Source organism: Flavobacterium sp. 83 (assembly GCF_000744835.1).
In the GTDB taxonomy this organism is placed as follows: Bacteria; Bacteroidota; Bacteroidia; order Flavobacteriales; family Flavobacteriaceae; genus Flavobacterium.
Genome location: NZ_JQMS01000001.1, coordinates 1,153,431 through 1,268,773, shown reverse-complemented (window position 1 = coordinate 1,268,773; position 115,343 = coordinate 1,153,431). Strand labels below are relative to the sequence as shown.

Annotated in this window: 91 protein-coding genes, 2 tRNA genes and 3 rRNA genes (2 of these 96 cut by a window edge); 43 read left to right on the top strand and 53 right to left on the bottom strand. The window is 34.6% G+C overall.

All coding sequences use genetic code 11. The features are described from left to right. Window positions 1-537, bottom strand: partial view of a glycine--tRNA ligase gene (locus T410_RS05495; protein ID WP_035669279.1) — the start only. 1,005 nt of this gene lie to the left of the window's left edge; the window shows 537 of its 1,542 coding nt (coding positions 1-537); its start codon is at window positions 535-537; the stop codon falls past the left edge of the window. Window positions 538-634: 97 nt separating this feature from the next. Between T410_RS05495 and T410_RS05490 the strand changes: the two genes are divergently transcribed. Then, complete coding sequence (locus T410_RS05490; protein WP_035669278.1) at window positions 635-1,318, top strand: ComF family protein; 684 nt, start codon at window positions 635-637, stop codon at window positions 1,316-1,318. A gap of 323 nt (window positions 1,319-1,641) precedes the next feature. Beyond that, window positions 1,642-2,250 (top strand): superoxide dismutase, encoded by a 609-nt coding sequence (locus T410_RS05485; protein ID WP_035669276.1) that lies wholly within the window; start codon window positions 1,642-1,644, stop codon window positions 2,248-2,250. A 1,100-nt stretch (window positions 2,251-3,350) separates the two neighbouring features. Here T410_RS05485 and rrf read toward each other — a convergent pair. The 5 genes from rrf to T410_RS05460 all read right to left on the bottom strand — a co-directional run bounded on the left by rrf (window position 3,351) and on the right by T410_RS05460 (window position 8,560). After that, window positions 3,351-3,460: ribosomal RNA gene (gene rrf / locus T410_RS05480) — 5S ribosomal RNA — on the bottom strand. A gap of 144 nt (window positions 3,461-3,604) precedes the next feature. Then, window positions 3,605-6,488, bottom strand: a 23S ribosomal RNA gene (locus tag T410_RS05475). A 192-nt stretch (window positions 6,489-6,680) separates the two neighbouring features. After that, window positions 6,681-6,754 (bottom strand) — tRNA-Ala (locus T410_RS05470). 94 nt (window positions 6,755-6,848) lie between these two features. Next, window positions 6,849-6,922 (bottom strand) — tRNA-Ile (locus T410_RS05465). A gap of 124 nt (window positions 6,923-7,046) precedes the next feature. Continuing rightward, window positions 7,047-8,560 (bottom strand): 16S ribosomal RNA (locus tag T410_RS05460). The 16S, 23S and 5S rRNA genes sit together here with 2 tRNA genes alongside, the layout of an rRNA operon. A gap of 1,518 nt (window positions 8,561-10,078) precedes the next feature. Here T410_RS05460 and T410_RS05455 point away from each other — a divergent pair. Next, the gene (locus T410_RS05455; protein WP_193743726.1) at window positions 10,079-10,423 is read left to right on the top strand and encodes a transposase; all 345 of its coding nucleotides are present in this window, start codon (window positions 10,079-10,081) and stop codon (window positions 10,421-10,423) included. 188 nt (window positions 10,424-10,611) lie between these two features. Here T410_RS05455 and T410_RS05450 read toward each other — a convergent pair whose 3' ends face one another. From T410_RS05450 to T410_RS05435, 4 genes are all read right to left on the bottom strand, one after another. Continuing rightward, window positions 10,612-12,510, bottom strand: a complete 1,899-nt coding sequence (locus T410_RS05450) for an amidophosphoribosyltransferase (RefSeq protein ID WP_035669274.1) — start codon at window positions 12,508-12,510, stop codon at window positions 10,612-10,614. A 300-nt stretch (window positions 12,511-12,810) separates the two neighbouring features. Then, window positions 12,811-13,734, bottom strand: a complete 924-nt coding sequence (locus T410_RS05445; protein ID WP_035669272.1) for a PfkB family carbohydrate kinase — start codon at window positions 13,732-13,734, stop codon at window positions 12,811-12,813. A 193-nt stretch (window positions 13,735-13,927) separates the two neighbouring features. After that, entirely contained in the window at window positions 13,928-14,407 is a 480-nt protein-coding gene (rnhA, locus tag T410_RS05440) for a ribonuclease HI (RefSeq protein ID WP_035669271.1), read from the bottom strand. A 172-nt stretch (window positions 14,408-14,579) separates the two neighbouring features. Then, window positions 14,580-15,143: a phosphoribosylglycinamide formyltransferase gene (locus tag T410_RS05435; RefSeq protein ID WP_035669269.1), complete on the bottom strand. Its 564-nt coding sequence runs from the start codon at window positions 15,141-15,143 to the stop codon at window positions 14,580-14,582. Between the two features lie 175 nt (window positions 15,144-15,318). Here T410_RS05435 and T410_RS05430 point away from each other — a divergent pair, with 175 nt between their 5' ends. The 6 genes from T410_RS05430 to T410_RS05405 all read left to right on the top strand — a co-directional run bounded on the left by T410_RS05430 (window position 15,319) and on the right by T410_RS05405 (window position 20,728). Further along, window positions 15,319-15,555, top strand: coding sequence for an acyl carrier protein (locus tag T410_RS05430; RefSeq protein ID WP_007137004.1), 237 nt, complete (start codon window positions 15,319-15,321; stop codon window positions 15,553-15,555). A 180-nt stretch (window positions 15,556-15,735) separates the two neighbouring features. Then, window positions 15,736-16,989, top strand: coding sequence for a beta-ketoacyl-ACP synthase II (gene fabF, locus T410_RS05425; protein ID WP_035669268.1), 1,254 nt, complete (start codon window positions 15,736-15,738; stop codon window positions 16,987-16,989). A gap of 5 nt (window positions 16,990-16,994) precedes the next feature. Next, window positions 16,995-17,735 carry a ribonuclease III family protein gene (locus T410_RS05420; RefSeq protein ID WP_035669266.1) on the top strand — a complete coding sequence of 247 codons (741 nt, stop codon included), beginning with the start codon at window positions 16,995-16,997 and terminating at the stop codon, window positions 17,733-17,735. Window positions 17,736-17,848: 113 nt separating this feature from the next. Then, entirely contained in the window at window positions 17,849-18,337 is a 489-nt protein-coding gene (locus T410_RS05415; RefSeq protein WP_035669264.1) for an IPExxxVDY family protein, read from the top strand. A 5-nt stretch (window positions 18,338-18,342) separates the two neighbouring features. Beyond that, on the top strand, window positions 18,343-19,773 hold the full coding sequence (pyk, locus tag T410_RS05410) for a pyruvate kinase (protein WP_035669262.1): 1,431 nt from the start codon (window positions 18,343-18,345) through the stop codon (window positions 19,771-19,773). Between the two features lie 181 nt (window positions 19,774-19,954). Continuing rightward, window positions 19,955-20,728, top strand: a complete 774-nt coding sequence (locus T410_RS05405) for a Bax inhibitor-1/YccA family protein (RefSeq protein ID WP_035669261.1) — start codon at window positions 19,955-19,957, stop codon at window positions 20,726-20,728. A 60-nt stretch (window positions 20,729-20,788) separates the two neighbouring features. On the opposite strand, the gene T410_RS05400 is transcribed toward T410_RS05405, so the two are convergent. From T410_RS05400 to T410_RS05390, 3 genes are all read right to left on the bottom strand, one after another. After that, a complete protein-coding gene (locus T410_RS05400; RefSeq protein ID WP_035669259.1) occupies window positions 20,789-21,304 on the bottom strand; it encodes a PAS domain-containing protein in 516 nt (171 codons plus the stop codon). A gap of 95 nt (window positions 21,305-21,399) precedes the next feature. Then, window positions 21,400-22,482, bottom strand: a complete 1,083-nt coding sequence (gene dinB, locus T410_RS05395; protein ID WP_035669257.1) for a DNA polymerase IV — start codon at window positions 22,480-22,482, stop codon at window positions 21,400-21,402. A 55-nt stretch (window positions 22,483-22,537) separates the two neighbouring features. Further along, the gene (locus T410_RS05390; protein ID WP_035669255.1) at window positions 22,538-24,619 is read right to left on the bottom strand and encodes a recombinase; all 2,082 of its coding nucleotides are present in this window, start codon (window positions 24,617-24,619) and stop codon (window positions 22,538-22,540) included. Between the two features lie 402 nt (window positions 24,620-25,021). Here T410_RS05390 and T410_RS05385 point away from each other — a divergent pair, with 402 nt between their 5' ends. Continuing rightward, window positions 25,022-25,489, top strand: a complete 468-nt coding sequence (locus tag T410_RS05385; protein ID WP_035669254.1) for a CYTH domain-containing protein — start codon at window positions 25,022-25,024, stop codon at window positions 25,487-25,489. 1 nt (window position 25,490) lies between these two features. On the opposite strand, the gene T410_RS05380 is transcribed toward T410_RS05385, so the two are convergent. The 11 genes from T410_RS05380 to uvrC form a co-directional block, all read right to left on the bottom strand. Next, the gene (locus T410_RS05380; protein WP_035669253.1) at window positions 25,491-25,973 is read right to left on the bottom strand and encodes a septal ring lytic transglycosylase RlpA family protein; all 483 of its coding nucleotides are present in this window, start codon (window positions 25,971-25,973) and stop codon (window positions 25,491-25,493) included. Window positions 25,974-26,054: 81 nt separating this feature from the next. Further along, window positions 26,055-26,477, bottom strand: coding sequence for a hypothetical protein (locus T410_RS05375; RefSeq protein ID WP_035669251.1), 423 nt, complete (start codon window positions 26,475-26,477; stop codon window positions 26,055-26,057). A 94-nt stretch (window positions 26,478-26,571) separates the two neighbouring features. Continuing rightward, window positions 26,572-29,886: a TonB-dependent receptor gene (locus tag T410_RS05370; RefSeq protein WP_035669248.1), complete on the bottom strand. Its 3,315-nt coding sequence runs from the start codon at window positions 29,884-29,886 to the stop codon at window positions 26,572-26,574. A gap of 371 nt (window positions 29,887-30,257) precedes the next feature. Further along, window positions 30,258-31,901: a glucose-6-phosphate isomerase gene (pgi, locus tag T410_RS05365; RefSeq protein WP_035669247.1), complete on the bottom strand. Its 1,644-nt coding sequence runs from the start codon at window positions 31,899-31,901 to the stop codon at window positions 30,258-30,260. Between the two features lie 173 nt (window positions 31,902-32,074). After that, entirely contained in the window at window positions 32,075-33,295 is a 1,221-nt protein-coding gene (locus tag T410_RS05360; protein ID WP_035669246.1) for a peptidoglycan DD-metalloendopeptidase family protein, read from the bottom strand. A gap of 29 nt (window positions 33,296-33,324) precedes the next feature. Beyond that, window positions 33,325-34,251, bottom strand: coding sequence for a tryptophan 2,3-dioxygenase family protein (locus T410_RS05355; RefSeq protein WP_035669244.1), 927 nt, complete (start codon window positions 34,249-34,251; stop codon window positions 33,325-33,327). Beyond that, the gene (locus T410_RS05350; RefSeq protein ID WP_035669242.1) at window positions 34,241-35,023 is read right to left on the bottom strand and encodes a DUF3108 domain-containing protein; all 783 of its coding nucleotides are present in this window, start codon (window positions 35,021-35,023) and stop codon (window positions 34,241-34,243) included. The genes T410_RS05355 and T410_RS05350 overlap by 11 nt, the downstream gene beginning before the upstream one ends. A 292-nt stretch (window positions 35,024-35,315) precedes the next feature. Beyond that, window positions 35,316-36,476 (bottom strand): 4-hydroxyphenylpyruvate dioxygenase, encoded by a 1,161-nt coding sequence (gene hppD, locus T410_RS05345; RefSeq protein WP_035669240.1) that lies wholly within the window; start codon window positions 36,474-36,476, stop codon window positions 35,316-35,318. A 268-nt stretch (window positions 36,477-36,744) separates the two neighbouring features. Then, a complete protein-coding gene (locus tag T410_RS05340) occupies window positions 36,745-37,902 on the bottom strand; it encodes a homogentisate 1,2-dioxygenase (RefSeq protein ID WP_035669238.1) in 1,158 nt (385 codons plus the stop codon). Window positions 37,903-38,087: 185 nt separating this feature from the next. Next, window positions 38,088-40,283 carry a patatin-like phospholipase family protein gene (locus tag T410_RS05335; protein ID WP_035669237.1) on the bottom strand — a complete coding sequence of 732 codons (2,196 nt, stop codon included), beginning with the start codon at window positions 40,281-40,283 and terminating at the stop codon, window positions 38,088-38,090. 75 nt (window positions 40,284-40,358) lie between these two features. Continuing rightward, a complete protein-coding gene (gene uvrC, locus T410_RS05330; RefSeq protein ID WP_035669236.1) occupies window positions 40,359-42,158 on the bottom strand; it encodes an excinuclease ABC subunit UvrC in 1,800 nt (599 codons plus the stop codon). A gap of 127 nt (window positions 42,159-42,285) precedes the next feature. On the opposite strand from uvrC, the gene T410_RS05325 reads away from it, so the two are divergent. From T410_RS05325 to T410_RS05315, 3 genes are read left to right on the top strand one after another with little or no spacing between them, the layout of a single operon-like run. Continuing rightward, the gene (locus tag T410_RS05325) at window positions 42,286-43,269 is read left to right on the top strand and encodes a succinylglutamate desuccinylase/aspartoacylase family protein (RefSeq protein ID WP_081897809.1); all 984 of its coding nucleotides are present in this window, start codon (window positions 42,286-42,288) and stop codon (window positions 43,267-43,269) included. Continuing rightward, window positions 43,259-43,825, top strand: a complete 567-nt coding sequence (locus T410_RS05320) for a 5-formyltetrahydrofolate cyclo-ligase (protein ID WP_035669234.1) — start codon at window positions 43,259-43,261, stop codon at window positions 43,823-43,825. Before T410_RS05325 ends, T410_RS05320 begins: the two co-directional genes overlap by 11 nt. Window positions 43,826-43,866: 41 nt before the next feature. Continuing rightward, on the top strand, window positions 43,867-44,067 hold the full coding sequence (locus tag T410_RS05315) for a hypothetical protein (protein ID WP_035674137.1): 201 nt from the start codon (window positions 43,867-43,869) through the stop codon (window positions 44,065-44,067). 76 nt (window positions 44,068-44,143) lie between these two features. On the opposite strand, the gene T410_RS05310 is transcribed toward T410_RS05315, so the two are convergent. The 6 genes from T410_RS05310 to gdhA form a co-directional block, all read right to left on the bottom strand. Continuing rightward, window positions 44,144-44,749 carry a lipoprotein signal peptidase gene (locus T410_RS05310; RefSeq protein ID WP_035669233.1) on the bottom strand — a complete coding sequence of 202 codons (606 nt, stop codon included), beginning with the start codon at window positions 44,747-44,749 and terminating at the stop codon, window positions 44,144-44,146. Window positions 44,750-44,834: 85 nt separating this feature from the next. Beyond that, on the bottom strand, window positions 44,835-45,215 hold the full coding sequence (locus tag T410_RS05305; protein ID WP_035669231.1) for a TraR/DksA C4-type zinc finger protein: 381 nt from the start codon (window positions 45,213-45,215) through the stop codon (window positions 44,835-44,837). An 8-nt stretch (window positions 45,216-45,223) separates the two neighbouring features. Beyond that, window positions 45,224-48,682, bottom strand: coding sequence for an isoleucine--tRNA ligase (gene ileS / locus T410_RS05300; RefSeq protein WP_035669229.1), 3,459 nt, complete (start codon window positions 48,680-48,682; stop codon window positions 45,224-45,226). A 129-nt stretch (window positions 48,683-48,811) separates the two neighbouring features. Continuing rightward, entirely contained in the window at window positions 48,812-49,525 is a 714-nt protein-coding gene (gene recO / locus T410_RS05295; RefSeq protein ID WP_035669228.1) for a DNA repair protein RecO, read from the bottom strand. 53 nt (window positions 49,526-49,578) lie between these two features. Next, window positions 49,579-51,867 carry a T9SS type A sorting domain-containing protein gene (locus T410_RS05290; RefSeq protein WP_035669226.1) on the bottom strand — a complete coding sequence of 763 codons (2,289 nt, stop codon included), beginning with the start codon at window positions 51,865-51,867 and terminating at the stop codon, window positions 49,579-49,581. A 124-nt stretch (window positions 51,868-51,991) separates the two neighbouring features. After that, window positions 51,992-53,335: an NADP-specific glutamate dehydrogenase gene (gene gdhA, locus T410_RS05285; protein WP_035669224.1), complete on the bottom strand. Its 1,344-nt coding sequence runs from the start codon at window positions 53,333-53,335 to the stop codon at window positions 51,992-51,994. A gap of 316 nt (window positions 53,336-53,651) precedes the next feature. Here gdhA and T410_RS05280 point away from each other — a divergent pair, with 316 nt between their 5' ends. Further along, complete coding sequence (locus T410_RS05280; protein WP_035669222.1) at window positions 53,652-54,455, top strand: hypothetical protein; 804 nt, start codon at window positions 53,652-53,654, stop codon at window positions 54,453-54,455. Between the two features lie 73 nt (window positions 54,456-54,528). Here T410_RS05280 and T410_RS05275 read toward each other — a convergent pair whose 3' ends face one another. Further along, window positions 54,529-55,674: a cystathionine gamma-synthase gene (locus T410_RS05275; RefSeq protein WP_035669220.1), complete on the bottom strand. Its 1,146-nt coding sequence runs from the start codon at window positions 55,672-55,674 to the stop codon at window positions 54,529-54,531. A gap of 100 nt (window positions 55,675-55,774) precedes the next feature. On the opposite strand from T410_RS05275, the gene T410_RS05270 reads away from it, so the two are divergent. Next, on the top strand, window positions 55,775-56,518 hold the full coding sequence (locus tag T410_RS05270) for a DUF3298 and DUF4163 domain-containing protein (RefSeq protein ID WP_035669218.1): 744 nt from the start codon (window positions 55,775-55,777) through the stop codon (window positions 56,516-56,518). A gap of 165 nt (window positions 56,519-56,683) precedes the next feature. Here T410_RS05270 and T410_RS05265 read toward each other — a convergent pair whose 3' ends face one another. Further along, window positions 56,684-57,142 (bottom strand): DinB family protein, encoded by a 459-nt coding sequence (locus T410_RS05265; RefSeq protein ID WP_035669216.1) that lies wholly within the window; start codon window positions 57,140-57,142, stop codon window positions 56,684-56,686. A gap of 75 nt (window positions 57,143-57,217) precedes the next feature. Between T410_RS05265 and T410_RS05260 the strand changes: the two genes are divergently transcribed. From T410_RS05260 to nadD, 4 genes are all read left to right on the top strand, one after another. Beyond that, window positions 57,218-57,568, top strand: coding sequence for an arsenate reductase family protein (locus tag T410_RS05260; protein WP_035669214.1), 351 nt, complete (start codon window positions 57,218-57,220; stop codon window positions 57,566-57,568). 96 nt (window positions 57,569-57,664) lie between these two features. Next, window positions 57,665-58,525, top strand: coding sequence for a YicC/YloC family endoribonuclease (locus T410_RS05255; protein WP_035669213.1), 861 nt, complete (start codon window positions 57,665-57,667; stop codon window positions 58,523-58,525). Between the two features lie 83 nt (window positions 58,526-58,608). Beyond that, entirely contained in the window at window positions 58,609-59,181 is a 573-nt protein-coding gene (gene gmk / locus T410_RS05250; protein WP_035669212.1) for a guanylate kinase, read from the top strand. Between the two features lie 71 nt (window positions 59,182-59,252). Further along, the gene (gene nadD, locus T410_RS05245) at window positions 59,253-59,834 is read left to right on the top strand and encodes a nicotinate (nicotinamide) nucleotide adenylyltransferase (protein ID WP_035669211.1); all 582 of its coding nucleotides are present in this window, start codon (window positions 59,253-59,255) and stop codon (window positions 59,832-59,834) included. A gap of 141 nt (window positions 59,835-59,975) precedes the next feature. Here the strand turns inward: nadD and T410_RS05240 are convergent, their stop codons facing one another. After that, window positions 59,976-60,872, bottom strand: a complete 897-nt coding sequence (locus tag T410_RS05240; RefSeq protein WP_035669209.1) for a LysR family transcriptional regulator — start codon at window positions 60,870-60,872, stop codon at window positions 59,976-59,978. Window positions 60,873-60,958: 86 nt separating this feature from the next. Between T410_RS05240 and T410_RS05235 the strand changes: the two genes are divergently transcribed. The 3 genes from T410_RS05235 (at window position 60,959) to T410_RS05225 (ending at window position 64,206) form a co-directional block, all read left to right on the top strand. Next, window positions 60,959-61,729, top strand: coding sequence for a type 1 glutamine amidotransferase domain-containing protein (locus T410_RS05235; protein WP_035669207.1), 771 nt, complete (start codon window positions 60,959-60,961; stop codon window positions 61,727-61,729). Between the two features lie 2 nt (window positions 61,730-61,731). Next, window positions 61,732-62,895, top strand: coding sequence for an iron-containing alcohol dehydrogenase (locus tag T410_RS05230; protein WP_035669205.1), 1,164 nt, complete (start codon window positions 61,732-61,734; stop codon window positions 62,893-62,895). Between the two features lie 315 nt (window positions 62,896-63,210). Further along, the gene (locus T410_RS05225) at window positions 63,211-64,206 is read left to right on the top strand and encodes an NAD(P)H-dependent glycerol-3-phosphate dehydrogenase (protein WP_035669203.1); all 996 of its coding nucleotides are present in this window, start codon (window positions 63,211-63,213) and stop codon (window positions 64,204-64,206) included. Between the two features lie 112 nt (window positions 64,207-64,318). On the opposite strand, the gene T410_RS05220 is transcribed toward T410_RS05225, so the two are convergent. The 3 genes from T410_RS05220 to T410_RS05210 form a co-directional block, all read right to left on the bottom strand. Beyond that, window positions 64,319-64,726: a hypothetical protein gene (locus T410_RS05220; RefSeq protein ID WP_035669201.1), complete on the bottom strand. Its 408-nt coding sequence runs from the start codon at window positions 64,724-64,726 to the stop codon at window positions 64,319-64,321. Between the two features lie 214 nt (window positions 64,727-64,940). Further along, a complete protein-coding gene (gene pheS / locus T410_RS05215; protein WP_035674135.1) occupies window positions 64,941-65,960 on the bottom strand; it encodes a phenylalanine--tRNA ligase subunit alpha in 1,020 nt (339 codons plus the stop codon). 189 nt (window positions 65,961-66,149) lie between these two features. Continuing rightward, window positions 66,150-66,506 carry a hypothetical protein gene (locus tag T410_RS05210; RefSeq protein ID WP_035669199.1) on the bottom strand — a complete coding sequence of 119 codons (357 nt, stop codon included), beginning with the start codon at window positions 66,504-66,506 and terminating at the stop codon, window positions 66,150-66,152. 145 nt (window positions 66,507-66,651) lie between these two features. Between T410_RS05210 and T410_RS05205 the strand changes: the two genes are divergently transcribed. After that, window positions 66,652-67,152 carry a CvpA family protein gene (locus T410_RS05205; RefSeq protein WP_035669197.1) on the top strand — a complete coding sequence of 167 codons (501 nt, stop codon included), beginning with the start codon at window positions 66,652-66,654 and terminating at the stop codon, window positions 67,150-67,152. A gap of 183 nt (window positions 67,153-67,335) precedes the next feature. On the opposite strand, the gene T410_RS05200 is transcribed toward T410_RS05205, so the two are convergent. From T410_RS05200 to T410_RS05165, 8 genes are all read right to left on the bottom strand, one after another. Then, the gene (locus tag T410_RS05200) at window positions 67,336-68,079 is read right to left on the bottom strand and encodes a tetratricopeptide repeat protein (protein WP_035669195.1); all 744 of its coding nucleotides are present in this window, start codon (window positions 68,077-68,079) and stop codon (window positions 67,336-67,338) included. A 125-nt stretch (window positions 68,080-68,204) separates the two neighbouring features. Continuing rightward, entirely contained in the window at window positions 68,205-69,962 is a 1,758-nt protein-coding gene (locus T410_RS05195; protein WP_035669193.1) for a BatD family protein, read from the bottom strand. A gap of 20 nt (window positions 69,963-69,982) precedes the next feature. Then, window positions 69,983-70,741 (bottom strand): tetratricopeptide repeat protein, encoded by a 759-nt coding sequence (locus T410_RS05190; RefSeq protein WP_035669191.1) that lies wholly within the window; start codon window positions 70,739-70,741, stop codon window positions 69,983-69,985. Between the two features lie 76 nt (window positions 70,742-70,817). After that, window positions 70,818-71,858 carry a VWA domain-containing protein gene (locus tag T410_RS05185; protein WP_035669189.1) on the bottom strand — a complete coding sequence of 347 codons (1,041 nt, stop codon included), beginning with the start codon at window positions 71,856-71,858 and terminating at the stop codon, window positions 70,818-70,820. 40 nt (window positions 71,859-71,898) lie between these two features. After that, window positions 71,899-72,900, bottom strand: a complete 1,002-nt coding sequence (locus tag T410_RS05180; RefSeq protein WP_035669187.1) for a VWA domain-containing protein — start codon at window positions 72,898-72,900, stop codon at window positions 71,899-71,901. Further along, window positions 72,900-74,531, bottom strand: a complete 1,632-nt coding sequence (locus T410_RS05175; protein WP_035669186.1) for a hypothetical protein — start codon at window positions 74,529-74,531, stop codon at window positions 72,900-72,902. Before T410_RS05175 ends, T410_RS05180 begins: the two co-directional genes overlap by 1 nt. A 114-nt stretch (window positions 74,532-74,645) precedes the next feature. Beyond that, window positions 74,646-75,509: a DUF58 domain-containing protein gene (locus T410_RS05170; RefSeq protein WP_035669184.1), complete on the bottom strand. Its 864-nt coding sequence runs from the start codon at window positions 75,507-75,509 to the stop codon at window positions 74,646-74,648. An 80-nt stretch (window positions 75,510-75,589) separates the two neighbouring features. After that, window positions 75,590-76,594, bottom strand: a complete 1,005-nt coding sequence (locus T410_RS05165; protein ID WP_035669182.1) for a MoxR family ATPase — start codon at window positions 76,592-76,594, stop codon at window positions 75,590-75,592. A gap of 212 nt (window positions 76,595-76,806) precedes the next feature. On the opposite strand from T410_RS05165, the gene T410_RS05160 reads away from it, so the two are divergent. From T410_RS05160 to T410_RS05150, 3 genes are all read left to right on the top strand, one after another. Then, a complete protein-coding gene (locus tag T410_RS05160) occupies window positions 76,807-77,679 on the top strand; it encodes an aldo/keto reductase family oxidoreductase (protein WP_035669180.1) in 873 nt (290 codons plus the stop codon). A gap of 58 nt (window positions 77,680-77,737) precedes the next feature. Continuing rightward, window positions 77,738-78,493 carry an SDR family NAD(P)-dependent oxidoreductase gene (locus T410_RS05155; RefSeq protein ID WP_035669178.1) on the top strand — a complete coding sequence of 252 codons (756 nt, stop codon included), beginning with the start codon at window positions 77,738-77,740 and terminating at the stop codon, window positions 78,491-78,493. A gap of 78 nt (window positions 78,494-78,571) precedes the next feature. Then, entirely contained in the window at window positions 78,572-79,711 is a 1,140-nt protein-coding gene (locus T410_RS05150; protein ID WP_035669176.1) for an ATP-binding protein, read from the top strand. A gap of 12 nt (window positions 79,712-79,723) precedes the next feature. Here the strand turns inward: T410_RS05150 and T410_RS05145 are convergent, their stop codons facing one another. Further along, window positions 79,724-80,500: an alpha/beta hydrolase gene (locus T410_RS05145; RefSeq protein ID WP_035669174.1), complete on the bottom strand. Its 777-nt coding sequence runs from the start codon at window positions 80,498-80,500 to the stop codon at window positions 79,724-79,726. A gap of 486 nt (window positions 80,501-80,986) precedes the next feature. Between T410_RS05145 and T410_RS05140 the strand changes: the two genes are divergently transcribed. Further along, window positions 80,987-81,874, top strand: coding sequence for a DUF1080 domain-containing protein (locus tag T410_RS05140; RefSeq protein ID WP_035669172.1), 888 nt, complete (start codon window positions 80,987-80,989; stop codon window positions 81,872-81,874). Between the two features lie 400 nt (window positions 81,875-82,274). Here the strand turns inward: T410_RS05140 and T410_RS05135 are convergent, their stop codons facing one another. Continuing rightward, complete coding sequence (locus T410_RS05135) at window positions 82,275-82,568, bottom strand: Bor family protein (RefSeq protein ID WP_035674133.1); 294 nt, start codon at window positions 82,566-82,568, stop codon at window positions 82,275-82,277. A gap of 347 nt (window positions 82,569-82,915) precedes the next feature. On the opposite strand from T410_RS05135, the gene T410_RS05130 reads away from it, so the two are divergent. Then, a complete protein-coding gene (locus tag T410_RS05130; protein ID WP_035669170.1) occupies window positions 82,916-83,641 on the top strand; it encodes a metallophosphoesterase in 726 nt (241 codons plus the stop codon). A gap of 44 nt (window positions 83,642-83,685) precedes the next feature. Next, on the top strand, window positions 83,686-84,183 hold the full coding sequence (locus tag T410_RS05125; protein ID WP_035669168.1) for a DUF6646 family protein: 498 nt from the start codon (window positions 83,686-83,688) through the stop codon (window positions 84,181-84,183). Between the two features lie 95 nt (window positions 84,184-84,278). Here T410_RS05125 and T410_RS05120 read toward each other — a convergent pair whose 3' ends face one another. Continuing rightward, window positions 84,279-85,832 carry an aldehyde dehydrogenase family protein gene (locus tag T410_RS05120; protein ID WP_035669166.1) on the bottom strand — a complete coding sequence of 518 codons (1,554 nt, stop codon included), beginning with the start codon at window positions 85,830-85,832 and terminating at the stop codon, window positions 84,279-84,281. A 205-nt stretch (window positions 85,833-86,037) separates the two neighbouring features. Here T410_RS05120 and T410_RS05115 point away from each other — a divergent pair, with 205 nt between their 5' ends. Further along, the gene (locus T410_RS05115; RefSeq protein ID WP_035669165.1) at window positions 86,038-86,997 is read left to right on the top strand and encodes an MBL fold metallo-hydrolase; all 960 of its coding nucleotides are present in this window, start codon (window positions 86,038-86,040) and stop codon (window positions 86,995-86,997) included. Between the two features lie 137 nt (window positions 86,998-87,134). On the opposite strand, the gene T410_RS05110 is transcribed toward T410_RS05115, so the two are convergent. Together T410_RS05110 and T410_RS05105 are read right to left on the bottom strand one after the other, a co-directional pair. Continuing rightward, on the bottom strand, window positions 87,135-87,674 hold the full coding sequence (locus T410_RS05110) for a 3-hydroxyanthranilate 3,4-dioxygenase (RefSeq protein ID WP_035669164.1): 540 nt from the start codon (window positions 87,672-87,674) through the stop codon (window positions 87,135-87,137). 42 nt (window positions 87,675-87,716) lie between these two features. Then, complete coding sequence (locus T410_RS05105) at window positions 87,717-88,778, bottom strand: endonuclease/exonuclease/phosphatase family protein (protein WP_193743756.1); 1,062 nt, start codon at window positions 88,776-88,778, stop codon at window positions 87,717-87,719. 279 nt (window positions 88,779-89,057) lie between these two features. Here T410_RS05105 and T410_RS05100 point away from each other — a divergent pair, with 279 nt between their 5' ends. From T410_RS05100 to T410_RS16430, 13 genes are all read left to right on the top strand, one after another. After that, a complete protein-coding gene (locus T410_RS05100) occupies window positions 89,058-89,954 on the top strand; it encodes an LD-carboxypeptidase (RefSeq protein ID WP_035674126.1) in 897 nt (298 codons plus the stop codon). Between the two features lie 73 nt (window positions 89,955-90,027). Continuing rightward, window positions 90,028-90,387, top strand: coding sequence for a YraN family protein (locus T410_RS05095; protein WP_035669163.1), 360 nt, complete (start codon window positions 90,028-90,030; stop codon window positions 90,385-90,387). 107 nt (window positions 90,388-90,494) lie between these two features. After that, window positions 90,495-91,151, top strand: coding sequence for an aspartate kinase (locus T410_RS05090; protein WP_035669162.1), 657 nt, complete (start codon window positions 90,495-90,497; stop codon window positions 91,149-91,151). Window positions 91,152-91,424: 273 nt separating this feature from the next. Next, window positions 91,425-91,988: an RNA polymerase sigma factor gene (locus T410_RS05085; protein ID WP_035669161.1), complete on the top strand. Its 564-nt coding sequence runs from the start codon at window positions 91,425-91,427 to the stop codon at window positions 91,986-91,988. Window positions 91,989-92,228: 240 nt separating this feature from the next. Next, complete coding sequence (locus T410_RS05080; RefSeq protein ID WP_035669160.1) at window positions 92,229-93,398, top strand: FecR family protein; 1,170 nt, start codon at window positions 92,229-92,231, stop codon at window positions 93,396-93,398. A 129-nt stretch (window positions 93,399-93,527) separates the two neighbouring features. Further along, window positions 93,528-96,791 carry a TonB-dependent receptor gene (locus T410_RS05075; protein ID WP_035669158.1) on the top strand — a complete coding sequence of 1,088 codons (3,264 nt, stop codon included), beginning with the start codon at window positions 93,528-93,530 and terminating at the stop codon, window positions 96,789-96,791. Window positions 96,792-96,801: 10 nt separating this feature from the next. Then, window positions 96,802-98,295: a RagB/SusD family nutrient uptake outer membrane protein gene (locus T410_RS05070; RefSeq protein ID WP_035669157.1), complete on the top strand. Its 1,494-nt coding sequence runs from the start codon at window positions 96,802-96,804 to the stop codon at window positions 98,293-98,295. 13 nt (window positions 98,296-98,308) lie between these two features. Beyond that, entirely contained in the window at window positions 98,309-99,385 is a 1,077-nt protein-coding gene (locus T410_RS05065; protein ID WP_035669155.1) for a SusF/SusE family outer membrane protein, read from the top strand. Between the two features lie 130 nt (window positions 99,386-99,515). Next, a complete protein-coding gene (locus T410_RS05060; RefSeq protein ID WP_035669153.1) occupies window positions 99,516-100,898 on the top strand; it encodes an alpha-amylase family glycosyl hydrolase in 1,383 nt (460 codons plus the stop codon). A gap of 340 nt (window positions 100,899-101,238) precedes the next feature. Further along, complete coding sequence (locus T410_RS05055) at window positions 101,239-103,398, top strand: glycoside hydrolase family 97 protein (protein WP_035669152.1); 2,160 nt, start codon at window positions 101,239-101,241, stop codon at window positions 103,396-103,398. Between the two features lie 113 nt (window positions 103,399-103,511). Continuing rightward, complete coding sequence (locus T410_RS05050) at window positions 103,512-106,271, top strand: gliding motility-associated C-terminal domain-containing protein (protein ID WP_081897807.1); 2,760 nt, start codon at window positions 103,512-103,514, stop codon at window positions 106,269-106,271. Between the two features lie 19 nt (window positions 106,272-106,290). Then, on the top strand, window positions 106,291-107,178 hold the full coding sequence (locus T410_RS05045) for a type IX secretion system membrane protein PorP/SprF (protein ID WP_035669148.1): 888 nt from the start codon (window positions 106,291-106,293) through the stop codon (window positions 107,176-107,178). Window positions 107,179-107,433: 255 nt separating this feature from the next. Continuing rightward, entirely contained in the window at window positions 107,434-109,500 is a 2,067-nt protein-coding gene (locus T410_RS16430) for an alpha-amylase family glycosyl hydrolase (RefSeq protein ID WP_081897806.1), read from the top strand. A 108-nt stretch (window positions 109,501-109,608) separates the two neighbouring features. On the opposite strand, the gene T410_RS05035 is transcribed toward T410_RS16430, so the two are convergent. The 4 genes from T410_RS05035 to T410_RS05020 all read right to left on the bottom strand — a co-directional run. Beyond that, window positions 109,609-110,376, bottom strand: coding sequence for an SDR family NAD(P)-dependent oxidoreductase (locus T410_RS05035; RefSeq protein WP_035669146.1), 768 nt, complete (start codon window positions 110,374-110,376; stop codon window positions 109,609-109,611). A 102-nt stretch (window positions 110,377-110,478) separates the two neighbouring features. Then, a complete protein-coding gene (locus T410_RS05030) occupies window positions 110,479-111,411 on the bottom strand; it encodes an AraC family transcriptional regulator (RefSeq protein ID WP_035669145.1) in 933 nt (310 codons plus the stop codon). Window positions 111,412-111,467: 56 nt separating this feature from the next. Further along, window positions 111,468-114,836 carry a transcription-repair coupling factor gene (mfd, locus tag T410_RS05025; RefSeq protein WP_035669143.1) on the bottom strand — a complete coding sequence of 1,123 codons (3,369 nt, stop codon included), beginning with the start codon at window positions 114,834-114,836 and terminating at the stop codon, window positions 111,468-111,470. Next, window positions 114,829-115,343: the 3' portion of a hypothetical protein gene (locus T410_RS05020; protein ID WP_035669141.1), read on the bottom strand. 103 nt of this gene lie beyond the right edge of the window; 515 of the gene's 618 nt are visible here — the last part of the coding sequence; its start codon lies off the right edge, out of view; the stop codon is at window positions 114,829-114,831. The genes mfd and T410_RS05020 overlap by 8 nt, the downstream gene beginning before the upstream one ends.

Sequence of the window (115,343 nt, the reverse complement as noted above, 5' to 3'; positions counted from 1 at the left end):
AATTTCTAATTCTTCAATTAGAGCTTTTACATCTTCAAGATCTTCGTTACCAAGCGAACGAGCCATTCTTTCCAAAATTTCTCTTTCTTTAGCTTTGTATTCAACAACTCTAGCGTTTGTAGTAACAAATTCTTGTTCATTGAAAGCATCTCCAAAACGAATACGCGCTTTTTCAATTTCCTTGATTGCTTTTTGATTTAGCTTTTCGGCATAATCTTCAATCAAAACATCAGCTCTATATCTTCTTTTCGAATCTTTGTTATCAATTAATGGATCATTGAAAGCGTCTACGTGACCTGATGCTTTCCAAGTGGTTGGGTGCATCAATATTGCCGCATCAAGACCAACAATGTTATCGTTCATTTGAACCATCGCTTTCCACCAATATTCACGTATGTTCTTTTTTAATTCTACTCCGTTTTGTGCATAATCATAGACTGCACTTAAACCATCGTAAATTTCGCTAGACGGAAAAATAAATCCGTATTCCTTTGCATGCGAAATTACATTCTTAAATAAATCTTCTTGTTTTGCCATAGTAGTGCAAAAATATAAAAAGTGAACTTAAAAAAAAGAAAATTGTTAAAGATTGAAGCATTGATTTGTCTATTTTTATAAATAAATCCCTGATTACATGTTTAAAAGCATTATTAATTTATTTTTTCCAAAAGTTTGTTCTGGATGCAGCGGCTTTTTACTTCTTAATGAGAATGTGATTTGTACTATTTGCAGGCATGATATTCCACTGACTAATCATCATTTACATCATGAAAATGATGCATTCAAAAAGTTTTATGGCAGGATTCCTGTAATCCATACTTCGGCATTATTATATTTTCATAAAAAAGGAATTGCCCAAGAACTTATCCATAATTTAAAATACAAAGGACACGAAGAAATAGGAACTATTCTTGGCGAATGGTTAGCTGAAGATTTAAAAAAAATTGCTCTATTACAAACAGTCGATGAAATTATTCCAGTTCCCTTGCACCGAAAAAAGTTAAAAGAAAGAGGCTACAATCAAGTCACAGCTTTTGGAGAAGCGCTTTCTTCTAATTTAAATATCGATTATAATGATACACTATTGATTCGGAATGTGTATTCAAAAACGCAATCTAAGAAAAATTTATTGGCAAGAACCGAAGGAATCGAAACCACTTTTGATGTTTTTTTTACAGAAAAAGACCACGACAAACATTTTCTTTTAATTGATGACGTCATCACAACAGGATCTACATTAGAAGCTTGTTCACGTGCTTTATTGAAAATTCCAGGGGCAAAAATAAGTATTGTCTGCATGGCGATGGCGCAATCGTAATGTAGAGATTTAGGTTCTAACAATTGTATTGAAAACTGAACGGCAATTTCAATCGTAGTCATTTTTTAACCCTGATTACTTAACTTTTATTATCCTATAAGTTCAGTGAATTTTGTTTGAAGTGAAATCCTTTTTATACGCCTTTTCGTAGAATAAAAGATGTGAGTGAAAAGCAAGAATAACTTTAAAACAAGTCTGTTACAAATCCAAAGAGCGTACTATCAATTAATTTAATGAAATTATAACGAAATAGAATTTCCGATTCCAAAGTTAAATGTATAAATTTGAATAAAAATATTTATAAATCATTAAACAATCATATTATGGCTTTTGAATTACCACAATTACCTTATGCGTATGACGCATTAGAACCTTATATTGATGCGCGTACGATGGAAATTCATCACACTAAACATCATAACGCTTATATTACTAACGTGAATGCTGCTATTACTGGAACGGATATGGAAGGTAAGACTATCGAAAATATTTTGATTAATCTTGATATGAAAAATATGCCTGTTCGTAACAATGGTGGTGGTTTTTACAATCATAATTTGTATTGGAGTGTCATGACACCAAACGGTGGCGGACTCCCAACTGGTGACCTATTAGTTGCAATTGAAGCTGCTTTTGGAACTTTTGAAGAATTTAAAGCAAAATTTTCTAAAGCTGGTGTTACACAATTTGGCTCAGGATGGGCTTGGCTTTGTGTACATAAAGGTGGAAAAGTAGATGTTTGCGGAACTCCAAACCAAGACAATCCATTAATGCCTGGTGTAGGTTGTGGCGGAACTCCAATTTTAGGAATGGATGTTTGGGAACATGCTTACTATTTACATTATCAAAACAGAAGACCTGATTATATCGAAGCTTTTTTCAATGTAATTAACTGGACTGAAGTTTCAAGAAGATATGCATTGGAGAAATAGTTTTAGAGAGAATTGATTTTCAAACGAAAGCCGGATAGACTTTTTTAAAAGTTTATCCGGCTATTTTTTTATTTATTATCATTTTATCTATCAACAACTTAGAGCGCAATTAAGAGGACTAATAAATACAAAATCCTTCCTTGTATCAATCCTAAAAGTTATGAGAAAATATTAAAATATTGATTTTTGTATTATAAAAATCTATAAAAATGCAAGATTCATTCCTTGAGATTCTCAAGTTATCATTACAAGAAATAATAGTGGAATATTTTGAACTGACTTCTTATGAAAAAGGAAAAGAAATACTAAGTCTTAATTTAATGGAGATTAATTCGATCTTTAAAAAACACAACAAAAAAAATTAAATTCCAAAAGATTCTTTGACGAGATAACCGTTCGGGATTTCCCCATTTGAGGTAACAAAGTATATCTTCACATCACTCACAGAAGATGGCTAAATGAAGTCATTGGAAAAGTAATTTTTAGAGATTGGCAGATAGTTGCCAAAGGAAATCCGGATGACTCAAGAGTTTGCGGCTATTTTAAAAGAAATTAATCGCTAATAGCACTCCCAGCTGACATACTATTGGAGGTTATTTGGAGTCAACGGTAAAATCTCCAAAATCAATATAAAATCACCTGAGCTTTATTAACACTTGGACACCTCGAGAACATGCGCATAGCATATAATCTAACACAGACTTGCGTACCATCTTACAAAAAAAACAACTGGTAAAATAATTGGTTTTGCCAAATTAGCCAATTGGCACAAAAAAGTAAATCAGTGAGGGTTTAAAAACTCCAAGATTATCCTTAATAGGATAACTTTTAATTACCAATCTATCCAAAACAATTTTAACAATAGAAGTACAAATGCATCTGCGGAGTCATTCAATGTCAAAATAAAAGCATTTAGAAGCCCGTTTAAGGGTTGCGAAAGACCAATTTCTTCTTATTTAAATTAAGCAATCTTTTTGTCTAATCCCCAACTTTTAGAATTGAGCCCATTAATTCTTAATAATCAAAATTAATTAACAAAAAAAATCCTCATCAAATTAATGATGAGGATTTAATAGAATCTGAAACAAGTTCAGATTAAAGAAAGGCGACGACATACTCTCCCACATAACTGCAGTACCATCTGCGCAGGCGGGCTTAACTACTCTGTTCGGGATGGGAAGAGGTGAGCCCCGCCGCAATAACCACCTTAAGAGGTTATAATTGCTTTGGGCAATTATTGTAACAATTGACGATTTATAATTGACAATTAACTACATAATATCTTAACATACTGAGATAAAGAAAACAAAAAGTGTTGAGAAAGTTTCTTCCCCGGGTTACCCCGGGGAAAAGCGTACATAAGCTTACGGATTATTAGTACTACTCGACTATGACATTACTGCCTTTACATCTATAGCCTATCAACGTGGTCATCTCCCACGATCCTTAAAAGAAATCTCATCTTGTGGTGGGTTTCGCGCTTATATGCTTTCAGCGCTTATCCCTTCCAAACGTAGCTACTCTGCGATGCCACTGGCGTGACAACAGATACACTAGAGGTTTGTCCAATTCGGTCCTCTCGTACTAGAATCAGATCCACTCAAATTTCTTGCGCCCACAGTAGATAGAGACCGAACTGTCTCACGACGTTCTGAACCCAGCTCGCGTGCCACTTTAATGGGCGAACAGCCCAACCCTTGGGACCTTCTCCAGCCCCAGGATGTGACGAGCCGACATCGAGGTGCCAAACCCCCCCGTCGATATGAGCTCTTGGGGGAGATCAGCCTGTTATCCCCGGCGTACCTTTTATCCTTTGAGCGATGGCCCTTCCATGCGGAACCACCGGATCACTATGCTCTACTTTCGTACCTGATCGACCTGTATGTCTCTCAGTCAAGCTCCCTTATGCCATTGCACTCTACGCACGGTTACCAAGCGTACTGAGGGAACCTTTAGAAGCCTCCGTTACTCTTTTGGAGGCGACCACCCCAGTCAAACTACCCACCAAGCAATGTCCCCCGCAAAACGGGGTTAGGCCTCAGATAAACAAAGGGTTGTATTTCAACAATGACTCCACAACGCCTAGCGACGCCACTTCACAGTCTCCAACCTATCCTACACATCATTTATCCAAGGTCAATACTAAGCTATAGTAAAGGTGCACAGGGTCTTTTCGTCCCACTGCGGGTAAGCGGCATCTTCACCGCTACTACAATTTCACCGAGCTCATGGCTGAGACAGTGTCCAGATCGTTACACCATTCGTGCAGGTCGGAACTTACCCGACAAGGAATTTCGCTACCTTAGGACCGTTATAGTTACGGCCGCCGTTTACTGGGGCTTCAATTCAATGCTTCTCCGAAGATAACATCTCCTCTTAACCTTCCAGCACCGGGCAGGTGTCAGGCCCTATACTTCATCTTACGATTTTGCAGAGCCCTGTGTTTTTGATAAACAGTCGCCTGGACCTCTTCACTGCGGCCAGCATTGCTGCTGGCGACCCTTCTCCCGAAGTTACGGGTCTATTTTGCCTAATTCCTTAGCCATGAATCTCTCGAGCACCTTAGGATTCTCTCCTCGACTACCTGTGTCGGTTTGCGGTACGGGTACTTATTACCTGAAGTTTAGAGGTTTTTCTTGGAAGCCCTTAGGCGCACTATCTCTTTGTCCGAAGACTCCGAGTACTATCGTATTTCCCCAAGCCGCGTGGATTTGCCTGCGCAGCTTATAGGTAGGTACTTCAACGAACTATTCCGTCAGTTCGCGGCGCTTTCATCACTCCGTCACCCCATCACAGTAATAACTAGTACGGGAATATTAACCCGTTGTCCATCGACTGTCCCTTTCGGGTTCGCCTTAGGTCCCGACTAACCCACAGCTGATTAGCATAGCTGTGGAAACCTTAGTCTTTCGGTGTGCGGGTTTCTCGCCCGCATTATCGTTACTTATGCCTACATTTTCTTTTCTAACCAGTCCAGCATGCCTTACGACACACCTTCAACCCTGTTAGAATGCTCCCCTACCACTTACAATTAATTGTAAATCCATAGCTTCGGTAATACGCTTATGCCCGATTATTATCCATGCTCGTCCGCTCGACTAGTGAGCTGTTACGCACTCTTTAAATGAATGGCTGCTTCCAAGCCAACATCCTAGCTGTCTGGGCAGACAAACCTCGTTCTTTCAACTTAGCGTATATTTGGGGACCTTAGCTGATGGTCTGGGTTCTTTCCCTCTCGGACTTGGACCTTAGCACCCAAGCCCTCACTGTTATGAAACATTATATAGCATTCGGAGTTTGTCAGGAATTGGTAGGCGGTGAAGCCCCCGCATCCAATCAGTAGCTCTACCTCTATATAACTTTATGCATAACGCTGCACCTAAATGCATTTCGGGGAGTACGAGCTATTTCCGAGTTTGATTGGCCTTTCACCCCTACCCACAGGTCATCCGAAGACTTTTCAACGTCAACCGGTTCGGACCTCCACTATGTGTTACCACAGCTTCATCCTGCCCATGGGTAGATCACACGGTTTCGCGTCTAACACTACTGACTAAAGCGCCCTATTCAGACTCGCTTTCGCTACGGATCCGTGGCTTAACCACTTATCCTTGCCAGCAACGTTAACTCGTAGGCTCATTATGCAAAAGGCACGCCGTCACCCCACGAAAGGGCTCCGACCGCTTGTAAGCGTATGGTTTCAGGATCTATTTCACTCCGTTATTCACGGTTCTTTTCACCTTTCCCTCACGGTACTGGTTCACTATCGGTCTCTCAGGAGTATTTAGCCTTAGCGGATGGTCCCGCCAAATTCAGACAGGGTTTCACGTGCCCCGCCCTACTCAGGATACCACTATCGTTATCTTCTATTACTTATACAGGGCTATCACCTTCTTTGGCTCTACTTTCCAGTAGATTCTAATTCTATCCGCAACAAATGTCGTGGTCCTACAACCCCAACAATGCCGTAACATCATTGGTTTGGGCTAATCCGCGTTCGCTCGCCACTACTTACGGAATCACTTTTGTTTTCTTCTCCTCCGCCTACTTAGATGTTTCAGTTCAGCGGGTTTGCCCACCTATCGGTGTACTATGTCTTCAACATAGTGGGTTGCCCCATTCAGGTATTTACGGATCATATCGTGTGTGCCAATCCCCGTAACTTTTCGCAGCTTATCACGCCTTTCATCGCCTCTGAGAGCCAAGGCATCCCCCATACGCCCTTATTTTGCTTATTGTACCAACACATTAATTAAAATGTGCCGTTTCTTCTACTTGTCTATAAATAAACAAGCAAAAAATGCTTTCTACTTTTTATTATTTTCTTATCTCAATATGTCAATGAACTTTTTCTTTAGGTATGAATTATTAATTATAAAGTCGTAAGTCATACTTACTACCCAATCCTTAATAATTACTACTCAAGATAGTGGAGAATAACGGAGTCGAACCGTTGACCTCCTGCGTGCAAGGCAGGCGCTCTAGCCAGCTGAGCTAATCCCCCAATCTATTTATGAATTGTGAATTATGAATTATGAATTTTCACTTCATAACTCCTCAACTCTAGAATTTCTTCTTTTCTTTTAAGTCTAAAATAGTTGTCTCGGACAGACTCGAACTGTCGACCCCTACATTATCAGTGTAGTACTCTAACCAGCTGAGCTACGAGACACTCTTATTCTTAAATGGTATTATTTGAACTAACAGCAAGAGTAATAAAATATTGGCATTTGTTTCCAACTTGAACTTTCGTCTTCTTTCCCTAGCGTGTATAAATACTAACACTAAGGCTCTAGAAAGGAGGTGTTCCAGCCGCACCTTCCGGTACGGCTACCTTGTTACGACTTAGCCCTAGTTACCAGTTTTACCCTAGGCAGCTCCTTGCGGTCACCGACTTCAGGCACCCCCAGCTTCCATGGCTTGACGGGCGGTGTGTACAAGGCCCGGGAACGTATTCACCGGATCATGGCTGATATCCGATTACTAGCGATTCCAGCTTCACGGAGTCGAGTTGCAGACTCCGATCCGAACTGTGACCGGTTTTATAGATTCGCTCCTGGTCGCCCAGTGGCTGCTCTCTGTACCGGCCATTGTAGCACGTGTGTAGCCCAAGGCGTAAGGGCCGTGATGATTTGACGTCATCCCCACCTTCCTCACAGTTTGCACTGGCAGTCTTGTTAGAGTTCCCGACATGACTCGCTGGCAACTAACAACAGGGGTTGCGCTCGTTATAGGACTTAACCTGACACCTCACGGCACGAGCTGACGACAACCATGCAGCACCTTGTAAATTGTCTTGCGAAAAGTCTGTTTCCAAACCGGTCAATCTACATTTAAGCCTTGGTAAGGTTCCTCGCGTATCATCGAATTAAACCACATGCTCCACCGCTTGTGCGGGCCCCCGTCAATTCCTTTGAGTTTCATTCTTGCGAACGTACTCCCCAGGTGGGATACTTATCACTTTCGCTTAGCCACTGAACTTGCGCCCAACAGCTAGTATCCATCGTTTACGGCGTGGACTACCAGGGTATCTAATCCTGTTCGCTACCCACGCTTTCGTCCATCAGCGTCAATATATTAGTAGTAACCTGCCTTCGCAATTGGTATTCCATGTAATCTCTAAGCATTTCACCGCTACACTACATATTCTAGTTACTTCCTAATAATTCAAGTTTAGCAGTATCAATGGCCGTTCCACCGTTGAGCGATGGGCTTTCACCACTGACTTACTAAACCGCCTACGGACCCTTTAAACCCAATGATTCCGGATAACGCTTGGATCCTCCGTATTACCGCGGCTGCTGGCACGGAGTTAGCCGATCCTTATTCTTACAGTACCGTCAAGCTACTTCACGAAGTAGTGTTTCTTCCTGTACAAAAGCAGTTTACAATCCATAGGACCGTCATCCTGCACGCGGCATGGCTGGATCAGGCTTGCGCCCATTGTCCAATATTCCTCACTGCTGCCTCCCGTAGGAGTCTGGTCCGTGTCTCAGTACCAGTGTGGGGGATCTCCCTCTCAGGACCCCTACCCATCGTAGCCTTGGTAAGCCGTTACCTTACCAACTAGCTAATGGGACGCATGCTCATCTTTCACCGATAAATCTTTAATAGTGGTTTCATGCGAAACTGCTATACTATGAGGTATTAATCCAAATTTCTCTGGGCTATCCCTCTGTGAAAGGTAGATTGCATACGCGTTACGCACCCGTGCGCCGGTCTCTAGGTCCGAAAACCTATACCCCTCGACTTGCATGTGTTAAGCCTGCCGCTAGCGTTCATCCTGAGCCAGGATCAAACTCTTCATCGTATATTGTGTGAGTTCAGATAAATCTGTTCTCTTTGTTTATTCGACTAAATTCTAGTGGTTTTTTCAAATCTCTCGATTCTATTACTCTTATTCTTTTGTCTTGAAATCTCTTTCAAAACGGCTGTCAATTCAATATGTCTAGGAACGTGTTCTTATCTTTTCTTCTCTTTATCAACACTCCTTAAAGTGTTTCTCAAAGCGGGTGCAAAAGTACAAACTCTTTTCTCAACTGGCAAGAAATTTTTGAAGTTTTTTTAAAGAAATTTAATCCCTCTATCTTCTCTATTTCTTATCAGTTTGTCAAGGAACTTCCACTGTTTTGCGGGGTGCAAATGTAACATCCGTTTTCTAATCTCACAAGCTTTTCTGAATCTTTTTTAGAAAATAAATTCTCTCCTTGGATTCGTATATCTTGCCAGTTTATCAAATAACTTCTGCGTCATTGCGGGTGCAAAAGTAGACCCTTTATTCCCTTTTTCAAGCTTTTTAATCACTTTTTTTTAATGTTGTACTAATGTTTGTTTCAACTCGCTGTAAACGTGATTCTTGTAAATCATTTTTATTTATTGAATTAGTTTCAAATCTTAAAAACCGTCGAAACTCCTATTTCTACCTTACTATAAAGTGAAGCGATAACCTTATTCTCCCTTCTTCACTAATTAAACCTTCCTAATTCTCGATTTATGATTAGCATTTATTTAATGATTATCCACCTAGCAGACAGAGATTGCTTTTTAACAATATAAATGCATATTAGATTTAGCGTGCAAATAAAGCATCCACTCATTGGATAACCAAAAACCAATCTAAAAATAAAGTATCATATAATGTACACAAAAATAACCACAGCTACTTAACAAAAAAAAGCCAATACCACTATGAGAATTGTTCCTTCTTAATAATACGAAAAGAAACTACTTAATTAATCAAAACATATAACTTTAAAAACCATAAAACTGAGCTATGCAAATAGACAACATTTCTAAATATTTTTTTTGAGGTGACAATAGTTTCAAAAAAACTATTAGCAAACAAGATTTAACTTCATACTCAATAGGCAATTATAATTTGACACAATATATATTTTTTAAGATATTATAATTTAGTGGTAAGTAAAATCAGAAAAAATTAAGGAAATTAAAAAAAGATTCCTGCTTTTCTCTATCAAATCAATTATTAAAATATACTTCAATAAAACTATCAATAACAAAAAAAATGGGGAGATTATAAACTAAACCCAATAATTCATTCAAATTTTTGATTAAACATTTTAATCCAAACTTATTTAAAAATTCCCTCGAGAATTTACTTATGTACTTTCAAAAAAAAAAAAAAAACTTCCTAAAAAATTTAACACTCCATAATTAGCATCTAATGGATTTTCAAATAAAATAACCATTCAATATTTTTCTCTCTCAGAGGTACGTTCGTCTATTTACATATCAAACGCGTTGGCTAAATAAATAAAGAAACGCAAAAAGTTATAAAAAATATTGGAAATTGCTAAACAAACACACAGTGACGAATTATTATTTGCATTACGATATCATAAAAACATACCATTTAGCACAAGATTTGAGAAACATCTTTGAGAAAATAAATAATAAAATTATGGGGTTTGCAAAATTAGCCAAAAGTCACGAAAAAGTAAATCAATCTAGGTCCAAGTCATTGAATACAACATCTCAAACCAAATTGAACTATTTTGACAACAGAAGCATTAATGCATCAGCAGAATCTTTCAATGTCAAAATAAAAACATCTAGAACACCATTCAGAGGAGTCACAAATATAAAATTCTTCCTTTATAGACAAATCAATATTTATGCTTGTTTTTTTTCGCTCCACAAATTTTGGTATTGATCCAAAAAAACCTGATTTTATTCCAATAAAAAAGGTGGAATTTCTTCCACCTTTTTTGCCCCAAATCTACCATAAACTTAACCTACTAATGTTATGGTGATTCAAATTTATGATAGTTCTTGGTTGTCACCAAATAAATTAGACAAACAACATATAAAACCGATTAAGAACTACAATCCTTTTATTTACTAATATGCCCTAGCATCTTTTCCTTCATAAAAATTCATGAATGCTCGATTCACTACTCGATTTCCTCCTGGAGTAGGGTAATCACCGGTGAAATACCAATCTCCTAAATTTTTAGGGCAAGCAATGTGCAAATCTTCTACGGTTTGGAATATAATTTTTACTTCTGCTTTTATTTCAGGAGAACTTAACATTTCGGCAATTTTGTTTGAAACTTCTTGTGGTTGAAAAGGCTCATAAATTGCTGTTACATAATTTACAACTTCACTATCTAAATAGTTTTCCTGTGCTTTACATTTTAAATACACTTCATCAACTATATGATATAAATTTCTTTCTTTAAGTAATTCCAAAGCTGCTTTAAATGCTACTAAACCCTCTAGTTTAGCCATATCAATTCCATAACAATCCGGGTATCTAATTTGGGGTGCTGATGAAACGATTACAATACGTTTTGGATTTAAACGATCCATCATTTTGATGATACTCATTTTCAGCGTAGTTCCACGCACAATACTATCATCAATAATCACCAAATTATCTGTTGGTTTAATAACTCCATAAGTAACATCATAAACGTGAGCCACCAAGTCATCACGACTACTGTCTTCAGTAATAAATGTTCTTAGTTTTGCGTCTTTAATCGCAACTTTCTCAGTACGAATTTTTACCGACAGTAATTCTTGTAAAGAATCCTTAGTTAAGGTATTTCTATTTTCAAGAATGTAATTATTCTTTCTTTGATTTAGAAAATCTTGAGCTGCTTCAACTAACCCATAAAAGGAAGTTTCGGCAGTATTTGGAATATAAGAGAAAACCGTATTATCCGTATCTTCATCAATGGCTTCCAAAACGGCAGGCAAAATAAGTTTTCCTAAATTTTTTCTTTCCTGATAAATTTCAGCATCACTTCCTCTGGAGAAATAAATACGTTCAAACGAACATGCTTTTTTAATTGTTGGGGGAAGAATTTCCTGCATAGAAACCGTTCCATTCTTCTTAATTATTAATGCACTTCCCGGTTCTACTTCTTGGACTTTTTCAAAAGGGACGTTGAAAACGGTTTGTATAACTGGTCTTTCAGAGGCAACAACAACAACTTCGTCATCTTGATAAAAATAAGCCGGACGTATTCCTGCTGGATCTCTAAACACAAATGAATCTCCGTGTCCTAAAAGTCCTGCCATCGCATAACCTCCATCTAAATTTTTTGAAGAACGTCTCAAAATTTTAGCAATATCTAATCGTTCTGCAATAACAGGTGATGCTTCTCTTTTAGACAAACCTTCTTCTTTACAATCTTGATACAATTGCATTACTTCTTTGTCCAGAAAATGTCCGATTTTTTCCATAACCGTAACCGTATCCGCCATTTCCTTTGGATGCTGACCCAGTTCTACTAAGTTTTGAAAAAGTTCTTTTACATTGGTCATATTGAAATTTCCAGCCAATATCAGATTTCTGTGCATCCAATTGCTTTGACGTAAAAATGGGTGAACGCTTTCGATACTATTTTTTCCAAAAGTTCCATAACGCACATGCCCTAAAAACAACTCTCCAATATAAGGAATATTAGCTTTTAGTTGTGGTACATCATCTGCATATTCCGGATGAGCCACCATTTCTTCATTTATTCTTTCATTGATCTGTTTAAATACATCCTGAATAGGTTGCGCATGGTTTGATCGCACGCGGCTTATGTAACGCTCGCCAGGTTCAACATCCATTTTGATACTTGCAAAACCAGCTCCATCCTGCCCGCGATTGTGTTGCTTTTCCATAAGGAGATACATTTTTTGTATTCCGTAGAAAGCAGTTCCATATTTTTCTTTGTAAAACTCAAGCGGTTTAAGTAGTCTAACTAAGGCTATTCCACATTCGTGTTGTAAAGCGTCGCTCATTTTGTTGTTGTTTGTTGTTGTGTTTATTATTTGAAAAGAATTTTACAATTTATTACTTGTTATAACCGAGTTAAATCGTTTCGTTTTTAAATTCTAATCTTTTAAATTCTATGGGTTTACTGAATCTATATAATTTTCAGTCTATAAACCCCTCGTTTTTATAATTTACTTTATAATACTACAAAGCTCTGCTTATTTTATTTGTTTTGCATTGAACTAGTTCAAGAGTGTTTTATTTTTTTACAAACTCTATAACCAAATTTACTGAACAAAAAAACCCCGTTTCCGAGGTTTGAAATATTATAATTCTATATCAAATTGTGTCAACGATTTAAATTGTTTCAATCTTGACAGCACTTCTTCTTTATTTAAACCAATCATTCTTTCTGTTCCAAATTTCTCTACACAAAATGAAGCCAAATTAGAACCATAGATGATTGCATTTTTCATATTTTCGAATGAAATATTTTCACTTTGTGTAATAAATCCTGCAAACCCACCTGCAAAAGTATCTCCAGCGCCTGTTGGATCAAAAACTTCTTCTAAAGGTAATGCCGGAGCAAAGAAAACTTCTTTGTTATGAAACAATAAAGCTCCATGCTCTCCTTTTTTAATCACCACGTATTTTGGCCCCATGGTATGAATTTTTGCAGCTGCTTTCACTAAAGAATATTCTCCCGAAAGTTGTCTTGCTTCTTCATCATTTATAGTAATAACATCTACACGTTTAATTACATCCAATAATTCCGGTAAAGCACAGTCCATCCAAAAATTCATAGTATCCAAAACTACCAATTTAGGTTGTGTTTCCATTTGGTCTAAAACACTGCTTTGTACTAATGGATGTAAGTTTCCTAACATTACCACATCCGAATTTTTGAAATTCTGAGGTACTTTTGGTTGAAAATCAGCCAAAACATTTAATTGAGTATCTAAGGTATCTCTTGAATTTAAGTCATTATGGTAACGACCGCTCCAAAAGAATGTTTTTCCGCCTTTTACAACTTCAAGTCCAGAAATATCTATATTTCTTGCTGTTAATAAATCTAAATATTCTTGAGGAAAATCATCACCTACTACGGAAACTATTGCTGATTGCAAATTGAAATAAGATGCTGATAGTCCAATGTATGTTGCTGCGCCACCTAAGATTTTATCTGTTTTTGCAAAAGGAGTTTCAATTGCGTCGAAAGCTACAGTTCCAACAATCAATAATTTATTCATATGTAGTTATTATTTTCTTTTTAAAGGAATGGAATAGGCTTAGTAAGCTTTGATATTTATAAAAAATCAATGTTAAGCTTATTTTTATTTAATGTGTTTCGAATTAAAGCGCAAAGATAGTTCATAAGTTATAAAATAGCAAAGGGTCTCAGTCGTAAAGTTTTGCTAATTTATTTCACTGGAATCCATTGTTTTACAACAACTTCCCTTCTTCCTTTTCATAAAAAGCATCTATAGAAAGTTGCTTTTGCATCGAAGCCATAACTGCCAACTCGTCACATCTTTCATTTTGAACATGATTATTATGTCCTTTTATCCATTTGAAATTGACTTTGTGTTTTCTATACACAACCAAAAACCGTTTCCACAAATCGGAATTTTTTCTATCAACAAACCCTTTTTTTTCCCAACCTAAAACCCACTTTTTTTCAACAGAATCCACCACATATTTAGAATCGGAAACCACTAAAACTCTCGTATTGAGATTTTTTAATTTCTCAAGACCCACAATTACCGCCAGCAATTCCATTCTATTATTAGTGGTATGACGAAAACCTTCATAAAACTCCTTTTTATACGGCTTTCCTACCCATTCCATCACAACTCCGTAACCACCTGGGCCTGGATTCCCTTTGGCTGCGCCATCAGTGTATATATGTACATCGTGTTCCATTTTAGACTTCTTAGATTATTAGATTGCTGGACTTCTTAGACCGTTGGATTTTAAAAAAGATAATGTCAAGAGACAAATTTTTCAGGTTAACTTTTGTTCCTCTTAAATAATAAATTTAGGCTTGATTTTTTTAATTTAAGAATCAATACAAAAATCTAAGAAGTCTAAAAATCTAACTTTCTAACAATCTCTCAATTACTTCAGGAAAATATTTTTGCTCCAATTCATGAATTTTTCCAGCAACTTCTTCCGGAGTTTCATTTCCTATTAAAACTACATTTTTCTGAAAAAGAATATTTCCTTCGTCATAATTTTCATTTACAAAATGAATTGTAATTCCTGTTTCCTTTTCTTTGTTCCCAACAATAGCTCTGTGTATGTGCATCCCATACATCCCCTTCCCACCGTATTTCGGCAACAATGCCGGATGAATATTTATTATTTTATTAGGGTAAGCTTCGATGATATTCTCAGGAAATTTTAACAAAAACCCAGCCAAAACAATCAAATCAGGTTGAATTTTATTTACCATTTGTAATACTTTACTTTCAATTAATTCTTCTTTTGAGAAAATTTCTGTTGGTATCCCATAATTTCTGGCTCGTTCAATCACTTTAGCATTTGGGTTGTTTGTCAACACCAATTCTACTTTTCCAATTTCAGTTGCAGCAAAATACTTGATGATATTTTCAGCATTAGTCCCCGATCCAGAGGCAAAAACCACTATTTTTTTCATAACCTGACAAATTTTAATTACGCAAAAAAAGGCATAAAAAATGAAATTAAATAACATTGCGAAAGCTTTGTCAAATATATTTTATAAATTAGTTGACACATTTATTAACTAAATAGTTGTTTTAAAATAAAGTTTTTTATTTTTGCCAACAAATTAAATTCTAAAATTAAAGATTATGTCAGACATTGCATCAAGAGTAAAAGCGATTATCGTAGACAAATTAGGTGTTGACGAAAACGAAGTTGTAACAGAAGCAAGCTTCACTAATGATTTAGGAGCTGACTCATTAGACACTGTTGAGCTTATTATGGAATTCGAAAAAGAATTTGACATTCAAATTCCAGACGATCAAGCAGAAAACATCGCTACTGTAGGTCAAGCAATCTCTTACATCGAGGAAGCTAAAAAATAATAAATTACACACCCGTTTGCAATCCTGTAAGCGGGTGTTATTATTTTTTTTTTAAAATTAAATTCGAGATTGAATTTCAATCAAAAAGATATTTATTGTATTACCCATCGCTATTTTGTACTAAATAATACAGTATCAGCATGGGTTTTATTTGTTTAAAGATAACAAAATAAAGAATTTATGGAATTAAGACGAGTTGTAGTAACAGGTTTAGGCGCTCTTACTCCTATTGGAAATAACATTGAAGCGTATTGGAACGGACTTATTAACGGTGTTAGTGGTGCTGCGCCAATTACTTATTTTGATGCTTCAAAATTTAAAACTCAATTTGCTTGCGAATTGAAAAATTTTAATGCAGAAGATTTTTTAGATAGAAAAGAAGCGAGAAAAATGGACCGTTACGCTCAATATGCCATGGTTGCATCTGACGAAGCGGTACTTGATGCTGGTTTCAATTTTGAAAAATTAGATAAAGACAGAGTCGGTGTTATATGGGGATCTGGAATTGGAGGATTAGAAACTTTCCAAATAGAAGTTCTTAATTTTGCTGCTGGTGACGGTACCCCAAAATTCAATCCTTTCTTCATCCCTAAAATGATTGCCGATATAGCCGGTGGTCATATTTCAATAAAATATGGTTTTAGAGGACCAAATTTTACAACTGTATCAGCTTGTGCTTCTTCTACAAATGCTATTATTGATGCTTTCAATTATATCAGATTGGGTCATGCAGATGCTATGGTTACAGGGGGTTCTGAAGCTGCGGTAACTATTGCGGGAATGGGTGGATTTAATGCCATGCATGCTTTATCTACAAGAAATGATGACCCAAAAACTGCCTCAAGACCAATGGATAAAGACCGAGATGGCTTTATTTTAGGTGAGGGAGCTGGCGCTCTTGTCCTTGAAGAATACGAACATGCTATAGCTCGTGGCGCAAAAATTTATTGCGAAATTGGCGGTGGCGGAATGTCAGCAGATGCACATCATATTACTGCTCCACATCCTGAAGGATTAGGCGCTAAAAATGTAATGTTAAATTGCTTAAGAGATGCAGGTTTACAGGCAAGTGATGTTGATGGCGTGAATATGCACGGAACATCTACTCCTCTTGGAGACATGGCAGAATCCAAAGCTATATTACATGTTTTCGGGGAACATGCTTACACGATGAATTTAAACTCAACTAAATCAATGACAGGCCATTTACTTGGTGCTGCCGGAGCAATCGAAACTATTTCTTCTATTCTCTCTATGAAATACGGAATAGTACCACCTACGATAAATCATTTTACTAATGACGAAAGTATTGATTCTAAACTAAACTTTACTTTCAATGTTCCTCAAAAAAGAGAAATGAATGTTGTAATGAGTAATACCTTTGGTTTTGGAGGACATAATGCTTGTGTCTTAGTAAAAAAATTAGACATCTAAATTATATGCGTATAATTAGAAAAATATTTTCGAAATCCCGTTCTCTAGAAGACGGGATTTTTTTTGATTCTATTCAGAAAATTTTAGGATTTGCACCTGATAATTTAGATTACTATAAAAAAGCGTTCACACACCGTTCCTCTAATAAATTAGATATCCTGGGGAACCCAATCAATTACGAAAGATTGGAGTTTTTGGGTGACGCCATGTTAAGTTCCGTAATTGCGGCCCATTTATTCAATAAAGCTCCCGCTGGCGACGAAGGATATTTGACAAAAATGCGTTCAAAAATTGTAAGCAGAGAACATTTGAACGAATTAGGAAAGGATTTAAATCTGGTTCGGTATATAGAGAGCAAAGTGCCGTTACAACATTTTGGCGAAAACATACATGGTAATATCTTTGAATCGCTTGTTGGAGCAATCTATTTAGACCGAGGTTATGTTTATTGTGAAAAATTCATCCAAAAAAGAGTAATAGTTCCCTACGTAGACATTGCCAGACTTGAAGGAAAAGTAATCAGCTATAAAAGCTTAATTATAGAATGGTGTCAAAAAGAGAAGAAAATATTTCATTATGATATTTTTGAGGACAATGCAATAGATGGACAACGCTTGTTTGGAGTTAAACTCAGTATTGATGATAAAGTAATTGCAAAAGCACGAGCAACTTCGAAAAAGAAGGCGGAAGAAAAAGCATCCCAACGTGCTTATTTTGCATTTCAAGAAAAAATGGAAAGAAAATAACATCATTTTCTTAAACCTATAACGTTTTCGTTGATAATTTAACAAAATCATCCTATTTAGATAGGTTAGAACTTCAGTAGAAATACTATATTTACAACTTATTTTTTCATGAAATGGCTATTCATAAACTAGATCTTGGAGAATTTGACGAAATAGATTATTATCTAATTGCTATTCATACTTCATTAGAAGACTATAGATTAGCTTTTTTTATTAATCAATTATTGCCTGTAAATTTAAATAAAAGCAAGAACGAAATTCAGATTAATATAAAAGAAGGGGAAACAAATTTTTCAAGATTCTATTATTATGATAATGAAAAAGCAATCACTTGGAATTTGATTCAAAATAAGAATGAGGTAATTCAACAAAAAAAGGGAATTAACCAAAATTTATTTTCAAATGTTACTATGGAAGTGGCAACAAAAGTCTTTTTACTTCCTGAGTTTAAAAAAGTTGATTATTTCTTAAAAATAGAGAATATTGAAGATACAAGGAGCGTATCAACAATACAGACTATATTAAATAAAATCGATAGGATATCTACATTATATACCGTAGATACAAATCAAATCAAATCAAAAAACAATTTAATTTTTTAATACCAATGCTTACAAACAAAAAAACTAAAATTGTAGCCACACTTGGGCCTGCATGTAGTACAAGAGAGATCATTAAAGACATGATTGATGCAGGTGTAAATGTGTTTAGAGTGAATTTCTCACATGCTGACTACGAAGATGTAAAACAAAAAATCAATATCATACGAGGTTTAAATGAAGAGTTCGGCTACACTACTGCGATCCTAGGAGATTTACAAGGACCTAAACTTCGTGTAGGAGTTATGGAAGAAGGTGTTGTGGTTCATGATGGTGACTTAATTACATTCACTACTGCTGAGGATATCCTTGGAACTGCAAAAAAAGTCTTCATGAAATACCAAAACTTTCCAAATGATGTAAATCCTGGAGAAAGAATTTTGCTTGATGATGGAAAACTTATTTTCGAAATTGTTGAAACTGATAAAAAATCAGAAGTTATAGCAAGAGTAATTCAAGGTGGTGAATTGAAATCTAAAAAAGGAGTTAATCTTCCTAACACAAAAATATCTCTTCCAGCAATGACTGAAAAAGATATTGCTGATGCTATTTTCGCTATTGGACAAAATGTAGACTGGATTGCCTTATCATTTGTAAAAACACCAAGAGATTTACAAGACTTACAGGAATTAATTGCAGAACATTCAGAATATAAAATTCCAATTGTTGCCAAAATAGAAATGCCAGAAGCATTAGAGAATATTGACAAAATTGTTGCTTATTGCGATGCTTTGATGGTTGCTCGTGGAGATTTAGGAGTTGAACTTCCTGCTCATGAAGTACCTTTAGTTCAAAAAGAATTAATTCGCAGAGCTAAAACAGCTCGTATTCCAGTTATCGTAGCTACGCAAATGATGGAAACAATGATCACCAGCCTTACGCCAACACGTGCAGAGGTAAATGATGTTGCCAATTCAGTTATGGATGGTGCAGATGCTGTAATGCTTTCTGGAGAAACTGCTACTGGAAATTATCCAGTTCAAGTAATCCAAAAAATGACTCAAATCATTGAAGCAGTTGAGGATTCTCCGCTTATTCAAGTACCACAAAATACACCACAGATAAAAACAAAACGTTTTATTACAAAAACAATTTGTCACCATGCTGCAACTATGGCTAATGTTATCAAAGCAAAAGCTATCTGTACATTGACTAATAGTGGTTATACTGCTTTCCAGATTTCGGCTTGGAGACCAAATGCACATATTTTAGTTTTCACCTCTAATAAAAGAATCCTTACACAACTTAATTTACTTTGGGGAGTAAAATCTTTCATGTACTCTAAGGATGTAAGCACAGATGATACTGTAACTGACATTAACGAAATCGTAAAACAAAAAGGTTTTGTACAAAAAGGTGATTTCCTTATCAATTTAGCAGCAATGCCTATTAAAGATAAAGGAATGGTAAACACCTTAAGAGTTTCTGAAATAGAATAGATTTAAGCTATTTGAATTACTATAAAATCCGTCTTGTTTAATAACGAGACGGATTTTTTTTTGGACTAGCTTTTTTTAACAAAAAAACATTTAAATTTTCATTCTAAAAAAATTAAGAACAATTAAACATTCTTCTATAAAATAAAATTTATATTTGAAGAACAAAAAAATCACACTAACTATGAGTTTCAATTCGAAAAATCCATTTTTAAATAATAAAACTTTTTCGTCAACTGCAGTTTCAAGAAAAGACGAAGTACATCAAGCTACTCTAATTGATTTCAATCAAGAAATGACTTTGTCAGGAACGATCAATAGGAGTTTAATTCTATTTTTACTTCTTACAGCTTCAGCAATGGTAATTTGGTGGCTGTCATTTAATGGAATGAATCCAATAGTTCCGGCAATTGGCGGTGCTATTGTAGGACTTATTCTAGTAGTGATTTCTGCATTCAAACCACAATATTCTCCGTATCTGGCTCCTGGCTATGCTTTGTTCGAAGGATTATTTATCGGTGGGATTTCGGCAATATTTGAAGCAATGTATCCTGGGATTGTGATTCAGGCCGTTGGAGCTACGTTTGTAACTTTTGCAGTTTGTTTAGGATTGTATAAATATAAAATTGTAAAAGTAACGGAGCAATTCAAATCAGTTGTTGTGGCAGCTACATTTGCAATTGCAACTTACTACCTAATATCTTGGTTATTTTCTATGTTTACCAGCTTTGTACCTGTTCATTATGGCAACTCGATGATGAGCATTGGAATCAGTGTTTTTGTAATAGTTATTGCTGCTTTAAACCTATTTTTGGATTTTGACAGAATCGAAAAAGGAGTCGAGCAAAAAATGCCAAAATATATGGAATGGTATGGCGCTATGGGATTAATGATAACACTAGTATGGTTATACATAGAATTTTTACGATTACTTTCTAAGTTAAACAGTAAAAACTAAGTCTATTGTAAGATATTCAATAATAAGAAAACCTTTCTCAGTAAGAAAGGTTTTCTTATTTTATGCCGCTTTCTCAAAAGCAATATAATGACTTAAGTCTCCTTTCAAATTAAAGACCGGAAATCCTTTTATCAAGCATACATAGAGGTCTCCATTTTTTTTATAATTCATAACCGTTTTTTCAAAAGGTTGTTTAAGTTGAATTGCATCACGAATCTCATTTGAAGTTGTTAAATCAGTAGCATAACCTTGGAACATTTTAGGGTTTTTACCCAAAACTTCTGCTTCAACATAACCGTTCATTTTAAACATATTATGAGAAGCAAAAACAATACTTAAGTTAGCATCAGTAACGATTATCACTTCTTCTTTTAACCTTGATTTTAAATCTAAATTATCACTAGTCCATTTGTTTTTTAATGCAATTGATTTAAGTTTATTTAAATCCAGAAACGAATTTTTTAGTTCTACTATAAATTCATGATTAAAATCCCAAGAAAAAACAGGCAGTCTCTTTACACTTAGACCCATGTGATATTCCGAAATGGCTACATCATATTGTTTAAAACTAGTCATACTATTTTGATTTAGAAATCAAATGTAATTTTATTTCTAAAAACAAAATAGCAAATAGCTGATTTTAACCATTGTTGAACGAGGTCAATTCTCAATCAAAAATCAAATTTTAACTGTACAACAACAAATTTCTTCTCTTCGGTATTTAAATTACTCAATGAAATACCAAGTAGTCGTACGGAATCTTTCATCCGTTCTTGATACAACAGTTCTTTTACAACTTCGACTATCAATGCTTTATCAGAAATAAAATAAGGCAACGTTTTGCTTCGGGTTTGCTGTGTAAAATCGCTGTATTTAATTTTTAAAGTAATTGTTTTTCCTGCAACATTGTATTTTTTCAATCTTCTTTCTAATGCACCAGCAATAGTTTCAAGCTGTTCAAGCATATAAATTTCAGAAGAGAGATTCACATCAAAAGTATGTTCAGCCGCAACTGATTTTGTAATTCGATTTGATTTCACTTCGCTATTATGAATCCCTCTCACAACATGATAATAGAAACTTCCAGATTTACCGAAATGCTTCTCTAAAAATTCCAATGTTTTACTTTTTAATTCTACTCCGGTAAAAATTCCGAGTTGATACATTTTTTCGGTGGTAACTTTTCCAACACCATAAAATTTCCGAATGGGTAATTCTTCCAGAAATGAAATGACTTCGTTTGGATTAACCGTTTTTTGTCCATTTGGTTTATTATAATCACTGGCTATTTTAGCCACAAACTTATTGACCGATATACCTGCCGAGGCCGTTAAACCTACTTCATTAAAAATACGTTGTCTTATTTCCTGTGCCAATAAAGTAGCACTTGGATTTCCTTTTTTATTATTAGTTACATCTAGATAGGCTTCATCGAGCGACAAAGGCTCCACCAAATCCGTGTACTCATGAAAAATTTTATGAATCTTAGTAGAAATCTCCTTGTATCTATCAAATCGTGGTCTTACAAAAATGAGTTCTGGACAGTTTTTCTTAGCCATAACACCACTAATGGCACTACGAACACCAAATTTTCTAGCCTCGTAACTCGCCGCAGCAACTACACCACGATTTTCAGAACCTCCTACTGCAATAGGCTTCCCTCGCAATGCTGGATTATCCATTTGCTCAACCGAAGCATAAAATGCATCCATGTCAACGTGTATTATTTTTCTATTTGGAATTAATTCCTGCATATCAAACTAATTGTATACCTTAAATAATTTTCAAATGGTCTTTTTTAAATATAGGTTATTTTTGCTCATCAGTACTTAAATAATTTTCTACCACTTCTGACTTGTTTTTCTTTTCTGTTGGAAAGAAAAAACTAAATGGGCGGGATTTAAAATGATTCCAAATGGAAACCGTGACAAATCGCAACTCAAATAATGAAATGGCTCTTGAGCGAAAGGCCAATCCCAATGACAGACTAAAACTTACCATAAAGTTAACCAAACCTATAATACCTATTCCAAAAACACCCCAAAATAACATTGAATCACTGACTTCATAATTTGCTCCGTATAACGCTAAAGCCAAATTTCCACTAGCAAAAGTGATATGCCGAATATCCAAATTAAGTCCTAGAAACAAACCAATAGATGCCGTACTCCCCATGAATATACCAAACCAGAAATTAGAAACAATTCCGGCCCATCTTTTTTCGTATAATTTTGCTAATTTAAGCGTTCGATTTTTACCCAAACTCTTTTTTAACAAGGGATGCTCCGTTATTCTGAAAAAAACCTGATTGTGTTTATCCCTATTGGCAATACTTCCTGAAATAATACCAGAAAGAAATAAAAATACGCCGGCAATGACTGCATGGAAAATAGCCAATGAATGTATTGGACTTAAATCAATAAGTAAAGACTCCCATTTTGTTGCGGCAATATTATAATCTAAAGTATAATCAATAAGCCAAATTCCAAGCAATGAAACCGGAAAAGCCATAATCACATTTCCAACAAATGCGATAAACTGAGAGCGAAAAACCCGAGCAAAAAGAATAGCAAAAGCTTTATATTTTTCAGCATCTCTACCTTGCTTCAATACTCCTTCCTCTAATGCTTTTATCAAAGCCGAAGCAGTCATCGCGGGTTGTTTTGTAGCCAATGTGAACCCCAAAAGATAGATTGTAATAAAACCAAAAGCATAGTTCATACTATAAAGAAACGCGTGACCAAAAAAACTCGTATCTGCTTTAGAAAGTAAAACTTTAATGACACACAAAATTCCCACTATAAATCCACCGCCTAGAGCAGTCCGAAACATTTTAAAATATTCTTTACGACTTTCGGTAATATAATGTTCTCCTGTTTTAGCAGTATGCTGTGTTATTTCATAAGAGATTAATTGGGTGCTTTCTCCAATAAATTTTCGGACATTATTTTTGTAGCAATTGTATTTAATTAAGTGTAACGCCAATGCTATTCCGTTGCTCTTTATATCGTTTTTTTCATCAACAATCAATAATGGAATTAAAAATTTTAACCGCTCTAATTGTTGTCTTATTTTTAGTAAATTTTGGTTTACCCGAAGCGAAATTCCATATTTTGAACTATTATGAAATGCTTTATCAACATATTCTTCACATTGTTTATGCAAAACCATTAACTGTGCATAAGACAGATCATCAGATGTAGTAAAATAATTTTCAGAGTTTCTAATTTTATCCTCCATTAGAAATAATTCTTTTTCGAAAGCAGAAAAAGGGCTTTCATAATCTTCATATTCGGGTACCATTTTTATAACGTCGGTTTCCATAGCACGACCACTGATGCGTTGTGTGATTAAGTACATTCCATAGAATACTTCCGACAAAACTGACTTTAGCTCTATAGTATCATAAATAGATTTAAATTCTAACAGAGTATATAGTTCTTCTAATTGTTGTGATGGTATTTTATTTATCCAAATTGTATCATCATCCCGATAAAAAACCTGATTAAGAATATATTCTAAAGTATCTTTTTGTGGTTGATACGGTAAAAATTTAGCGAAAATTCTTTTTTTGACTTCAAAAATAAAATCGACATCTTGTAAAATTGCTGCATCCGAAAGGATTTTATTGAATTTTTTATCGGTTAGAATTTCTTTAATGTAAATCGAAAATTGTTCTCGCAAGAAATAATTATTCTTTAGAAAAGAAATAATTTCATGTAAATCGACAATTTCTAAATTTTTAAGTTTTACAGGACGAATCAACCTAATTAATTCAACTAATGGTTCCAAATCATCTTCTCTAAAACGCCAAGACTCGCTTTCGCCAAAAAATTTAGTTATTAATTCTGTTGGAGTTGTCTTTGATTTTGCTTTAAAAATGGATTTCATTATTTAAGTTCGATTTTTGTAAAAATACAAATTGACCTGTCAACTTTCACTAACTAAATCATAAAATAACCGCTTGTAAAAATGTTTACAAAACTTAATTTGAATTTTCAATACACTATTTCTAGTAAGTTCGTATAGTAAAAAATAATTGGAAGGAAACGTTATAAAAATCTTCTTGAAGGATATAAATTAATTATAGTGGAAAAATTCAATATATTTGATAAATCAAATTAGTCCGGGTAGTAGTGGAAATCTTCGAGTGAAAAAAACTATTTTTTCTTTTAAAAAAAGAGCGACCCCAAGAAGCTCCTTTTTTTTTAAAATAGAAAAAAAGTTTTATGAAGGAGAAATTGAAACGAATAACCGGAAATAACTCCAAAAATTAATACCGCCAAAGGCATTATGATTGAAATAGAAAGAAAATTTTTAGTTAAAGATGATTCGTTTAAAAAAGATGCTTTTACTAAGAATCCTATTGCACAGGGTTATTTGAGCTCGGTTCCGGAACGCACGGTTCGTGTACGAATAAAAGGAAACAAAGGATTTATAACCATCAAAGGAATTTCTAACGAATCCGGTTTGTCGCGTTTTGAATGGGAAAAGGAAATTCCAGTTGAAGAAGCTAAAAGCTTATTGCTTTTATGTGAACAAGGTGTGATTGACAAAACCCGTTTTGAAGTAAAAGTAGGCAATCATGTTTATGAGATTGATGAATTTCATGGCCAAAACGAAGGATTGATTATTGCTGAGATTGAACTTGGCTCTGAAAATGAAACTTTTGAAAAACCAAGTTGGCTTAGTGATGAAGTGACATACGACAAACGTTATTACAATTCCTATTTAAGCAACAATCCATACAAAAACTGGTAATTTAATTACCCAATACTGCTATTGTTACAATCATTCCCCCATCATCATTACGCGAGGCGATATCCTTAAAAGCTCTTTTTGACAAATCTATTTCTCTCGATCTTACAAATGGCCCTCTATCCGTAATTTCTACAATTACTGATTTACCATTAGCTTCATTTGTTATTTTTACTTTTGTACCAAAAGGGAGTTTTTTGTGTGCTGCAGTATATTTATTATTATCAAATTTTTTACCGCTGGTAGTTCTTTTTCCATTAAATTTATCAGCATAATATGATGCATGTACCGCTTTTTTATAGATTTTGAACTTCCCTAAGGAAATAACCAAAGAGTCTAATTTATCATCTTGCTGTTCAACCGCTACTTTACTCTTTTTGAGAGTGTCTTTTTGAATTATAGATTTTTGTTTCTCTGAGATTGTGCTTTGGCTGCTAACTAATCCTATAATTGCAAGCAAAAAAAATAATGTTATTGATTTTTTCATTTATACTTTTTTAAGTTAATCTATTTTACAAAAACCATACCCAGATAAAAAAAGCTCTATTTCTAGAGCTTTAAATGATTTTTAAAACCACATTGACCATGGAATTCTACTTAAAATAAGCACTAAACCTAAACCATAAAAAATAGAAAAAGTTTTAAATTTTGACTCACTAGTTGTTAATTTTTTATGTTTTGACCATCCTATAGTAATTAAAGTAATGGCAATAATATTGATTAATGGGTGTTCTAGAGAAGTTAATCGTAATGCTTTATCTGACATTTGTCCTAATGATGCAAAACCTAATGGAGAAACGAAGTATATAATTAAACCAATTAATAACTGTGTATGAGTACCTATAAGTCCAAATATTGCTATTTTTCTATCCTTTGCAGTAAATTCTTTTTTAGAAGTCATCCCAATAATGGAATTAACAACTGCAACAACTAATAATAAAAGCGCTAAATAAGCCCAACCAGAATGAAATTTTTGAATGAATTCGTACATAAATATTGTTTTTGTTTTTAACAAATATAATAAAAAAAGGCATAAAAAAACCACGTCCTAAAACGTGGTTTGATTTTAAATATTTCTTTTGAAATTATTTACCAAAAATGTATCTAAGTGTAAATTGTGCTTGCCAAACATCAAAAGTAGAAGCATTTTTCTGGAAAGTATCTTTAATTAAAGTTTTTGTTCCAGCAGCATCTGTTTGAGTTGCCAATGTATAAAAAGGTACATTAGCAGTTGTCGTTTTATAACTTAAAACATTCCCGTTTGTTGCAGTAATTCTTTGAGTAACTCCCCAATCTCTATTCAATAAGTTGGTAAAATTTAAGACATCAGCTCTTACTTGGAAGCTATTCTTTTTACCCGCAATTTTAATGAAAAAATCTTGAGTTACAGATAAATCTAATCTATGTAACATTGGTAAAATAGCTCCATTTCTTTCAGTATACTGACCTCTTCTTGAAGAAAGGTATGAATCTTGTTTGATATAAGCTTCAAACGCTTGTTGTTGCTGTGCTTCAGTATAAACTGTTACAACATTTGCTCCATTTACAACATTTGTAACAGATAAAGATTGAAAACGAATTTCATTTGCATTATTTGGAACATACATTAAATCATTTCCATTAACCTGATCTCCATTCATATCTCCACTATAAGCATATGAATAAGCTCCTGATTGTTCGCCAATATATCCAAGATTTACTGAAGTTGCGGCACCTAAATTATTTCCATATTCAATTTTATATCCTAATATACCAACAATTCTGTGTGGTGTATTATTAGAAGATAATGACAAAGGTAAATCGTTATTACCATTTACAGATCTTGCACCAGTCCATGAACCAGAAGCAATAGAACCTGCGGATAATAAATCATTAGCACTTGAATGTGTATAAGCTACTGAACCCCAAAGTCCTTTTTTATATGGATACTCTAATTTGAATGTTGTTGAGTAAAAATATCCTTTATCTGTATTTGTTAATACAACCGCACTTGAAACATTGTCGTTTACACGAACACCATTATCAGTTCTAGCATATCTAGGTCTTGTATCTGGTCCGCTAAAGTTTCCAACTGCAGCTTCAAAATTAGCATTGTAATAATGAATAGCATTAATATTTTGTTGAAAGATACCTTCAATAGTTCCAATGAAACCAAAAGGCAGTTTTTGATCAACAGCTATATTAGTTTTCCAAACTTGTGGGAATTTAAATTTTTTAGCTGTAAAAGCCAATTCAAATGTAGAAGGAAGCGTAGGTGTTGCAGGAATAAAATAATCATTAGGATTAGGCGTAAAACCATATCCACCAGTTCCCACAGCTGCACCACTAACATCAACAAAACCAGTAAGAACACCGTTATTACCAATTGCATTAGACAAGAATACTGATGGAGCTCTTCCAGTAAATACACCACTACCTCCACGAACTTGTGTAGTAGCATCTCCAGCTACATCCAAATTGAAACCTATTCTTGGTTCAAATAGATATTGCGTATTTGGCATTTCACCAGTATTAAACTTTTCACCATTTGCGAAAGTCATTGCTGTAACTTTTGTATTTTCAAGTGCCGTATCAGCAAACCAAACTGCAGATGCACGAAGACCTACTGTTACTCTCAAATTATCACTCACTTTAATTTCATCTTGAGTGTACACATCTATTTTATTAGATTTCAAAATCTGTAACGGTTCTTCAGCTCCTGGTAAAGCAGAGTATCTGAATTGAAAACGTGCTGGTAAAGCAGTAGTTGATGGAGCACCACCTGTATTTGCAGATTGATTAGCAGCAGCGTAAAAATCAGTTAAAGAGTTAAACACATATACTCCATTAGATCCTGAGAAAAACAAGTTACTTGATTTAAAATGCTCAAAATTAGCACCAAACAATAAAGAATGGTTTCCTATTGTTTTTGTCAAATTATCCGTAAAGTGTAGCGTAGAATAAGACAATTTATTTCCTTGGGTAAATGGATCTAAACCTAATGAAATAAACGTATTTGATCCGTTTTTTATATCAATTGTAGGAAACAAACCGCCACCTTGTAAACCTCTATCTTCAATTTGTTTATCATATCCCCCGATGAAGTTGTTGTACCATGAATTACTTAATTTACTGTTCAATTCTACAACAATAGATCTCGTATTATCTTGAATAACATAACCACTGTTTTGGAATGACATTGCAAGGTTACTGGTTCTTCTGTTACCAAATCCTAATGAATTTGAATTAGAAGTCAGCTCGTCAGAATTTGAGTTATGAAAAACATAACGAGCGGTAAGTTTATGATTGTCATTAATATTCCAGTCAATTCTAGCAAGGAATTTTTTTGAAACTTTTGAAGCATCATAATTTTCCCAAGGACCAGTTGTATAATTAAATTTATCTTTAACAAAATTTGATAATGTTTGCATTTCAGCAAATGTTGGTAAAGAAACCTGAGCACTAGGCTGAGTAGAACCAGTAGAAGTCCAAGTTGTAGCTGGACTTGTGTTTTCTATAGTCTCAAAATTCCCAAAGAAGAATAATTTGTCTTTAATAATAGGTGCTCCTATTCTAGCTCCCCAAACTGTTTCATCAAATTTTCCTGGAATGATTACTGTATTCCCTGCCTTAGTCCCGATAAAATCTTTCCTGTTATTACGGAAAGAATTATAAACCGAACCTTCAATTTCATTAGTACCACTTTTAGTTACTGCATTAATTCCAGAACCTAAAAATCCCGATTGACGTACATCATATGGTGCAATATTAACTTGTAATTGTTCGATTGCATCTAAAGAAATTGCAGTTGAACCTGTTCTACCTCCAGCTTGTGAATCACTACCAAGTCCAAAACCATTGTTAAAAGCTGATCCATCAATAGTAAAGTTATTCAATCTTGAATCTTGACCTCCAAAACTACCATTACTTCCTGCGTTAGCATTGTATTTAGTAACAGCGTTTATTGAACGTGCACCTGTAACTGGAACAGCAGTCAATTCTCTGTTAGAAAATTGTTGAGAAGCTCCAGTTCTTCCTTTATTGAAAGTTCCTTTTGATTTTGTAGATACAATCACAACTTCTTTTAGAGCATTAGATTCTTCATCTACAACAACATTAACTATAATATTATTACCTAATGGTGCATTTATTTCAGTAATTTCAGTTGTTTTGTAACCTATAAAAGTTACTTTAACTGTGTAAGGACCACCCGGTCTTATTCCTTGTACAGCATATGCGCCTTTAGAATTTGTAGTTGAAAAATATTTTGTTCCAGTTGGCTTATGTATAACCTCAACTGATGCCCCTGGAAGCAGTTCGCCAGCGCTCGTTTTAACAGAACCAGACATCGCAGAACTAGTAACCTGCGCATGACCAACAGCTGATAAAAAAATAATCAAAATAAAAATAATTTTTTTCATTTTTGTTTTTTGTTTAATTTATTAATATTTAGCAAAATTATAACATTTAAACCGCAAACTGTTACGAAAACGTTAAGAAAATCCACCTAAATCACATTTTTTCGCTTTAAAATGATTAATACAACATAATCGTTAAAAAATAATTTATTTAATCTTTTTTAACAATAATAACTATTCATCTGATAAAAAATATTACAAAAACAATTTACCAAAAAACAGAAATTGTTGCAAAAAAACTCACTATCGTTAAATTATTTGAATAAAAAAGCCTCAATTTTACAAAAAAATTGAGGCTTTTGGAATGTATAAAGTTTAAAATCAACAAAGTGATTTTTTGTAAGCTTGTTAAAAATATAACTTAAAACAAATTTTTATTTATTCGAAAGAAAATGATTCAATAAAAATGAAGTTGAAGAATCGTGATTTTTTACATCTTTAGTATTTATCTCTTCTAAAATTGAATTGGCTAACTGTTTACCTAGTTCAACTCCCCATTGATCATAACTAAAAATATTCCAAATAATTCCTTGAACAAAAATCTTATGCTCATACATTGCAATCAACGAACCCAAGGTTCTCGGAGTCAATTTTTGTATCAAAATAGTATTTGTAGGCTTGTTTCCTGCAAAAACTTTAAACGGCAAAAGAAATGCAGCTTTATCAGATGCAAGTCCTTGTTTATCAAATTCAGCTTGAACTTGGTCTTTTGTTTTTCCGTGTAACAAAGCTTCCGTTTGTGCAAAAAAGTTTGACATCAATTTATCATGATGATCTTCATCACCGTATAATGGTTTTATAAATCCAATAAAATCAGTAGGAATCAATTTAGTACCTTGGTGAATCAATTGAAAAAAAGCATGTTGCGAATTGGTTCCCGGTTCACCCCAAATAATTGTTCCAGTTTCATAATTCACCGGTTTTCCATCACGTCCAACACTTTTTCCGTTACTTTCCATTGTTCCTTGCTGTAAGTAAGGCGCCAATTTTTGTAAATATTGCGTGTACGGAATCAAGGCTTCACTCTCTGCTCCAAAGAAATTATTATACCAAACACTCAACAAAGCTAAAATAACAGGAATGTTTTTATCAAAATCAGTCGTTTTGAAATGATCATCCATTTCATTGGCACCGCCTAATAACCCGTCAAAATTTTCGAATCCTACCGCTAAACTTATTGAAAGTCCCACAGCACTCCATAGAGAAAAACGACCTCCAACCCAATCCCACATAGGGAATACATTATCCGGATTTATACCAAATTCCGTTACTTTGGCGATATTTGTCGAGACAGCCACAAAATGTTTGGCTACATCTTCTTGTTTTGCTGATTGCAAAAACCATTTTCTGATTGTTTCAGAATTGGTCAATGTTTCCTGTGTGGTAAATGTTTTAGAAACAATAACAAAAAGGGTAGTTTCCGGATTTAATTTTTTAATGATTTCGTTTACATGATCTCCATCAACATTCGATACAAAATGAACGTTCAAATGATTCTTATAAAATTGCAATGCTTCTACAGCCATTGCAGGACCTAAGTCTGAACCACCAATTCCTATATTTACAATATCCGTAAAGGGTTTTCCTGTAAAACCGGTTCTTTGACCAGATGTTACTTCATTAGTAAATGCTTTTATTTTATTTTTGACTTCATAAACTTCAGGAACCACATTTTGTCCTTCTACATTTATAACTGCTGTTTCTTTAGCTCTTAAAGCAGTATGCAATACCGCTCTATTTTCAGTTTGATTGATAATACCTCCTTCAAAATAGTCAGAGATAGCATTTTTAAGTCCTGTTTCTTCTACCAACTCAAGTAATAAATCAAGAGTTTCCTGATTAATAATGTTTTTTGAATAATCAAGTAAAAAATCATTCCACCTCAGGTTAAACTTTTCTGTTCTTGAATCATCTGAATGAAACATTTCTTTCATGGAAGCTTTTTGCATTTCACTATAATGCTGTTGCAGTTTCTTCCAAGCTACTGTTTCGGTTGGGTTTATTGTATTTAAAGCCATTTATTTTTGGATTGTAGTTTTATTTAATTTTTGACAAAAATACTGAAATTAGTTTTAACCGTAAATGTGTTTACAATTATATAACAATTTATGGATAAATTGCCAAAATAGTGAAATTCAAAATTGGTATAAAAACAATTCTGAATTTGAATGAAATAGTTTTAATAGTCAAATTATAAATTTGCAACACTGTCTAATTCCCATTTCAAAGGAGTTATTACTTTAATGAATCGATCTTTATTTCTGCCACTCATAGGTTCTCCAGTAGGTAATTTGAGTTTTAAGGCATCTACCTGAACTCCATTTTTCCAAAATCGATAACAAACGTGAGGACCTGTTGCAAGACCTGTACTTCCCACTAAACCGATAACTTGTCCTTGATTTACATGTTGTCCACGACGAACTAAAATCCTTGACATGTGCAAATATTGAGTAGAATAGGTTCCATTATGTTTTACTTTTACAAAGTTTCCGTTTCCAGCTGTAAAACCAGTTTGCTCAATAATTCCAGCTGCAGTAGTTGTAATAGGGGTTCCGTATGGTGCTGCATAATCAGTCCCTTTATGGGCTTTCCAGATTTGTTGCACAGGATGAAAGCGATTCGTTGAAAATCGCGAGGAAATTCTACTAAATTTAATGGGTGTTTTAAGAAAGAAATTTTTCAGTGTCTTTCCTTCTTCGTCATAGTATTCAATTTTGTTCGAGGATGGATTTTGAGCATAAGGAAATGCATATATAATTTTGCCTTTATATTCAAAAAAGGCAGCTTTAAGACTGTCAACTCCATCATAAACAGAGTCATTTATATATCTTTCAGTAAAAGTAATGGCGAATCGATCTCCTTTTTTAAGTTTAAAAAAGTCAATGGACCAAGCATAAATTTTAGAAATTTTACTTGCCAAAGCGCCTTCTACTTTTGCACTTTCAAGAGTTTCTGACAATGACCCCTTCAACAGTCCACCTATTGTTCTGGTCTTAATCGTTACGGGTCTTGTCTTTTTATAAACAACAACGGTTGTATCTCGCAAATCAACAACATAATAGGTTAATGCATCCGGCTGATAAATAAAAACTTGTAAATTGTTTGTTTTGTTTTTGGATCTAAGCAGCGTATACGGTTTGTTGATTCTAATTATCCTAACATCAAATGTATCTCTTACTTTTTCAATGATATCATAAACTTTCTTTGTACCAATGTTTTGATTTTCGATAATCGTACCAAAAGTATCGCCTTTTTTGACGGTATCATGAATCACATTAAAATCAGAGTATTTAAACCCAAACTCTACTTTTTTAACTACTGGTTTTACAATTTCTTCGTCTATTGTATCATTCGATTTATTGCAAGAAACCAAAGAAAACAATACTATAATTGCTATTAATACTTGTTTCAAACTATATTATTTTTGTATTCTAATTATTTTTATTCCCCCCAGTGCGCTAGCTCATCCTTTGTCCATAATTCAGGAAAAAATATTCTGCGTTGGTATTTTGGATGCATGTATTTTCTCCAGTCACTTCCACCGGTAGCCTCGCCATCGCCTTTTCCGCTATGATCAATATATTTTATCGCTACATTTAAATGCTGCATTACCCAAGTAATATTTACAGTATGATCATAATGGCGCATCGCTTTAATTAACTCTGGATTTTTTTGATCTGCATCAGGAAGTTGCTTGAATTTTTGCCATATGTTTATAGTCTTGTATTCCTCCATGTGGTTTAAGAACATTCCTTTGTATTTTCTTTCAAATTCCTCTAAAAGAAATGATTTTTTCCCTGTTTGGTAATCTTTTCCTGCAGCTTGCCAATACAAATGTTCGAATGTAAATTCAAAAGAAGCATTCTTATCAATTGAACTTCTATAACGGTAATCAATAAGATTTATTAAATCAGTAGAACAAAACTCTATTAATCTATATTGGGCACTTTGAAAACCACTTGCCGGGGTAAGTGTGTTTCTAAATTTCATGTATTGATCTACTTCCATTCCGTCTTCCATAATTCCGAAAGAAGTTGTCAGCATATCAAAATAGCGACTGATCCTCATTAACCTTTCAGTGAAGAAATCTGCTTTAATATCTTCACAATAAGAAATTTGGTTCATTTCCCATAAAATCATCTTGAAAATCAATTCATTGACTTGATGATACATGATAAAAACCATTTCATCGGGAAGTATTGTTCTTTGAATTTGAAGATTTAATAATGCATCGGTTTGAATATAATCCCAATAAGTAATTGGCTTAGACCAAAGTAATCCTTCTAAATGCGTTTCGGTTTTCTGGTCTATTGCTTGGTATTTTAGCTCAATTTCTTTTAAAATTGCTTCAGAATTATTATTCTCCATTATTATTTTTTATTTTAAACTGATTCTTCAATCCCCTAAATTCATCTAAATCTGCTTTGATTGATCCTACAGCCAAACTTGCTTTAATTCGCAAGGGTATTTTATTATCATCATCTGAAATCCAAACAGTTAAACTTTCCTGTTCTTTAAAAACACGACCAGATTGTACTAAAGGTCTAAACACCATAGCAGAAACAACGCCAAATTTAGTTGTAATATCTTCACGCCCTATAAATTTCATCTTAAACTTTGTAGATTCATCATCAAAGAACATGTCTATCGCTATTGATTCTCCTACTTTAATTTTATCAATACTCGGGTAATTTCTTAAATAATAAAAAGTAGACAAAATGTCTTGTGTGTTCTTAGGAATTACAATTGTTTTCTCGTTTTTGTGTTTGTAATCTTTTACAAGAATTTTATTAGTAGTTTGATTGAAAAACCCTTCTTGATTTTTAGTGTAGCCGCCTTCGTTGATCTTTCTTACAAATTGATATGGGTTTCTGGTTTCCTTATCGATATAACTTTCGTATAAATCATCAACTTTAAAGAAGAAACGTGACATTCCTGTTGTGTATCCTTTCCCAATTACACGAAAAATTTTCTTATTGTTTACAACTGCGTCTTTGACTTCAAGCGTAGCGTATCCGGCATTCACTATGCCATAATGAATTCGAAATTTAAAATACTCGCCCACATCATAAGCATCTTCTTTTTGAGAATCAAAACTTACTGTGGTTATAAATAGGATGAATAGTATTATTTTTTTCATTGCTTTTTGTCAATTTATTGACCGTAACTGCAAATTTTGTTCCAAATATATTAAAACAAAAAAACTCAGTCAAATAATGACTGAGTTTTTATGCTATTAACTAACCAAAAAACTATAAATTATGAAATTTATATCAATAATAGGAAGGAAACCACCCCTTCCTGTTTTGCGAGTGCAAAGCTAATTAATAAAACTAGTTTATAAAGTCAAAAAATGAAATTTAACACAACATTTACAAAAAAACAGCTCGTTTACTAACTATTTTTTAACATAACCTAAAAATAACAAGCTTTTACAGCGTTCCTCGCAATGCTTGTTCTCTTTCTATTGATTCGAAAAGTGCTTTAAAGTTACCCGCGCCAAAACCTTTAGCTCCCATTCTTTGTATTATTTCAAAAAACAACGTTGGTCGGTCTTGTACCGGTTTTGTAAATATTTGTAATAAATACCCTTCCTCATCCGCATCGACCATAATGGCTAGCTTTTCGATCTCATTTAAATCCTCTTTCATCATTTTCATGTGTTCTCCCAATCGCTCTGGAATTGCCTCATAATAAGTATTCGGAGGAGCTGATAAAAACTCGACTCCTCTTGCTTTCAACTGAGAGACCGTTTTAATAATATCATCTGTTGCAATGGCGATATGCTGAATTCCAGGTCCGCCATAAAAATCTAAATATTCCTCAATTTGTGATTTTTTCTTTCCCTCGGCAGGTTCGTTGATTGGGAATTTAATTCTTCCGTTTCCATTAGACATTACCTTACTCATCAAGGCCGAATATTCAGTATTAATTTGTTTGTCATCAAAAGAAAGGAAATTCACAAATCCCATTACTTCTTCATAGAACTTAACCCAGGTATTCATTTCATTCCAACCTACATTACCCACCATATGGTCTATATATTTTAATCCTGTTGGTTCCGGATTGTAATCGGATTTCCATTCCTTATATCCTGGAAGGAAAACACCATTATAATTTTTGCGTTCTACAAAAATATGAACGGTTTCTCCGTACGTATAAATTCCGGAGCGTATTACTTCACCAAATTCGTCTTTCTCAACTGTTGGCTCCATAAAAGAGCGTGCTCCACGTTTCATAGTTTCTTCGTAAGCGCTTGTTGCATCTTCTACCCAAAGCGCAGCAACTTTTACCCCGTCTCCATGTTTTCTTAAATGGTCGTGTATGGGAGAATCTTGCGTTAATGGCGTGGTCAATACGATGCAAATCTTATCTTGTTTTAACACATAAGATGTTCTGTCTCGCACCCCAGTTTCCAATCCTGCATACGCCAGTGATTGGTAACCAAAAGCTGTTTTATAATAATGTGCAGATTGTTTTGCATTTCCTACGTAGAACTCTACATAATCGGTTCCTAACAAAGGAAGGAAATCTTGCGCTCCTTCAAATATTTTTTCTAGTCCGTATTCTACTGATTTTACTTCTTTGCTCATTGTAATTTATTTTTTGATTCGGTACTTCTAGTTTTGGAACGCGGATGACGCGGATAAAACAGATGTACACGGATTTATTAATTTTAAAAAAAAGTTGTTATTTACTCTAAAGCCCTAGCCCTGATATAAGCGAAAATCCTTTTTTGAGGTTTTTTTACCGAAAAAAAGATTACTTCACTTTGTTTATATTTTTATTGGAGTTCAGTAACTTTCGTTTGCAACGAATAGCAGGAAATAGCTCCTCCCTTCGACTGCGCCCAGGATGACGTTATTCTACCCAAGATTTATAATACTGTCCATCGTCAAGTCCCATCGCTTCTTCGGTTACCATTAACGGGCGAAACGTATCGACCATAACCGCTAATTCGTGCGTTATGGTTTGACCAATGCTGCGCTCCATGGCTCCTGGCGCTGGTCCGTGAGGAATCCCTTTTGGGTGTAATGTGATATGACCTTGCTCAATATTATTTCGGCTCATGAAATCGCCGTCTACATAATACAAAACCTCATCGCTGTCGATGTTGCTATGATTATAAGGCGCAGGAATGGCTTTTGGATGGTAATCATACAATCGTGGAACGAAAGAACAAACCACAAAAGTCGAAGTTTCAAAAGTTTGATGCACTGGCGGCGGCTGATGCACACGACCTGTTATAGGTTCGAAATTGTGAATACTGAATCCGTAAGGAAAATTATAGCCGTCCCAACCCACAACATCAAAAGGGTGTGTTGCGTAAACGACTTCATGAATCATGCCTTCTTTTTTGATTTTGATAAGAAAGTCACCTTTGTCATCATGCGTCTCTAACTCGTTTGGTAAAATAAAATCACGCTCACAAAACGGCGAATGTTCTAAGTGCTGACCCGATTCGTTTTTATAGCGTTTTGGAGTATAAAATGGTGCAAATGATTCGACATAAAACAATCTGTTTTCTAAAGTATCAAAATCTATTTGATAAATCATTCCGCGTGGAATAATAAGATAATCACCATATTTAAAAGGAATATTACCCATCATGGTTCGTAACTTTCCTTTCCCTTTGTGAATGAAAATCATTTCATCGGCATCGGCATTTTTATAGAAATACGTTCGCAAGGATTGTTTTGGCGCAGCTAATCCTATAGTACAATCTTTATTGACCAGCATGGCTTTGCGACTGTCCAAAAAATCATCTTCAGGTTTTAACTCAAACCCTTTTAACAATAAGGATTTTATGTTTTTTCCAATGGCGATTTTAGGTTCGACAGAGTAAGAATTAAGAATTTCCTTTATCTGTGTTGGCCTGTGAACATGATATAATAATGACGAATGGCCATGAAAACCCTCGGTTCCAAAAAGTTGTTCGTAGTACAAACCACCGTTTGGTTTTTCGAATTGTGTGTGTCTCTTTTGGGGAAAACTTCCCAATTTATGATATAAAGGCATGGTTTTTTTGTTTAAAAGTGTAACAATTTAAAGTTGAGATTACTTTATAATATGCTATGTTAAATCAAAAAAAAGGGCGCTTACTCAGGATTTCTCTTGATAAGGAATTGAAGATACTCTAATAAACCTAGCCATTTTGTCTCCATAACAACAAATATCGGAATTATTATTGAAATAAATTACAATTAAAATAAAAATCCGACACTAAACCAAGTATATCCTTTTGGATTTTCAGGAGACCAGGAATATTTTATTTCTATGGGACCAATTACCGTTTCCAGACCATAGCCTACTGCATATCCTGAATACTTAGGAACCGAAATCCAATTGACTGATTCAAAAATTTTATCTCCAATATTGGCAAAATTTGCCGAAAAGTTAATATGGTTATTTTTGTAAAACTCATAATCAATAGTTCCGGTTGATTTTATATAACTATTGGCAGCTACACTTAAAAAATCATACCCATAGAAATACTTAAAATTATTTATGGGGGCATAACCATAACCTCCTACAACAAAATTAAAAAAGGAAACACTTTCATTGCCAAAGGAGAAACCAGCATCCGTTTGAATCTTAATTGTTGCGTTTTTAAAAATTGTTGTGGCTATTCCAAAATCCGCTTTAGCTATAGAGAATGGTTTAAAGTCTCCAGTATAATTTGACGAAAGTAAATACGATTGAATATCTCCTGAAAAATACCATCCTTTTTTAGGGAAATATTTATTGTCAAAGGAATCATATTTTGCATATCCAAAAACACTTAAATAATTACTATTATCAATTATTGGATCTACATTAGCCAACGTTTCTGATTTTATTTTTAAAAATTTAAACTCAACACCAGCTCCAACCAAAAATTTTTGAACAAATAACGATTGGAAATAAGCTTGATTGGTCAAATCTGTAAAATCAACATTGATTGAATTCACATTACTTAAATTCAAATTACTAATTTCTTTAGCGACATTTCTATTAAACTGATTGAATTGGGATTTAAAACCAAAACTTAAATTAAATCCATTTTCAATATAATAATCTAAATTATATCGGGTATTATCTCCCAAAACAATATCAAGTGAAGCTATATCATTTTTAAAAAGTGTTTTTTTACGGGTTAGATTAACCAAAACACCACTTTTAAACAAACTGTCATAATGCAATCCAAATTTCAAATAGGTCTTTGTAGGATTTTCCTTTAAAGTCATATTTAAGTCGTCTCGTTCATTATTTGCATCTAACGAATAGGATATTGTACTAAAGTTTTGAGTTGCATTGATATTATTAATTCCTTTCAATAAATCATTGTAAGTAGTTTTAACACCTGGCTTAAATCTTAATTTCCCAACAACATAATCTTTTGTGTAATTATCCAGTTCATTGCAGTTTATATTTTTAATTTGCAAACTGTCTGTAACAATTTTTAATGCGGGTTTGTTGTATGGGTTTGTTTCATCAACCAATAGTTTAAGTTTTTCAAAAACAGAGAAAGTTGCTTCTTCTCCTTTTCTAACAATTTCTTTTCCTTTATCGAATGAAATAACACCGTAGTTTTTGATGTCTGGTTTTATATAGATGTCCGTTTCTTTTACATTTTTCTTCATTCTTTCTATAGATTGAAGATTGGTGATTTGAACCAGAATCCTTGTTGCGTTTTTCAGTTGCGTTCTATCTAATAAATCATCCTGAACATCAACACCTATTATTATATCTGCACCAAGTTTTCGCACCTCTTCGATGGGATAATTATTAGCAACACCACCATCAACCAGTAATTTTCCATCAATTTCTACCGGTGAAAATAACGATGGAAACGCGGAACTGGCAATCATAGCCTGAGCTAAATTCCCTTTATTTAATAAAACCTGTTCCCCTGTTTCTATATTGGTTCCAATACATAAAAAAGGAGTGGGAAGTTTATTAAAATCCTTTATATGCCTAACGTTTCTAGTAATTCTACTCAATAAATTATAATTGTACATTCCTTTTGACAGTGCTTCAGGAATTCCAATTTTTAAATTATTAAATGGCAAAACCAACGCATATAATTCGTCATTTCTTTTTTCATAAAAATTTTTGGAAGATCTGGGAATAAAATCGTTTAATAACTCATCAAAATTTGTTGATTGAAAAATCGAATCAATCTGGCTCGCATTGTATCCCGAGGCATAAAGTCCGCCTATAACCGCTCCCATACTAGTCCCACCAATGTAATCAATTTTGACACCAGCTTCTTCAAGAACTTTCAAAACACCAATATGAGCAAATCCTTTTGCTCCCCCACCACTTAAGACCAACCCCACTTTTGGCTTGTGCTGCTCCTGCGAAAACATAATTAAACCAGTACAAAAAACAATGAATAAAAGCGCAATTTTCTTCATAAGCAGCAATTTGGGTGCAATAGAATTTAGTAGTATTCAATTATCATTCGCCTAAAATTCAATAATTGAAATTAATCATCCATTTGAATTCTTGTAAAATTCGACAATTTTTTTGGCTTTTGATATGCCTATAACATCAGAAATTTCTTTTTCTGTCGCTAATTTCAATCTTTTAACACTTTTAAAGTGCTGAATCAAAGTTAACATCGTTTTTTCCCCAATGCCAGGTATGCTTTCAATAGAAGAATTTAGCGCCGCTTTACTCCTCTTATCTCTGTGATGCGTAATCCCAAATCGATGCGCTTCGTTGCGCAATTGCTGGATTACTTTCAAGGTTTCTGATTTTTTGTCTAAATAAAGCGGAATAGAATCTCCAGGATAAAAAAGCTCTTCCAGTCTTTTGGCAATTCCAATAATGGCAATTTTTCCCCGTAAACCTAATTCATCAATACTTTTCAATGCCGATGATAGTTGTCCTTTCCCACCATCAATAATGATTAAATTTGGTAGCGGCTCATTTTCATCCAGCAATCGTTTGTATCTTCTATAAACTACTTCGGTCATCGAAGCAAAATCATCTGGTCCTTCGACCGTTTTTATATTAAAATGGCGGTAATCCTTTTTGCTGGGTTTCCCGTCCTTGAAAACCACACAAGCAGCCACAGGATTTGTCCCTTGAATATTCGAATTATCAAAACATTCAATGTGTCTTGGCTCCACCGGTAATCTCAAATCTTTTTGCATTTGTGCCATAATCCTTTTTGTATGACGATCCGGATCTACAATTTGCAGTTGTTTCAATTGTTCTATTCGGTAAAACTTAGCATTTCGAATCGATAAATCCAAAATTTGCTTTTTGTCTCCCAATTGAGGAACCGTGATTTTGATGTTTTCACCCAAGTCAACGTGAAACGGAACGATAACTTCTCTGGACAACAATTGAAAACGTTCTCTCAATTCGATAATCGCTAATTCTAATAATTCTTCGTCAGTTTCGTCGAGTTTCTTTTTGATTTCCATCGTATGCGAACGAATAATCGAACCGTGAGAAATTTGAAGAAAGTTTACATAGGCCGCACTTTCATCCGAAACAATCGAAAAGACATCGATGTTGGTGATTTTTGGGTTTACAATAGTTGAACGCGATTGGTAATTTTCCAACACTTCTATTTTCTCTTTGATTTTTTGCGCTTCTTCGAAATGCATTTCTGCAGCCAGATTAGTCATAACCCGTTTGAAATCCTTCATACTTTCCTTGAAATTTCCTTTCAAAATTTCTCGAATGGCATCAACTTGCTTTTGATAATTCTCTAAAGTTTCATACCCTTCACAAGGTCCCATGCAATTCCCAATATGATATTCAAGGCAAACCTTGAATTTACCGCTATCAATATTACTTTTACTCAAATCATAATTACAAGTTCTAAGCGGATATAATTCTTTAATCAGTTCTAAAATAGTGCTCACAGTTTTAAAACTCGTATAGGGTCCAAAATATTCCGAACCATCTTTTACCATTCTTCTAGTGGCAAATATCCGCGAAAAAGGTTCTTTCTTGATACACAACCAAGGGTAACTTTTGTCGTCTCGAAGTAACACATTATAGCGTGGCTGCAAAGTTTTTATAAGATTATTTTCCAATAAAAGCGCATCGGTTTCCGTAGGGACTACAATGTGTTTTATGGTCACAATTTTCTTAACCAATACATTCGTTTTGGCCGTATCATGAATTTTATTAAAATAGGAAGAAACCCTTTTTTTCAAATTTTTGGCTTTGCCTACATACAAAATTTTCCCTTCCTTATCATAATATTGATATACACCGGGATTATCAGGCAAAGTCTGTATTTGTAGGGCTAAAGATGTTGGATTCATGTAACAAAGTTAATCTCAAAAATCCCGAAATACAAATCAATACTCTTGAAATCTTTCTGATAAAAATTTTATCAGAATTTTACTTTCGAATTGGTTATTATCCTTATTTTTATCTTTTCAAGAACTTATGATAAAAAATAATTCCGCCCCAATAGTAATTTTTGGCGAAAGCATTATCCCTGGCGAAAGCAAAACCATCAATGTGGAAATTGCCCGACTACACACTACAACAAAATTAAACATTCCTGTTATTGTTCGTCGTTCTAAAATAGATGGTCCAGTTGTACTTTTTTCAGCAGGAATTCACGGCGATGAAATTAATGGTGTCGAAATCGTTCGGCAACTTATCAGCAAGAAAATAAACCGACCAAAAAAAGGTACAATCATTTGTATTCCTATCATAAATGTATATGGATTTGTCAATAAATCCAGAGAATTTCCGGATGGCAGAGATTTAAACCGAGTATTTCCAGGAAGCAAAACCGGTTCTCTGGCTAGTCGATTTGCTTTTCATATTTTGACTGAAATCATGCCCGTTGTAAATTACGCAGTAGATTTTCATGCCGGCGGAGCCAGTCGTTTCAATGCACCACAAATTAGACTTACCCAAAACAATGAAGCATTAAAAATACTGGCCGATGTATTCAATGCACCATTTACTTTATATTCTAAAAATATTTCGGGATCTTTCAGGAGTTCCAGCGAAAAAATGAATGTAAAAATGCTGCTTTTTGAGGGCGGAAAATCCCTAGATATCAATAATAACGTTGCTGAGGAAGGCGTAAATGGAGCAAAACGCCTATTGTCACATCTTGGTATGTTACATCCAAAACATACCCTAATCAAGCCAAAAGCTCCTTCGATTTATATCGAAAAATCCGGTTGGATTAGAGCCAAATGTTCTGGATTATTGCACGATTACGATACAATTGGGAAATTTATAAAAAAAGGAACTATTCTTGCCACCATTACAGATCCGTACGGAAAGTTTGAGCGAAAAGTTAAAGCACCAAATGACGGTTACGTAATCAATGCCAATCATTCGCCTATTGTATATGAGGGCGATGCTATTTACCACATGTCAAACACTAATGAAGAAGATGAAGAATAAAAAAGAAATAAGAATAAAATACAAAGCCTTACGAAATTCACTTTCTGAAAATGAATTGGAAGAAATGAGTTTGGCTATTGCCAATAAAGTATTGACACTTCCTATTTGGGAGAAAGCCTATTTTCATATTTTCCTTCCCATTACGGAACAACATGAAGTAAATACTGAATTTATTCTGCATTTATTATCCGGAAAAGACAAGGAAATTATTCTATCGAAAAGTGATTTTTCGACCCGAAACATGACTCATTTCCTGCTGACCGACAATACTAAAATCAAGAAAAACGAATACAATATTCCCGAGCCTATTGATGGGATTGAAGTTCCAGCACATAAAATTGATGTCGTTTTTGTACCGCTTTTGGCTTTCGATAAAAAAGGAAATCGTGTGGGTTACGGTAAAGGATTTTACGATAAATTCTTGTCTGAATGTAAACCAGATGTAATCAAAATTGGGCTTTCTTTCTTTGATCCCGAAGAATTGATTACCGATGTTTTTGAAGGTGACGTGAAACTTGATTATTGCGTGACACCAAATTTAATTCACTCTTTTTAATTTTGAAAGCGTACTTTCGTAAACAAAGCCCAATTGAAGCTATGAAAAAAATTCAGTTCTTAAGATTTGCAACAATTATTTTAATTGCTGTATTTGCCCTTTCACTGTCTAACTGTGCGGTTAGAGTAGGAACAAACTCGAACAGAACCTCTTATAAAACTAAAAAAATTCCACCAGGTCAAGCTAAAAAAATATATGGTGGAAAAAGCGCTAAACGCTACGCCCCAGGACAAAACAAATAAATCCAATAAAAGAAAAAGACCTATTCAAAATTATGAAATAGGTCTTTTTTATTTTATAAAATAGTGATTTAAAAATTTAGTTCGTTTGATGATGAAATGCTTTTTTATTGAAAAAAATCAAAATCCCAACTCCCGTAGAAATCGCCATATCGGCAACATTAAAAATAGCGTTGAAAAAGGTAAATTCTTTTCCGCCCCAAATTGGCACCCAGTTAGGCAAAAATCCATGCCAAAAAGGAAAATAAAACATATCGACAACTTGACCATGAAACCAAGTTCCATAAGGTTTATCTGTAAACAAAGTAGCTAATTGCTGGTGACTGTCGTCAAAAATAACTCCGTAGAAAACAGAATCTATGATGTTCCCAAATGCACCTGCAAGAATTAATGCAATGGCAACAATTAAGTAATTTGAGCTGTGTTTTCTCTCAACAGAATCCCACAACCAATAGCCAATTCCACCAACGGCAACCAATCTAAAAAGTGTCAAAAATAATTTCCCATAAGCTCCCGGGATTTTAGTTCCCCAAGCCATTCCTTCATTTTCGATAAAAAGAATTTTGAACCATTTGAATACTTCAACTTCTTCGCCTAAAATAAAATTAGTTTTGATGTATATTTTTGAAACTTGATCAACAAGTAATAGGATAAAAATAAGGAGATACGCTTTTCGTAATGACATTTTATAAATTTTAATGGCGCAAAAGTAACAATTTAATCAAAAAAAACGCTCCCAATGGAGCGTTAAATATTGTTCAACAAGAGGTTTATCGTTGCAAGTTTTTTGCTTCGATACTCATTGTTGCGTGAGGAACGATTTTCAATCTTTCCTTCCCAATTAATTTGCCTGTTACTTTGCAAATTCCGTAGGTTTTATTTTCTACACGGAAAAGTGCATTTTTCAAATCACGAATGAACTTTTCCTGTCGAATCGCCAGTTGTGAGTTTGCTTCCTTAGACATCGTTTCGCTTCCTTCTTCAAAGGCTTTAAATGTAGGCGAAGTGTCATCAGTCCCATTATTCAAATCATTCATGTAAGCACTTTTAATCAAATCTAAATCTAATTGTGCTTTTTGAATTTTGTTTAAGATTATCTCTTTGAACTCTGCTAAATCAGCATCAGAGTATCTTGCAATTTCATCTACCATTTTTTATATTATTTTGAAATTAATATCATTGTTTTTATTTCGTCAAATTCAATTTCCGTACCGTTTTCTATTTCATCTACAAAAACCAAATCGCTGGTTAATGTTTCTGATTTTATATACGCTTCATTTTTAAGAATTGCCTCTTCCAAAAGTCCATTTCTTTTCAGTTGAACTTTAATTTTATCAGTAACTTCAAATCCTGAATCTTTACGGATATTCTGGATTCTGTTTACTAATTCTCTAGAAATTCCTTCTTGTTTTAATGCTTCAGAAATTGTAATGTCAAGCGCAACCGTTATTCCGTTAGAATTGGCTACTAACCAGCCTTCAATATCTTGTGATGTAATTTCTACATCTTCTAATGTTAAAGTTACGTTATTTCCTGCAATAACAACATCCAGGCTTCCTTCCTTATCTAATTGACTGATTTGCTCTTTTGAAAACCCTTGTATTTCCTTAGAAATCAAGCCCATATCCTTTCCAAAACGTGGTCCGAGCGCCTTAAAATTAGGCTTAATCTGTTTCACCAAAACACCGGAAGCATCATCCAAAAGTACGATTTCTTTCACGTTTACCTCTGCTTTTATAAGGTCAGAAATGGCTTCAATTTCAGCTCTCTGATTATCGTCAAGCACTGGAATCATTACCTTTTGCAAGGGTTGACGCACCTTTATCATTTCCTTTTTTCGGAGTGATAAAACCAATGATGAAATGGTCTGTGCTTTCTGCATTTTGCTCTCTAACATTTTATTAACATAGTTGTCAACCGAAATTGGAAACTCCGCCAAATGTACACTGTCGTACTTTTCCGTCTGTGTTGCTACAGTTAAGTCTCTGTAAAGTTTATCCATAAAGAACGGAGCGATTGGCGCACCCAACTTACTTATGGTTAACAAACAGGTATATAAAGTTTGATAAGCCGCTATTTTATCCTGCGCATATTCCCCTTTCCAGAAGCGTCTTCTACACAAACGAACATACCAGTTGCTCAAATTTTCTTGTACAAATTCAGAGATTGCACGAGCCGCTTTTGTTGGCTCATAATCCGCATAATAGCTATCAACATCCTTTATCAAGGTATTCAATTCCGAGATAATCCATTGATCAATTTCCGGTCTTTCTTTCAATGGAATTTCAGCTTCCGCAAAAGTAAAACCATCAATATTGGCATACAAACTAAAGAACGAATACGTGTTGTACAATGTTCCAAAGAATTTTCTGCGTACCTCAGCGATACCTTCTAAATCAAATTTCAAATTGTCCCAAGGATTCGCATTGGAAATCATATACCAGCGCGTCGCATCTGGGCCGTATTCTTTTAATGTTTCGAATGGATCTGCGGCATTTCCTAAACGTTTAGACATTTTTTGTCCGTTTTTGTCCAAAACTAGTCCGTTAGAAACTACATTTTTATAGGCAACTTTATCAAAAACTAATGTTCCAATGGCGTGCAAAGTATAGAACCAACCACGGGTTTGATCCACTCCTTCTGCGATAAAGTCAGCAGGGAAATCTTTGTTTTCGTCTATTTTATCTTTGTTTTCAAAAGGATAATGCCATTGTGCATAAGGCATGGAACCCGAATCAAACCAAACGTCAATCAAATCAGCTTCACGCTTCATTGGTTTTCCTGAAGCAGAAACCAAAGTAATTTCATCAACAACATTTTTATGTAAATCAACTAAATCATAATTTGTTTCCGCCATATTTCCAATTTCAAAACCTTTGAAAGGATTTTCTTTTTGGAAACCTGCAGCGATTGATTTTTCTATTTCGTTGTATAATTCTTCTACAGAACCAATCAGAATCTCTTCCGATCCTTCTTCGGTTCTCCAAATTGGCAATGGAATCCCCCAATATCTTGATCGCGACAAATTCCAGTCGTTGGCGTTTTTCAACCAATTCCCAAAACGACCTTCTCCGGTAGCTTTTGGCTTCCAGTTGATGGTTTCATTCAAGTCAAACATTCTGTCTCTAACCTCCGTGATTTTTATAAACCAGGAATCTAAAGGATAATATAAAATAGGCTTGTCTGTTCTCCAGCAATGTGGATAACTGTGCACGTATTTCTCAACTTTGAAGGCTTTATTTTCTTCTTTTAATCGAATGGCAAGTTCCACATCTATAGAACGTTCCGGTGCTTCACCATCGTTATAATATTCATTCTTTACATATTTGCCAGCATATTCTCCTACATGGGAAGTGAATTTCCCTTGCAAATCTACTAACGGAACCGGAGTTCCATTTTCGTCCAAAACTAACATTGGCGGAACTTCTGGCGTAGCTTCTTTGGCCACTTTTGCATCATCAGCACCAAATGTCGGCGCCGTATGTACAATTCCCGTTCCATCTTCGGTAGTTACAAAATCACCTGAAATTACTCTAAAAGCATTTTCTGGATTTTGATATGGCAATGCAAATTGCAACAATTGTTCGTATTTTATTCCAACTAAATCAGCTCCTTTGCATTCCGCAAGAATTTGGTAAGGAATTTTTTTGTCGCCTTCTTTGAAATTTTCAAAATCAGCTGGTTCGCTACTTTCGAAGAAACCTTTTCCAAATTGTTTTCCAACTAAATTCTTAGCCAAAATCAATGTTGCCGGACGAAACGTATATTGATTGAATGTTTTTACTAAAGCATATTCAATTCTAGGACCCACAGTCAAAGCCGTATTACTTGGCAAAGTCCAAGGTGTGGTAGTCCAAGCCAAGAAATAGATTTCGTCTAAATCTAAAGCTTCTAATTTGTAATGCTGTAAGTTTTTTGAAGTGATATAATCGTAAAACTTAGAAAATAATAATTCTTTATCTTCCTCAATCACTTTAAATTGCGCTACAACAGTCGTGTCTGTTACATCACGGTAACTTCCCGGCTGGTTCACTTCATGAGAAGATAATCCTGTTCCTGCTTTTGGAGAATACGGTTGGATTGTGTAGCCTTTGTACATCAAATCCTTGTTGTAGATTTGTTTCAAAATCCACCAAACCGTTTCCATATATTTGGATTTATAGGTCACATACGGATCTTCCATATCAACCCAATAGCCCATTTTTTCGGTCAAATCATTCCATACGTCAGTATAACGCATCACGGTTTTTTTACATGCTTCGTTGTACTCTTCGATGGAAATGGTCTTTCCAATATCTTCTTTGGTAATCCCTAATTCTTTTTCAGTACCCAATTCCACTGGCAAACCATGCGTATCCCAGCCCGCTTTGCGCTTCACTTGGAACCCTTTTTGAGTTTTATATCTGCAAAAAATATCTTTAATTGCACGCGCCATTACGTGGTGAATTCCAGGCAATCCATTTGCCGAAGGCGGACCTTCAAAAAACACAAATGGTAGGTTTCCTTCACGAGTAGTTACACTTTTCTCAAATATATTTTCTTTCTTCCAAAAATCAAGTACTTCAGACGCTACAGTTGGTAAGTCAAGTCCTTTGTATTCAGTAAATTTTGTGCTCATTTTATCCTTTTCTAAATCGAGGTGCGAAAGTAAGGAATTTTGAATAAAAGAAAGAAAAGAAGAGGAAAAATAGACGAAATTGGAGCGATAATTCGATAAAATGGAATCAAAATATCCTTTTATTGCTTCCTAAGAGAAAACTTCTTTTAAAACGTCTAATGATTTTGGTTTTTTAAAACCATCCAAATGAAAACTATAGTAATCAATGAGAATTCTTAAAACGATTTGTCTTTCAATGACATGGAATATTTTTTGGTCATTATCGAATTTTAAATCAATCAGTTTTTTGAATAAATTACTTTCATGTTCCGTGAGTGAACTGATGGCATGAAAGGGCGTAAAAACTCCTTCGTTCATTTCGAAAAAAGGCATATCCATATCAGAAATATCGGGGTAAAAGCCCAAATATTTTGTAGTTTCCAATAATAAAATCAGGTGGAAATTAGCGATTTCATCGTGATTGTCTAACCAATGCAAGGCTGTTTCTAAAAAAGTAAATAAATGCTCGTTTTTTTCTTCTTCGTGAATGGAATGGTGCAGCATTTCCGAAATGAACATCACGATCGTACTTTTATAAATATCCGAATGAATAGAATGAAAAGGAGAATCGATTTTTATTTCCTTAAAATTTTCTAAAGTACCCTTGTTCTTATGAACCGCTTCAATTTCGAGAATGGTCAATGGTTGAAAATAAGCAATTTTCTGATTGGACTTTCGACTCGAAAAAGCATCGCGAACAAAATAGGATTTCAAACCATGCGACAGCGTAAAGCATTTTACAATCAAGCTTTTTTCTTGAAATTTTAAAGACGAAAGGACGATGGCTTTGGTTTTAACTAGCACAATTTTAATTTAAAGATTGAAAATTTAAAGATTGAAAAAATCATTCTTCTAAATTACCTGATTATCATTACTTTTTTGACTTTGGTTTCTACTCCGTCTTGTGCCGAAATAAAAATCATATACACACCCGAAGCCACTTTGTATTTCCCAAAAGCGGTGGTATCCCATTCTATTGTTCCGCCTTCGGAAGTGGTTTCATAAACTAGATTTCCTTCAATATCGGTAATTTTAATATTGGCTTTATCGAGTAATCCAGCAATTTTTACGGTTCCTTGATATTCAGGCCGGACTGGATTTGGGTACACATACGCATTGCTTAAATCTTCATTGGCTGCAGTCGAAACTCCTTTGAAGGAAACTAAACCTTTGGCAGTGGCGATAAAAACTTCACCCGTTACACTATTGATATCAATATCGTTTATAACATTACTGGGCAAAGGGGAATTGCTGGTCGTAAAATGATATTTGGTTTCCTGGCCGTTGTACGACACTAAAAAAACACCGGAATCTGCTGTAGCAATCCATTTATTATTAGCTCCATCGACAACAATATCAGTAATAAATTGTTCGTATAATAATTCTTGCGCCAAGTTATCTTCTAAAATAATTATGGGATTGGTAGTCATTTGGTCTTCCGTTTGAAAACTTCCAACATTAGACAAAATTCGCAACCCTTTTGTAGTTCCTATCCAAAGTTGGTTTCTTGTATCTACTGCAACTACTCTTACATCAGCAATAGGCAAATTTCCTGTATCAGGCCCTGTGGTTATTTTTTTAAATTTATTATTACTTTCGTTAAAACCAACAACACCATCTCTATTTGTGGAAAGCCATTTGGTTCCGTTTTTATCAATTGCAATTGTTCCAAAATTATTATCAATTGGAGAATTCAGAATAGCGTCCATAGCGTAACTTTGCCATTGACCGGAAGATTTCAACACTTTCAATCCATTTTTTATTCTGCTGTTGGTCACCCAAAAATTTCCCGATTTATCAAATGCAGCTCCGTTTATTCGAATATCAATATAATTTGGCCCCGCAAAGGTTAATGACTCCAGACTGCTATTGGTTTGATTGTATAAAATTTTTGGCTCATCATTTTCAATTTTAAGCAATCCTGAAAAAAAAGAACTTGCATACACTTCATTTTCATTATTGGGATTAACCGTTATTCTGGTCATGGATTTAGCTCCTAAAACTTTCTCATACGGAATATTCAACCATCCTGTCGCGCTAAATTTACTCACACCGTAATTATCTAACTCATATGGATTATAATCTACGGTATAATCCCCATAAACGGTCCAAAGCGAATTTGATGTAGCTTGAAGCGCAAATATATTATTTCGTAAAGGCCCAATTGGAGTTGTATTTTCAAAAACCGAGGCTAAAGAAAGGGAAGTAGCAATCAATCCATTTTCTTGTGTCCCTATAAAAATGGTATCGCCTATTAGTGTCGCACAATTAAAGCTAGGAGTGCTTTCAGTAATTTGGTTTGTGTTAATTTGGCGTACCAAAGCCATTTGACTGTTGTATATATAAATGCTGTTTACTGTTGTAATTATCAAATAACCCGCGGTTGTTCTCACATCCAAAGCTGGTGATGAAAGCGTTAAATATCCTGTAAATATATTTGTATTCGCATTGTATTTATGAATGTATCCTGCAGCGTTAACGGCAAATAAATTGGCATCTAGCGTTGCAATACCAAACCAGTTTCCGGTGGCAATTGTTTCCCACTGACTAAAATCGACTAAGTTCTTATTACTAATATCAGCTCTTTTTATACCATTATTTGTAGCTGCATAAATAAATCCATTGAATAATATTGTTTGGTTCACTATTATTTCGGTGCCATTTGAACCGATAAAATAAGTGTCCCCAAATTGCATGGTAGCCAAATTGAATTGAACAATTCCAAAATCACAGGAAACATAAGCAATACCTTCAAATTCCATGAAGTGATTGATTTTTTTAATGTTTGAAGGAAGTTGTTTATTGATAATATCGACCACATTGAGCATCGTCCCATCAGCTTCATTGATGACTATTATCAATCCGTTTTCGTATCCTACAATTGTTTTATTGAATGTAGCGCTATAGTATAATGCTGAAATGGTTTCTCCGGAAAGCCCGTCAATAGTATTGGTAGTTTTAATCTGGCTTGTTGCTATATTTTTAGAAAATAAGGCGTTTTCTGAAGCGGCAAAAACTGAAGTTGCAGATTCTGAAATGTCTTTAATTTCATTGTAAGAGAAATATCCTTGCCACAACAGATTACTTTGGGCAAAACCCATTTGGATAAAAAGTAAAAGCAAAAAACATAAAACACTCTTTTTCATTATTTGCAGGAATATTGGTTTACAAATATAGAACAAACGAAAGTATTTGAATTTTGTTACGCAAAAAAAATGCCTTCTATCTTTAATATTGATAGGAGGCATTTAAATTATAATTAAACCTGATCTATACCACTCCTTGAGCTAACATAGCATCGGCTACTTTAACAAATCCAGCAATGTTTGCTCCTTTTACATAGTTCACATAGCCTTCTGAGTCTGTACCATATTTCTTGCATTGATTGTGTATTCCCACCATGATTTCTTTCAATCTGGAATCCACTTCCTCACTGGTCCAATTTAGACGAATCGAGTTTTGTGTCATCTCTAATCCTGAAGCTGCTACACCTCCAGCATTTGCTGCTTTACCTGGGGCAAAAAGCACCTTAGCTTTCAAGAAAAGTTTGATGGCTTCCAATGTACAAGGCATATTTGCCGCTTCGGTAACACATATAACACCATTTGCAATTAAATTTTTCGCATCTTCCTCATTCAACTCATTTTGAGTTGCACAAGGTATTGCAATATCAACTTTTACTTCCCATACGCTTTTCCCTTTGTGGAATTTAGCATTTGGATATTTTTCTAAATAAGCTTCAGCTCTGTTATCTCCTCTTGCTCTCAATTCAAGCATGAAGTCAATTTTCTCACCGGAGATTCCTTCCTCGTCATAAATATATCCATCGGGACCAGAAATAGTAACTACTTTTCCTCCAAGATCGTTTACCTTCAAGGCCACACCCCAAGCAACGTTTCCAAATCCAGAAATAGATACTCTTTTTCCTTTGATGTTTTGACCAATAGTATTCAGCATTTGTTCTGCAAAATAAACGACTCCATAACCTGTTGCTTCCGGTCTGATTAAAGAACCTCCATAAGCCAATCCTTTCCCCGTTAAAACTCCAGTAAATTCGTTTCTTATTCTCTTGTATTGACCAAATAAATATCCAATTTCTCTGGCTCCAACTCCGATATCCCCAGCAGGAACGTCTAATTGTGGCCCAATGTGTCTGCACAATTCAGTCATGAAAGACTGGCAAAAACGCATTACTTCTCCATCAGATTTTCCTTGTGGATCAAAATCAGACCCTCCTTTTCCCCCACCCATTGGCAAAGTGGTCAAACTATTTTTGAATACTTGCTCGAATGCTAAAAATTTAAGTACCGATAAATTTACAGTATGATGGAAACGTATCCCTCCTTTATAAGGTCCAATCGCTGAGTTCATTTGGATTCGGAAACCTCTGTTTACCTGAATTTCTCCTTTGTCATCTACCCAAGGAACGCGAAATATAATAGAACGCTCTGGTTCAGCTATTCTGAGCAGCAAATTTTTCCCATCATATTTTTTTTGCTCCGCAATAAATGGGATAACAGTTTCAGCAAATTCCCTAACAGCTTGAATAAATTCAGGCTCATTTGGATTTTTTGACTCAACAAGAGCCATAAATTGATTTATTTTATTTTCCATCTTGAAATACATTATTCAAACAAAATTAATATTAATAGTTTCCCCAAACACAATAATCACGTTTAAGAAAACGTTTTCGTTGGTATATACAAAGATACATTTTATAAAAATATTGAAGTCTATTTTTTCACTTTCTCGATAGAATTATCTTTTTATTAAGTAATTACAAAGAAATCTACTTTTCAATCATTGTTTTCAACGAAAACGTTGTAGTTTTCGTAACTATATTAAGATTTTATCTACTAAATCTTTTAATTTATAATTTAAATGATTGATGTTTTTATATATTTGTCTGGATTTGAAAATTTAACATCTAATGATCAAACAAACAATTCTTACTCTATTCCTGTTATTTGTTTTTTCAAATAATATCAATGCGCAATTTGGTTTCTCGCATGAAATAGGAATTATAGCCGGACCTATAGCATTTCAATCTGATTATGGGGAACGCCACGATTTAAGCACTAATTCTGGAAATACTGGTTTCGGAATTGGGATTATTCATTATCTAAATTTTTCTTACAAAGCAGAATGTAACTGTTATACTCCTGAAACATATTTTAACGATCATTTCAAATTAAGAACTGAACTATCCTATAACAAAACCGAATTGAAACATTTTGGAGAATGGGTAGCTCCAAGTAAAACTTCTCTTGGTGCTGATCAATTACGAGCAATGCAAGGAAGCACCGCAGTTACTAATATAGGAATGCAGTTGGAATATTTTCCATTAAGTATTAGGGATTTTACCTCACGAATTGGTAGTTTAGGTCCGTTTATAAGTCTTGGAGGACAATTTAGTTATTACGATGCCAAAGCCTCTTCAACAATGGGACCTTTAGGCACACCACTGACTACTTTTCCTAAATACTTAACTCCTACTGATGGCCGTCCTTATGGTTTTTCTACTGAAGGAGGATCTGTCTGGTCTATCGTATCAAGCGTAGGTACCCGTTATAAGCTAGCTCCTTTATCAGATTTGATGGTTGATTTAAGATTTCAATATTATTTTTCTAACTGGGTAGATGGTTTAAATCCTAACCCTGCAATTTACAAAGAGAACAAAGCAAACGACTGGTTAGTCTGGTTTAATGTGGGTTACATTTATTATTTACAATAGCCAATAAATTTTGTATAAAAGAAAGCTCCAATTCTAAAATTAGAATTGGAGCTTTCTTTTTTATGCCATACAGTTAAGCTAATGCTTGTTTCAAATCTTCAATTAAATCTTCGGCATCTTCTATACCTACGCTCAATCGTACCAGATCATCAGTAATACCAACCTCTTTTCGTTTGTCTTCAGGAATCGATGCGTGTGTCATTAATGCGGGATGATTCGCTAATGATTCTACTCCTCCAAGAGATTCTGCCAAAGTGAATACTTTTAGATTCTCTAAAAATTTAATAGCATCCTCTTTTTTACCTGAAACAAAAGTAAAAGAAACCATTCCGCCAAAACCACTCATTTGTTTTTTGGCAATTTCATGATAGGGATGGCTTGGTAACCCTGGATAATATACTGTTTTCACTTTTGGATGACTGTTCAAAAACTCCACCACTTTCCCTCCATTTTCACAATGTCTTTGTACTCGTAAATGCAAGGTTTTAATTCCTCTTAATACCAAAAAACTATCCATTGGTCCTAGTGTTGCGCCAGTTGCAAATTGTTGAAAATGCAATTGTTCACCAAGGGCTTCATCTTTTACAATCAAAGCTCCAGCAATAACATCAGAATGTCCACCAAGATATTTAGTAGCAGAATGCATCACGATATCAGCACCTAAATCTAAAGGTTTTTGTAAATAAGGTGTTGCAAAAGTATTGTCAACTGCAAAAATAATTTTATTCTCTTTGGTTATTTTAGCAATTTCTTGAATATCGGCTAATTTCATCAAAGGATTGGTTGGTGTTTCTACCCAAACCAATTTTGTATTTTCATTGATCAATGACTTGAATTTCTCCATGTCATTCATATCCACAAAATGGAATTTAATCCCTGAATCTTTATAAATACGGGTAAACATTCGATACGTTCCTCCATATAAATCGTCCATCGCAATGATTTCGTCACCTGCTTTGAAAGAACGCAAAATACAATCCGTGGCTGCTAATCCTGATGAAAAAGCCAATCCTCGGGTTCCATTTTCAATACTTGCAAAGGCATTTTCAAGCGCACTTCTGGTAGGATTTGCGGCTCTGCTGTATTCATAATCCGGATTTATCGGGTGTCCGGGACTTGTCTGCACAAATGTTGACGTTTGGTAAACTGGAGGCATCACTGCTCCTGTACTTGGATCATGGTGTTGACCACCGTGAATAACTTTAGTATTGAATTTCATAAGTTGAATTTTAATGCACGATTGTTTTACAAATTTACCTTTTAATTTATTCTAACCAAGCTGCAAGTTGATACCTTTGTATATAATTAACACTTTTGAAATGAAACACTTCATCCTTTTTTCCTTGTTACTTTTTTCTGTGGCGCGTTGTTCTAACGAATTGGTTTTTGAAGAGCAATCTTTTCAGAAAAAAACGACTTTGCCCTGCAAGGAAAATTGCCCTCAGATAACTGTAAAAATTCCATTTGCAAAGGATGTTCCCGTTGTTGCAGACAGCATCAATAAAAAAGTATTTTCAACACTGAAAGAAATTATTTATTTTGGTGAAAAACCATATACTTCTACTAATTATAATGGATTGTTAACTTCGTTTATTGATTCCTACGAAAAACTTCAGAAAGAATTCCCTAAAGATACTTTTGGTTGGGAAGGTAAAATTGAAGGAACTATAAAATACCAATCAGAAAGTGTTTTAAACATTGAAATCAAGCATTACACTTTTACAGGTGGTGCTCATGGCTATGAAGGATTGCGTTCGCTAATTTTTAATCCGGAGACGGGAAAATACATTCCAAACAATCAATTATTTATAAACAAGAATACTTTTATGGCTTTCGCCGAAAAAAAATTCAGAGCCAAATATAAAATCCCTGAAAACAAATCAATAAACGCAACGGGATTAATGTTTGAGGACGAGAAATTTTATCTTCCACAAAATATTTTTTATACGGATAAAGGATTGCTTCTCTATTACAATTCCTACGAAGCCGCATCTTATGCTGAAGGACCTAAAGAATTGTTATTGCCTTATACTGAAGTGAATGAATATTTGGCGGTTAAATAACAAAATGGTCTTCAAAAAATCAAAAATTATTTTAAAGACCAAATAGTTTTTTTTACGAATTACCTAGCCCCGATAGAAGCGGATATCCTTTTCCTTTTTTCTTTAAAAAGGAAAAGATAGGAGCGAATAGCGGGATTAAGCTCCCAATATTTATAGGAATAAATCCTAAATAAATTTTCTGATATTCATCATAATCCCAATGTGAAGCCCTTCATGAAAATTACTGAAAGCCATGGCATCTTCGGCATTTCTTAAAACGTGATCCCCTGTTGAAGTGGTATATTCCATGTAACTTTCGAAAATCTTGTTTTCGTAATCAACTTTCGTTTGATTTATAGTTTCATACAATAACGATTTAATTTCATCCACTTCGGCTTGTTTAGCAATGTGTTCCGGCTTGGTTCCCTTTTTATATTTCTCGACTAATTCATCAGAAACCATCATAGATAAACCAGAAAGTTTGTAAACTAATAGTTGTTGTGACACAATAATATGACCAATATTCCAAATCAGATTATTGCTGAATCCTTCCGGTATTGTATTGAGTTGGTCAAGAGTGTATCCCGATAGGAATTTTGAAACCATATTTCTGCTTGTAGTGCTGACGTCGAATAATTGATTCATTTTTTATTTTTTTGATAAAAATAATCATTTTCCGTATCAAATGATTTTTCTTTGCACAAAGAAATTGCTATTTACATGGACAAAATATATTATCTCGCTTCTTGCGACACCTGCAGGAAAATTATAAAATCATTACCTAAAGAGCATGATTTTAAATTTCACGACATCAAACAAGATCCAATTACCGTTGCCGAATTAGAACAAATGCGTGAACTTTCCGGAAGTTACGAAGCACTTTTCAGCAAAAAAGCGCAACTGTACAAATCAATGGATTTAAAAAACAAATCGTTGACCGAAGACGATTACAAGAAATACATTCTGGAGCATTATACGTTCTTGAGTCGCCCTGTTTTTATTATCAAAGACACCATTTACATTGGCAATACCCAGCAAAACATGTTGCAAGTAATGAAAGCTTTAGGATAGCCAAAAACCATTAAAACCAGAACAAAACCATCAGCAAATCACCTCTTTGGGTGTTCGATGGCTTTTCCTTATCTTTGACCTCTTTTAGAAAATTATATGATACAATCAATGACAGGTTTTGGTAAAGCAACTTTGCAATTACCAACCAAAAAAATCACGGTAGAAGTAAAATCCTTAAACAGTAAAGGTTTAGATTTGAATGTGAGAATGCCTTCGCTGTACCGCGAAATGGAATTGGGTTTACGCAACCAAATTGCACTGAAACTGGAAAGAGGAAAAGTAGATTTTTCTATTTTTATCGAAAGTACCGCTGAACAAACTTCGACGAAAGTAAATGTACCGATTGTAAAAGGGTACATTAATCAGTTGAGAGAAGTCTATGCCAATGCTGATGAAACAGAACTAATGAAAATGGCTATTCGCATGCCAGATACCATGAAAATAGAACGCGATGAAATCGATGAAAACGACTGGGTTCAAATCCAAACCGTTGTCGAAGAAGCGCTGCAAAACATCTTGAACTTTAGAAGAGATGAAGGGATGTCTCTTGAAAAAGAATTTCAATTGCGAATTGGCAATATTCGTCAATACATGACCGAAGCTTTGGCACTTGATCCAGAACGCGTTCAGGCGATAAAAGACCGTTTGCAAACTGCAATTTCAGAACTTAAAGTGAATGTAGACGAAAATCGTTTCGAGCAGGAATTGATTTATTATTTAGAAAAATTAGACATTACTGAAGAAAAAGTGCGTTTGACTAATCATCTTGATTATTTCCTTGAAACCATCAACGGAACTGAAGCCAATGGTAGAAAATTAGGTTTCATTACCCAAGAAATGGGGCGTGAAATCAACACGATGGGTTCTAAATCCAATCACGCACAAATGCAAAAATTAGTCGTTCAGATGAAAGACGAATTGGAAAAAATCAAGGAGCAGGTATTGAACGTATTGTAAGAACATATTAGCTAAAGACACGATTCATAGCGACTTTATGCATAAAAATAGGACATTCATTGCGACTATAATTAAACAACAACATGAGCACAGGAGGAAAATTAATCGTTTTTTCGGCACCATCAGGATCTGGAAAAACTACCATAGTTAGGCATTTATTGAGCAAAGAAGATTTGAATCTTGAATTTTCTATTTCGGCAGCGACACGCGAAGCACGTGGCGAGGAAGTAAGCGGAAAAGATTATTACTTTATGTCATTGGAAGAATTTAAAACGCATATCAAAAACGAAGATTTTGTAGAATGGGAAGAAGTCTACCGCGATAATTTCTACGGAACCCTGAAAAGTGAAGTAGAACGCATTTGGGCCAAAGGAAAAAACGTGATTTTTGATATTGATGTATCTGGAGGATTGCGTATCAAGCATAAATTTCCGGAAGAAACTTTAGCCGTTTTCGTGAAACCACCAAGCGTGGATGAACTAAAAAGGAGACTAAAAGAACGTTCTACCGAAAGTGAAGACAAAATCAATATGCGTATTGCTAAAGCTTCTGTAGAACTGGCAACAGCACCACAGTTTGATGTTATTATAAAAAACTACGATTTAGATATTGCTCTTGAAGAAGCGTATCAATTAGTAAAGAATTTTGTAAAATAGACAAAGGTGAATAGTGAGAAAAAGGCATTCTCTATTCACCTTTTACTTCTCACCTTTCACTATCCACTAATATGAAAATAGGATTGTATTTCGGAACGTTTAACCCCATTCATGTTGGGCATCTCATCATTGCCAATCACATGGCCGAGCATGCCGATTTAGACCAAGTATGGATGGTGGTTACGCCACACAATCCTTTGAAGAAAAAAAGTACTTTACTCGATGATTACCATCGTTTGCAGATGGTACATCTTGCTACCGAGGATTTCCCAAAAATCAAACCTTCGGATATTGAGTTTAAATTATCGCAGCCCAATTATACCGTAAACACTTTAGTTCACTTACAGGAAAAATTTCCAACTTACGAGTTCTCCTTAATAATGGGCGAAGACAATTTAAAATCTTTGCACAAATGGAAAAACCACGAAGCAATACTGGCACATCATGAAATTTATGTCTATCCTCGACTTTCAAGTGAAGCAGAGAACCTAATGTTTAAGGACCACCCAAAAATTCATATGATTGATGCACCGGTTGTCGAAATATCATCCACATTTATTCGAGATAATATCAAGAAAGGCAAAAATGTGCAGCCTTTGCTACCTGGGAAAGTTTGGGAATACATTGACCATAATAACTTTTACAAGAAGTAATAATATCATTTTAATCAATTTTTCTCAGGACACTTTTCTGGTCTGGTTGAGCGCAGTCGAAACCTTTTTTTAATTCAGCTGTCAGCAAGAATCTCGACTGCGCTCGATTTGACATAAAAACTATAGTGTTTTATGAGAAAACTACTTCAACACCTTTTTCAATTCTGCTCCAATATTCTCAAAAACAGTACTCAAATTATCGTTTTTACCCGATAATAAAAACACTTCCGTACTTGGCATTTGCTTGCTGTTCCATAATAATTGTACTCTTTTTTCTGCAATAAAATGCTTTGCATTTATATCCCAAACTACCCCTATTCCAGTATTTCTAGAAAGTATTTCCAGCATTTCATATTCGGATGGAATGATATAATTAGGAACCATAGAAGGTCTTTTTTTATTGAAAACATGCAACCAAAATAACTTAATATGCGGAATTTGTGCATTATGACTGAACCATTTTTGATCATTGAGCCAATGTTCGAGTGCCGTGAAATCTTTAATTTTGATATTAGATTTTAATTCGGAGTCATCTATATTATTTGAACCTACTATAACCTGTTTAATTTCACCTACCTTTTTCTGAATGGTGTCAAACGTATCGAATTTTTTAGTTACAATAGCAAAATCAAGTTTTTTAGAATCAACCAATTCAAAAAGAGCATCATTTTCATGAAAGCTAAAATCAATAAAATCAAATTTAGCAATCAAACAACTTCCCAAGCTGCTCATTAAATGTTTCGAAATACCAATTGAAATTAATCGATTGGCATTAAACGCTTTGGCACGAAAACCATTCTCCACGTTTTCTAGTCGATCTAAGGCTTCAATGATTAAATTATTGAGTAACTTAGCGTATTCCGTTGGTTCTACACCTTTCGACTTTCGATTGAAAAGTTTATATCCCACATGTGCTTCTAACATTGATATTTGCTGACTTACAGCAGGTTGACTAATAAATAATTCTTTGGCAGCCAAAGAAAAATTCCCGTTTTTGTAAACCGATTTAAAGGTTCTGTACCATTCGAGATTGACCATGATATAAATATATTTATCACAAACATAATTTAAATTATTTTTACTAATAGCATATTCGCCCTAAATTTGTACAAACAAAATCAGTCATGAAGAAAATTGTATTATTTGCCATTGTAGCATTAACCGTAAGTTGCATAACCGCAACTGCACAAAAAATAAATAAAAAAGGCATGAAAAAAGTATTATTTGTGGTTACCAGTCACGATAAATTGGGTAACACAGGAGAAAAAACAGGATTTTGGACTGAAGAATTAGCGGCACCTTATTACGCTTTGGCTGATAAAGGAATCCAAATTGATATTGCAACACCACTGGGAGGGCAACCGCCTATTGATCCAAAAAGTGAAGACCCATCAGCTGCGACAGAAGACACCAAAAGATTTGACAGCGACACTGTGCTTCTTGCTAAACTAAAAAACACAAAAAAATTATCGGATGTAAATCAAGCAGATTATGACGCCGTTTTTTACCCAGGAGGTCACGGTCCACTTTGGGATTTAGCCGAAGATAAAACTTCAATCGCATTGATTGAATCTTTTTACACACACAATAAACCTGTTGGCTTTGTTTGTCATGCTCCTGGAGCTTTGAAAAATGTAAAAGTAAATGGGGAATTTTTAGTGAAAGGTAAAAAAGTAACCGGATTCTCTAATACAGAAGAGGAAGCAGTGGGTTTGACTAAAGTGGTTCCATTTTTATTAGAAGATGTTTTACAAAATAACGGCGCTACGTATAGCAAAGTTGCTGACTGGCATCCATATGCCGTTGAAGATGGATTATTAATTACAGGACAAAATCCAGCTTCCTCTAAACTTGTGGCTGAGAAAATATTAAATCAATTAAACGCAAAAAAATAAACATGTTAAATTTCGAATTATACAATCCTACGAACTTAATTTTTGGTAAAGGACAAATAGAAAAACTAGCAACACTAGTTCCAAAAAATACTAAAATATTATTGGCTTATGGAGGTGGAAGTATCTTTAAAAATGGGATTCACGAGCAAGTTCGTAAAAGCTTGGAAGGGTTTGATGTAATTGAATTTGGAGGTATCGAAGCCAACCCTCATTTTGAAACTTTGATGAAAGCAGTAGAAATCATCCGTGCCGAAAAAATTAATTTCATTCTTGCCGTTGGTGGAGGAAGTGTAATTGATGGTGTAAAATTTCTTTCGGCAGCAGCAAATTTTGAAGGAAATCCAATCGATATTCTTAAAAAAAGAATCCTTTTTAGAGATGTAACTAAAGTCGTTCCTTTTGGGACAGTTTTGACTTTACCGGCAACGGGAAGCGAAATGAATTCTGGCTCTGTGATTACGATTGAAACTACGCAGGAAAAACTAGACTTTGGCGGATCTGCTTTGTTTCCAAAATTCTCTATTTGTGACCCAACTGTAATAGCCTCTTTGCCAAAAAGACAATTACAAAACGGCGTTGTTGATGCTTACACACACGTTTTAGAACAATATTTAACCTATCCGCACGAAGGATATCTCCAAGACCGAATAGCAGAGAGTATTCTGCAAACTTTGATTCAAGTTGGTCCAGACGTAGTTGAAAATCCTACGGATTATGCGTTAGCCTCTAACTTTATGTGGAGTTGTACGATGGCTCTAAACGGATTAATCCAAAAAGGTGTTCCTTCGGATTGGGCGACGCACATGATTGGACATGAATTGACCGCTTTGTACGGAATCGATCATGCCAGAACGTTGGCAGTTGTAGGTCCAAATTTGTACCGAGTAATGTTTGAAACCAAAAAAGGAAAATTAGCACAATACGGAAAACGTATTTTTAATTTGACAGGAAGTGATGATGAAATTGCTAATGAAGCTATCAACAAAACAGTGGAATTCTTTCACATAATGGGAATGCAAACGAAATTATCTGATTATACAAAAGACTTTGAAAAAACGGCTGATTTTATTGTAACCCGTTTTGAAGAGCGAGGTTGGAAAGCCTTGGGTGAAAAACAGAACATTACTTTAGAGAAAGTACAGTCTATTGTAGAAATGAGTTATTAATTCAAATAATACTGATGCTGATTGACATTGGCACAAATAAAAAGGCGTTCTCATTTTATAATGGGGACGCCTTTTAAAATACTAAAACAAAACCAACTAATTCAATTTGCATTATATTTGTTAAATGATTAATTTATAATCATATAGAACGCAAATTGAATATATATATTGTGTTAAAAATAAAAAAAGTAAAATTATTTTTTATCGCTTAGAATTATCTCCTTTTGAAAACTCTTAGAATGCCCATTTCTTGTTTCAATTTTATTTGTATAATCACTACTTTTTTAAGTACTTTTGATTAAATTTAATAAAAAAATGACCGAAAACATAAAATTTGCAGTAATTGGCGGAGGAAGTTGGGCAACAGCGATTGCAAAGATGCTATGTGTAAATCTTTCGGAGATTTCGTGGTATATGCGTAATGAAGCTGCTATAGAACACATTAAAACCTACAAACACAATCCAAATTATCTAAGTTCTGTTGAATTTGATGTCAAAAAACTGAAACTCACCAGTGATATCAATGAGGCTGTGGGGTATGCTGATTATATCATTTTTGCAATTCCATCTGCTTTTTTGGATGCTGAATTAGAAAAATTGACGGTTTCACTGAAAGACAAAATCATTTTTTCGGCAATAAAAGGTATTGTTCCCGAAACGAGTTTGATTGTAGGCGAACATTTCCATGTTAAATATGACATTCCTTATTATAATATAGGTGTGATTACCGGACCTTGTCACGCAGAAGAAGTAGCTATGGAGCGATTGTCGTATCTGACTATTGCCTGTGGCGATGATGAAAAAGCTAAAATTGTTGCTAAAAATCTATCTGGAAATTATATTAAAACGAAGATTACAGATGACATTATAGGAACTGAATATGCTGCCATGCTAAAAAATATTTATGCAATTGCAGCCGGAATGGCTCACGGATTAGGTTATGGCGACAATTTCCAGTCCGTATTGATGAGCAATGGGATTCGGGAGATGAAAAAATTCATTAAAAAGGTCCATAAAATGAAACGTAACATTAATGATTCGGCTTATTTAGGCGATTTATTGGTTACGGGATATTCTGTATTCTCCAGAAACAGAATGTTCGGGAATATGATTGGTAAAGGCTACACTGTAAAATCAGCTATGATGGAAATGAGTATGGTTGCCGAAGGTTATTATGCTGCAAAAAGCGCTTATAAACTAAATCAAGGATACGGAGCCAAAACTCCAATTATAGATGCCGTTTATGAAATTTTGTACGGAGGAAAAGATGCTAAAACTGTTTTTAAGGCTCTAACTGATAAATTAGATTAGTAAAGTAGAAGTATTCCTTCAAGTCTAACAAAAAACAAAGGCACTAATCTACATAAAGATAGTGCCTTTGTTTTTTATAATTATTTTAATTCGGCTTGAAACCAAAATAGATTTACCTCACAATAACGCCGTCAACGAATAAAATAGGTACTTCTTCCACAAAATCCTCATGGATGGAATGCGCCTTGAAAATGAATTTTTTGTCATGCAATTTATCTCCTATGAAATAAGTCAACATAAATTCATTATTAAGTGCCAAAACACTTTTTTCTATCATTTCTATTTTCATTACTGAAACTGGCGGTACTTCTACAAAAGCATGACGCAAAAGAGATGTTTTTTTCATTTCACCGTCTATGGTTCCAAAAGCTTTGGAAACGACCATAACACTTTCTATAAGGTAATCACTATCGTTTATTAAGTAGGCATACCATACTTTTTCCATGAAATCGTCACTCCATTCCTGAACTGCAGCAAGGAATACGTTTTCTACTTCGGGGATGATGATGTCGGATTTCATGTCAATGGAAAGAACGAAGTAACCTCTTCATTCATTATTAATTATTGTTTCATATTCAACTAACTGTATTGTAAACCTCAAGCCCTATCCCAGATGGAAACGGCATCCTTTTTCTGGCTTTTTTAGACAGAAAAAGATATAGTGTACAGCTGGAAATAGCTCCTAAAAACGCAAAATTTAAAAATCGTCAGAGCTTTTTTGTTCCTAACAATGCCTAAATACTTGATTTAAATTGCTCCAAGAAACGAACGTCATTTTCGTAGAACATACGTATATCGCCAATTTGATACAACAACATGGCAATTCTTTCGATTCCCATACCGAATGCAAAACCGTTGTATTCGTCAGGATTGATGCCACAGTTTTTCAAAACGTTAGGATCAACCATTCCGCAACCCATGATTTCTAACCAACCGGTCCCCTTAGTGATTCTATAATCGGTTTCCGTTTTTAGACCCCAATAGATATCAACCTCAGCGCTTGGTTCCGTAAATGGAAAATAAGACGGACGTAAACGGATTTTTGATTTTCCGAACATCTCTTTGGTGAAATATAAAAGCGTTTGTTTTAAGTCGGCAAAAGAAACGTCTTTATCAATGTATAATCCTTCCACTTGGTGAAAAATACAGTGAGAACGAGATGAAACAGCTTCATTACGGAAAACTCTTCCCGGAGAAATCGTACGAATAGGTGGTTTATTTTCTTCCATGTAACGCACCTGAACGGATGATGTATGCGTACGCAATAAAATATCCGGATTAGTTTGTATGAAAAAGGTGTCTTGCATGTCACGAGCCGGATGGTATTCCGGTAAGTTTAATGCGGTGAAATTATGCCAGTCGTCTTCGATTTCCGGACCTTCAGAAACATTGAAACCAATATTTGAAAAGATATCAATAATTTGATTTTTTACCAATGAAATAGGGTGACGAGAGCCAATAGTTATTGGTTCAGCCGAACGTGTCAAATCCCCATAAAAGCCTTTGATTTCTTCTTTACTTTCTAAAGCTTCCTGTATGGTTTTTACTTTTTCTTCGGCAGACGTTTTAAGCAAATTGATTACTTGTCCAAATTCTTTCTTTTGTTCATTAGGAACATTTTTGAATTCAGCGAAAAGATCTTTTAAAAGCCCTTTGCTTCCAAGAAATTTAATTCGGAATGCTTCTAAATCTGCTATGTTTTGCGTTGAAAAAGCTTGTGCTTCGCCAATATATTCTTTTATCTTGTCTATCATTTTCATTCAATAATTGAGAGTGCAAAATTACAAAATTTGTTTTAGGTTTCCCGTTTAAAGTTTAAAGTTTCCTTGCTAAATTGTTAGATTGCTTTTAACTCCTGTTTTACATCTTTCTAACCCACATAAGAGATATAAGTTGATTTACGTGGGCATTTTAACTAATTACTAAAAACGGCGCAATAAACATTAATCTATCAGTTCTCGTTCCAGAAAATAATTCACAATTGCTTCTTTCATCAAAACCGATTGTTCTCCTGCTTTAAGTGGCGGTAGTTCTTCTTTTACTTTATAATGTGGCCATCCTTCTTCATCAAAAAACTCAAATTCATAGAATCCGTAAGGTTCTAATAACCTGCAAATCGCGATGTGCATCAGGTTTAATTTTTCATCTTTCTTGTATTCGCTATGTACTTTTCCGAGTTCTTGTACGCCAATAAGATAAATAATAGCGTCGAGATCTAAATCCTCTCCTTGAGAAAATTGATTTGAAAGTATATTTACAAGCTCTTCCCAGCGTTCTTTAAGTTGTGTGTCTCTTGACATTTTGTTGAATTATGAATTACGAATTATGAATTATTACCTCATAAACCATAAAATTATTTTGACAAAGATAAGAACTTGAAAATTGGCAATTGATACCAAACAATTCTTTTATATTTGCACTTTTATTTTTACTAAATTTATTATTATGGGATTTTTGGATATCGTTTTGGGTGGATTACTAGCCTATACATTTTACAAAGGAATTAGAAATGGGCTTTTTGTAGAATTAGCTTCTTTAGTATCACTAATAGTTGGGATTTATTTTGCCATAAAATTTTCTTCACTTATAAAAGGAATGTTGGCAGGATTTGTTCATTGGAATCCTTATACCATTCAGGTGATTGCTTTTGTGCTCACTTTTATCCTTGTAGTAATTGGAATATCATTATTGGGCAAATTCCTTACCGGAATAGCAGATTTTGCTTTTTTAGGTTGGCTGAATAAACTTGGTGGCGGTTTCTTCAGAGTGTTGAAAACAGTTTTGATATTAGGAATTGTATTCGCTGTTTTTGAAAAAATAAATTATCACAATTTTATAGCCAAAAAAGAAACTTTGGATAAATCGCTATTTTATAATCCAGTCCAAAAAACAGCTGGTTTTATGTTTCCTTCAATAAAAAAATGGTACGTAAAGGCAAGCAAATAGTGGTCATTTTTTGAGTAATCAGTTCTAAATCCGTTATGTTTATTTTCGAATTAATTAGACACATGCAACTTTAAAAAATAATAGTCCAGTTTAAACCATGGGCTGTTATTTTTTAACTTTTGAAAAAATGTACTAACCAGACGATTTTATTTAGCATCACAAAACACTAAAAACTAAGCATACCTACTTCACTTCCTTTATAGCATTACTCTCAATCCAACCTTCAGTTCCATCAGTTAATTGTATTTTTTTCCAATTTTCTAATGTTTCCTGCACAAAGACTTTGGTTCCTTCATGCAATACAAAAATAGCAGCACCTGCTTTTTGGGGCTCACTTTTTACTTCCGTAATTTCAGCAAAAACAATAGCCGGTTTCTCATTATCAAAATGACTTTTTTCGAAAATTGCCGATAATACGCTTATTAAAATCAGGAAAATAAACACAAACATTCCAAAAAAGAAAATTCGCTTTGTAACCGTAATTTGCGAAAAATAATACCCAATAAAAAACAACAAGAATACAGTTGCCAAACCTACTGCAATCCATGCCCAAGTATTATAATGATAAGCTCCTGTAAAATCACGCAACAGTTTTCCAAAACCAACTTTAGGGACTACTTTAATTTCATCAATCGTTCTTTTTTGAGCGAATTTCAAATTGTTAATTGCATCGTTATTATTTGGATTTAAAACTAATGCTTTTTCATAATTGTAAATGGAAGGTGCAACTTTATTCAATTTATAATAGGCATTCCCCAAATTAAAATACAATTCAGAAGAATATTTATTGTCTTTCAAAACACTTTCGTAAGCAGCAACAGCCTCATTGTATTTTCCTTTTTCATAAAAGGCATTCCCTTTTTCAAAGCCGTTTTGGGCAAAGAAAACTTGAGTTGAAAGTAAGAGTATGTATAGTATATTTTTCATTTCTATTTTATTTACCCGAAGGCACTACTTTATTTTTTTGCCATAAAAACACAAATCCGAAAAGTTAATTAACTCAATAATTTCTCAATCCGCATTGTGTATTAATCTCTATTTTAAACAGCTATTTAAGCAATTTGTTTTTCTAAATCTGAAATAATTAAAACAGCTTTATCAAAATCCTGCTGTATCGAAACACTTGACGATGGTGCATATCTGGCTACTTCACAGTTTTCTGTAAGTGCGATAAAATCATTCACCGCTTCTGGATTAGCATTTTTTGACAACAAGAATTCCTGAATATTATCTTTACTCATTTCTGAAGTCTCGATGTGTAATTTAGCTTTCAAGAAATTATGCATCGCTTTTTCCAATGCAATGTAAAACAGTTCTTTATTATTGATTTGTTTTTTGGCTTCCGATAAATATTTCTTGGCTAGTTTATTGTTCATTCGAATTCTGTTACCGGCAATATCACCGTCAATAGCTTCTTTCTTCTTTTTGAATAAAACAATCAAAGGCAGTAATAGAAACGGGAAAAATAACAATCCGTAAAACAAATTAGAGCCAAAGAAATCTTTTTTATTCATGTCCAAAAGTTTACTTTTTAACTTAATGAATTTGAATTGTTCTACGTTCCCTATTTTATTTTTATTCTCACCTGAATTTGAAGCAATAGTTGCATCAGATGCAGTAGGTCCATCCAACACATTAATCATTATTTCTTTTGAACTTAATGTTTTATACGTTCCTGAACCCAAATCAAAATAAGAAAACTGTAATGGTTTTATTGGGTAATTTCCTTTGTACTGTGGGATAATGGTGTAACTATCTGAAATTTTCCCTGACATTCCTGAAAGCGGTGTATTTACCTGTTCGTTATGAACCGCATCATACATTTCCAAAGCATTTGGCACAACTGGTTTTGGCAAACTGAACAATTTCATATTCCCTTTACCGGTTACACTTACAACTAAATCAAGGCTTTCACCGTTTTTCAGATTCGTTTTAGTAGGTGTTACTTTAAAATCAAAGTGACCTACTGCTCCAGAAAAATCTTCCGGTTTTCCAGCTTCAGGAAGTGCTTTGACAGCAATCGTTTTTGTTCCTGCAGAAACCCTTTTGCTGCCATCAGTAACAATTACACGTCCAAACATATCACGACGGTTTGTAGGCAATTGCACATCAATATCTAATGACAAAGGCTCTATTGCCAATTTTCCTGATTTTTGCGGATATAAAACTGTTTTTCTCAATACCACATAACGGTATTTTTGTCCTTTAAACATCCCTTCTTCGGCAACAAGCTGTTTGATATCGATGTTCTGACTCCAAAAGTCATTATACTTTGGCTTGTTGAGTTCACGCCAATTGGTGATTCCAATATTATAACTGAAATACAATTTATAAACCACCGTAATTGGTTCGTTTATATACGGATTTGTTTTAGAAATATCAGCAACAAGATAAATATTGTCATCTGCCGAAACGCTTATATCATTTGGATCTCTCGGCTGTTCCGTTGCTGCAGTAACATTAATTCTTATGGGCGATGTTTTATAAATTTGCCCGTTGTATTCTATTGCAGCTTGCTTGATGACCAAGACACCTTTTTGATTTGGCAAAAGAAAATAAGAATATATTTTCTCAAAAGAGCTCTTTCCATTGACCCATGATTGACTCACTTGCTGACTTGGTCCTGCAATAACTCTAAATCCTTCAAAAGAGGGCTGGTTAAAGTTATCCCCATCAACATTCATTATAAAATCGATACGAAGTCTTTCGTTTAAGCCTAGCGTAGTTTTACTTACTCTCGCCTCAAATTGTACTTGAGCGCTAAGAGAACCACACACCATTAAAACTAATACTGCTATAAATTTTTTCATTTTCAAATTATCTAATTGAATTACCAATCTTTCTCAGTCTTGACTGGTTTTCCTTTTACTTTTTGGGCATTTACTTTATCCTGAACTTTCTTTTCTTCCTTATTTACCGCATCCAAAAGATTTTCTAAACGTTGTTTAGAGATTCCGCCAGGTGCTGGTTTTGGCTCTCCTTTATCATCTGGTTTAGGGCCTTTATTGTCTTTATCTTTATCTCCTTTGTCGTCTTTCTTTTCTTTATCCTTATCGTCCTTTTTATCTTTATCGCCGTCTTGTTTCTTGTCGTCCTTTTTCTTGTCTTTGTCTTTATCCTTATCGCTTTTCTTGTCGTTTTTCTTATTGTCATCCTTTGGTGGATTTTCTTTTAGCATTTTCTTTGCCAATGCATAATTATAACGGGTTTCTTCATCTGCGGGATCATTTCGTAGTGCATTTTTATAGGCTTCTACTGCTTGTGTGTAATCTTTTTCTTTCATGAAAACATTACCTAAATTATGGTATGCTTGGTGTTTATCAGGTCTTGTTTTGGCATTTTTTAATGCTTTTGCATAAGCGAATTTTGCCTCAGCAACTTGATTTTGCTTATAAATGGCATTTCCTAAATTGTACGGAGCAATCGTTTTATTCGGGAATTTTGAATCCGAAATTCTATAATTAGCTTCGGCATCAACAAAATTATTTTCAGCATATTCCTCATTTGCTTTAGGCAATATTCTGTCTTTCTGTTGTGCATTTACAACAAACGAAAGGAGTAATAAAAGAGGTGAAATTAAGTTTTTCATTTTATTTTTTAAATAAGCGTCAAAGTATATTTTGTTTTAGCTCTAACAAAGGAGCGTCTTAATAATACTTTGTTCTTTATATTTTTTTATTCTCGTTAAATAAATTCAATTTGTTTACCCAACTTGTTTTTCTTTCCAAAAGGAAAATATCCAGAAACAAGAAAATAAATGCAAAACCCAAAAACCATTGAAATTGGGATTGAAAATCAGCCATTTCAGTTGCTTCAAATTCTGTTTTTTGGATTTTATCCAAAGCATTTTTGATATATTCCAGTACTTCTTTGGTATTATTCCCGTTTACATAACCGCCTTTTGTAGCTTTTGCAATAGCTTCTAATCCTGCTCGATTCAATTTAGTAATAACCACTTGATTATTATTATCACGTTGGAAACTTTCTACAATTCCGTTTCTTTTCAATGGAATCGTCCCTCCTTTTTCAGTTCCAACCCCAATCGTGATAATTTTCATTCCTAATTTATTGGCTTCTTCAGCGGCACTTTCGGCACCTTCAGAATGATCTTCACCATCTGAAATCAGAATCAATAATTTGCTTGTTTTACTCTTATCATCAAAATAAGTGGATGATAATTTTATGGCTTCATCCAGCGATGTTCCCTGTGAAGAGACCATTCCGGGATTCATACTTTGCAGAAACATTTTGGCCACAGCATAATCAGTCGTGATAGGCAATACGGGGAAAGCGCTTCCAGCGTAAGCCACAATTCCTATTCTGTCACTTCCTAATTGGTTGATAATTTGCGAAACAATTTGCTTGCTTTTTTCTAAACGGCTGGGCGCCACATCCTCGGCCAGCATACTTTTGGAGACATCCATTGCAAAAACAATGTCAATTCCCTCTCGCTTAACGGTTTCCATTTTGGTACCAATCTTTGGATTTACCAATCCAATAATTAATCCAAGTAATGCCAGTAATAACAATACCAACTTCAAAACTGGTTTAAAAACAGAGCTTTCCGGGCTTAGTTTTTTTACCATTTCTAAGTCTCCAAATTCACGTTGTTTTTTTCTTTTCCAATATAAATTAAATAGAAAAACCAACACCACAATTGGGAGTATAAGCAGCAGGTATAAATATTTTTTTTCGTCTAATTCCATTTTTTATCTTTTAGTCACAATTTTCAGTTTGCGACTCTCATTATATAAAGCTTTTAAAAACCGTATTTCTCAATCCTACTTCCAACAATAATAAAAAACCTGCAAACCAAATGAATGGCCTGAATTTTTCATCATAATCATAGAATTTTAGTTCTTCAATTTCAGTGGTTTCCAGTTTATTAATGGACGCATAAATCTCGGCCAACTTGCTATTGCTTGTTGCTCTAAAATATTTTCCATCCGTTTTTCTGGCAATACTTTTCATCAATTGCTCGTCAATTTCCACCTTCATCATTTGGAACAAAAACTGTCCATTTGGTGCCACCGCATAAGGAAACATTGCCATTCCGTTGGTTCCTATTCCTATTGTATACACCTTAATACCGTATTGCTTGGCAATATCAGCAGCGGTTTCAGGTTCAATAAATCCGGCATTGTTTACCCCGTCTGTCAAAAGAATAATCACTTTACTCTTCGCTTTACTGTCTTTCAGTCTGTTCACGGCTGTTGCCAATCCCATTCCTATTCCAGTTCCGTCTTGCAAAACATTATCGTATTTTATACTGTTGATAGCATCCAAAACAACGGCTTTATCGCTGGTAACCGGGGATTTTGTGTACGCTTCAGAAGCATAAACCACCAATCCAATTCTATCATTTGGTCGTTCTCCAACAAAATCAGCAGCCACTCTTTTCAGCGCTTCCATTCGGTTTGGTTTCAAATCTTTGGCCAGCATACTTCCGGAAACGTCCACTGCCATGACAATATCAACTCCCTTTGTCGTTTTTGTTTTATTGCTTACATCAACCGTTCTTGGCCTTGCCATTGCCACAATCAAAGAAGACAAAGCCAATACGCGAAACACATTCAATATGGGTTTCAACTTTGTTAAATAAGAAGTTGTGCCTTTAAATCCTTGTAATGAACTTATTTTTAACGTAGCTGATTGTTGGTTCTTTTTCCAAAATAGCCAGACAATCGCAACTGGAATCAGAAGAAACAACCAAAAAAATTCTGGGTTTAAAAAAGTTATTTTAGCCATTATTTACTTGCTTGTTTTAATTCAACAGAACTCAAAACGCGTTCTGATATACTATTTGCATAATTGTCTCCTTCTTCATGGAAGAGTAAAATTTGTTGTAAGCCGCCTTCTTGACTGAACAATAATGCTTCATAATACATTTTCACGCTGTTTTGCTTATCACCATCAATTTTCTGGAATGTACCGTAGGCTTTAAGTCCTTTAATTCCTTCCTTAGTTTCAAAATCTTCTTGCTTCACAATCATGTTTTGTGCCCCTTGCGCTTCTAGTGATTGCAAGGCTCCATCCATAGATTTTTTCAAATCTATTTCGGTTTCTTTTTTATATTTTAAAGTAGAAACCATCAGATAAAAATGATCCGTAACACTACCATAAGCAAAAGATTGCATTTCTTTAATCAACGCCATTCCGTCTTTTGGCAGTGTTTTAGTCAAATCTACTCTCTTCAGTACTTTTGGTGTTTCTATTATAACGCCAGGATTTCCGTATTCGCTTTTCACCCATTCGCCCTCCAATAGTTCTTTAGTAGGGTTCCCAATAACATTGTCTTTTACATAATCAAATCCCTTGATTACAATGAAAAAAGTAGTAGTAGCAACCAGTATAAATACTACGGATGCAACTGCAGTTACAATGCGTTTCTTTCTCTTTTTTTGTAATTGAATTTGTATCTGCTTTTGCCTTTGGGCCTCATTCAAAAGAACATCTTCCTCTGCAGGAACCTCAATAGGAATAGAATTATCCAAAGTTAAAATTGCTTTTTGAATCTTATTTCGGTCTTCGGTAATTTCAAAATCCAACGGTTTTGATTTCGCAAATTTTACTAAATCGGCTTGTTTCAAAACACGCTCTAGATTTTCGATTATTTCTTGCGAAAGCGTCATCTTCTTTTTGACAGAAGCGGCTCTAAGCCCCTGAATAAGCTCTGATGTAGTACTTTCCATTGCTGGTATTTCGATTGCTTCTTCAATATAATTTCTGGCAATATCAGTCAACTCACTGTAATAGGCTTTTACTTCTCCTTTTTGCCAAAGTTCTTTTTTCTCTAAAGTATCCAGCAAACTGGTTGCTTTCTCAATTGGCGTTTTGAATATTTCTGCTTCTAGTTTTTTCTTTTGTTGTTTTTTGATATACCAGTAAATCAAAACTCCAATTCCAACAATTAATGCGATCACCAAAAGATATTTCCACCAATCTCCAATAGAATCATCCGCTTTAGCAATGCCCTTGATATCGAACATTTTTTGTTTTAAAGTATCTACTTTAACATTCGCCACTTCTACTAAAAGCGAGTCTGTTAGAAACGGTTTGCTGTTAATGAAGATTTTTATACTCGGGATAACATATCTACCGGAATCAAATTGGGTTAAACCATATTTTTTAACCAATTCATACTGGCCGTCCGTTTTGATGGTGTCAATAGGATAGGACTGAATTACCTCTAAAGCGCCAACGTTTTTCAATTTTGGAAAAATCACTTTAGACGATGTGTCAACAGTAGTTTTTATCGACAGTTTAAATTCGGCACCAATTTTATTTTTAATCGTGTCAATACTTGTCACTACTTGCTTTTGTTGTGCAAAAACAGCCGTAGAAAGCAGCAATAATAATAGGTAAAGTCTAATTTTCATTTTTATATTAAATATTTTTTCCTCTCCCCAGCCCTCTCCAAAGGAGAGGGAGCCGAGTCGTGAAAATTTTAATCCTCTATCATCTCCTCCCCTTCGGGGAGGCTGGGAGGGGATTTATCTCGATTTAAAATAGCCTAATAATTTAGTGACATAACTTTCGTCAACCCTTGTGTTTACAACACCTGAACCGGACTTGCTGAATGTTTCTTTAAAATAGTTTACCTTATCGTGATACTGTTTCTCATAATTCATTCGCACTAATTTTGAACTGGTATCAATCAATTCTATTGCTCCGGTTTCAGCATCGAGCATAGATACCATACCTAAATTTGGCATTTTTTCTTCTCGAATATCATACACTCGAATACCCGTTATATCATGTTTCTTAGAAGCTATTTTCAAAGTCTGTTCGTAATCCTCTGACATGAAATCAGAAATCACAAACACAATAGCTTTCTTCTTTTGGGTTCCGGATAAAAACTTCAAAGCTTGCGCAATATCTGTTTTTTTACTTTTAGGTTGAAATTCTATCAATTCCCTAATAATTCGCAACACATGAGATCTTCCTTTTTTTGGTGGAATATACAATTCGATTTCATCTGAAAACAAAATCAAACCTATTTTGTCATTGTTTTGAGTAGCAGAGAAAGCCATAGTTGCGGCAATCTCCGTAACAATATCCTTTTTGAATTGGTTTTTCGAACCAAAACTTTCTGAACCTGAAATATCAACCATTAACATCATGGTCAACTCCCGCTCTTCCTCAAAAACTTTTACGTGTGCTTCATTGTAACGTGCGGTTACATTCCAATCAATCGCACGGATATCATCTCCGTATTGGTATTGGCGCACTTCGCTGAACGTCATTCCACGTCCTTTGAAAGAAGTATGATATTCTCCCGAAAAGATGTGATCGCTCAATCTTCGGGTTTTAATTTCTATTTTTCGTACTTTTTTTAAAAGCTCTTTTGTATCCATTTCTTTAGTAATTAGTAATTAGTGAACAGTGAATAGTAACCAACCAAGGCTAATTACTATTCACTTATTACTATTCACTTTTAGGGTACTTCTACTTCGTTTACGATTTTGTTAATGATATCAACTGAAGTGATATTTTCGGCTTCGGCTTCATAGGTAACTCCAATTCTGTGACGCAATACATCATGAACTACAGCACGAACATCTTCTGGAATTACATATCCGCGACGTTTGATAAAAGCGTAACATTTTGCGGCATTCGCCAAATTGATACTTCCACGAGGAGAAGCTCCAAAACTGATTAATGGCTTCAAATCAGCCAATTTATATTTCTCTGGGTAACGTGTGGCAAAAATAATATCAAGAATGTATTTTTCTATTTTTTCATCCATATAAACTTCACGAACCGCTTCTTGAGCACGTAAAATTTGTTCTACCGAAACCACCGCATTTACTTTCTCGTAACTTCCTTTTAGGTTTTGACGAATTACTAAACGTTCGTCTTCCATTTTTGGATAATCAATAACCGTTTTCAACATGAAACGATCGACTTGAGCTTCAGGCAATTGGTATGTTCCTTCTTGCTCAATTGGATTTTGCGTAGCTAAAACTAAAAAAGGTCTGTCTAATTTGAAAGTAGTATCACCAATAGTCACTTGCTTTTCTTGCATGGCTTCTAACAATGCTGATTGCACTTTGGCAGGCGCACGGTTAATCTCATCGGCAAGGACGAAATTAGCGAAAATTGGACCTTTTTTTATCGAAAATTCATTTTGTTTGATATTGTAAATCATTGTACCAACAACGTCCGCAGGCAATAAATCAGGAGTAAATTGTATCCTGCTGAAAGATCCTTGAACAGCTTGTGAAAGAGTATTTATCGCTAATGTTTTTGCTAATCCGGGAACTCCTTCTAACAAAATATGTCCCTGACCCAAAAGTCCAATTAATAAACGCTCCACCATGTGCTTCTGACCCACAATAACCTTGTTCATTTCCATTGTGAGAAGGTCTATAAAAGCACTCTCTCTTTCAATTTTTTCATTGATTGCTCTAATGTCTAAAGTCCCCGTATTTTCTTCCATTTTATTATTTTTAAAACCTTGAATTTAATGCCTTCGTTTTGATGGTGCAAATTGAATTTTTTTTTAGACGTAAGATGTTAAAAAATGGTTAAAACTTCGACCAAACCCCTAATTTTAAGGACGAATTATGATACAATTTTTATATTTTTAAGAACTTTGAAAAATATCCTTCGAATTCGAAGAATAACGCATTTCAATATAAAATAAAAACCATGAGTAAAACAAAATTATCACCTATCGTTGCTGGTGTCATGAATTGGGGAATTTGGGATAAAAATCTCAACACCAAAGAAATGGAAAATATGATCAATGTATGTCTGGAAAACAAAATCAGCACTTTTGATCACGCTGATATATACGGAGATTACACTACCGAATCTGATTTTGGAAAAGCATTTGCTTCTAGCAAAATAGCCCGAGAAAAAATACAACTGATATCCAAATGTGGTATCCAAATGGTGACAGAAAACCGTAAAAACACCATAAAACATTATGATTATTCAAAAAAACATATTGTTTGGTCTGTTGAAAATTCCTTAAAAAATTTACATACGGATTACCTGGATGTTTTTTTATTGCACAGACCTAGCCCTTTGATGCAGGCAGATGAAATTGCCGAAGCGATTTTGAAACTAAAATCGGATGGAAAAATCATCGATTTTGGTCTTTCTAATTTTACTTCTTCACAAACAGAATTGATTCGTCAGAAAACAGAAATCAGTTACAATCAAGTACAATTTTCGGCTACTAATTTTGAGCCTATGCTTGACGGAAGCTTTGACTATATGCAAATGAACAATATCCGTCCCATGTCATGGAATCCGTTAGGATGCGTTTTTAGAGAAGACATTCCGCAAACTCACCGACTTAAAAAACTATTGGCAACATTAGTTTCAAAATATCATTTTGGCTCTGATACCCTATTGCTTTCTTGGATTTTAAAACATCCTGCCAAAGTAATTCCTATTGCCGGAACGGTTAATGTGGCCCGAATCCAATTGTTGATGAAAGCTGTTGAATTAGAATTAGAACAAGAAGATTGGTTTGCCATTTGGGCTGAAAGTATGGGAAATAATGTGCCCTAATTAGGTTTCAAATGTACCTTGAACAGAAAATAAATGATTGAAAAACAGAACAAATCCCATGAAAAAAATAGCCTTAGTAACTGGCGCAACAAGCGGAATTGGAGAAGCAACAGCAAGAATATTAGCCAAAAATAATTATAAAATTATTCTTTGCGGAAGACGTGAAGATCGATTAATTGCTTTAGAAAAAGAGTTATCTGAATTTACTGAAATCCATACGCTATCATTCGATGTTCGCGATAAAAAAGCCGTTTTTGAAAGCATCAATTCCTTACCTGAAACGTTTTCTAAAATTGATGTTTTGATTAATAATGCGGGAAATGCACACGGTTTAGATGCTATCCAAAATGGAAATTTAGATGATTGGGATGCCATGATTGACATCAACGTAAAAGGGCTATTGTATGTTTCGAAAGCCATAATTCCGAAAATGATTGAACAAAAATCAGGTCATATTATCAACATAGGTTCCATCGCCGGTAAAGAAGTCTATCCGAACGGAAACGTATATTGCGCTTCAAAACATGCCGTTGATGCCCTGAACCAAGCCATGCGCATGGACTTGAATCCTTATGGAATAAGAGTTGGCGCTATTCATCCCGGAATGGTAGAAACCGAGTTCAGTGAAGTGCGTTTTAAAGGCGATACAGATAGAGCTGCCAATGTTTATAAAGGTATTGAAGCCTTACAACCAGAGGATATTGCTGACATCATTCATTTTGTAGTTTCCAGACCGTATCACGTAAATATTGCTGATTTGATAGTATTTCCTACCGCACAGGCATCAGCAACTATTTTAAAAAGAGCTAATTAAAATTGGATTGTTGGATTTTTAGATGATTTAGAAAATCTAAAAATCCAACCTTTTAAGAGTTCTAAAAATCTAATACCCATGATCAACAAACGCATTCTCATTAAAAACCTTCTCGCACACAATGATGAGAGCAGTTTTTATGATAAAAAGCGTCAGTTGAATTTACATACCCGAGAAGGAAAAGCTAAGTTTTTAAAACACATTTGTGCCTTGTCGAATTCAAATCCCACTAACAATTCCTATATCGTTGTGGGCGTTGAAGACCAAGACAATACTATTGTTGGTGACGATTTTTTTGATGATAGCCGAATTCAGAATTTAGTGAATGCCTATCTGGAAAACCCACCGAAAATTCAGTACGAAAATGTTCCTTTCCCTAATTTGCCAAAGGATAAAGTGATTGGACTGGTTACTATCAAACCCAAAAGCAAAACATCCCATTTCAAAAAAGGAATTCATACCATTCCGGCCAACAGTATTTTTATAAGGCGAGGCAGCAATACGGTTCCTGTAGAAGGGGAAATTGAAAAGAATTATCAAAACACAGAAACTGTTATTGGCATAGAAAATAATTCTAGAAACAGCATCGAATATACATTGGACGGCGTGATAGATTTTATGAATTTTCGGCACAAAGACATGGCGCCAAAATATAAAGTTTTCAAAGAATTATTTGTGATTTGCTGGGCAGGAATTGCCAAAAAATCCCGTGATAAAACCTATTTATCTCGTGTGGATATTGAACTCATAAACGAACAAATCAAGCTATTTTATTCTGCTCAGGATGTCGTGGAAATCACTTTTGACGAAGATACTTTTACCATTATTGAATATGTCCCTTTGGGGTTGAATGATAAAACGACTTACTATCCTTTAGAAAAACAAACCATTCATTTTCATGATAATGGTTATTATAAAATTGAAAGAGAAATGCTTTTTCAACCTCCGGAATTCAATAAAAAATTATTATTTCATATTTATAATTCCAATATTTCTTTACTCAAAAAACTCCAAAAAGGGCATTCCTTATCCGAAAGAGAACATAAAGATCTAGAAAATTTACCTTCTACTTTCATGATTTGCTACCTTAACGGTTTTGAAGAAGCCAAACAAAAACTGATTGATGCTAAACTACTTTTAAAACCTTTTACACAAGTGTATTTATCGTTTAAAGAAGCATTACGGATTTTGAGAAAAATGAAATATGATGTACAGTGATATTTGGCTATTTTATTCTAATAAAAAACGCATAAGATATCTATTAATTTCTTTTTTCTGTCTTTTATTTCCTCTATCACTCATGACATTATGAATTGTATTAGGGAGTTTAATGATTGTTATCCCGAATTTTTTTTGCTCTGCAACAGTTGGCAAAACGCCTTCATCAGCAGGTTGGTCACTGGATCGTAATGAATAAACTTTAGGCTGAGAAGTTCTGGGTAATTCCATTCTGCGATTGTCTAACGAAATTATTTTATCAACTAAATTAGGGTATTTATGAGCAAATAAAACAGACATATCACCTCCATTCGAATGTCCAATTAGGATTAAATGTTTATAGTCTAAATCGGGATTTGTCTTTTTCAATTCATTAAGAACAAATAAAATATTCTCCGCTCCTCTTTCCCAATTTGGTCGTCTCACAACTTGAGGAATTCCTATTTTCGGCAATAAATCATCAGTTGGTAATTCATGCTGAATGCTAACTACAAAGTATCCTTTTGAGGCTAAATTTTTTGTCAAATACGAATAGCCTTTATTCGCTCCAGGGATATTTTCTGCATAACCATGACTGACAAGTACCACTTTTTGATTTATAATTTTTTCGTTTGTCTTTGGCAAATAAAATGCAACCGGAATTAATCGTTTTCTTGAAGAGTCAACCCAATTTACACTGTCTAATTTAACTTCAAAATTTTGATTGGGAATATTTACGTTAGCCGTTTTTTTATTTGAAGTACAACTAATTAAAAGAAAGCAAAATAGTGTTTGCAGGTATATTTTCATATTTATTTTGAAATTTTATCTTTACAAAAAAAGCCATACTAGATAGCTCGGAAATTCTGAGGAAGATGAAATAGAATATGTAGTTAAAATAAAGTAACTAATGATTTTTGTAGTTGTATTACGACCACAAAGCCGCAAACCAACCTATAATATCATTTATCACTTGACATACAAAACTAGTCAATAGAAACAACAAAGCGAGAACTGCATTCATCTTATATGTGTTTTAAGTTTTTGTAAAAATAACCTAAAATATTTTATCAAACTATCACCAAAAATAGTGATATTTTAATAGCACTGAAATAATAATTTTAATTCTCAAATTTACATTAATTACTTTAATTTCAAATAATTAAAATGATTATTTACTCCATTAAAGTCCTAATTACTTAAAAAAAATGTGTCGGAGGGAAAATTCTATAACATTTTTATGTTGCTAATAAACAATATATTTGAATTCAAAGAATTATAAAAATTAACCGTAAAATGAAAACCATCATTAAATTATTGCTTTGTTTGATGTTCCTTTTTCCCAAAACCATTGAACTGTCTGCGCAGACATCCAAAAACAAGGATTGGACTAATCTTCTAGATTCAAATCTCAGCCAGTGGAATACGTATTTGAGTTATAAGCATAAAAATAATTACAATGGTCAAGTCCCTGTCGATAGTGAAGGAAAAGCTATTGAACCTATTGGCTATAACAAAAATGAAGCTGTTGTTTTTACTGTAATCCAAGAAAATAATGTTCCGGTTTTAAGGGTTTCCGGAGAATATTACGGTTGTGTTTTTACCAAAAAAAGTTATAAAAATTACCGACTCAAACTTAAAGTAAAATGGGGAACTAAAAAATGGGAACCCAGAACAGATAAATTGTTGGACGCCGGAATATTGTATCACTCACAAGGTCCCGCTGGAGTGGATTATTGGAGAGCATGGATGCTGTCACAAGAATTTCAATTCATGGAAGGACATTTTGGCGATTATTGGAATATTGCTAATGCTGCCATAGATATAAAAGCGTTCGCTTCAGAAGGTGTGATGAGTTCCATTGCCGATGAAAATCAATCCTTTTTACCATTTGGAACCCATACTGAAAGAACCGGTTATTGCACACGAAAAGATAATTATGAAAGTCCAATGGGTAGTTGGACCGAAGTAGAATTAATTTGCTTCGAGGGAAAAAGTCTTCATATTGTAAATGGTCATGTGGTAATGGTACTGGAAAATTCTCGTTATTGGGACGGCACCAAATTCAATCCGCTAATTGAAGGAAAAATTCAATTGCAGAGTGAAGCCGGAGAAGTGTACTACAAAGAGGTAATGATAAAACCAATTAACGAAATGCCTAAGGAATTCAAAAAATATTTTTAGGAAATCACTGCGTTTTTCTATTTCGACTGCTCGTCTTTAAACTTAAAAAACTGACTTTACCTACGATGAGAAGTTGGAGACATTTGCAAACCATAAAACTTATAATACCACTTCCTATAACTTAAACTATATTTTTCAAAATAGTATTTATGACTGAAATTGCTGATTTTTCTTTTTTCCTGGCCTTATCTTATAAGTTAAAAAACTGAATGTTATTAACATCACTAATTTCCCAATTAAAAAACCTATTCCAAAATTATTTAATTTATCAAAATGATAAATAAAAATATTTGAAATAATGTAAACTATATATATAGTAATCAACAATGATATATAAAAAAAAGTCTTCTTCATCTTTAAAAAATTTGGCGATGATACAGTATCACCGCCATTTATTATACTATTTTGTTACAGTTGTTGTTGTTGGCGTATAAATACTGAATGTAATAGCAGCAATTAAACCATTTACAAATGATTGTCTAGTGAACACGGTATAATTTTCAGCTCCGTCAGCCATTTGTTTAGAATCTGAAACTCCAACTGGTGCTAATCCCCCAATCACGTAGTGATTCCATTTTGTAACTTGTGCATTTCCTTGAGCCCCTTTACCTACAACACTTGTGTAAGAAAAACAAGACGTTAACATAATTGACATTGCAAAAGCAACTGTCATAATTTTGAATGCTTTTTTCATTCTTTTCATTTTAATTGTTTATTTAAATACCCACTTTGAGTTATTTTCAGGCATCTAATTTATTTTAAGCGGCTTAGATGTATTTCCGCATAATTCTAAATCAGATATTTATTAAGAATTGATTTTTTTGTAAAACTACTCTTAATATTATTAGTAGGGCATCACTAAAAGTGGGTATATTTCAAATGATTAAAAATGAAGTTTACTTCATTAATTTTAAGTTCTTTTGTTGAAATCAAAAAAATTGTCTAAAAATGCTTTCTTCCTAACTCTTTTACCTATTTTTATAAGTTCAAAAAAATGCTTTTCTGCTATTTTTGTATATAAATTAATTGAGACAACTAGAAATGAGAACACTCGTCATAGGCGATATACATGGTGGTTTGCATGCGCTGCACCAAATTATGGAAAGAGCCAAAGTAACCACTAAGGACACTTTAATCTTTCTGGGAGATTATGTGGATGGCTGGAGCCAATCCCCTCAGGTAATTGATTATTTGATTGAATTGAACACTAAAAATAATTGTGTTTTTATTTGCGGCAATCACGACGAATTACTCCTGCACTGGCTTAAGGACAGCAAAGACAATCTTATGTGGTACAAACACGGAGGTGAAGCAACCGTAAATGCCTATGAAACTGTTAGTCCGGAAACCAAACAAAGACATGTTGAATTCCTGCAATCCTTGGAAAATTTTTATCTTGATGAAAAAAACAGGTTATTTATTCATGCCGGTTTTACCAATATGAATGGCGTCGATTTTGAATATTTTCCAAAACTTTTTTATTGGGATAGGACCTTATGGGAAACTGCTTTGGCATTAGACAAAAACATGAAACCCGATAATTTATTCTATCCTAAACGTTTTACATTGTATAATGAAATTTACATTGGCCACACGCCTGTTTCCCGAATTGGTAAAACTACTCCCGTACAAATGGCGTGCATTTGGAATGTAGATACCGGAGCCGCTTTCAAAGGACCGTTGACAATTATGGATGTTGACAGTAAAGAATTCTGGCAAAGTGAGCCGTTAGACACGTTATATCCAAATGAAAAAGGTAGGAATTAGTTTAAATAAACTACTTTTGCGCAAAATTTTAATACCCAAAAATCATGAAAAAAATTATTACACTATCATTTTTATTGTTAGTTGGTTTTGTTAATGCACAAGCATACAAAGGAAAAGGAGACACTAAATTTGATGTTGGAGCAAACATTCAAAACGGAGGTTCCGGAATTCGTCTTTCTACTGATTACGGTCTTGGTGAAAACATGTCTTACGGTTTTGTAACTTCATATTTGTTATCAGTTTCTAATGATAATTCAGAAAACAAACCAAAATTTGGAGATCGATTTGATGCCAAAGTGAGATTCAATGCTAATTTAGGAAATGTCCTTAAATTAGATCCAAAAATGGATGTTTATCCAGGTCTTGATTTAGGGCTAAGAAATTTTGGTGCACATTTAGGTTTCCGTTATTTCTTTACCGATGGATTTGGTATTTTCTCAGAAGCTGGAGTTCCTATTGCAAAATACGATAAAACTATTACCGGTTTTGATCATTTAAACAACCAGTTTGTTTTTAATATTGGTGCTTCTTTCAATTTGTAATACTTTTTAAAAGCAAAGAATAACCAAATTTTTATCATAAAAAAAAGGCAATTTGAAAATTTCAAATTGCCTTTTTGTTTAAAATGGATTGCGTATTACAAATCAAATTTTATTCCTTGTGCCAATGGCAAACTTGTGGCATAATTAATCGTATTTGTTTGTCTTCTCATGTATACTTTCCAAGCATCAGATCCAGACTCACGTCCACCACCTGTTTCTTTTTCTCCACCAAAAGCACCTCCAATTTCCGCTCCTGAAGTTCCGATGTTCACGTTTGCAATTCCACAATCAGAACCTGTAACGGATAAGAAAAGTTCAGCTTCACGCAAATTATTAGTCATAATGGCTGATGATAATCCTTGTGCTACTCCGTTTTGAATCGCAATCGCATTCTCCACCGTTCCGGAATATTTTAATAAGTATAACACTGGAGCAAAAGTTTCGTGTTGAACGATTTCAAAAGCATTGTCAGCTTCAGCAATTGCTGGTTTTACATAACAGCCACTTTCGTATCCTTCACCAGAAAGTACGCCACCTTCCACAAGGATTTTCCCACCTTCAGCAACTACTTTTTCTAATGCTTTGTTGTACATTTCCACAGCATGCTTGTCAATTACCGGACCAACATGGTTGTTTTCGTCTAATGGATTTCCGATGCGTAATTGTTTGTAAGCTGAAACAATGGCATCTTTCACTTTATCATAAATGCTTTCGTGAATGATTAAACGACGCGTTGAAGTACAACGTTGTCCTGCTGTTCCCACTGCTCCAAAAACAGAACCTATAACGGTCATTTTAATATCCGCATCCGGTGTTACGATAATTGCGTTGTTTCCACCTAATTCCAATAATGATTTTCCAAGACGGCCTGCAACTGCTTGTGCTACGATTTTTCCCATACGAGTAGAACCCGTTGCAGAAATTAGCGGTACACGTCTATCATTAGTCATCATTTCCCCTACTTTGTAATCTCCGTTTATCAGACAAGAGATTCCTTCAGGAAGGTTATTTTCTTTGATTACTTCGGCAATTATATTTTGACAGGCAATTCCACAAAGTGGTGTTTTTTCTGAAGGTTTCCAAACGCAAACATCTCCACAAATCCAAGCCAGTGCAGTGTTCCAAGCCCAAACTGCCACTGGAAAATTGAATGCCGAAATGATTCCAACAACGCCCATTGGGTGGTATTGCTCGTACATTCTATGTCCTGGACGCTCAGAGTGCATCGTCAATCCGTGCAATTGACGAGAAAGACCCACTGCAAAATCGCAGATATCTATCATTTCCTGAACTTCACCGTATCCTTCCTGCAATGATTTCCCCATTTCATAGGAAACTAATTTACCTAAAGCTTCTTTGTTTTTTCGCAATTTATCTCCAAACTGACGCACAATTTCACCACGTTGTGGCGCTGGCATCAATTTAAATACTTTAAAAGCTTCGGTAGCGGTTTGCATTACTTTTTCGTAATCAGCAGCAGTTGACGTTTTTACTGATGCTATTAATTGACCATCCACTGGTGAATAACTCTCCAGAATTGCTCCATTTGAAAAATGGTTTATTCCTGTTGATGTTCCTTCATTTATGGCTTTTACACCCAATTGCGCCAATGCCTCTTTCATTCCGAATTGATCTGCTATTGTTATCATTGTAACTTTTTTATTAAAAATTGTTATATTTTTTTGTAAAGATATTATTTAGAGTTGAATTTTAATCGAATTAATTTGTTAAAATCGAAGTAAAATTAAATCAATTTGATGAGTTGCAATTGATTTTGCAAAAAAAAGTGTCCAATACAAAAGAAGCAACTAATTTTACAAACAGAATTTAATTTATCTACACACATTTTGAAACATGGTAATTTTAAAAAAAATCTGGATTTGTTTGGTTTTAATATCAGTAAGTACATTTGCACAAAAGGAACAAAAAACAGCTTTCCAAGTTGTACCTTTAGGAGTATATGGCGGTATTGACGAAAAAAACCTTTCGGCCTATTTACTGGCACCTTCAAACACTACTGATTTTATTTGTCTTGATGCGGGAACCATTCATGCAGGAATTGAAAAAGCCATAGCGAATAAAGTTTTCAAAATACCATCGGAAGTTGTTTTGAAAAAATATATAAAAGGGTATTTAATATCCCATGCACATTTAGATCATGTTTCTGGGTTAATTATTAATTCACCTGCCGATTCTTCAAAAACCGTTTACGCAACCAATAGTTGCATGGAAATGATGAAGCAACATTATTTCAACGGGCAAACTTGGGCTAATTTTGGAGACGAAGGAAATGGTTATCTCATCAAAAAATACCATTTTCAAACATTAAATCCAAAAGAAGAAACGCGGATTACGAGTACAACAATGACCGTAAAAGCATTTCCGCTAAGTCATGTAAATCCTTTTGAAAGTACCGCTTTTTTAATTAAAAACGGAGATGCTTATGCTTTGTATTTAGGTGACACGGGGTCTGATGCTGTTGAAAAAAGTGATAAATTAAGTTTGCTATGGACCGAAATTGCTCCACTAATTAAAAACAAGCAATTAAAAGGTATTTTTATTGAGGTTTCGTTCCCAAACGAGCAACCTGACTCTCTTTTATTTGGGCATTTAACTCCTAATTCTATCCTGAAAGAGCTTCGTGCTTTAAGTGAACTTACAGGAAAAAACGCTTTGAAAGGTTTTAAAATTATCATTACCCATATGAAACCTCCTGTTGAAAATTACGAAAAAATTAAAGCGCAGTTAAAAAAACAAAATGATTTAGAGGTACAATTTATTTTTCCCGAACAAGGGAAGCGATTTGAACTGTAAGCTAAAATTTGTTCCAAAATTGATTTATTATTAATTGATATTAATCAGCCCTAGCCCCGGTAGTAGCGGCATCCTTTTGTGGCTTTCTTTAAGCCACAAAAGATAGAGCGGATGACGGGAATAGCTTCAAATAAAAACTATTTTTGGGCTACAAACCTTGGATCGGTTTCCATAACGGTACCACATTTTTCGCAAGTTCTCAGTGCTTCTGAATTATAGAAATGCTCGAAATGAGGCAGAAAATCTTTTTCGATATTATGCAGTTCAAAATAGACTTCATGTAATTTATGATTGCAATTATCACAAAACCACAATAGACCATCCGTGTAGCCTTGCCCGGCACGTTTTCTTTCAATTACCAATCCTATCGAACCCTCAGAACGAACCGGAGAATGGGGAACTTTTGCAGGATGAAGGTACATATCACCGGCATGAAGTTCCATTTCCTTACGCTCACCATCTTCCTGAATAATCACTTTTATGGAGCCTTCCAGTTGGTAAAATAACTCTTCGGTTTCGTTATAATGATAGTCTTTACGGGCGTTTGGGCCTGCAACAATCATTACGATGTAATCACCGGATTCTCTGTATAAATTTCTGTTGCCAACGGGCGGTTTCAGCAGATGACGGTTTTCGTCAATCCATTTATTAAGGTTGAAAGGTTTTGCTATTGCCATGTTTTTTTGAATTTTGAATGTAAAGTTATGAAATTAAAAACACTACTGTTTTTCTTTGATTAAATAAATATAGACAGGAAAATGATCACTGAATCCCACCTCAGTAGCAGAATGTCGAAGTGGATATCCTTTATATTGTCCGCTGGTTTGTATCAGAAATGATTTGTTATAAATACCTGCTTTCCAAAACCGATAAGAGGAATAATCTGGCTTTACTAAGGATTGCGAAACCATGATTTGATCAAAAATATCCCATGCATCCCGATTTGCGATAGTTCCCATTCCGTTTTTGGCCATTTCTTCGAATGGATTGTAAATTCCGAGTGGTGCAACTTCAGTCTTTTTTGCTTTTGCGCCAAGCGCTACTTTTACACTTTTATTATACGGACCGTCATTCAAATCGCCTAGTGTAATGACTTTCGCATTTGGATTTATTCTTTGTAGGGAATCAATAATTTTTCTGTTTAAAGCGCCTGCAGCTTCCCTGAATGGGCTTGATTTTTTCTCTCCTCCGGAACGTGACGGCCAATGATTGACAATTATATTTATTTCTTCGCCATCCAGAAATCCAGTAACTAAGAGCTGGTCTCTTGTATATATCCGATTATTTTGAGTGCTTACCTGTAAAACATCATCGGTTTTTTCTTCAGATTCAGTTTTTAAAACGAGTGGTGTTTTTAAATTATTTTTATACACATACAGCGGGATATTGAGATAACTTGTGGGTTGAAACTGTTTTTTTTGATACAATAAAGCTACATCAATTCCTCTTTTATCTGGAGAATCAAAATGAATAATGCCGTAATCCTTATTGATTAATTTGGGTTGTTTAACTAAATCTTCTAGTACGCCTCTATTTTCAATTTCGGAACCGGCTATAAAAGTTGGTGCGTCAGGATTCTGGGCAGAACCAATTTCGGATAGAACTCTTGCCAGGTTTTCGAGTTTATGGTGATACTTTTTTGAAGTCCATCGTTGCGCACCTGTTGGCGTCCATTCATCATCATTGGTTTTGGGATCATTTATTGTATCAAAACAGTTTTCGAAATTGTAAAACGCAACAGTATGAATCATATAGTTCTTTTGCTGAGCATTCGATTTCATCAAAGGAAAAAACAAAATCAATACTAAAATGAGGTGGATAATTCTGATGTGTGTCAATAATTTATTAGCCATAAATAAAAATCAAATGGTTTCGTATATTGTAAAAATAGTCATTTGGAAATGGAACTTAAAACTATTTTGTAATTGTCTATATTTGTTTTAGAAAAAAACGCGAATATGCATGCCTCTCGATTTAGTATTAGTAGAAATTTTGTTTCATATAAATTCCTATTTCTTATTTTTGTTTTACAATCTTTTACCATTCAAGCCCATACCGAAATGATTACACCACCTATTTTACAAAAAGGAGATACGATAGCCATATTGGCAACTGCCCGAAAAAATATCGATGACAACCTTAAACCCGCTATTGATTTATTACATAGTTGGGGACTGGAAGTTGTTATTGGGAAAAGTATTGGCTTAGATGACAATCAGCTCGCTGGTACCGATGAACAACGCGCCGCTGATTTTCAGGAACAAATGGACAATCCAAATATCAAAGCAATTTGGTGTGTTCGCGGCGGTTATGGTACGGTTCGAATGGTTGATTTACTGGATTTTACTAAGTTTAAAGAAAACCCAAAATGGATTATTGGTTTTAGTGATGTTACCGTTTTACACAATCATTTGAATACAATGGGTTTCAAATCCATTCATGGTATAATGCCTATCAGTATTCCAAAAGCAACTCCTGAAGCTATTGAAAGTTTAAGACTTGCAATGTTTGGCGAGCCATTAAAATATACTATTGAACCTTTTGAAATGAATCGATTAGGTGATGCTTCTGGTGAATTAGTAGGTGGGAATTTGTCTATTTTATACAGTTTATTTGGCTCCCAATCAGCGATAGACTGCACTGATAAAATATTATTTATAGAAGACTTGGATGAGTATTTATATCATATTGATCGCATGATGATGAATTTGAAACGCAATGGTTGTTTAGAAAGTATTAAGGGAATTATTGTTGGGTCGATGTCAAAAATGAAAGACAATGATATTCCTTGGGGTAAAAATGCTCTTGAAATCATAGAGGATGTCACTAAAAAGTACACTATTCCTGTTATCTATAATTTCCCGGCGGGACATATCCATGATAACCGAGCATTGATTTTAGGAAGTAAAGTGACGCTGCATTTAGACAAAAATGCTAGCAATATAGTCTTTGAGTAAAAAATTTATTTTTGATTATTAATAACGATTTTTGATTTCAGAAGTTAAAAACTGTGGCTGAATTCTATTTTACATGGCTGAACACAACGAACTGGGAAAACTTGGAGAAGAAATAGCTGTGGAATATCTACAAAAAGACGGCTATATTATACTGGAAACCAATTGGACTTTTCAAAAAGCAGAAATTGATATTCTTGCCCAAAAAGAAAACATACTTGCTGTTATTGAAGTAAAAACCCGTTCATCCATAGAATTTGGTTTACCCCAAGATTTTGTAAAACCAAAAAAAATACAACTTCTGGTAAAAGCGGTAGACGCTTATGTAAGTAAGAAAGATATAGATGTAAACGTTCGTTTTGACATTATTGCCATCCATAAAGAAGGCAAATCTTTTGTAATTGAACACCTTATCGAAGCTTTTTATCATTTTTAATAAAAAAAATCAATGTTATATTTGTAACAAATTGTTTTTTATCTATCTTTGTCGTGATTTTTAACACTCTAACTAAGTAAAAACTACGTACAAACACCTAACCAACTATGAAAACTGTTTCATCCATTGTAGAAAATTACATCAAAACAAAGCCTTTTTTATTAAATGCTCTATCACTTGGAATCATTAATTTGACATCATTATCTCGGAACATAATGACGGAATTAGAATCTGAATTTGGTAAAGAAGTAAAACAAGGTGCGGTAGTTATGTCTTTAAAAAGACTTACAGAAGAGTTAGATTTTAGATTAAATCATAAAATCAATAAAGTAATAAAAAACATAGGAGAAATCACAGTTCGTTCTGAACTAACCGATTACACTTTTGCAGCTTCAGATACGGTGTTAAACAAACAAGCTGAATTAATTACAGATTTGAATGCTTTCCCAGATATCTTTTATACTTCATCAAGAGGTGTAAATGAAACCAATATCGTGGTAAGTAACACCATAAATCATCTTGTAGACAAACATTTTGCCAATGAGAAATTGATTCAAAAACTGGATAATCTGGCTTCGATAACCGTGAAATTACCTAAAGAAAATATAGTAGTCCCAGGAATTTACTATTTCATTTTCCAACGTTTGGCCTGGGAAGGAATTATCATCAATGAAGTAATTTCGACTTCAAATGAGTTTACCATTTTAGTAAGCGAAAATGAAGTAGATGTTGCTTTTAAAGTAATTAAAGATTTAAAGAATTAATATTTGTTATTCTAAATTTTAAAGCTTCCAGTCTTCAAAAAAGAGTGGAAGCTTTTTTATTACAAATTTTATTTTTGAATAAAACGGAATATAATTTTCGCAACAGTAATGCTAATTGGCTGAAAATTTCTTAAATAAATTAAAAATCGATTTTTACTTAAAGAAATCGATGCGAATAATATTTTTATATATTTGCCAATTAATTAAACAATTAAGAGGCTCGAATTGAGAGTGTCCTATTATAATCCAAAAAAATAAAGGGTATCCAAATTAATGCCAGAAACAAAAAACCATAGCGAACAATTATTGGTCAGTGAACTCAAAAATAACAACGAAAAAGCATTTCGTTCTCTTTTTGATTTCTACTACCAAGATATTTATGGTTATAGCATTAGTATTTTGAAGTCAAAAGAATTAGCCGAAGAAAATGTACAAGAAGTATTTTTGAAAATTTGGTTGCATCGAGAAAACTTGAATTTAGAGCAATCCTTTAAATCCTACTTGTTCACCATTGCCAGAAACCAAGCCTTTAATTTTTTGAATAAAGCTGCCAATGATGAACTTTTAAAAGAAGAGATTTTCTACAAAAGTCAAAAATCTCATGAACAGGGTGATTATTCCATTCGAGAAGCCGATTGTAAAAGACTAAAAAAACAAGCCATCAAACAACTGCCCCCAAAACGCAAACAAATTTTTAAAATGTCGCGCAAACAGGGTAAAACCTATGAAGAAATCAGTAATGAATTAGGCATTTCAGTAAATACCGTAAAAAGCCAAATGAGCAAAGCACTGGAATCAATACGTCTTTTTTTTAAAGGTCATGATGGCATTTTATAAAGCAATAAAAAAATATTAATACCTCAATCACTCTTTATGGGTGATTTTTTTTGGCTTTTTTTTAAAAAAAAATATTACGTAAAAATGAAACAATGTCAGTAATAGCAAGGAATTACAGATCACACATCTATTTGTATAAAATTATTTTATGTTAAAATTGAAAAAATTACAACGTTTGAGTAGTAGTCAACTCCACTTCAACTGTATAATATAGAACAGCATCAATAAACCCAATTCGAAATGAATGAAAATTCAGAAATACAAAAATTACTTCATAAATTTATTTTAAACCAATGCAATGTGGAAGAAAGTAATGAAGTTGTTGATTATTACAGAAAAAATAAACTCACTACTGATTTCCCAACAGTTGAAGACATAAAAATACTGATAGATGAAATTCCAGAAATGGATGGAGCGACTGCTGATAAAATATTTTCTAAAATTTTAATTAGCGCAAAAGAAACGGAATCAACAGCAATTGAAATCAAAAAGTTTCCAATGTTCAAATTCATTTCTGTTGCCGCATCGATTATCGTTTTGTTATCCATCGGTTGGTTTTTTCAACACAGTTTTTTTAAACAGAAAAACAATCCAATTATTAACAGCAATGAAATCACTTTGCAATTAGCAAACGGTGATGTTCAAATTATTTCAGCCGGTAAAAAATCTCAAGTAACCGATTCCGAAGGAAATGTTGTAGCAAACCATAATGGAAATAAAATTGCCTACGATACCGAAACCCCTTTAGAAAAACTAGTTTACAATACCATTAAGATTCCATACGGAAAACGATTTGAATTGGAATTATCTGACGGAACAATTGTACATCTCAACTCAGGAACTACCCTTAAATATCCCGTACGATTTATTGCCAGTGAAAACAGAACGGTTTTTCTGGATGGTGAAGCTTTTTTTGATGTGACAAAAGATAAAAAACACCCTTTTATTGTCAATGCAGATAAATTAAACATTCGTGTTTTAGGAACTCATTTTAATGTTTCCAGCTATCCTGAAGACAATTTAACCGATGTAGTTTTAGTAGAAGGTTCAGTAGGTTTATATACTGCAAATGAGAAATTTGACGCCAATAAAAACACCATTCTTAAACCCGGATACAAAGGTAGTTTTAATAGAAAAGACAATCATATTGAAACAAAACCTGTTATTACTGATGTTTATACTTCATGGATGGAAGGGCGATTGACATTTAAAAACATGAGCTTTACCGATATAACCAAAAAACTGGAAAGACACTACAATGTTAGTATTGTTAACCAAAACAAGAAATTGGCTAATGAGAAATTTTATGCCAGTTTTGGTGATGAACCAATAGAGAAAGTACTGAGTTACTTTAATGATGTTCACGGCATTAATTACACCATAAAAAACAATGAGATACTAATTAAATAACCCTTAAAAACCAATGAAAAATGACGAGTTAACTATTGAAGCATAAAAAAATCGGAAAGAGCTGCGAACAATTTCCGATTGAATAAGTGATTGAACCTAACTGATTAAATACAATCTATTTACAAAATTATGAAAAAAAAACCAAAGAATAGTGGGATACAATTCCCATTGTTCCAAAATAACCTAAAATTGAAACTAACTACTCTCCTTCTTTTGGTGGCTATGTTTAATATTCGAGCTAATACTTATGCACAAAAAACAAAAGTAAGTTTAGAATTAAACAACACAACCGTGGAAACGGTTATCGAAACCATTGAGCAAAAAACAGATTTTCGATTTATTTATAAAATGAATGATATTGATTTAAATCGTATCATTTCTATCCGTGTAAAGGACCAAACAATTGATATTGTTTTAGATAAACTATTCAAAGGAACTGGTACGGATTTTAAAGTTCGGGATACTCAAATTATTTTGAAAAAACCTCTTATTGAGAAAACAGATGATAAGTTTTATTTGAAAAAGACTATCAAAGGTAAAGTATCTGATGAAAATGGAATGCCACTTCCTGGTGCGTCCATTATAGAAGAAAAAACAAAAAAAGGAGTTATTACTGACGCCAACGGAAATTTTGAAATAACCGTTGAAGACAGCGATGCCATGCTTCTCATATCATATATAGGATATAAACAAAGAAGAGTTTCTGCAAATCAAGACAATAGCATTATTCAACTTTTCCCAGAAACAACTACTTTACAAGAAGTTGTATTGGTAGGTTATGGATCTTCTACCAGAAAAGATGTTACAGGTGCAGTTTCTTCAATCGCTGCAAAAGACATGAATCAAGGTGCAGTTGTCAATCCACTACAATTAATTTCCGGTAAAATGGCTGGGGTAAATATTACCCAAACGGGTAGTGAGCCAGGTACGGCACCAAGTGTAAGAATTCGTGGAATATCTTCTTTGATTGGCGGGAATGATCCTTTAGTAGTTGTAGACGGAGTTCAAGGAAATATGGATTTATTAAACCAAATTCCACCAAGTGAAATCGCGTCCATGGACATATTAAAAGATGCTTCTGCTACAGCCGTTTATGGTTCCAGAGGTGCTGCGGGTGTAATTATTGTTAGTACCAAGAAAAACAAAGCAGGAAAAACATCAATAGAATATTCTAGCTCAATGGCTGTCGATTATATCCCTAGAAAACTAGACATGCTGAATGCTGATCAATGGTGGCAACAAGCGCAATTAGTTGGCGTTCCTGCTTCGGCTAATCATGGTTCAGATACGGATTGGTATGGTATTCTTACTAAAAGTGGCGCTACACAAACGCATACATTATCTTTTGGTGGAGGAACAGATAAATTTAGCTACAGAGCTTCAATAAGTGCTATTTTGCAAGATGGAGTTGTTATTAACACCAATAATAAAAAATATATCGGTAGAATTCAAGCCACTCAATCGGCGATGGACGACAAATTAAAATTGACTTTTAATCTAAACAGTGGTATTACTAATGCAACTAATAGTATTGGAAGCATAGGAAGAGCAGCATTTACATCTAATTTAATTACAAATGCTTATGTAATGCGTCCTACGGATCCTGTTTACAATACGGATGGAAGTTATTTTACAGATCCAAATGTTTTTCAATACCTAAATCCTTATGCAGCAGCACAAACTGTTACTAATGAAGGGCAGTATGACAATTTATTTGGAAGCCTAAAAGCTGATTTAGATTTATACAAAGGTTTAACAGCAGGTTGGTTTGGAAGCTGGAGAAAAACGAATAGTACAAATGGATATTATCTTCCTGCCGAATCGACTAATGCCTATGCAATGGACCAAAAAGGATACGCTAACATTAGTAACAACAAGCAAAATGAAAGATTAATGAATATTAGTCTTTCGTATAAAAAAGTATTCGGAAATCACAGCATCAACGCTTTGGCATTATACGAATGGCAAAACCAAACCTATCAAGGTAATTTTGCGCAAGCCAAAGGTTTTATCAATGATATTGCCACTTATAACGCTTTGCAATTAGGTGATTTATCCAAAGTACAACCTGGAGATATTAGTTCTTATAAAAACGACAGAACCTTAGTTTCGTTTTTAGGACGTATAAATTACTCGTTTCTAAACCGATATTTATTTACGGCCAGTATCAGAAGAGATGGTTCTTCAGTATTTGGAGTAAATAATAAATGGGGAGATTTTCCATCAGCTTCGGTAGCTTGGCAAATAGACAAAGAGCCTTTTATGGCTAACCAAACTATTTTCAGTGAATTGAAATTACGCGGAGGATATGGTGTTACAGGGAACCAACAAGGGTTATATCCGCAAAACTCTATTTCATTAGTGGGTGGGTCTGGAGTAACTTATTTTGGAGGTCAACAAATTACCAATTTCAATGTAACTCAAAATGCTAATGCAGATTTACGTTGGGAAACAAAAAAACAAACTAACATTGGAGTAGATTTTGCTCTTTTAAACAACAGAATCAGAGGAACAGTCGATGTTTTTACAGCAACTACTGATAATCTATTATTTGATTATACTGTTCCACAACCTCCATTTCCTTACAATACAATAAAAGCTAACGTAGGAAGTCTATTGAATAAAGGACTGGAAGTTGCCTTAGGGTATGATTTGATAAAAACAGAAAACACAACACTTACACTTGCTGGGAATGTATCCTTATTGAGAAACAAAGTATTAAACTTAAGTGGCAGTATCAATGGAGTTCCGTTAAATACTGATAATGTGTCTTGGGGACCAAGTTCGTTTTTGATAGCGGGACAACCTATTGGGACTTTCAACATCTTACATCATACCGGAAAAGACAATGCAAATTCTGAAACTGTACTTGATGTTGACAAAAATGGAATCATCGATCAAGGAAATACAAGCCCGGATCGTATGATAAAAGGTTCAGCTTTACCAACTTATACGTATGCATTTAACCCCACTTTCCAATATAAAAACCTAGATGTCTCTATGTTATGGAGAGGATCAGGAGGAAACAAAATATACAATGGCCTGCGATCAAGCTTAAGTTATTTAGAAAATATTGGTAAAGCAAATATTTTAGACAGTGCCATTCCATTAGGATTATTCACTTCTAAATATGGTTCTGATTTATGGCTTGAAGATGGTTCTTTTCTACGATTAGAAAATGTAACTGTTGGCTACAATTTTCATTTTGAAAAGATCAAATATATTGAATCTGTTCGCCTTTCTCTTACCGGAAATAATTTACTGTTGATTACACCCTATTCTGGAATTGATCCCGAATTAAATATGAGTGGTAGTAATGGCTTTGGAGGCGATAATGGTATTTATCCCCGTACCCGAAGTTTTGCCTTTGGTTTGAATGTAAAATTTAAATAGTAAAAGAAAAATGAAAATCAAAAATATATTGCTAATAGGAAGCTTAAGTTTCTTATTACTTGTTGGTTGTACCAATGTTGATGAAAAAGTATATGATAAATATACAGCAGACGACTTTTATGGGTCTGCACAAGGAGCTGATGTTGCATTGGCAAGTGTTTACGCCCAAGTTGGCGGGAATTGGGATGGTGTAGGATATGCTGGAGCAGACAGAGGCTGGTATGACTTAAACTGCTTTAGTTCGGATGAACAAGTTATTCCTCATAGAACAACCGGTGACTGGGAATTGGATTTTGCTCGTTTATACAAACACGATTGGTTGCCAACGGATTCTTTTATAAACAACACTTGGAGATGGTTGTATAAATCTATTTTCAATGCCAATTTAGCCGTTAACCAATTAGAAAAATCAAATGCTGAACCTTCAAAAATTGCCGAAGCTAAAGTATTGAGAGCCTTTTTCTACTATTTATTGATAGATGATTTTGGAGATGTTCCTTTCTACACGGATAACAATATAACTGTAGATCAAATTCCACAATCAAGCCGTAAAGAGGTTTATAATTTCATCGTAAAAGAGTTAACCGAAAATGTGGAAACTCTTTCGGCTACCAAAGGAGGAAACTATTACGGAAGATTCAACAAATGGGCAGGGTACACTTTATTGGCTAAAGTCTATTTGAATGCCGGAGTATATACTGGTACTCCTGAATGGGAAAAATGTTTAGCCGCTTGTGATAAAGTGAGTGGCGGAGGATTCTCCCTTCATTCTGGTGCAGCTAATGCTTCTAGCCCAATGGGGAACAAATACTACGAATTATTTGGTGATGTACTCCCGGATGACGAAACCATATTAGCCATGTTTGCTACTGCAAATGTAGTGTCTCGCAATATTTTTACAGTTCGAAGTCTAAACGGTCCTGATGCAAAAACCTTATTAGGTTACAGTGGATGGAATGGTACTATTGTTCCTAAAGATTTCTTTTTGAAATACGATGACAAAGACATTCGTAAAAAACAATTCCGTTATGGAGACCAAGGCGGAGGAGTAAATTATTCTATTGATGTAGCTTCACTGGACAATCCTGGAGCAGCACCACAAGCAGGTGTTCGTAATACTAAATTTTACCCTGTTACACCTATGGACGGCGGTGGAGCATCAAATGATTTTCCTATCTATCGTTATGCGGATGTGTTATTAATGAAAGCAGAATGTAATGTTAGACTTGGTAATGCCGCTGCTGCAAAACCATTCATAGATTCTGTCAGACAACGTGCCGGACTTGGAATATTAGCTGCAAATCCAACATTAGACGATGTTTATAATGAGAGAGGATTTGAGTTAAACTGGGAAGGACACAGAAGACAAGATATGATTCGTTTTGATAAATTCTTATTAGCGAATGATTTCAGAGGTGTTTCTGCTAATTACAGAAAATTGTTCCCAATACCAACAGCGGCATTGGATGCAAACAAAGGAATAAAACAAAATCCAGGTTACTAAACATAGAACTATTATGAAAAAATATATAAACAAGTTATTCGTAATTTGCGCGTTACTTTTCCTTGGTGTCTCCTGTGAAAATGATGCCATACTTACCTCTCTAAAAGAAGTGAATTTTTCGGGTCCAATAGAGGCTTCGTCAAATGCTATAGTAATTTCTACAGAAAACGAAAATTTATCTGTGCTAACCCTATCATGGCCTGCAGTAACATTTCCTGTGAATGCACCTGTAACGTATGCTTTGGAATTTGATATCCCAGCAGATGCAGTAGGAGCTACAGCTTGGTCAAAAGCAGTTCGTGTAGAAGTTGGAGTAGATGTATTAAGCAAAGCTTTTTCAGGAAGTGACCTTAATAAAATGGCTATTAAATTAGGTCTTCCAGTTGATGTTGCAGGAAAAATAGTAGTTCGTGTAGAATCAACTTTGGACAGAAAAATATATTCAAATCCTATAGAATTAAGTGTAACCCCTTTTGCTAAAAAAGTGGTATTTGGAGCAATCTATATGCCGGGAAGTTACCAAGGTTGGGATGTAAATACTGCTGCTGAACTAAAAGCAATTGATAGCGGTATTTTTCAAGGATATGTGACTTTTCCAGAAACACAAGGTTTAGGATTTAAATTCACCAATGAAAGAAGCTGGAGTCAATTTTACGGAGCTGACGCCAATGGAAATATAGTTAATGGTAGTGATACTGATTTTCAAATTGAAAAAGCGGGTTCGTATCAAATGACTGTAAACCTAAACACTGCAAAATGGACAGCTACGCCTTTTTCTTGGGGAATAATTGGTACCGCAACTGCAGGTGGCTGGGACAACTCTACTAATATGACGTATGATCATCAACTAAAAGTGTGGAAATTTAAAGGGACTTTAAGCGCAGGTGCTTTAAAATTCAGGCTTAATAATGCTTGGACAATAAATTATGGCCCAAAAAACAATACTGATGGCATAATGTACATAGACAATCAAGGAGCTTATGATGTTAGTGAACCCGGTACTTATGAAGTAACGTTTTCTATACAAGAAAAAGATGCAACAACCGGTCTTTATCCTGTTACTGCTACTTACACAGTCACAAAAATCTAATAAACAAAATACTCGTTTAGCTTAAAAAATGGTTAGTTAGTGTTTTAAAAAGCATCCCTTTTTATTGAAAAAGAGGAAGGGATGCAACCATTTCTAAGTTCTTAACGGTTATTATTAAAAATCAAAAAAAATGAAATTATATATCAACATCGTTTTTGTACTTATCTTTTCTTCGGTACTAGCTTCATGCAGTTCTTCGGATAATGAGTCAACTCCAGCTCCGGCTTATCCACAATATGGAACACGGTTTGAAAAAATGCCTAAAAAAGAAGATGCCGTCATTTATCAAGTAAACATTCGTGCTTTTAGTCAGGCAGGAACTATAAAGGGGGTTCAGGAAAAACTAACTGCTATTCAAGAACTTGGGGTTAATGTTATTTATTTAATGCCTATTTATCCTGTTGGAGTCGTTCGATCTGCAGGTGGATTAGGATCTCCATATTCTGTTAAAGATTATAAAGCTGTAAATACGGATTTTGGAACTTTGGAAGATTTACGTGTTTTGGTAGAGGAAGCCCACAAAAAAAACATGGCAGTTATATTGGACTGGGTTGCTAACCATACCTCATGGGATAACGCTTGGATTACCGCTCACCCGGATTGGTATCAAAAAGATGCTAACGGAAATATTATTATTCCTCCCGGAACTAATTATAATGATGTCGCACAGTTAGATTTTACTAATACTGAAATGCGAACTGGGATGATTGATGCAATGTCCTATTGGGTTTACAGTGCAAACATAGATGGTTTTAGATGTGATTATGCTGATTTTGTTCCTCAGAATTTTTGGTCAGAAGCTATTACCGCTTTAAGAAAAATTAAGAAAAATCAGAATATATTAATGCTTGCAGAAGGATCAAAAGTGAGTCAATTTGCTGCTGGTTTTGATTATACTTTTGGTTTTAACTTCTTCAGTACTTTGGAAAAAGTTTTTAAAGAGAGTAAATCGGCTACTACTTTACAAGATTCGAATGCTACCGAATATGCTAATAATTATAATCCTGAAAATAGGATTGTTAGGTATACAACCAATCATGATGTCAACCTTTCTGATGGTACACCGTTAGAGTTATTTGGTGGAAAAAAAGGTTCTATTGCAGCATTTGTCGTTGCTTCGTACATGAATTCAGTACCTATGATTTATAACGGACAAGAAGTAGGTTACAATAAAAGACTCGATTATTTTAACCGTACCCCTATTGACTGGAGTACTGCCGATCTAGATATGCTAGCCGAATATAAGAAAATCATTGCTTTCAGAAATTCTAGCAATGCACTAAAAAAGGGGACTTACAAAGGATATAGTAGTGATGCTGTAAGTGCATTCACTATGGAAACCGCTACTGAAAAAGTCTTTGTGTTATCTAACTTAACCTCTGCAACTGTCAATTATACTATTCCCGTTTCATTATCTAAAATGACTTGGAAAGATGGATTTACCGGTGCTGCAATATCAGCTACTACTCAAATAAGTTTATTGCCGTTTCAATATAAAGTATTGAAAAATTAATGCTGAAAATTAATTTTAGGTAACATCCGTTAGCCAAAACACTATTCCATTTATTGCCGCAAAACACAAAGGCACAAAAGATTTAATTCATATCACTTTCTTGTTTTTAAGCAATTTGATAGTTTATTTAAATTTTTTAAATGCTTCGAACCTATATGCCTTTGTGCCTTTGCGTCAATTTATTAAGGATGGATTAACATCCATTCCTACAACGCTGTGAAAGTTCCACAAGAACGATTCATACCTATTTAGCGCATTCAAAAAACGGTCCTAATCTAAATTAAAGCACCATATTAAACCAGAATAGCATCCTTTATTAATTAATTAAAAAATAAAAAACATGAACTTTAGACTTAAAAAAATACGTCTTCATGCGTTATTTCTATTCGTTTGTGCAAGCCCATTATGGATGCTCGCACAAGAAATCAATTCGCCTAACAAAAACCTTGTTCTAAAATTTGAATTGAGAGAAAATGGAGTGCCTTCTTACCAATTGACTTATAAGGGAAAACCGGTTATCAAACCCAGTACTTTAGGAGTAGAAACAAAAGATGTAGCATCATTCATTGATGGATTTTCTATTACAAACACAACCCAAACGGCTGTCGATGTTAATTGGGATCCTGTTATGGGCGAACAAAAAACGATTCGTAATAATTACAACGAACTGCTAGTTACTTTGGCGCAAGCCAAAAACAATAATCGCTACATCCGAATTAGGTTTCGTTTATTCAACGATGGATTGGGTTTTAGATATGAATTTCCAAAACAAAATGATTTGAATTATTTTGTAATCAAAGAAGAACGTACCGAATTTCAATTGGCAGGAGATCATAAAATTTTCTGGATTCCGGGAGATTATGACACAAATGAATATGCTTATACCACATCAAAGATTTCGGAGATTCCTTCCTTGATGAAAAAAGCTACCGTTGAAATCAATTCCCAATGGCCAATAAAAAATTTGGCGGTACAAACACCTTCTATGATGAAATCTTCAGATGGTTTATACATCAATATTCATGAAGCGGCATTGATTAATTATCCCGCCATGTCTTTAAACGTGGATGCAACAACTTTCAAAATGAGCAGTCATCTTACTCCGGACGCTGTTGGGAATAAAGGATACATGCAAACGGATGCTCAAACGCCTTGGAGAACTATTGTGGTAAGTGATAAGGCCACTGATATTTTGGCTTCAAAACTAATCTTAAACCTCAACGAACCTACAAGTTACAAAGATGTTTCTTGGATAAAACCAGTAAAATACATTGGAATTTGGTGGGAATATTTCGTAGCTGGAAAAAGCACTTGGGCGTACGGAAAAGAGACTAATGTGAAACTAAATCAAGATTTTACTAAGCTTACGCCAAATGGAAAACACGGAGCGACTACGGAACATGCCAAAGAGTACATTGATTTTGCAGCAAAAAATGGTTTTGACGCCATCCTTATCGAAGGTTGGAATGTAGGTTGGGAAGATTGGATTAACAATTGGAAAGAAGAAGTTTTTGATTTCACAACTGCTTATCCTGATTTTGATGTAAAAGCAGTACATGAATACGCTGCCGCAAAAGGCGTAAAGATTATCATGCACCACGAAACTTCTGGAGCCGCAACAAACTACGAACGTCGTTTGGACCGTGCTTTTGAGTTTATGAATGCCAATGGATATGATGCTGTAAAAACAGGTTATGTAGGGAAGATTATTCCTCGTGGTGAACACCATGACGGACAATGGATGGTCAATCATTACATACACGTAGCGGAGCGCGCTGCCGATTATAAAATCATGATTGACAGCCACGAAGCGGTTCGTCCTACGGGGTTAAACCGTACCTATCCGAACTGGGTTGCACAAGAATCAGCTAGGGGAACAGAGTTTGAAGCCATGGGAGGATTAGCTCCGGAACACACCACTATTTTACCATTTACCCGCTTGATGGGTGGACCAATGGATTATACACCCGGTATTTTTCAAACCGATCTTACCTACTACAAAACTGGTGGAAACCAACGTGTCAATACTACTTTGGTAAAACAACTAGCTTATTATGTGACCATGTACAGCCCGTTGCAAATGGCAGCTGACATTCCGGACAATTACAATCGTTTTCCAGATGCTTTTCAGTTTATCAAAGATGTTGCAGTAGACTGGGACAATAGCTATATCCTAGAAGCTGAGCCAGGAGATTACATCACTATTGCCCGTAAAGCAAAAGGTAAAAACGAATGGTTCGTGGGTGGTATAACTGATGAAAATGCAAGAACGGCAACTATTGCTTTTGATTATCTTCCAAAAGGTAAAAAATACATCGCAACAGTTTATTCGGATGCTAAAGACGCCAGTTGGAACGAAAAACCACAAAATTATACGATTCAAAAAATCATAGTGACTTCAAAAAGTGTTTTGAAACAATACATCGCTCCCGGTGGAGGTACTGCCATCAGTATCAAAGAAGGGACTGTTTTAGAAATGAAGGGTTTAAAAAAAATCTAATTTGAAGAATAAAACACAAACCATATTGCAAACACACCTGTTTTGTAATATGGTTTATTAAACAGAATTACCAAAAAAATAAATACTAATACTAACTTAAAAACCAAAAAACTATGAAAAAGAAATTACTCTTTTTTATTATTTGTCTTTTGACAATTTCTTTTGCAAATGCAAAAAAGCCACCGCTTATTTCGGAAGAAAAACAGAATTCAGCTTTTCTAACGATCAGTATATTCGGCGATGCGACTCCAGGAAGCTGGACAACGGATACTGATATGACCACTACTGATGGAACAACTTATACTCTTAAAGGAGTTGCTTTGATTCCAGGAGCATTAAAATTTAGAGGAAATCACGAATGGACATTACCCTACAATTGGGGAGGCACCGCTTTTCCTTCAGGTACAGCAGTAGTTGATGCCAATGGTATTACAATACCAACCGCTGGTAATTATGATATTACTTTCAATATCACAACTGGAGTTTATTCATTTGTCGTTTCGCAAGTAAGTTTTCAAGTAATAAGCATATTTGGTGATGCAACTCCGGGAGCTTGGGTAACTGATACTGACATGACCACTACAGATGGGACTATTTATACTCTTAATGGAGTTTCTTTGATTCCTGGCGCATTAAAATTTAGAGGAGATCATGCTTGGACATTACCTTACAATTGGGGAGGAACAAGTTTTCCTTCAGGAACTGCAACAGTCGATGGTAGTGGTATAACCGTACCAACAGCGGGTAATTATAATATTACTTTTAATAAAACTACGGGTGTTTATAGTTTTACATTTCAAACCATAAGCATATTTGGTGATGCCACTCCAGGAGCTTGGGTAACTGATACTGATATGACAACTACAGACGGGACTATTTATACCCTTAATGGAGTTTCTTTGATTCCTGGTGCTCTAAAATTTAGAGGGAATCATGCTTGGACATTACCTTACAATTGGGGAGGAACAGATTTTCCTACAGGAACAGCGGTAGTTGATGCCAATCCTATACCTGTACCTACAGCAGGTATTTATAATATTACTTTTAATAAAACTACTGGAGTTTATTCAATTACAATTCCACCAGTAAACTATCAAGTGATCAGTATATTTGGAGATGCGACTCCGGGAGCTTGGGTAACCGATACTGACATGACAACTACTGACGGTACCATTTACACTCTTAATGGAGTTTCCTTAGTACAAGGAGCATTAAAATTTAGAGGGGATCACGCTTGGACATTACCTTACAATTGGGGAGGGACAGCCTTTCCTTCAGGAACAGCAGTTGTTGATGCTAACCCTATAACTATACCAACTACAGGCATTTATAATATCACTTTTAATAAAACAACTGGAGCTTATTCATTTGCCACCCCACAAATAGTATATGCTATAGTAGGTTTAATTGGTGATGCGACTCCTGGCGGATGGAATACGGATACTGACATGGCAACTATAGATGGCATTCACTACACAATTAACGGAGTTTCTCTGGTACAAGGTGCATTAAAATTCAGAGGGGATCATGCTTGGACGTTACCTTACAATTGGGGAGGAACCGACTTTCCTTCAGGAACAGCAGTTGTTGATGCAAATGGTATCACAATACCAACAGCAGGTATTTACAACATCACTTTTAATAAAACAACTGGAGTTTACAGTTTCACATTTCAAACCATAAGTATATTTGGAGATGCTACCCCAGGAGCCTGGGTAACCGATACGGATATGACGACTTCAAATGGAATTGTTTATACACTTGACGGAGTTTCTTTAATACCAGGTGCATTAAAATTTAGAGGGGATCACGCTTGGACCTTACCTTACAATTGGGGAGGAACAGACTTTCCATCAGGAACCGCAGTTGTTGATGCTAATCCTATAACTGTACCAACAGCCGGTGTTTATAACATTATTTTTAATAAAACGACCGCAGAATATAGCATTTTAATCCCTTCTGCACCAAGTAAATTAAACTATAGTACCCCTACTATTTTTGTTACAAATACAGCTATTACAAGCTTAGTTCCTTCAGTAGATGAAGGTTTAGGCAATCTTGTATATACTGTAAATCCAGCATTACCTGGAGGACTTCAATTGGACGCCACTACTGGTATTATCAGTGGAACGCCAACAAGCATTCAATCTGCAACAGTATACACAGTATCTGCAACCAATAGCTATGGTTTTTCTTCAAAAACAATTAGTATTGAAATACAGGGAATACCAACAGCTTTAACATATGCAGGAAACCTTAGGTTACCAATAAACATAGTAATGGAAGCGGTAGTACCTACTGTAACTTCAAATCCGGTATCGACTTTTAGCATCAATCCTTCTTTATCCACCGGCATGAGTTTTAATACCAGTACAGGAGCCATAAGCGGAAGACCAACTGTAGAGACAGCTGCAATCAGCTATACTGTTACTGCTACGAATTCAATTGGCGCTACAACTAAAAATTTCACAATCGAAGTCTATAACGAAGACCATGATTTTGATGGTGTTTTGGATGTAAATGATAACTGTCCTACAACATATAATCAAGATCAGGCAGATATTGACCATGATGGTATTGGTGATGCATGTGATTTAGTTGAAATAAATGTTGCCGAAGGATTTTCTCCAAATGGAGATGGTAAAAATGACACTTGGTTTATAAATAATTTAATAAATCATCCTAATTCCTCCGTTCGCGTATTAAACAGCACAGGAGCCGAAGTCTATTTTTCTAAAGATTACCAAAATGATTGGAATGGAGAATACAAAAACACCGGTTCAATTGTAGCTGTAGGTTCTTATTTCTATCAAATTGATTTAGGTAATGATGGTTCTATTGACAAACAAGGCTGGATTTACATTGCTAAATAATTTATAAATAAAAAGTAACATGAAAAAAATACATTATATATTGGCGGCCACACTACTCTTAATTGGTAGTTCGGTTTTTGCCCAACAAGAAGGCTCTTTCGCTTTTTACAAATACCACATGAATGTTATCAATCCTGCTTATGCAGGTGTTGATGGGCAAACCGTAATTACAAGTTCCCTTAGAAATCAATGGAGCGGAATTGCAAATGCACCAAAAACTCAGGCAGTTTCTTTTGGAATGCCAATAGCAAATAATCTTGGTTTTGGAATCGCTGTTGTCAATTCTTCTACTTTTATAGAAAAACAAACGGCTGTAGACATTAATTTATCTTATAAAGTAAAAATGACTCAAAGCACCGATTTGTATTTGGGTATCAATGCTGGCGGTACTAATTTTAATCTAAATACAGCTGGATTAGAACTGTATTCAGTTGAAGCAGATCCTGCTTTTGGTTCCATTCACACTTTTAATCCCAACTTTGGTGCAGGTGCCTTATTAAAAAGCGAAAAATTCTATGTATCGCTTTCGGTTCCAAAATTATTAAATATCCAAAATGCAAAAAATGATAATGGATATGCAACAGTAGAAACCAACAAACCTAGAGTTTATCTAAGCGGTGGTTATGATTTTAATCTTAATCCAGCGGGTACATTAGTATTAAAACCATCTGTGTTGGCTAGATATGTTACTGCTGCACCATTTTCTGTTGATTTCAGTACCATGTTGCAAATACAGAATAATTTTGAAGTTGGTGCATTGTATCGAACAGATAAAGCCTATGCAGCAATGGCTAATTTTATTCTTAACAAGAAATTCATCATTGGATATGCTTATGAAATGAGTACTATTTCAACGATGGCCAGTGCTAAAAATACAAATGAGATTTTACTACAATATAAGTTTTAAATATAATTTGGATTTTGTTTTAAACACCTCTCACGAGGTGTTTTTTTATCTTTTTAAAACTAATTTTTCATCAAACCGGAACTTATAATAATTACATCTTCAAAAAAGGAGCGAAACAATTATTAATACTAGTAACTCTATAGTTTTAATTACAATTCTATTTTAAAAATAGAAAAAAAACTCATTACAACGGCCCTCTATTAAAGTTTATGCAAAAAAATTAACCAATCTAATTAACCAAAAACCAAAAAACCAATGAAGAAAAAAATAACTTCTAAACTATTAAATAACCGTTCCAACCAATCGAAAGTGCTCCTAATTTGTTTGAATCTTTTGATGATTTTATTTGCGAGTTCTATTTTTGCACAAGATCCTGCTCAGTACGGAACCCCATATACAGGAGTGTCAGATCCCAGAGATGCAAACATTTACCAAGTGCATATTCGTCCGCATAGTGCAGCTGGTAATTTGGCGGCTGTAACAGCCGATTTAGACCGAATCAAAGCCCTCGGTATTAATGTGTTATATCTAATGCCTATTTACCCTTACGGAACTGATTCCAGAAGTTCTAATTCTCCTTATTGCATCAAAGATTTCAAAGCAGTTAGTTCAGAATATGGTTCTCTGACTGATTTACGAAACCTTTCTGATGCCGCTCATAGCCGAGGAATGGCAGTTATTTTAGACTGGGTTGCCAATCAAACTTCCTGGGATCATCCCTGGATTACCCAACATCCCGATTACTATGTTCAAAGTAATGGCGTGATACAGCAATTAAGTACGTATCCTGATGTAGCCGCTTTAAATTTCAATAGCACAGCAATGAAAACGGCAATGATTGATGCCATGCGTTATTGGGTTTTTGCTTCCAATATTGACGGGTATCGTTGTGACTTTGCTGATAGCGCTCCTGCTACTTTCTGGACGCAAGCCATCAGTAATTTAAGAGGTATTACTTCGCATAAATTAATACTATTCGCAGAAGGTACTTTTGCTCAAAATTTCACTTCCGGTTTTGATATGAATTTTGGGTTTAAATGGTATGGTGATACACTTAAATCGGTTCACTCGGGGACTTCTGTAGCCCAACTTCAAACAGTTACCAATACTGAATATACTTCGGCAAATGCCTCACAACAAATTGCCCGATATACCGCTAACCATGACTCAGAAACTACTGAAACAGCCATGAATGTTTTTGGAGGTCACGATGGCGTAATCGCAAATTTTCTAGTATCCGCTTACATGCGAGGGGTTCCGTTCTTAACCAGCGGACAAGAAGCCGATTTTAATCAAATAATTCCATGGCCATATACTTCTGTAAAAATTAATTGGAGTAATACTACCGCAAAAACAGATTTTACTAAAATACTAAATTTTAGAAACTCAAGCGTAGCCATAAGACGTGGCACAATGACCAATTATTCAAACACAAACGTTTGTGCTTTTACCAAAACATCTGGAAGTGAAAAAGTTACCGTTATCACAAACCTCAGAGGATCATCCTCAACTTTTGTTGTTCCAGCAGCCATGGCAGGTTCTTTCAAAGAGGTATATACCGGAGCAACAATTAACTTAACTTCTGGTGCAACAATGACCTTAAATCCTTATCAATATCTTGTTGTTACGAACCTCTATTATTATACCATCAAAAACAGATGGAAAGGAACGTATCTCTACGATGCCGGGGCTAATGTAGGTTATGGTGCGACCGTAGCAAACAATAATTATCGCTGGGAAAAAGTAATGGTGGATGGCCGCTACACACAATTCAAAAACCTAGGTACTGGAGAATTTATGCACATCGAAAATCAAACGGGTTCTGTTCAATGTGGAGCGATTACGGCAGGCTGGTCAAGTGCGCAATGGACTCCCGAATATATTGATGGCACTTGGATTAGAATTAGAAATAAATGGCAACCAGCAAGTATTGTAAATGTAGAAGGACAAACAGGAGCTGCCCAATATTCAGGGGCTCAAGATAGTTTTTATAGTGCACAATGGCAGTTGAACGCAGTCGCAGCTGGAACTGCAACTTCTCGCTTATCAAATTCAAAAAGTATTTCAAATGAAGAAAGCGAAACTACTTTGATTATAATCTATCCTAATCCAGCAACCAACAATCAGTTTAATATAATTTTACCAGAATTGGACGCTAATGATTTTGCAACAGTGACAGTTACTGATTTGAATGGGAAAATTGTTTTAGTAAAACAATTTGATGTCTCCACAAAAATTGACCACAATTTAGCAACAGGATTGTATTTCGTTAATGTTAACACGAATCATCTTGATGTTACTAAAAAAGTGATTATAAAATAAGGATATAAAAACAATTACTTTAAAAACACAAAAGGGAGTATGAATTAATTTTCATACCCCCTTTTTTATTTTCAAAATAATATAAGTTTTTTGATCTTATATTTATTCTTACAAATTCATTCCTCCCGAAACTTCAAGGCGTTGTCCATTCACCCATTTAGCATCTTCTGTACATAGAAAAGCAACTACGGTACCAATATCATCGGGTAATCCTACTCGTCCTAATGCAGTCAACGAAGCAATCATTTGATTTAATTGCTCATTATCACGAACTGCACCACCACCAAAATCAGTTGCTATCGCGCCAGGCGCTACAATATTTACTCTAATTTTTCTTTCACCTAATTCTTTTGCTTGGTATTTTGTCAATGTTTCTATTGCACCTTTCATACTCGCATAAGCAGCGTAACCAGGCATAGAAAAACGAGTTAATCCTGAAGAAATATTTATAATCCCGCCACCATCATTCATTACTGCTACCGCTTTTTGAGTTAGAAAAAACGCTCCTTTGAAATGAATATTAACCATGTTATCTACTTGTGCTTCGGTAGTTGTTAAAAAACTTTCATGAACTCCAACACCCGCATTATTGACTAAAAAATCAAATTTATCAGTATCAAAAGTGCTTTTTAAAGCCGTTGTTACATTTTGAAAAAAAGAATCAAAACTACTTGATTCAGCTACATTCAATTGAATAGCTGCTGCTTTCTGTCCCAAATTTTCAATTTCTTTCACAACAGCTTCCGCCTCTTCCTTTTTACTATGGTACGTTAACACTACATCAAGTCCTTTTTTAGCCAGACTCAAAGCCATATCTTTCCCTAATCCGCGGCTTCCACCGGTTACTAATGCTATTTTCTTTTTCTTTGATTCCATCTTAAATAGTTGTTTTAAATTAATACAGCAAAATTAGTGTAGAAGTAACGCTAGCCAATTGTAAATATCAATCCAGAGTTTGCAAAATTCAAATCAATCTATTCAAACTCTGAAAGCTATAGGAGTCAATGTTGTTTGTTTTTTGAAAAAATTAGAGAAATGTGCTAGTTCCTCAAAACCGAGTGAATACGCAATTTCTGAAATGTTCCAATCAGTTTCTTTTAATAGAACCTTAGCTTCATGAATCAATCGGTCACTGATTAATTCAGTAGTCGTTTTACCCGTATTCTCTTTTAAAACTTTATTCAAATGATTGACATGAATGGACAATTGAGCGGCAAAATCTTTAGCTGATTTTAATTCTAATCGTTGTCGAGGTGATTCAATTGGGAATTGTCTTTCTAATAATTCCACAAATAATGAAGAAACTCTGGCTGCCGAATTGTGTTTTGAATATAAAGCTGTTACAGGTTGTAGCTTTTGCCCAAAGTGTATTAACTCTGCCACATAATTTCGAATCAAATCGTATTTATACACATAATCAGAGTTGATTTCTTTATGTATCTTTTTGAATATCAAATCAATTTCGACAGCATCCTCCTCGGAAACTTCAAAAATAGGATAGCCATCTGGTTGAAAAATTGGAAGACTATCTAAATCTAATCCGCTTTTATCTTTGGTTAAAAACTCGCTCGTAAAAACACAAAAATGACCGGACTGTTGCTGCAAATCTTGTGGAACATAATGATACGGGATCTTTGGCGTAGCAAATAGCAATGCATTTTTTTCTATATCTATTACTTTGTCAGCATATTCGGCTCTATTCTTCCCTTTTATCAAACTTATTTTAAAATAGGCTCTACGATCATAAGGCATTACGGGCTTTTCTTTGAATGTTTCAAAAAGCTCTTTGATATTGAAAACATTGAAATGCCCTATTTCTTTTTGAATACCATGTGGCAATAATGTGTTCGTTTCCGCATTGGAGTCTCCAGAGATTTCCTTGTAAAACTCGTCTATTGATTTTAATTTCATTGGAAATGAATTTGTAAAAATCAAATATAGTGATTAAAACAAAAAATTTAATATTTTTATTCCCCACCCAACATTTCCATGAATTCCAAAGCCGTCCTGGTATTCTTCACATTGTCAAAAGTCAACAGCAAGCGCAAACCAGCCGGCGTTTGTTTTTCTTTCATTTTACAAATAGAATTGTGGGTTTGCACAAATTTTATCACTTGTTGAAAACGATTCGATTGGTAATAATCGGATTGTTGATCCGATACAAAATACCCGATCATCTTGCCTTGTTTCATTACCAATTTTTCTATCCCAATTCGAGTCGCAATCCATTTAATTCGAATACTGTTCATTAATGCTTTAGCACGCGGTGGCATTGGACCAAAACGGTCAATCAATTTATTCTGAAAAATAATGAGTTCTTCTTCGTTTTTGACTGCGCCTAATTCATTGTACAAACTCAATCGTTCCGAAACATTATTGATATACTCATCAGAAAACAACAACTCAAAATCAGTATCGATTTGCAGGTCTTTGACGTATTCTTTGGTTTCCAAATTATTTTCCTCCGGATATAAATCCTTGAATTCATTTTCTTTCAGTTCATCGATGGCTTCATTCATGATTTTTTGATAGGTATCAAAGCCAATTTCATTGATAAAACCACTTTGTTCACCTCCCAATAAATCCCCTGCACCACGAATCTCTAAATCTTTCATAGCAATATTGAATCCGCTTCCTAATTCACTGAATTGCTCCAAAGCCTGAATTCTTTTTCTGGCGTCATCCGTCATCGCAGAATATGGCGGACAAATAAAATAGCAAAAGGCTTTCTTATTGCTACGTCCTACACGACCGCGCATTTGATGCAAATCAGACAATCCAAAATTATTCGCATTATTGATAAAAATCGTATTCGCATTAGGAACGTCCAAACCACTTTCGATGATGGTGGTTGCCACCAAAACATCAAATTCTCCGTTCATAAAAGCCAACATCAATTCCTCAAGTTTTTTTCCATCCATTTGGCCGTGACCAATTCCAACTCTGGCATTTGGGACCAAACGCTGAATCATTCCAGCCACTTCCTTGATGTTTTCTATTCGATTATTAATGAAAAAAACCTGTCCGTTACGTTGAATTTCATAGGAAATCGCATCCCGAATCATCTCTTCACTGAACCCAACTACATTCGTTTCAATAGGATAACGATTGGGCGGAGGCGTTGTAATCACTGATAAATCGCGCGCTGCCATCAATGAAAACTGCAGCGTTCTCGGGATTGGCGTAGCCGTCAATGTCAGTGTATCAACATTTGCAGCTATGGTTTTGAGTTTGTCTTTTACGTTGACACCAAATTTTTGTTCCTCATCTACAATCAACAATCCTAAATTTTTGAAAACTACATTCTTGTTGACTAATTGATGTGTTCCAATCACTATATCCAGTTTTCCTTCGGCTAATAATTTTAAGGTTTCTGCTTTTTGTTTGGCCGTTCTAAAACGATTTAAATACCCCACAGAAACTGGCATGTCTTTCAATCGTTCCGTAAAAGTTCGGTAGTGTTGGTATGCCAAAATGGTTGTGGGGACTAATATCGCTACTTGTTTGCTGTTATCTACCGCCTTGAAAGCGGCACGAATGGCGACTTCAGTTTTACCAAAACCCACATCTCCACAAACCAAGCGATCCATTGGGCGGTCACTTTCCATATCGGCTTTTACTTCTGCCGTTGATTTAGTTTGGTCCGGCGTATCTTCATAAATGAACGAGCTTTCTAATTCGTTTTGTAAATAACTGTCGGGCGCAAACTGGAATCCTTTTTCCAATCGGCGCTTGGCATACAATTGAATCAAATTGAATGCAATATGTTTGACGCGTGCTTTGGTTTTTTGTTTTAAAATCTTCCATGCATTCGAACCCAATTTGTAAATTTTGGGTGGCGTTCCGTCTTTTCCGTTGTATTTCGAAATTTTATGAAGCGAATGAATACTCACATACACAATATCATTATCAGCATAAACGAGCTTGATGGCTTCTTGTGTTTTGCCTTCAACCTGTATTTTTTGCAAACCTCCAAACCGTCCAATTCCGTGATCAATGTGTGTCACGTAATCACCAACGGATAATGTTGTGAGTTCTTTTAAAGTGATATTCTGTTTTTTCGAATAGCCATTTTTGATACTAAATTTATGGTAGCGTTCAAAAATCTGATGATCGGTATAACAGGTGATTTGGTTTTCCTCATCAATAAATCCTTGATACAAAGGCAAAACAACGGTATGGTATTGTTTTCTGATGTTCTCAGAATTGGCCTCATCTAAACTCTCAAAAATATCATGAAATCGTTTGGCTTGGGCATCATTCGAACAAAACAAATAATTTTTGTAACCGTTGAAATGATTTTCATTCAGATTATTCAACAACAAATCAAACTGTTTATTGAAAGACGGTTGCGGCTGAATGTGGTATTCGAATTTTTTGGTGGTTCTAAAAATAGCTTTTGAACTCAATTCCACAATTGAGAAATCCAATGCTCTTTTTATAAATTCCGCTTGATTCAAGAACAATTGTTCCGGTGTCGAACGTTTTATTTCCTGCGATAACTTTTCAAAAGCTTCTTCTGCCTTCGCAAATTGTTTGTCTAATTGTGATAAAAAATCTTCAGTATTTTGTATAAAAATTACCGTTTTCTCTGAGATATAATCCAAGAAACTTTCTCGGTTTTCCTGAAAAACTTTGTTTTCCACATTTGGGATTATAGTAATCTTTTTTTGCGTTTCAATAGACAATTGCGTCGCAACATCAAACGTACGAATACTCTCTACTTCATCTCCAAAAAACTCGATTCGGTACGGATTATCATTCGAAAAAGAAAATACATCGACAATTCCCCCACGAACCGAAAATTCTCCGGGTTCTGTAATGAAATCAACTCTTTTGAATTCATATTCGAACAAAACTTCATTGATAAAATCAATAGAAATCTTGTCACCAACGGCAACTTTCAACGTGTTTTTATCCAATTCTTTTCGGGTCACTACTTTCTCAAATAAGGCTTCTGGATAGGTGACAATAACGGCCGGTTTCTTGCGCGAATTGATTCTGTTGAGGACTTCGGCGCGTAGCAAAACATTCGCATTATCCGTTTCTTCTATTTGGTACGGACGACGAAATGAACCGGGATAAAAAAGCACATCTTGATCACCAACCATCTGTTCGAGGTCGTTCAAATAATACGCCGCTTCTTCTTTATTGTTTAAAATAACCAAAAAAGGAAGCTCTGATTTCTTAAAAATTGCACGAATTACAAAGGAAAGTGCCGATCCGAGTAATCCGGAAAGGTGCATTTTTACTTGATTATTCTCTAATAAACGAGCAACTATTTGCTGCGTTTTTGGCGAATTATCGTAGGTGTTATATAAGGCTTTTTTACTCAACGCGTGGCATATTTGGATTGACTGGTGAATTAGGCACTGGCGTATTAGGAATTGCTCTTGCAGTATCCATCATTTTCAATAAGTCAGCCTCACCTTCTTCGACCGGAATTTTACTTTTTTCTACAATTTTATCCATTTGTCTTTGCAAGGAAACCAATTCCAAGTTGATTTCAGCAACTAACTTTGTCACTTTTTTATCAGGAATATTATCCAAATGGATGAATAAATCCAACAATCGAACTTTAGTGATTAAAGTCGAAATTCTGCTTTTTAATTGCGGTTGATTAAAATTAAATGGTACATTATCGTTTAAAGCCATTGCTTTTTTTGAAAGTGCTGTCGCTTTTTGTTGAAAAGCACCAATGGATTTTTTAGGCTTTTGAGCTAATTCAGCCAAAAACATGCGCAATTCATTCCAAGTAGCGATACTTTTTTCAGAAGCCTCCGTTATAGGAGTGTCATAAAAAACCCAACCTTTTTCTATGTTTTTAAATATGACTTCTTTTC

Excerpts from the sequence above, each read along its gene's own strand:
- gdhA (WP_035669224.1), bottom strand. The coding sequence starts at position 53,335 with ATGGAAAATAAAATAAATCAATTTATGGCTCTTGTTGAGTCAAAAAAT.
- T410_RS05380 (WP_035669253.1), bottom strand. The coding sequence starts at position 25,973 with ATGAAAAAATCAATAACATTATTTTTTTTGCTTGCAATTATAGGATTA.
- T410_RS05265 (WP_035669216.1), bottom strand. The coding sequence starts at position 57,142 with ATGAATCAATTATTCGACGTCAGCACTACAAGCAGAAATATGGTTTCA.
- T410_RS05175 (WP_035669186.1), bottom strand. The coding sequence starts at position 74,531 with ATGAAAATTAGACTTTACCTATTATTATTGCTGCTTTCTACGGCTGTT.
- T410_RS05030 (WP_035669145.1), bottom strand. The coding sequence starts at position 111,411 with ATGAAATTAAAATCAATAGACGAGTTTTACAAGGAAATCTCTGGAGAC.
- T410_RS05230 (WP_035669205.1), top strand. The coding sequence starts at position 61,732 with ATGTTAAATTTCGAATTATACAATCCTACGAACTTAATTTTTGGTAAA.
- T410_RS05070 (WP_035669157.1), top strand. The coding sequence starts at position 96,802 with ATGAAAATCAAAAATATATTGCTAATAGGAAGCTTAAGTTTCTTATTA.
- T410_RS05310 (WP_035669233.1), bottom strand. The coding sequence starts at position 44,749 with ATGTCATTACGAAAAGCGTATCTCCTTATTTTTATCCTATTACTTGTT.
- T410_RS05100 (WP_035674126.1), top strand. The coding sequence starts at position 89,058 with ATGATTACACCACCTATTTTACAAAAAGGAGATACGATAGCCATATTG.
- pgi (WP_035669247.1), bottom strand. The coding sequence starts at position 31,901 with ATGGCTTTAAATACAATAAACCCAACCGAAACAGTAGCTTGGAAGAAA.
- dinB (WP_035669257.1), bottom strand. The coding sequence starts at position 22,482 with ATGCAGGAATTAATTCCAAATAGAAAAATAATACACGTTGACATGGAT.
- T410_RS05220 (WP_035669201.1), bottom strand. The coding sequence starts at position 64,726 with ATGAAATCCGACATCATCATCCCCGAAGTAGAAAACGTATTCCTTGCT.
- T410_RS05125 (WP_035669168.1), top strand. The coding sequence starts at position 83,686 with ATGAAAAAAATTATTACACTATCATTTTTATTGTTAGTTGGTTTTGTT.
- T410_RS05110 (WP_035669164.1), bottom strand. The coding sequence starts at position 87,674 with ATGGCAATAGCAAAACCTTTCAACCTTAATAAATGGATTGACGAAAAC.
- T410_RS05400 (WP_035669259.1), bottom strand. The coding sequence starts at position 21,304 with ATGACTAGTTTTAAACAATATGATGTAGCCATTTCGGAATATCACATG.
- uvrC (WP_035669236.1), bottom strand. The coding sequence starts at position 42,158 with ATGAATCCAACATCTTTAGCCCTACAAATACAGACTTTGCCTGATAAT.
- T410_RS05240 (WP_035669209.1), bottom strand. The coding sequence starts at position 60,872 with ATGGTCAATCTCGAATGGTACAGAACCTTTAAATCGGTTTACAAAAAC.
- T410_RS05160 (WP_035669180.1), top strand. The coding sequence starts at position 76,807 with ATGAGTAAAACAAAATTATCACCTATCGTTGCTGGTGTCATGAATTGG.
- T410_RS05195 (WP_035669193.1), bottom strand. The coding sequence starts at position 69,962 with ATGAAAAAATTTATAGCAGTATTAGTTTTAATGGTGTGTGGTTCTCTT.
- T410_RS05490 (WP_035669278.1), top strand. The coding sequence starts at position 635 with ATGTTTAAAAGCATTATTAATTTATTTTTTCCAAAAGTTTGTTCTGGA.
- T410_RS05035 (WP_035669146.1), bottom strand. The coding sequence starts at position 110,376 with ATGGAATCAAAGAAAAAGAAAATAGCATTAGTAACCGGTGGAAGCCGC.
- T410_RS05140 (WP_035669172.1), top strand. The coding sequence starts at position 80,987 with ATGAAAACCATCATTAAATTATTGCTTTGTTTGATGTTCCTTTTTCCC.
- T410_RS05355 (WP_035669244.1), bottom strand. The coding sequence starts at position 34,251 with ATGGAGAATAATAATTCTGAAGCAATTTTAAAAGAAATTGAGCTAAAA.
- rnhA (WP_035669271.1), bottom strand. The coding sequence starts at position 14,407 with ATGGAACACGATGTACATATATACACTGATGGCGCAGCCAAAGGGAAT.
- T410_RS05150 (WP_035669176.1), top strand. The coding sequence starts at position 78,572 with ATGATCAACAAACGCATTCTCATTAAAAACCTTCTCGCACACAATGAT.
- T410_RS05225 (WP_035669203.1), top strand. The coding sequence starts at position 63,211 with ATGACCGAAAACATAAAATTTGCAGTAATTGGCGGAGGAAGTTGGGCA.
- ileS (WP_035669229.1), bottom strand. The coding sequence starts at position 48,682 with ATGAGCACAAAATTTACTGAATACAAAGGACTTGACTTACCAACTGTA.
- T410_RS05135 (WP_035674133.1), bottom strand. The coding sequence starts at position 82,568 with ATGAAAAAAGCATTCAAAATTATGACAGTTGCTTTTGCAATGTCAATT.
- T410_RS05450 (WP_035669274.1), bottom strand. The coding sequence starts at position 12,510 with ATGAGCGACGCTTTACAACACGAATGTGGAATAGCCTTAGTTAGACTA.
- T410_RS05375 (WP_035669251.1), bottom strand. The coding sequence starts at position 26,477 with ATGTACGAATTCATTCAAAAATTTCATTCTGGTTGGGCTTATTTAGCG.
- T410_RS05325 (WP_081897809.1), top strand. The coding sequence starts at position 42,286 with ATGATAAAAAATAATTCCGCCCCAATAGTAATTTTTGGCGAAAGCATT.
- T410_RS05080 (WP_035669160.1), top strand. The coding sequence starts at position 92,229 with ATGAATGAAAATTCAGAAATACAAAAATTACTTCATAAATTTATTTTA.
- T410_RS05335 (WP_035669237.1), bottom strand. The coding sequence starts at position 40,283 with ATGAAGAAAATTGCGCTTTTATTCATTGTTTTTTGTACTGGTTTAATT.
- T410_RS05385 (WP_035669254.1), top strand. The coding sequence starts at position 25,022 with ATGATTGAAATAGAAAGAAAATTTTTAGTTAAAGATGATTCGTTTAAA.
- T410_RS05165 (WP_035669182.1), bottom strand. The coding sequence starts at position 76,594 with ATGGAAGAAAATACGGGGACTTTAGACATTAGAGCAATCAATGAAAAA.
- T410_RS05050 (WP_081897807.1), top strand. The coding sequence starts at position 103,512 with ATGAAAAAGAAATTACTCTTTTTTATTATTTGTCTTTTGACAATTTCT.
- T410_RS05105 (WP_193743756.1), bottom strand. The coding sequence starts at position 88,778 with ATGAAATCGAATGCTCAGCAAAAGAACTATATGATTCATACTGTTGCG.
- T410_RS05405 (WP_035669261.1), top strand. The coding sequence starts at position 19,955 with ATGAGTTTCAATTCGAAAAATCCATTTTTAAATAATAAAACTTTTTCG.
- T410_RS05120 (WP_035669166.1), bottom strand. The coding sequence starts at position 85,832 with ATGATAACAATAGCAGATCAATTCGGAATGAAAGAGGCATTGGCGCAA.
- T410_RS05085 (WP_035669161.1), top strand. The coding sequence starts at position 91,425 with ATGCCAGAAACAAAAAACCATAGCGAACAATTATTGGTCAGTGAACTC.
- T410_RS05415 (WP_035669264.1), top strand. The coding sequence starts at position 17,849 with ATGGCTATTCATAAACTAGATCTTGGAGAATTTGACGAAATAGATTAT.
- pheS (WP_035674135.1), bottom strand. The coding sequence starts at position 65,960 with ATGATAGACAAGATAAAAGAATATATTGGCGAAGCACAAGCTTTTTCA.
- hppD (WP_035669240.1), bottom strand. The coding sequence starts at position 36,476 with ATGAGCAAAGAAGTAAAATCAGTAGAATACGGACTAGAAAAAATATTT.
- T410_RS05340 (WP_035669238.1), bottom strand. The coding sequence starts at position 37,902 with ATGCCTTTATATCATAAATTGGGAAGTTTTCCCCAAAAGAGACACACA.
- T410_RS05045 (WP_035669148.1), top strand. The coding sequence starts at position 106,291 with ATGAAAAAAATACATTATATATTGGCGGCCACACTACTCTTAATTGGT.
- T410_RS05185 (WP_035669189.1), bottom strand. The coding sequence starts at position 71,858 with ATGGAATTAGACGAAAAAAAATATTTATACCTGCTGCTTATACTCCCA.
- T410_RS05235 (WP_035669207.1), top strand. The coding sequence starts at position 60,959 with ATGAAGAAAATTGTATTATTTGCCATTGTAGCATTAACCGTAAGTTGC.
- T410_RS05180 (WP_035669187.1), bottom strand. The coding sequence starts at position 72,900 with ATGGCTAAAATAACTTTTTTAAACCCAGAATTTTTTTGGTTGTTTCTT.
- nadD (WP_035669211.1), top strand. The coding sequence starts at position 59,253 with ATGAAAATAGGATTGTATTTCGGAACGTTTAACCCCATTCATGTTGGG.
- T410_RS05390 (WP_035669255.1), bottom strand. The coding sequence starts at position 24,619 with ATGAAATCCATTTTTAAAGCAAAATCAAAGACAACTCCAACAGAATTA.
- T410_RS05200 (WP_035669195.1), bottom strand. The coding sequence starts at position 68,079 with ATGAAAAATATACTATACATACTCTTACTTTCAACTCAAGTTTTCTTT.
- T410_RS05290 (WP_035669226.1), bottom strand. The coding sequence starts at position 51,867 with ATGAAAAAGAGTGTTTTATGTTTTTTGCTTTTACTTTTTATCCAAATG.
- T410_RS05370 (WP_035669248.1), bottom strand. The coding sequence starts at position 29,886 with ATGAAAAAAATTATTTTTATTTTGATTATTTTTTTATCAGCTGTTGGT.
- T410_RS05315 (WP_035674137.1), top strand. The coding sequence starts at position 43,867 with ATGAAAAAAATTCAGTTCTTAAGATTTGCAACAATTATTTTAATTGCT.
- T410_RS05255 (WP_035669213.1), top strand. The coding sequence starts at position 57,665 with ATGATACAATCAATGACAGGTTTTGGTAAAGCAACTTTGCAATTACCA.
- T410_RS05320 (WP_035669234.1), top strand. The coding sequence starts at position 43,259 with ATGAAGAATAAAAAAGAAATAAGAATAAAATACAAAGCCTTACGAAAT.
- T410_RS05055 (WP_035669152.1), top strand. The coding sequence starts at position 101,239 with ATGAACTTTAGACTTAAAAAAATACGTCTTCATGCGTTATTTCTATTC.
- T410_RS05435 (WP_035669269.1), bottom strand. The coding sequence starts at position 15,143 with ATGAAAAAAATAGTGGTTTTTGCCTCTGGATCGGGGACTAATGCTGAA.
- T410_RS05270 (WP_035669218.1), top strand. The coding sequence starts at position 55,775 with ATGAAACACTTCATCCTTTTTTCCTTGTTACTTTTTTCTGTGGCGCGT.
- T410_RS05275 (WP_035669220.1), bottom strand. The coding sequence starts at position 55,674 with ATGAAATTCAATACTAAAGTTATTCACGGTGGTCAACACCATGATCCA.
- pyk (WP_035669262.1), top strand. The coding sequence starts at position 18,343 with ATGCTTACAAACAAAAAAACTAAAATTGTAGCCACACTTGGGCCTGCA.
- T410_RS05485 (WP_035669276.1), top strand. The coding sequence starts at position 1,642 with ATGGCTTTTGAATTACCACAATTACCTTATGCGTATGACGCATTAGAA.
- T410_RS05305 (WP_035669231.1), bottom strand. The coding sequence starts at position 45,215 with ATGGTAGATGAAATTGCAAGATACTCTGATGCTGATTTAGCAGAGTTC.
- T410_RS05065 (WP_035669155.1), top strand. The coding sequence starts at position 98,309 with ATGAAAAAATATATAAACAAGTTATTCGTAATTTGCGCGTTACTTTTC.
- T410_RS05090 (WP_035669162.1), top strand. The coding sequence starts at position 90,495 with ATGAAAACTGTTTCATCCATTGTAGAAAATTACATCAAAACAAAGCCT.
- T410_RS05190 (WP_035669191.1), bottom strand. The coding sequence starts at position 70,741 with ATGAAAAACTTAATTTCACCTCTTTTATTACTCCTTTCGTTTGTTGTA.
- gmk (WP_035669212.1), top strand. The coding sequence starts at position 58,609 with ATGAGCACAGGAGGAAAATTAATCGTTTTTTCGGCACCATCAGGATCT.
- T410_RS05075 (WP_035669158.1), top strand. The coding sequence starts at position 93,528 with ATGAAAAAAAAACCAAAGAATAGTGGGATACAATTCCCATTGTTCCAA.
- T410_RS05420 (WP_035669266.1), top strand. The coding sequence starts at position 16,995 with ATGCGTATAATTAGAAAAATATTTTCGAAATCCCGTTCTCTAGAAGAC.
- T410_RS16430 (WP_081897806.1), top strand. The coding sequence starts at position 107,434 with ATGAAGAAAAAAATAACTTCTAAACTATTAAATAACCGTTCCAACCAA.
- T410_RS05280 (WP_035669222.1), top strand. The coding sequence starts at position 53,652 with ATGATCAAACAAACAATTCTTACTCTATTCCTGTTATTTGTTTTTTCA.
- T410_RS05115 (WP_035669165.1), top strand. The coding sequence starts at position 86,038 with ATGGTAATTTTAAAAAAAATCTGGATTTGTTTGGTTTTAATATCAGTA.
- T410_RS05350 (WP_035669242.1), bottom strand. The coding sequence starts at position 35,023 with ATGAAAAAAATAATACTATTCATCCTATTTATAACCACAGTAAGTTTT.
- T410_RS05060 (WP_035669153.1), top strand. The coding sequence starts at position 99,516 with ATGAAATTATATATCAACATCGTTTTTGTACTTATCTTTTCTTCGGTA.
- T410_RS05260 (WP_035669214.1), top strand. The coding sequence starts at position 57,218 with ATGGACAAAATATATTATCTCGCTTCTTGCGACACCTGCAGGAAAATT.
- T410_RS05095 (WP_035669163.1), top strand. The coding sequence starts at position 90,028 with ATGGCTGAACACAACGAACTGGGAAAACTTGGAGAAGAAATAGCTGTG.
- fabF (WP_035669268.1), top strand. The coding sequence starts at position 15,736 with ATGGAATTAAGACGAGTTGTAGTAACAGGTTTAGGCGCTCTTACTCCT.
- T410_RS05145 (WP_035669174.1), bottom strand. The coding sequence starts at position 80,500 with ATGAAAATATACCTGCAAACACTATTTTGCTTTCTTTTAATTAGTTGT.
- T410_RS05155 (WP_035669178.1), top strand. The coding sequence starts at position 77,738 with ATGAAAAAAATAGCCTTAGTAACTGGCGCAACAAGCGGAATTGGAGAA.
- T410_RS05210 (WP_035669199.1), bottom strand. The coding sequence starts at position 66,506 with ATGTCAAGAGACACACAACTTAAAGAACGCTGGGAAGAGCTTGTAAAT.
- T410_RS05205 (WP_035669197.1), top strand. The coding sequence starts at position 66,652 with ATGGGATTTTTGGATATCGTTTTGGGTGGATTACTAGCCTATACATTT.
- T410_RS05430 (WP_007137004.1), top strand. The coding sequence starts at position 15,319 with ATGTCAGACATTGCATCAAGAGTAAAAGCGATTATCGTAGACAAATTA.
- T410_RS05170 (WP_035669184.1), bottom strand. The coding sequence starts at position 75,509 with ATGGATACAAAAGAGCTTTTAAAAAAAGTACGAAAAATAGAAATTAAA.
- T410_RS05445 (WP_035669272.1), bottom strand. The coding sequence starts at position 13,734 with ATGAATAAATTATTGATTGTTGGAACTGTAGCTTTCGACGCAATTGAA.
- T410_RS05130 (WP_035669170.1), top strand. The coding sequence starts at position 82,916 with ATGAGAACACTCGTCATAGGCGATATACATGGTGGTTTGCATGCGCTG.